The organism is Anaerofustis stercorihominis DSM 17244, assembly GCF_000154825.1.
In the GTDB taxonomy this organism is placed as follows: domain Bacteria; phylum Bacillota; class Clostridia; order Eubacteriales; family Anaerofustaceae; genus Anaerofustis; species Anaerofustis stercorihominis.
The window spans coordinates 576,117-691,459 of sequence record NZ_DS560019.1 but is presented as its reverse complement, the minus strand read 5'-3'; the positions used below and the strand labels follow the sequence as shown (position 1 = coordinate 691,459).

The window sequence follows — 115,343 nt, the reverse complement described above, 5'->3', positions numbered from 1 at the left end:
GAAGGAAAAAAGAATTTGGTATTTATTTGACTCTGGGGATGGGAAAAGGACAGTTATCCAAAATATTATTCTTGGAAACCTTATTTATTGGTATCATATCTTTGGCTGTAGGATTAGTATTAGGAGTATTCGCTTCGCAGTTTATGTCTATTATAGTTGCTAATATGTTTGAAGCAGATATGAGTAACTTTCATTTTGTATTATCAAGCGCTGCTATAATAAAAACGGTAATATATTTCTCGGTTATGTATTTATGCGTAATGGTATTTAATACCTTTGCAATATCAAAATATAAACTCATTGATTTATTGATGGCAAGCAGAAAATCGGAAAAAATCAAAATGAGAAATCCGATTGTATCCGTAATTGTATTTATAATATCTATAATAATGTTGGGATTTTCTTATTATAAAGTCACTGCGGGGGTAGACGGGTTAAATCAAAACGATATTATTATATATATTGCTATCGGTTCGGTCGCTACATTCCTCTTCTTCTTTTCACTGTCAGGTTTTATATTAAAACTCGTGAAATCGAATAAGAGGTTATATTATAAAAATTTAAATATGTTCGTACTTAAACAAATAGACTCGAAGATAAACACTACGGTAATATCTATGAGCATTATATGCTTAATGTTATTTACAACCATAGGTATGCTTTCATCCGGACTGGCGATGAATAGTTCATTGACTTATAATTTAGATAAGTATAATCCGGTCGATATGACGATAAGCAAGACTATGAATTTGCCGGATAACGGTAAATACACTGAGGCTGCGATTGATTACTCCCAAAAAAGCGTTAAAGAGATATTAAATGAATTGGGTTATGATATCAATAAAGATTTTAAAAACTATACCGAAACATATACTTATGCAACAAATGAATTAACGATGAAGGATACTTTAAAAAATCAGATTAAAGAAATGGAAAAAGATTTTCCGGGTATTAAGTATGGTACTGCTGAAGAAATCATGAAATTGTCGGATTATAATAAAATCGCTAAACTATTCGGAAATGAACAAATCAAATTGAATGATAAAGAGTATGCGGTAATATGTGATTACGATAACATAAAGGTATATCGTGATAAGGCACTTAAAAGCGGAACCGAAATAAGTATAGGTGGAAAATCTTATACTCCCGTAAATGAAAAATGTATTGATGGTTTTATAGAAGATAGTATACAGTCTATAAATACCGGGATCATAGTACTTCCGGATAGTGCAAATCTTAAAACGAGTTGGATAGAAAAAAGTTATGCAAATTCAAACTACTCCGTTTCTTCTAAGGGAGATAAAATAACTTTTGAAGAAAAGATGTTAAAAGATTTGGAAGAAAACAGTAAATTCAAAGATGTAAAAGATTATGCCATTCAGATAAATGGAAGGACGAGGATTACAAATATCGAATCTTCTAAAGGACTTGGCGCTACGGTGACGTTTATCGGGATATATCTCGGTATCATATTCCTTATTACATCGGCTGCAATCTTAGCTTTAAAAGAACTTTCGGAAAGTGCGGATAATAAAGACAGATATTCCATATTAAGAAAAATAGGTACGAGTGAGGGCATGATAAATAAAGCTTTATTCGCTCAAATCGGGATATTTTTCATACTTCCGTTATTGCTTGCTGTCGTTCATTCAATATTCGGACTTCAATTTGCAGATTATGTATTAAGTACAATAGGTCATATGAATATACTTCCTTCTATTATCGCAACATCTGTAGTAATAATATTGATTTACGGAGGATATTTCTTATTGACTTACTTCTCAAGCAAAAATATAATCAAAGAAAATTAAAAAAGAGGCTTATGCCTCTTTTTATTTACTTGAATGAATCAGATAAATCATTTAAGCTATCAAGGAGATTACCTAAAATAGCATTTGATAATTTATCATTTTGTTTTATTACCCACTTATCGTCTTTCTTGTTTAAAGTTACTGTTACTTCATTTGTAACTGTTGTAGAGCTTTTAACCGCATCGTCAATCATTGTATTTAGTTTCTTTTCAACGTATTTATTCATTTCATCTTCTGACGCATCTAAATGAGATAGAGCATATGCGAACATATCGGTAAAAAATGTTTTCATTCCGCTGCCAAAGTCCTTATTCGTTATTTTTACTTTTACTGTGGCAGTATCTCCATTGTCTTTAGTAGATACGATTTCGTAAGATAGATTAGATAATATTTTTTTAGCTATTTCCTGACTTTCTTTGTCTACTTTATCCTTGTCCTTTTCATCTAAAAAACTGCTTAGATTTTTATCCACACTGTCTAATACATCTTCATAGTTTTTAAGTGTTTCGGCATCGTAAGTTTTAAGTGCATCCAAATATTCACTTACCGCTTTATCCGGTGACTGTCCGCCGCATGCACTCAAAGACACGAGCATTAAAATACTCAAAATAAAACCGGTCAATTTTTTTACATTTTTCATTTTATTTCCCCTTTAGTTTTATATTAATATTATAAAAAATAATTAAAGAAAACTCAATCAAATTATTATTTTTACTGTTTTATACTATTATGTAAAATAAAAAATCTCCTCATATGAAGAGATTTTTTTACTACAGTTCTTTTTTCCATAATCCGTGTAGATTACAATATTCATGAGCCGAAATCACTTTATCGCCTTCAGGGATAGCAAATTCCGCTTTTGGTTTATCTCCCGGTTTTAAGTGAGTGATTTGATTTGTTTTTTCTGTTTCCAAGGTAATCCATTCTATATAATGTTCATCCACCATTGGATGTTCAACTTCACCGATGAATACTTCTACTTTATTTCCTTCAACTGCTACGACCGGAATATGTTTTTCAACGGCAGCATCTTTTACTCCCGGTTTTATTTCTTCCATTTTTTCTCCGCAGCATATAACAGGTACATCCATATTTCTTACAAAAGTAATGATATTTCCACAGTGTTTACATAAATAAAATTTTTGTTCCATTATTATCCTCCTAATTTTTTCTACTATTATTTTGTTAACTTGAATCAAAATTTATACTTTATTTTTGCATTTAAAAGTAATTTTATATTTTCGATAAAATTTTTTAAATGATCAAATTATAACTGGTTATAGCTAAAATCTATTTCTAAATGATAATTAATATATTTACTTATAACAAAATATTTGATACCATTAAATTTAACTTAATTCAGTTAGGAGAAATTAAAAATGGATATTAAAAATAAAAGGCAGGGAACTAAGTGTGTTCAGGGCGGATATCAGCCTAAAAGCGGTGAGCCCAGAATACTTCCTATAATACAATCGACGACCTTTAAATACGGTACAAGCGAAGAAATGGGAAAACTTTTCGATCTAGAAGCTGAGGGCTATTTTTATACAAGGCTTCAAAACCCAACAAACGATATGGTAGCTCAAAAAATTTGTGAACTTGAGGGAGGCGAAGCTGCAATGCTTACTTCTTCGGGGCAAGCAGCAAATTTCTATGCGGTTATGAATATCGCGGAAGCGGGAGACCATATTATTTGTTCGTCTGCCGTATATGGTGGTACATATAACCTCTATGCCCATACTATAAGGAAAATGGGAGTAGAGTGTACTTTTGTGGACCCGGATATAAGCAAAGAAGAACTTGATAAAGCATTTAAGGAAAATACAAAAGCAGTTGTGGGAGAGTCTATCGCAAATCCGGCACTTGTAGTATTGGATATAGAAAAATTTGCTGAGGCGGCACATGAGCATGGAGTTCCGCTTATTATTGATAATACTTTCCCGACACCTATCAACTGTCGACCTTTTGAATGGGGTGCGGATATAGTAACACATTCAACCACCAAATATATGGACGGACATGCGGCAACTGTAGGCGGTTGTATAGTCGACAGCGGAAATTTTGACTGGGACGCTTATAAAGATAAATTCCCGGGACTTACGACACCCGACCCTACATATCATGGACTTATTTATACCGAGAGGTTTGGAAAAGGAGCTTATATTACCAAGGCAACGGCACAATTGATGCGTGATCTCGGTTCGATACAATCTCCCGAAAATGCTTTTCTCTTAAATATAGGACTTGAAACACTTCATTTGAGAATGAAGAGACACTGCGAAAATGCATTGGCGATTGCAGAATTTTTGTCTGAGCATGAAAAGGTTGCTTGGGTCAATTATGCGGGACTCAAGGGAAATAAATACTATGAACTGGCTAAGAAATATATGCCGAACGGGACCTGCGGAGTAATATCATTCGGGTTAAAAGGCGGAAGAGATGCGTCAGTTAAAATGATGGATAATTTGGAACTTGCCGCTATTGTCACTCATGTTGCGGACGCCAGAACTTCGGTTCTTCATCCCGCAAGCCATACTCACCGTCAAATGAATGATCAGGAATTGATTGAAGCAGGTGTTCAGCCTGATTTGATAAGACTGTCCGTGGGTATAGAAGACGTTGAAGATATCAAGACAGATTTAGCAAAAGCTCTGGAATTGGTTTAATTTAAGGTAAGAAATATAGTATCAGAAATTTTAAGAATAAATAAAAAAATAGTAATTTCAGTAGTAGAAAAGAGGATTGAATTATGGCTGTTATAATACCAAAAGATTTGCCTGCATCTAAGCAGCTTGATAGAGAAAATATCTTTGTTATGCATGAAGAGAGAGCCAAAAGCCAGGATATAAGACCTCTTGAACTTGCAATAGTAAATTTAATGCCCACGAAAATAGTCACGGAAACACAATTACTTAGACTTATAAGTAACACTGCTCTTCAAGTTAAAGTCGACTTGATAAATATGAAGTCTCATACCAGTAAAAACACTTCACATAATCACTTAAAGGCTTTCTATAAAAACTTTGATGATATAAAATATAAAAAATACGATGGTATGATAATAACGGGAGCACCCGTAGAAAAATTGGAGTTTGACGATGTAAATTACTGGGAAGAACTTCAGGAAATATTTGATTTTGCCGATAAAAATGTTTTTTCTACAATGTTTATTTGCTGGGGGGCACAGGCTGCATTAAAGCACTATTACGGAATAGATAAAAAAGATTTGCCTGAGAAGATGTTCGGAATATTTGAACATAAAATAGTCAGAAGAAGACCTATAGTAAGAGGATTTGATGATGTTTTTTATGCACCTCATTCCAGACATACTCAGTGCAGGATAAAAGACATCAAAAAAATAGATGATTTGGAAATAGTTGCTTCCAGTAAAGAAGCAGGAGCATACTTATTGGTAAGTAAAGATCAAAGAAAAATTTTTGTATTCGGTCATAGTGAATATGATCCCAATACATTAAAAAAGGAATATGAACGAGATAAAGCAAAAGGACTTAATCCGAAAGTTCCGAAAAACTATTTTCCGAATGATGATGATACAAAAAAACCTATAGTAAGGTGGAAAGCTCACGGAAATTTATTATTTTCAAACTGGCTTAACTATCATGTTTATCAAACAACACCGTTTGATCTAGAAAAGTTAAACCAAATAGATAAAGAATTTGGGGTTAATGAATAATTAAAAATAAAAAACGACCGTCTGCGGTCGTTTTTTATTTTAGTTGTGAGAGAAATCAAAAGTCTGAGGGGTTTAACTTTTGTTCTTCCAAATCTATGCTAATCAGATATTGAGCAAGTTTTAACTACTTTCGCTATTCCCTTTTCATTTAAAGAAATCACTTTAAATTTATTTGAACTTACAACTATTTCAGAAAAACAGTTGCTGCAAAAATATTTTTTTCTGCCAATTTTTCCCATATCTTTATTTGAACAGTAAGGACATTTCATATTAAAAACACTCCTTTTTTCCTTATGATTAAGAAGTATATTCGCCGAACCTTTAAATTACCTTAAAAAATTAAAAATATCAAAAAAAATTGTTTATTTTTAGCTAATGAACTATAATATATAAAACAGAAAGGAATTAATATTATGAGAGTACTTATTATAGAAGATGAAGTGAATTTAGCCCTTCCTCTTGTAGCACTTTTAGAAAAAAATAAAATACTTGCCGATACTGTCGCTGATGGTACTTCAGGGCTGATGTTAGCCAGAAAACCTGTTTATGATGTTATCGTTCTTGATATAATGTTACCCGAGATAGACGGGTTTACCATACTAAAGACTTTAAGAGAAGAACATAATAATACGCCAATACTTCTTTTAACTGCTCTGGATAATATTGATGACAGAGTTAAGGGACTTAATTTAGGTGCAGATGATTATCTTACAAAACCTTTTGATACAAAGGAACTTATTGCCAGGATAAAAGCTTTATCAAGAAGAGGTTCGGGAAGTATCACAGAAGAGGTACTTCATATCGGTAACGTAAGTTTGAATGTCAATAATGCTTCTTTAAGTATCGGAGACAGAGAAGAAACTTTAACAAAAAAAGAAGCTAACTTGCTTGAGACTTTGATGAAAAATAAAGATAATGTGCTTTCTAAAGATTATATTTTGGATAAAGTATGGGGTATCGACAGTTATGCGATAGATAACAGCGTTGAAATATATATTCATTATTTAAGAAAGAAATTAGGCAGTGATGCGGATGTTAAAATAGTCACAAACAGAGGGCTCGGATATACTTTAAAGGAAAAGGATAATGCTTAATAAGATAAAAAATAAACTTATTTTAACGAATACTTTTGTTTTATTAGTCATCTTGATTATGGTGACTACTTTTATTTATGTGTTTTCTTCCTATTCTTTTTCAAATACTTCGGATAATGAACTGTTAAATCTTGTATATCAGTCAAAAAGATTTTCAAAGAGTGATTTTCAAAGCATCGAAAATGATTTATCTTATAATCAGGAGCTTAGTTACTTTAAGGAAAAATTAAATAATGAAAAATGTAAATTGATATTTTTTAACAATGAAATGAAACCTATTTTTTCTTCGAGTAAGTTTAAAATCAGTAAGAAAAAATTAGCTAAAATTGCAACTCTTTATTTTGCCGATGTAAATGCTTCACATACAGAAGTTAAAGAGCAGGATGGAATATATGTCTTTTCCGATTATGAAGACAGCAAAATATCTTACAGAACATGTACAACCCTTATTACCGATAATGAGGGGAATATGCAGCTTATATTGATAGCTGAAGATAATAGGTCGGAAAATGCTACTTTGAATACTCTTTTGTATATATTGGCATTAACTGTTATTTTTGGTGTGGTTGCATCTCTTCTCGGAGGTTTTTATACTGCCGATAAAGCTTTGGTCCCGATAAAAGAAAATATGGATAATCAAAGACAGTTTATTGCAGATGCGTCACATGAACTTAGAACCCCTATTGCAGTTATAAAGACAAATCTTGAATTGATTGAGTCAAACGAAGATGAAACGATCAAGTCTCAGGAAGTATGGATAGATTATGCTAAAAGTGAAATCAAGCGAATGGATAAAATGGTGGGAGATTTACTGATATTATCCAAAGCTGATTTAAATGAGATACCTTTTAATAACAAAGAACATGATATAGTTCATCTTATAAAAGAAGCTATTGAAAAAATCGAGCCTATTGCCGTAAAGCGGGAAATAAGAGTTTATATGTCCTGTCCTTACAATAGAGTAAAAGTGAATATTGATGAAGACAAGTTTACTCAGTTAATGATGATACTTTTGGATAATGCAATAAAATACTCTGAAGATAAAACTCAGATCATGATTACCGTTAAAGTCAATTTAAACAAAAATAGCGTTGTAATAAAAGTAAAAGACCAAGGTATAGGAATGAAGAAAGATGAAATAGAAAAGGTCTTTACAAGATTTTACAGAATCGATAAAGCCAGAAGCAGAAGAGAAAACGGAAGCGGCCTGGGGCTTCCTATTGCAAAATGGATAGTGGAAAATTTAAATGGAACTATAAATATAGAAAGCATTGAAGATAAAGGAACTGATGTTATAATAGCTTTACCTTTAATTTCATATGAGGAGACAGAATAATGGATTTACTAAGCATGTTAAATGAAAAACAGCAAGAGGCAGTCACATGTGTGGACGGTCCTCTTTTAATACTTGCCGGCGCGGGAAGCGGTAAGACAAGGACGATAATACATAGAATAGCTTATATAATCGAGAACGGTTATGCAAAACCTTGGGAGATACTTGCTCTTACCTTTACAAATAAAGCGGCTGGAGAAATGAGAGAAAGAATAGATAGTATGGGGATACCTTTTACGTCCGATATTTGGATGGGTACTTTTCACTCTATCTGTGCAAGGATATTAAGGATAGAAGGACATAATTTAGGATTTACAAGTAACTTTTCTATTTATGATGATGATGACACTAAAAGAGTCGTTAAGTCGATATTAAAGGACTTGGATATTTCTGATAAGGAATTCCCGGTAGAGGGTGTTAAATCCCAAATATCATTACTTAAGAATAATTTAGAAACCAGTGATGATTATTTGGAAGAGCATGATGATTTTGAAGGAGGCTATACCGAAGCCAGGATAGCACAGATTTACGCAGAGTATCAAAAGAGATTATTAAGTTCAAACGCAATGGACTTCGATGATTTATTATTAAATATGAACATATTATTTGCGAAATGTCCGGAAGTACTTAATAAATATAAAAATAGATTTAAATACATATTGGTTGACGAGTATCAGGATACTAACCTTTCTCAGTATGCTATAGTCAGTAAGCTTGCGGAAGATCACAGGAATATATGTGTGTGCGGTGATGACGATCAAAGTATATACGGCTGGAGAGGAGCGTCCATCAGGAATATCTTAGAGTTTGAAGAAGACTTTGAGGATGCGGCAGTTATAAGACTCGAACAAAATTACAGGTGTACAAAGAATATTTTAAATGCGGCGAACGGAGTAATTGAGCATAATCAAAGAAGAATGGGGAAAACATTATTTACCGATAATGACGAAGGAGAAAAAATAAAATATTTGAATGCAAACAGTGACCTTGAAGAATCGTCGCTTATTTCCAGGGAAATATTTTGTTTAAATGAATATCATGGTATCCCATACAGTGATATTGCCATATTATACAGGACCAATGCTCAGTCTCGTATGCTTGAAGAAGGACTCATGAGAAGAAACATACCTTATCAAATAGTTGCTGGAACGAAGTTCTATGACCGTATGGAAATCAAAGATATCCTTGCTTATTTAAAACTTATAGTTAATCCTCAGGATGACCTTGCTTTGATAAGGGTGATAAATACGCCTAAAAGAGGCATCGGTCCAGCAAGTGTGGAAAAAATCAAAGATTATGCTTTTATGAAAGGTACATCGATGTATGAAGTAATAAAGCATATAGACTCTTCCCCTTTATTCAAAGGAGCCATAAAAGAAAAGCTGATGAACTTTAGAGATACCATTGAAGAAATCAGAAGGCTTCCGGAAAATAACGGACTTATGGATATAGTAATAAACACCATTCATTTAAGCGGATATGAAGAAATGCTTAAAGAAGGTAAAGTAGAAAATGCTTCAAACAGACTTGAAAACCTTGATGAGCTTGTAAATGCCGCAGGGGATTTCGAAAGCAACGAAGAAGAAAATACATTGGAAGCGTTCCTTGAAAATGCGGCTTTGGTTGCGGGAGTCGATTCTTATGATGAAGATAGCTCAAAAGTATTATTAATGACTTTGCATAATGCAAAAGGTCTTGAATTCAACATCGTATTTATGCCGGGAATGGAAGAAAACCTCTTCCCTACTTACAGAGCCGTAAATGAAGACAGCGAAATGGAAGAAGAGCGAAGGCTTTGCTATGTTGGTATAACGAGAGCCAGAAAACAGCTTTATATGTCTTCCGCTGAAAGCAGAAGAGTCTACGGAAGAAACGAATACAGAAATCCTTCAAGATTTTTACTTGAAGTTCCCGATGAATTGATCGAAGGGACAAATGTTATCAAAGAAAGCAATAAAGAAAAAGAATTATTAAAAAGCTCCATAAAAAGAATATATGACCCATATAAGCAATCTCCAAAAAAGACAGAGAATTTATTTAAGCAGAACAACAGTTTTTCCGATGTTGATTTAAATCCAGGAGATAAAATAGATCATAGTGCATGGGGAGTAGGCACGGTTGTGGGAGTTGACGGAAGCGGTGAAGATGCAAAAGTAACCGCAGCATTTCCTGAAATCGGTATAAAGAAATTTATGGCGGGTATAGCAAAATTCAAAAAAGTTCAATAATATAAATAAAACCATATTTTAAACTCTTTAGGGTTTTAATATGGTTTTTAATTTTATATATAAATATTTAAAAAAGTAAAAAATTTTCTTATTATGTGTCACATTTTAAAATAAAAAGAGTCTAATTATATGAAAGGAGGAAACGATATGGAAAATAAAGAAATCAACGAGCTGATTGATTCTGCTATAGAGGGCAACAGCAAGGATTTGGAACTTATTTTATCGGAGGTAAACGATTTTGTATTCAATCTTTCTCTAAGAATGTTGGGAACGATACATGATGCGGAAGACGCTACTCAGGATATACTTATAAAAGTCATGTTAAACCTGGCTTCATTTAAAAAACTATCTTCATTTAAAACATGGGTTTACAGGATTGCTGTTAATTATCTATTAGATTATAAGAAATCCATGTTTTATAAATATCCTTTAAGTTTTGAATACTATGCAGATGATATCAAAGCGGGATATGTGGATGACGAGATTATTTTTGAGGGAGATAAAAATGAGCTTTCAAAAGAGCTTAAATTATCATGTACAAATGTAATGCTTCAATGCTTGGATGCTAAAAGCAGATGTGTTTTTATTATCGGGACTATGTTTGGTGTTGACAGTAAAATAGCGGGAGAAATCCTTGATATGACACCTGAAAATTATAGGCAAATACTTCATCGCTCAAGAAAGAAAATGTCCAAGTTTTTAAGTGAATACTGCGGTCTAAGCAAAACAGGATGCTGTAATTGCGAAAGAAGAGTTGGGTATGCGGTGAAACAGCATAGGTTAAATCCAAAGGATTTGGAGTATTCAAGACTTGAAACGTTAAGTGAAGATATTTTGGAAGATTATATGAAATCAATGGAAGTTTTTGACGAAAAGATTTCGGTTTTTGAAGATTTACCAAAATATAATTCAAATATTGATGTTAAATCTTTTATTACGGATTTGGTCACTTCAAAACACATGAAAAAGATTAAAGAATACTAGGAGAAATATAATGGTAGACACAAAGAAAATTTTGAATTTTATAAAGGAACTTAAAGAAAATAATAATAAAGAATGGTATCATGCACACAAAGAAGAGAGACTTGAAGCCAAGAGTGAATTTGAAAAATTAATACAGGAATTAATAATTGAAATAGGTAAATTCGATCAGAGTATTTTATGTAACGATCCAAAGGATTTAACATTTAAAATGGTTAGGGATACGAGATTCAGCAAAGATAAATCTCCTTATAATCCCGTATTCAGAGCTCATATATCTTCTAAAGGTAAGCTTCCTATTCCTGTGGGATATTATATTTATATCGGCTGTGACAATACTGCATTTTTAGGCGGAGGATTATTCGCCGATATGTTTAAAGAAGCTACAAATATGGTAAGAGCATATATAGATAAAAACGGAAAAGAATTAACTGAAATAACAAATGACCCTGATTTTAAAAATAATTTTAAAATGTGCGGAGTAAAACTTAAAAATGTTCCAGCCGGATATGATAAGGAACATCCTTACGGAGAATTCCTTAAACATAAAAGCTGGTTCATAGAATATCCTATAAGTGACCATGACTTCATAGACAGTAAAGCGTTTATAAAAAATGCAGCAGAAAAATTTAAACTGATGAAGCCTTTTAATGACTATTTGAATAAAGCATTGGTAGATTTTGAAATGCCAAAAAGATAAGTGTTTATAAAAAAAGACAGGATATATAAAATCCTGTCTTTATAACTTTCAATCAATAATATTTATAATTTTTTTATATTTTAAAGATATATATTACATAATATATCTATTCCTGATTTTGTTTTAAAAATTTTATTTTTAATATTTTTTATGCTTTCTTCTTTTAAGTTATCTTCATAAATATTTACAAGGAAGTCTGCTTCGACCAAAATTTGATAATCTAATCCATTTATATCAGTATATGTATGATGATGTCCTATAAGATAACAGACTCTTTCAATGATTTTGCTTTCATAATCAAGTTTCGTAAGAAGTTCTCTGGCTTCGGGCGGTCCTTCCTGTTCCTGCATTTTTCCTGTGCATTTTCCGTACTTTTCTTCACTTAATTTTATTCCTATATCGTGTGTAATGGCCGCAGTTTCCAATGTAAATAAAGTTTCTTTATCCAAATGTTCAAGTACTCCGATAGTTTTTGCAAAAGAGTGTACTTTAATAAAATGCTGAATTCTTTTTGGATCGTTTTTGTTGTAGTTAATCATTTCATTTATCAATAATTCTTGTTTCATGACTTTTTCCTATGTTTTTATTTAAATAATTTTATCATTTATGTATTTATTAATCAATTTTAAATATTATTATAATAAAAAAAGAACTCTAATTGAGTTCTTTTTAAACGATTTAAAATATATAATCAAAATTCTATATTTCTGTAAACTACCTTTCCGTCTTTTATTGTCATCTTTGGAACGATAAGTCTGCTTCCATTTAAACGGCCGCCATATTTATCATTGAATGTTATATCTTTTTCTTTGATTTCCATAATACATATATCTGCGGTTGTATTTTCTTTTAAAGTATCGATTTTTCCGCTTAGATTCATTTGTTCAGCCGGATTTTTTATACATATTTTTAGTAGTTCATCTATACTCATACCAAGATTTAAATATATAGACATGGTATAAGGTATGGAAAATATAGGTCTTTGATATACATTATAAGCAACTAAATCCGTACCGAGTAAATCGGGTTTTAAACCACATTTAAATGCTTTATTTATGGTGTCAAAGGAGAAGCTTCCCCTTCCGCTTGCTACGTCGAATAAAACGCCTCTTTCTTTAGCCTTTAGAACTTCGTTTATTACTTTACCTTGATTATCCAATATGGTAGGTCCAGTTTGTTGATACATGTGGACCCAAATATCACCTTTTCTCAGCATATTAGCGGCTTCTTTTATTTCATCTAAATCTTTTATATGTACTGAAACCGGAAGATTTAATTCTTCTGCAAGTTCTATTGTTTTTTCAAGAGGTTTTAAACCCATGTCTTTTATTGAGTCTCTGCATAATCTGATTTTAAGTCCGATGATAGTATCTTTATATTTCTTTGTATAAAATTTAAGCATTTCTTTATTGAAATATTTTGGGTCTATGTTTTCAAAGTAATCTTCTGTAATAAGCCCTGAATTAGAGACGTTTAAATAGCATTTTATGTTCATCATAGAGCTCATAATGATGCTTTTAAAGAATAAATTAAAGTTAGACCACCCCGAAGAACCTTGATCTATAGCGGAAGTTACTCCGCTGGGGAGCATTATTACATCTGCATTTAAATTCGGATCTCCGCCTCCGTTATATATGTGTGTATGATTTTCTACAAGTCCGGGAATTACATAATGTCCGGATGCATCTATCTTTTGTTTATACTCTATTTTTTCGTTATCTTTCGGTGGAGATACTATTTTATCATTAATGATATAAATGTTTCCTTTTTGATGTATATTATATAACGGATCGATTAATGTTCCGTTTTCAATGATAATATCATATACCATTTACTTCTCCTGACTTTCTTTTTGTCTTTTATGTGTTGCTCTTGCTTTTAAAAGCTGATTTTGAATATCTTTTTCTGTTTTTTCCCCTGCTCTGTCTAATAATATAGAAGTTGCGTCAATTGTTTTTTTATCTAAGACTACTTTACTATCCAGCGTAACAGCAAAATCATAATCAAAATTTATGTTTTCTGCCTCCATACTATCGACTGCTATTATGTTACTTTCTATAAAAAAGTCTTCTCCTAAATTATAAATTTTTTCTTTAATATTTTCAACATCATCTTTGTTTCCGTTTGATACCAATAAAACGTCAATCATATTTTAACCTCTTAGCCGGCTAGTCCGAATATTGATAATATCGGTTTTATTAATAACAAGAATGCGTGTTCAGGATTACCGCCTGCAATAAGTGATGCGCCTGCAGGTAAATCTACTCCCGCCCATGTTGCAAGTCCCGTAACAAGAGGACATATCGCATTGATAACATATATATGTAGAGTGTAGAATATAAGCATTGTAACAATGGTCCTGAATAGGTTCCCTTTAGAGTATGCCGCCGCAGGAACACAGAAGTATGTTAAACCCGTTAGGGATACTATAGGTAAAAATCCATTGCCCGGAAGTAAAACTGCAAGAAGTACTGCGAAAGGTATCATTATTGTTGATGCTGCTATAACTGTAGGATCCCCTATACCTAAAGCACAGTCCATACCTATTAGTAATGTTCTTCCTTTGAGTTTTTTCTTTGTAAAATCAGAAGCAGCTCTTGAGATAGGAGCTAAACCTTCCATTAATAGTGAAACCATTCTTGGAAGAAGAACCATTGCTGCAGCAATACCTACGCCTGTATTAAGGACCTTATCCAAAGGAAGTCCGCCTAGTAAGCTTAATACGATACCTATAAAGAATCCTAAGAACATAGGATCTCCTATTCCTTTTAATTTGTTTATTTTTGCCGGATTTATATCAAAATCTCTGATACCCGGAATAAGATCAATTATTTTATTTACTATACATGAACATATTGCACTGGTCATTGTAGCAAGCGTACTACAGCTCGTACCTTCAAGTCCGAAATATTCCTGCCATGTTTTGGAGTCCCAATCGGCAAGAAGCAGTGTGATAATAGAGAATATAGCTGAAACTACCAATCCAACAGCTATACTTCCGGAAATCAAGTATGCTATCCCTCCTGCCAATATAAAATGAAACATATTCCAAATGTCTATATTAAGTGTTTTTGTCAATTTTAATGTAATCATTATTACATTTATCAAAATAGCTATAGGAATAACTAAAGCTGCAATAGGTGTTGCCCATGCGGCTGCTCCGACGGTAGGAAATCCTACATCGATTATATTAAAGTTAAGACCTACTTTTTCTGCCAATGCTGTTGCTGCAGGTGATACTGCATTGCCTAAAAGTCCTATAATCAAGTTAATACCCTGAAACCCTATACCTACAAGTAAACCTGATCTAAATGCTTTTAGCGGTTTCATTCTAAACGCCAGTCCCAGTACTATTAGGAATAGCGGCATGATTACCATGGCTCCCAATGAATCTGTAATATATTTTACTATAGTTAATAATGTATCCATAACATCCTCCTTATTAAAACTTATAAATTACAATATTTTTCCCTTTTTTATTTGTATATTTTTTCCCTTTTACAAATCTATTTTTTTATTTCTTTTACTGCTTCAACGAATTTATCGATAAAAATATCTTCTCCTATTCCCGTTAGAAGAGATGTCCCCGATAATATTTTTACTTTTACATCATCATTGGAATACCTGCTGGTTACCACAACCAAATCCGCATCAGCGAGCATTCCCTCAAGACCGCTTATAGATGTTTTCTTAAGATTAATATCAAGATTATTATCCTCTGCTATATCTTTAAGACGCTGTTCGACAACTGTCGATGTTGCTATTCCGCTTCCGCATGCGACTACCACATTTACTGCCACAATATAAACCTCCTTTCAATTTGTTATATAAACATATAAAATTTTTATATATTTGGCTGAATTATTTGGCTATCAAAACTCTGACTCCTTTTTCTTCAAATCGTTTCTTTAAATCAGGTTCCATTTTATCTGTTATGATTATATCTATTTTATCTACATCGCAGAGTTTTGCGAAAGATTTCTTTCCTATTTTGGAACTGTCACATAGAACAATTACTTTATTTGCATTTTTTATCATTTGTTTTTTTACGGCTACAGAGTCTAAAAAGTTATAAGATAAACCCTCGTTAATATTTAAACTGTCTACTGATAAAAAACAAATATCAGCTAAAGTATGTTTAAAAAGGTCTTCTGCCATAGGTCCGAAAATTGCATATCCCGGGGTTTTTATATATCCTCCGCATATTACAACGCTCATACTCGGATATGTGGCAAGCTTATTCGCTATTCTTACGTCATTTGTAACTACTACGATTTCTTTATCATTCAAGTATGAAGCTATCTCGTTTGTCGTTGAACCGTTGTCTATTATTACTATTTGCTTGTCTTGTATCAACTTTGCAGCAAGAGCTCCGATTTTTCTTTTTTCGTTTATTGCGGTCATATTCTTTTTATAGTAAGGTGTTTCATTTAAAAATATATTTTCTGAGGGGATTGCTCCTCCGTGATTTTTCTTTATCTTTCCTTTTTCTTCTAATTCGATCAAATCTTTTCGAACAGTTACTTTAGAAACATTAAATTTCTCTGAAAGTTCATTTACTGTTGCTTCTTTCTTTTCGTATATGTATTCTAATATTGCGTATTGTCTTTTATTCTTATACATAACTATTTAACCCTTTGTTTCTTTTCTCTTTACCTTAATTATACCTAAAAGAAAAGAAAAGTAAATAAAATAGGTTTGTTTTTGTTGTTTATCGTGCATTTATATTACGTTTTATTTCTTTTGCAATGAAAACCATATAATATTACTTTCTGTTGGAAAGAAAAGTTATATACGGATTTTTACACATTATATTCAATTTGATATTGATTATATATTTTATATAATCAATGCTAAGTAAGTGATAATAACGAAATCAGTAAAACAAGAATGTTTTTATAAAGAGTCTAAGATGTATAGGATTGTATATTTTTTTAAATTATTAGTTTTTACTATTGGTCTAAAAAGAAACATTTTAAATATTCTAAAAATTTTGTTTGAAAGTAAAAGGCTATTATAAACTACTGAAAGAAATTAATTTAATGAAAATGAATTATATAAAAGATAAATACAAAAAGATGTACTTAGTATTTGGAGTACAGATATTTTTAACAGTATAAAAATAGGTGATAATTTAATAAATGTGTTTTTAACTTTACTAATATTTGTTTTGGGAGTATTAATTATATTAAAATCTTTAAATGCAGAGTAGAAATCGTAAATGGAAAAATAATTAATCTCAATGGAATATTACCCGGGAAAAGTATAAATATTGCTTATGTTGGGTCTTTAAATAAATAGCATTAAAATAAGATTGTAATATATAAGATAAATGTTAAGATAATGCCTATAAATTATATATTTGATAATGTTTTTATTTCAATAAAGAACTTAAGAAAAATGTTTTGTTTGCAACAAGTGACTTAAATAGGGAAAAGGAAAAGTATGCAGATAAAAAGGAGGCTGCCCTCCTTTTTAAACAATTTTAATTTTAAGTATTTTCCTATAGCGGGAACTTCCCTTGTACAAGCATAATTTGTTCTTTGTTGATTCCCCTGATACCTGCTATCAGCTGTCCCTCTTCACTTCCTTTCCAAGGGGTTTCATCAATTATTTCCACATTTTTTTCTTTTAATTCTTTAATCTTTTTTTCTATGTCGTCGACGTATATGCCTATCATTGCAAAGGGACCGTTTTCTCCCTCTTCAGAATTTGATATTGAAAATATTTCAAATAATGTATTTTCGAGTTTTATAAATTGAAGTATGGTTTTTTCTTGGTTTTCTTCTATTTCATATCTCTTAACTTTTTCAAATCCGAAATTATCTATATAAAAATCAGCTGTTTTATCTACGTTTTTTGTTTGAATGCTTATATAACCGAATTCGTTCATATTGTTACCTCTATTTATAATAAACTACATCTTCATGTGTTAAAATTTTTGCCCCTCCAATAGGTGCCGTTTTTAAATAAATATCGCATACAAATTCCATTTCTTCAGCTATAAATAAAGCCTCTCCAACATCTGCTCCTACAGTGACCATACCATGACTTCCGACCAATATTCCGTTTCGTTCTCCCATGGTTTTGAAAACTACATCGGCAAGTTCCTGTCCTCCTGATTTCGTGAATGGTGAAGTAATAATTTCATCTCCGCCGTTAACGATTATCATTTCATGTATAGGCGGAACATCTTTATATAAACAGGATACTGCGGTTGCGGCTTTTGCGTGATTATGTATAACGGAATTTACGTCTTCTCTGTTTTGATAAAATATTTGATGTGTCCTGAATTCAGAGGAAGGACGTTGTTTTCCGTCGACCACATTCCCGTTTATATCCATTATTACCACATCTTCATCTTTTACTTCATAATAATCCATATCGGAAGGACTTATTGCATACAATTCTTCGTTTCTGTTAAATACACTTATGTTTCCGCTTGTTCCTATTGTCAATCCTCTTTCAAACATTTTTATACAATATTCTCTTACTTGTTGTCTTTCTTTTTGTAATAACATATAATTACCTCTTTTATTTTATAATTTTTCTTAATTCTTTTTCTGCTTTACTTGCTGATAAAGAATAACAATTTTCCATTAAATTATTATCTTTAATCAGTTTTATTAATTTACTTAACATTTCGACCTGGCTCTCATTTTTACTTAAAGCCATATTTATTATCATTTTACAGTTTACAGATTTTAGTTTATCGTCAATCCTGGTAAATTTTACATTTTGATTTAATCTCAAAAAGCAAAGGCAATCTTTATTGACATGTTCTGCGTCTGTATGGGGAATTGCCACAGGGAATTTACAGGGCAATCCGGTCGGAAATTCGATCTCCCTTTTTATACATGCTTCTTTAAAGCTTTCTTTTACATATTTATGTTCATATAAAGCATCGGCAGACAGTGATATGGCTTCTTCCCAAGTTTTTACGTTACCGTCAATAACCATAATATCCATAATTCACCTATCCTTACGCTCCAAAGCCCATAAATTTTCCTATTATGAGCATAATTATACTTCCGAGCCTATCGGCAAGACCTATACAAGTATGACCTGCGGCAGTGTCGACAACGCCCGCACTTTGTAATATAATTCCTATCTGCGGAGCAAAGTATGCACATGCAATCATTGCTATTACCAAAAACAGTGCGTTTGTGACTAATGCTCTAAGTACGTTTCCGTTTGAAACCATCGAAGCCATTACAGACCAGTAAATCGTTCCGCCCAGAAGCATTGCAGGAAAACTCTTTATTCCCGGTACTACAAAACTTAATAATATTATTACGGGGATTATTAGTACTGCAACTGTAACTCCGCATGGTTCTCCGATACCGGTTGCAACATCCATACCTATTATAAGTTCTTTTTCTCCGCCGGTTTTATTTTGCATATATTTTCTTATCCCGGCACCGAGAGGATTTAAACCCTCCATCAATAATCCTGCTATTTTAGGAAGAAGTACCAATGCCGCGGAAAGCTTGGCTCCCAGGATCAAAATATCTTGAATTGACTGTTTTGTAAGTATTCCCAAAAATGCTCCTACGATGAAACCGAGAACTGCGGGATCGACCAATATTCCTACTTTTTCTCTTAAGTGTTCTATATTTAAGTCCAGCTTATTTAGTCTGGGTATCATATCAAATACTTTATTTACAATTATTCCGCACAGGTAAACTAAGGACATTGAATATGTACTGCATGTTACCCCTTGAATCCCGGTAAACTCCTGCCATTTGGGAGCCATCCACTGTGCGTAAAACAGCGTAACAACACTCATAATCGCACAAACCAACAAGCCTATAAGGAAACTGTTTGATATATAGTAAGCAATAACTCCTACCGTAATAAAGTTTGCAAAGTTCCAAACATCTACATTCATTACTTTAGTAATATTAAAACGAATCAATAATACATTTAAAACAATTGCAACCACTACAACCAAAGCTGCGAAAGGTACCGACCAGTCAAGCAGGAATTCTACCTCATATCCTACATCCAAGAGAGGAAAACCTGTGCCTGAATTCATTTTTTGATAAAATTCTATAGCAGGAGTCAGTGATTCTATCATGTATCCCGCAATAAGATTAATACCTTGAAGACCTATTCCTATCATTAATCCGGCTTTCAATGCATGTCCGAATTTCATTCTAAATATGACCCCTATTATTGTTATCATAATCGGAAGCATAATAATGTAGCCGGAATCTATAATTATTTTTACTATTTTAGTTAAAAGTTCCATTTTATTCCTCCTTAACTATCCGATACTTCATGAAGTAATTTTCTTATCTTATCTCTTTCTTCGTCTTCATTTATCCCCGAGATAAGAGAAAATACACTCATCCACTTTACAGTATCCGGTAATTTATAATTTGTTGATAAAAATACTACATCTGCATTTTCTAAATTAGAGTCAAGTGCCATAGTAGAGCATTTTATTATACTCGCATTAATGTTTTCTTCTTTTAATATCTGTTTGATTTCCTGTTCTACAATTGTTGATGTCGCCATTCCCGTACCGCAGGAAACTACGATATTGATATGTTTGCTCATTTTTTTCCTCCTATAAGTTTAATCCAAGCGCTTTTTTGATAAATATATATTAAATAAAATTCATGAACTTTTATTTAATTCAGTTTTAAACTTTCTTTTACTATTATGTCATATACTTCTTTCTCGCTTTTTGCATTAATTACTCCATGTGTAAAATCCTTGTTTGTACTTAATTTAAGAACATCGTTAAATATATTTAAATAAGATTTGGAATCTTTGATAACTAAACTGAATAATAGTTTTACGGGGTCGTTATAAGGATGATTAAACTTTACTCCGTTTTTTAAAACCGTAAGGCTTATTGCACTTTCATAATTACTGTCTTTTGAAAGTGCATGGGCTAGTCCGACACCCTTTCTGATCACAAAATACGGTCCGTTTAAATTTGCACTTTTTATCAAATCATCACTGAAATCTTTTGAAGCATATCCTGCATTTATCAGTAAATCACCACCTTGCCTTAATACTTCTTCCCATGAAGTAATATCATCCGTTATTTTTATCAAAGAGGGATTGATTGACTGATACAATCTATGTTTAATCCCCGGTAAAGTAAGACTTTCTTTATTTTCTATGCTTTTTTTTAATTTTTTGTAGTCCTTTATCAGAGAAAATATTATTGTCTGAATTCTGTTATAGTCTTCTGCATCTATAATAGTATTTATAATTAGTACTGGATATTTTAATCTTGGAAGTACTACCGTAGAAATAATAAAATCTATATTTAAATTATCGCTTATCTCATAACTATCGGTTATAATAGCTTTTATATTAAAGTCGAAATACTTTTCAAGCTGTGCGGCAATCAGCTGTCCCGCTGCCATGCTTTCTGGGCATACTATTAAGATTGAAGGTTTTCTCATTTTTGTTGTTTCTCTTTCTATTTCCGCACATATATGCATTACAATATATGAAAGTTCATTTTTATCGATTTTTAATTTGTAGAAATCTTCAATTAGTCTTATATTTTCTTTTACTGCTTTAAAGACATAATCATATTTTTCTTTTAATTGTTCATATATAGGATTAATCAGCAGTTCTTCATTTTTTATTCTCATTGCCATTGCATTTAGATGTTTTATTAAAAATTCAAAAAGAGAATATTCATCATATAAACTTATATCCAATTGTTCCGAAATTTTATATAAAAATGTAGCTACTGTAGTATGAAGCTCTACATAGTCATCTACATTAATCAAAGGTTTTAATATATCTTTATTTGATATAAATCCCGCAAGGTAATGAATATCGTTTTTATTTGGAATGATATCTAATTTTTTTGTTAATATTTCATATATCTCCTTTGCGATATCATATTCTTTGTTTGAATATCTTTTGTTTTCTTCAATGTACGTGATTTCGTTGGATCTCCTGTTTAAAATTACAAATAAACTGAATAAAATAGCATAATAACCTCTATTTCTAAAATCATATTTTTTATCAATAATTATTTCATCCAATATATTTTTTAAACTTTCCAAAGTATAATTATTTTCAATTTCTTTAATTAGTTTAATAAAATATACATTTGAAATATTACTTTCTCTTTCATTGGAATGGTAACTGTCAAATAATAAATGTGTAATCAAACATCTGGCATCATATTCATCATAAGCTGCTATTATTCCCTTTCCCGGTTTGCTTAGAACTTCTATATTATATTTGTTAAGTTTTAAATTTACTTCTATCATATCGTTAAGAATAGTTATCCTTGTAACACATAGTTTTTCCGCCAGTTGATTCATTGTTATAAATTTGCTTTCTTTAAGCAGTATAATTATTATTAAATTTACTCTTTCTTTCTTTTCCATAATGTACTGTATATTTCCGAGTTTATTTAATTTTTCTATAGTATACTCATCAAATTTTTTATCAAATAATTTTATTTCTCCGCTTTTCAATACTGTTAATTGGGGTATATTAATTTCTTTTAAAAAAGTATTTATATCCGAAAAATCATTTTGAAGAGTTTTTTGAGATACATCATAATATTTTGCTAATTCTTCGATTTTATAATTTTTACCTCTGTATAATAGTTGTTCCAATATTTGACAGCTTCGTTTTTTCATATTTATCTCCTTAAGTATGATTGAATACTATTATTATACCCGTTTTTCTTTCACTACTGTCTATATCTCGCTTTTCTTAATTTAAATATAATTTCAATTATATTAATAATCAAGACAAAACCTTTTCCGTGATTTTAGAAAGCTTTTTGACTTGAACATACTTATTTTCTTATGTAGTCTAAAATTATAAAAAGGAAAAAGAAGGAGAAAACTTATGAAAGAAATGATGAATGCTCTTTTGATGTACGGACCAAACGATATCAGATATGAAAAAATAGAAAAACCGGAATGTCCAACAGACGGATTTTTAATTAAAGTGAAGGCTGTGGGGCTTTGCGGTTCGGATATCAGAAATTTGACAACCGATTCGAAAAAAGGTAATTATCCGTTTGTATATGGTCATGAGGAAGTCGGTGAAATAGTTGAAATAGGAGCGGAGTGTACAGGTTTTGAAATAGGAGATAGGATATTCAGCCCAAGACCGGTACCTTGTATGGAGTGTGAAGCTTGCATAGACGGAAGAAGCGAACAATGTCAAAATATAAAAGAGCCTGAAATCGGCGGGTTTGCAGAATATGCGGCAGTATCAGGAAGAGTATTAAAAGCAAAAATGTGGGCTAAAATACCAAAAGACATAAAATATGAATATGCTACACTTGGAGAACCTTTGTCTTCGGTTTATTCTTGTCAAAGAAAACTAAATATAAAATTCGGTGATACGGTAGTAATTATAGGAGCGGGACCTATAGGTTGTTTTCATGTTCGCCTGGCAAAACTCAGAGGTGCCAAAACCGTTATTTCAATAGATATAGCTCAAAACAGGCTTAATACTACAAAAGAACTGGGAGCGGATTATATAATTAACAGCTTGGAAATAGATCCGATAGCAGAAGTTAAGAGGATAACAAATAAAAAAGGTGCCGATCATGTTATTTCTGCTACTCCCGTAGTTAAAACACAGCAGCAGGCGCTGGAAATGGCAAGGAACGGCGGAGTAATTACATTCTTTGGCGGTGTTCCTAAAGGTACATTAACTCCTCTTGATACAAATATAATTCATTATAATAACTTATGGATTTACGGACATTTCGGTGCAAATGTAAAGGATCAGCAGGAAGCATTTAGACTGGCAATTTCAGAGGAGTTTACTCCGGAAAAATTTATTACCAAAGTAATGCCTATGAAAGATATTGATGAAGCATTAAATATTGCAAAAGCAGGAGAAGCGATTAAAATAGTTTTAGTACCATAAAAAGGAGGATTATACCTCCTTTTTATTTGTTTTCTATAAGATTGTGTTGATAAAAGAAGTGTAAAAGTTATATAATCTACAATAAATACATAAGCAAAAGGAGCATAAAATGGATAAGAATAAAGATATACTTTTAATAAATGATTTGCCGGGTGTGGGTAAGGTTGCATTGTCGGCTATGATGCCTATTGTATCTTCAATGGGTTTTAGGGTGCATAATCTTCCTACTGCAATAGTTTCGAATACTCTTGATTACGGACTATTCGAAATACTCGATATGAGCGAATATATGAAAAAGACTATCGGTATATGGGACGAACTTGGTTTTAAATTTGATGCTATCTGTACCGGATTTATAAATTCCGATGAGCAAGTCGGATTGATAGAAAAGATAATAAGTGATAACAAAGAGAATGATCCTCTGGTTATGGTCGACCCGATAATGGGAGATGACGGTAATTTATATTTGGGACTTAGTAAAAATGTAGTTAAGAATATGAGGGAAATGTGTGCCCTTGCGGATATCGTTACTCCGAATTTTACCGAAGCTTCTTTTATACTCTATGATGAAATGAAAAAGGATGAACTTGATAGTCATGAAATAAAAGAATATATCGATGAATTCAGAAAACTGGGTTCAAAATCTGTGGTGATAACAAGTGTTAAAAATAAAGAAAGTGGCAATTATTCCATAGAAGGTTATTCTTACTCTGAAGATGAATATTTTTCTGTACCTTACGATTATATAAATGTAAGATTTCCGGGAACCGGAGATGTATTTTCTGGTGTCATGGTAGGAAAAGTTTTGGAGGGTAAAACTCTTAAAGAGGCTTGTAAAATAGCTTCAGACTTTGTCAGAAAAGCTATGGAAAAAGATGAAAAGATAGTTGTTGATAAGAGAAAAGGAATGAATATAGAAGATAATTTGCAGTTTTTAAAATAGGAGAATAAAATGAGAAGAAAAGACAGAGAAATGAATAAAGACTTTGCTCTTCGTGTGCTTGATAAAGCTCCTTTTGTCACTTTATCCATGGTGAATGAAGATAAACCTTATTCTGTACCGGTTTCGATAGTAAGAGATAATGATGTTTTATATTTTCATTGTGCTTTTGAAGGAAGTAAGATAGATATTTTAAATAAGAATAATAATATTACATTAACTGCGGTAAGTAAATGTAAACCAAGACCTGTGGATTTTACTTTGGAATATGAAAGTGCTGTCGTGAATGGAAAAGGGGCTTTGGTTACAGACGAGGATGAGAAAATTCATGCACTTAAATTGATATGTAAGCGATATGCTTTATCTAATATGGAAAACTTTGATAATGCTATTAACAGAAGTTTACATAGAACCAATGTCATAAAGATAAAAATAGAAGAGATTTATGGGAAAAGAAAAAAATATGGCTCTGACGGAAAAGAGTTAAAATATGGTAAAGATGAATAAAGGACTAACTAAAGTTAGTCCCTTATTTTATAGTGTTCCGAAAATCCTATCCCCCGCATCTCCGAGTCCCGGGACGATATATCCTTTTTCGTTTAAATGATCATCTAATGTACCCATATAAATATTTATATCAGGGTGTGCTTCTTTGAGTCTATCTACCCCTTCCGGAGCTGCTATCACACATATAAATGTAATATTTTTTATTCCTTTTTCTTTTATCTTATCTATTGCATCTACGGCTGATCCTCCGGTAGCCAGCATAGGGTCTATTACAAATGTTTGCATGGTTTCATAATTCCCCGGCATTTTAAAATAATACTCTCGTGGTTTTAAGGTTTCTTCGTTTCTTTCCAGCCCTATATGACCTACCCTTGCGCTTGGTAAAAGTTCCAGCATGCCCTCAAGCATACCGAGACCTGCTCGAAGAATGGGAACTATGGTTATATCTTCATTAACAAGTTCTTCGCATTGTGTCATGCATAATGGTGTCTGAACCTTGATGTTTTGTGTCTTTAAATTTCTTGTCGCTTCATATCCAATCAATACGGAAAGCTGTTTTACTGCATTTCTGAATTCTTTTGTATTTGTTTCTTTATTCCTTATCTTACTTAAATAATCCTTGATTATAGGGTGTTCAACTATTACTATCTTTGACATATATATTACCTCGTTGTTATTCTGTTATTTATTTTATATTAAAATAAAGTATAAATCAAACAGTATCATTATTATTTAAGAATATTACATAATTTGACTAAATTTGTATTATGTTATATGATTAATAATATAGATATGTAATTATTAAATAAAATTATAATTATATATTCATATTTATTTAAGTTTTATTTAATGTTAAAGTAGGATAATTATAATATATATGTAAAAAAATAACATTTTATGGAAAGGGAGTAATTAAATGATTAAATTTGAAGATGTCTCCAAATCGTACAAGAAAAAATCAGTACTGAAGGACGTCTCATTTGAAATCGAAGATGGTGAATTTGTTTGTTTATTAGGCCTTAGCGGCTGCGGGAAAACTACGATCCTAAAGATGATAAATAAACTCATAACTCCGACAGAGGGTAAAATAAGCATTAACGATGATGATATAAGCAAGATAAATGATATTGAGCTGAGAAGAAAAATCGGTTATGTAATCCAGCAAACCGGATTGTTTCCTCATATGACGGTAAGAGAAAACATAGAGCTTATACCAAAGCTACAAAAAAAGGATAAAGAGAAGATAAATAAAAAGACTTATGAGCTTCTCGATATGATAGGTCTTGAAGCAGATGAATATCTAGACTTATATCCTACGCAGATGAGCGGCGGACAGCAGCAAAGGATAGGTGTTGCGAGGGCTTTTGCAAATGATCCGGATATCATACTTATGGACGAGCCTTTCAGTGCGCTCGACCCTATTACAAGAAATAATCTACAGGATGAACTATTGGAAATCCAATCAAGGGTAAAGAAAACAATTGTTTTTGTTACTCATGATATTTCCGAAGCAATAAAACTTGCAGATAGGATATGTCTTATAAATGAAGGAAGGATACAGCAGTATGCTTCTCCTGAAGATATATTGAAACATCCTGCAAATGATTTTGTACAGAATTTCATAGGTAAAAAAAGGATATGGGAATCTCCTGAACTTATAAGAGCAGAAGATATCATGATGGATAATCCTGTAACGTGTTTTGATAATTTAAAATGCTTTAAAGCCGGTACTATTATGGCGGATAGAAAAATTGACAGTATTATAGTCATAAACAGGAAAAGAGAATTTTTGGGTCTTTTGGATGCCAGACGAGCATTGAAAGAAAGAAATAAAGATTTGACCGTTGGAGAAGTATTAAACAGACACAAAGAAAAATATCATATAAACTTTATATACGTTTCTCCGGAAGATTCTATAATAGATGTACTTAATAAGACCGATGAAACAAATATATATACTATTCCCGTTGTTGACAAGGATAATAAATTAGTGGGGCTTATCACAAAGAGTATATTATTTACCGCACTTAAACAAAAATATGATGAAAGCGAGGATGAAGAATAATGAGTGGATTTATAGATTATTTTTCGGCTAATGCTTCTACCATATTAGATTTGTTTATAAAACATATTGAGCTTACTTTTATAGCTATCATAGCTTCAATAGTAATAGGCGTTCCTTTAGGTATTTTGATTTCCTATGTGAAACCTGCTAAGAAACCTATAATGGCTCTTACCAATATAATCCAGGCTATTCCTTCAATGGCATTGCTCGGCTTTTTAATTCCATTTGTGGGTATCGGTACAAAGCCTGCAATTATAATGGTTATATTATATTCGCTTCTTCCTATAGTAAAGAATACTTATGCAGGGCTATCGAATGTAAACTCGGATACTTTGGAAGCTGCAAAAGGTATAGGGCTCACTAAGCTGCAGATATTATATAAAGTCCAGTTTCCTCTTGCTCTTCCGGTAATTCTTGCTGGAGTAAGGATAAGTGCTGTAAGTGCCGTAGGACTTATGACCCTTGCCGCATTTATAGGTGCAAGCGGACTTGGTTATTTGGTATATGCCGGAATTAGGACAGTTAATAACAATCAAATATTATCCGGAGCCATACCGGCTTGTTTCTTAGCGTTATTTATAGATTATATTTTTGGTATATTTGAAAATAAATTGATACCTAAGAATATGAAACTTTCCAATCCTACAAGCAAATTTAAGAAGAATTTTGATAATATAGTTATAATACTTACTTGCATAGCCTTGATTTTTGGAAGTTTTTATAACTTTAAACAAAGTTCCGGAGGGAAAACTATAAATTTAGGTTCTATGGACTTTACCGAACAGGAAGTTCTTTCTTACATGACAAAAGAACTTATAGAAGAAAATACGGATATAAATGTTAAACAATCGTTGTCATTGGGTGCAAGCGGTATCGTTCTTGACGCAATGAAATCCGGTGATATAGATATGTATATCGATTATACCGGTACATTGTTTGGAAGTGTACTGGCACATGAAAATATAAATGATATGAAAAAAGTTCTTGATACATGCAAAAAAGAAATGAAATCCAAATATAATTTAAATGTTTATGATAGTTTGAACTTTAATAATACTTATACATTGGCGGTAAGAAAAGATACGGCTAAAAAGTATAATTTGAAGAAGTTCAGTGACCTTGAAAGAGTTGCGGATAAACTTACTTTATCACCTACTTTAACATTTATGGAAAGGAAGGACTGTTATAAATCACTTCAAAAGACTTATGGGATGAACTTTAAAGAAGTGGTTCCTATAGACGGTTCTCCTAGATATACAGCTCTTAAAAATAAGAACTGTGATGTGATTGACGCTTATTCCACTGACGGACTGTTAAAGAAGTATGACCTTGTTGTACTTGAAGATGATAAAGGGGCTTTCCCTAGATACGAAGCCGTACCTGTAGTAAATGATACGGTTAATGAAGAGTGTCCCGAAGTAAAAGGATTAATGGAAAAATTGTCAAAATATCTAAATGAAGATGTAATGATTGACCTTAATTATCAAGTAGATGTAGAGGGTAAAAAAGCTAAAGATGTTGCTCATGAATTCTTATTATCAAAAGGGCTTATAAAATAGTTTTAGAAAAAACAAAAATCTCATAGAATTTTCTATGAGATTTTTTATTATAAGAATTTATATAAATTAAGTCCGGTTTCTTCATCGTATTCTCTTTCAACTTTTCCTTCTATATTAAGAAGTGTGATTTCACTGGTAGCGGAGATGATGCATTCATTTAAGTGTCCTCCGAAAATCTGCATATCTTTATTGCAAAGATTTATATGTACGTGCAAGTAGACTTCATCGTCAAATGTTGAAATATTGCCGACAAGGGAAGTTATTTCCATAGGTTCTTCCATGGTGGTTTGATGATATAATTTATTTTCGGTATCGTATAATCCTATCGTTGCTTTACTTGCAGCCCCGAGTCCAACGAAACTTCCCAGCTTAATATTTTCTTTCCTGCATAAATCCGTTATACTGGATATTACTTCATCTCCTTTATTGAGTCTGATTATGTATTTTTCTTTAAATTTTCTAAATTCCATTTTAATCTCTCCCCTCAAGAAATTATTTAATGCTATCATAATTATACTTCTTCTAAAATAAAAGAACAAGCAAGTGTTTGATTCTTAATGTATATTTAATCAAATATAAATAAAACTCTAACAATTAATTTAATTCATTATTATGTTTTCTTTGACTGCATATAAAAAAGAGTATATAATAAAATTAATAAATATTCATTTAGGGGGTACGTTATGAGTTACATACTAGGTTTTTTTGATATCCTTTCTAACCTTGGCGCAAGTGTTATGATGCCTATAATTATTTTTGTCATCGCTCTTTGCCTGGGTACGGGATTTGGAAAAGCACTTAAATCCGGTCTTACCATGGGAGTTGCTTTTATAGGGATAAATCTTGTAATCAATTTGCTTGGAAATACTATCGGACCGGCCGCACAGCAAATGGTGGAAAATCTTAATTTAAATTTAAATATCCTTGATGTCGGATGGCCTACAGCAGCTCAGATTGCATTTTCAACAAAAGTAGGAGCAATTATTATTCCGGTTTGTCTTCTTGTAAATGTAGTCATGCTGATCTTTAATCTTACACAAACCGCAGATATCGATATTTGGAACTTTTGGCAGTTGGCGTTTACGGGTTCACTTGTTGCCATAGTTACTTCTTCCGTAGCATTGGGACTTCTTGCGGCTGTTTGCGAATTCGTAATAGCTTTAGTCCTTGCAGACTTAACGGCAGATAAAATCGCTAAAGTTACGAAGATGGATGGAATAAGCTTTCCTCATACGATGACTGTAGTTTTGGCTTCGATCTCATTCGTAGTGGATAAAATAATTGATAAAATACCGGGGCTTAACAAAATAGATATAAATGCTAAAAAAATGGAAGAAAAGCTCGGGGTTCTCGGAGATCCGCTTATTATAGGTTTTGTTATCGGGCTTGTGATAGGTATACTTGCATATGGTATTAAAGCCTATGATAAATATCTTTTAATCGCCATTACACTCGGAGCTACTCTTGTTCTTATCCCTGCAATGGCAAAATATTTCGGAGAATCGCTTACTCCTATTTCTGAAAGAGCTCAGGTGATCGTAAATAAGAAATTTAAAAACAGAGGTAAAATATATATAGGTATGGATGCTGCTGTTGCTCTGGGTAATTCAACAACAATAGCTACCGCACTAATACTCACACCTATAATCATACTTCTTGCTTTGATCGTTCCTCACAATCAATTCCTTCCTTTTGCGGACCTTGGTTCTGCTCCATACATAATGGCTTTGATTGTACCTATGTGTAATGAAAATGCTTTTAGAAGTTTACTTATAGCTATATCTATGATGGCAATCGGTGTACTTTTATCCACAGCCATCGCTCCTATATTTACTCAGGCTGCGCTAAGTGCTTCTTATCAGCTTCCGGAAGGTTTTAGTTTGGTAAGCTGTATATCAAACGCATCTACACCACTTAACTTCATACTGGTTAAAGTATCTGAAATACTCAGATCTTACGGTGCTGCCATATTCTTTGCGGTAACGAGTTTGGTATGTGCAATCGCAAATGGTATCAGGATCAGAAAACAAGTTAAAAAGACAAAAGAAGTAAGTGAAAATTAAATAAAATCTAAAAAAAACATCAAAGTGCCAAGATAAGCCAGTCTTGGCACTTTTTAGTTGTGGAAATATTATAATTTGTAAAAAAATTTTATTTTTATGAAATTGTTTGCTATAATAGTCTGGCATATGTTAAACAAAGGAGATCGAAAATGAAGGAACAAGAAAATTTTAAACCTTTTGTCCCTGCCGAAAAGACATTGCCAGAGTTTACAGCGACATCTATTATATTAGGTATCATCATAGCTGTATTGTTCGGTGGGGCTAATGCCTACTTGGGACTTAGAGTAGGTATGACAGTATCCGCTTCCATTCCGGCGGCGGTTATTTCAATGGGGATTATCAGAGTAATCCTTAAAAGAGATTCAGTGCTTGAAAATAATATGGTGCAGACCATTGGTTCTGCGGGAGAGTCCGTAGCAGCCGGTGCTATCTTTACCCTTCCTGCACTTTTCTTATGGGCAAACGAATGGAAAACAGCATTCCCTTCTTTGCTTGAAATCGCGATTATTGCCGCAATCGGCGGATGTTTGGGGGTACTCTTTATGGTACCGCTGAGAAAAGCATTGATCGTTAAAGAACATGGGACCCTTCCTTATCCTGAAGGACAAGCTTGTGCGGAAGTACTTCTTGCGGGAGAAGAAGGCGGAGCAAAAGCCGGTCTTGTATTTAAAGGACTCGGTATAGCTGCTCTTTATAAGTTTATCGCAGACGGACTTAAACTTTTCCCAAGTGAAGTTCACTATGAGATCCCTGCATATCCGGGAGCCGGAGCAGGTGCGGATGTTCTTCCTGCACTTCTTGGTGTGGGATATATCTGCGGAACAAAGATTTCGTCTTACTTATTTGCAGGCGGTGTTCTTGGCTGGTTCGTATTAATGCCAATGATAGTACTTTTTGGAAGCAATATAGTACTCTTCCCTTCTACCTCTCAAACTATAGGTCAAATATACGCTGAACTTGGTTCTATGGGAATTTGGTCAAACTATATTAAATATATAGGTGCCGGAGCAGTTGCCGCAGGTGGATTTATAAGTCTTATAAAATCATTGCCACTTATAGTTACTACATTTAAAGATGCTATAAAAGACTTTGGTAAAACATCAAGTGATAATGATACTCTAAGAACAGACAGAGATTTACCTATGTCATTTATCCTTGCGGGAATAGTTATTTTCGCCTTGATATTATGGCTGATTCCTCTAGTACCTATCAACTTATTTTCTGCATTTATGATTGTTGTATTCGGATTTTTCTTTGCAACCGTATCATCTCGTATGGTCGGACTTATCGGAAGCAGTAACAATCCGGTATCGGGTATGACAATAGCCACAGTATTGATTGCAAGTATTTTATTAAAACTTACCGGTCAAACCGGCAGAGAAGGTATGATAGCAGCCATTGCAATCGGTGCGGTCATATGTATCATAGCTGCTATAGCCGGAGATACGTCTCAGGATTTAAAGACAGGTTATATTGTAGGTGCTACACCTAAACGTCAGCAAATCGGTGAACTAATCGGTGTTGTTGCGTCTGCTGTTGCAATCGGTGCTATACTTTACTTATTAAATGCTGCATGGGGATATGGTTCAACTCAGCTTCCCGCTGCACAAGCTACTCTTATGAAGATGATTGTAGAAGGTGTTATGGGCGGAAACCTTCCATGGAACTTGATTTTTGTCGGAGTATTTATAGGTATCGTTGTTGAAATCCTTGGTATTCCTGTTCTTCCTTTTGCAGTAGGTCTATACTTACCTATTCATTTAAGTGTACCTATGATGATTGGCGGAGCTATTCGTTGGATTATTGAAAAGAAAAAAGACATGGATGAAGCTAAGAAGAAAGCTGTCGTTGAAGACGGTGTACTTTTCTCATCCGGTTTGATTGCAGGTGAAGGTCTTATAGGTATCCTTCTTGCAGTATTCGCTATAATCCCAATGAAAGGCGGAAGTTCGAACCTTGGTGAAATCTTAGGAAACTTCGGTTCTCAAACATTCTTAAATTCTAATTTAGGTGGTATAGTATTCTTCTTGATTTTGATTGCTATATTCTTCAAATTAACATTATTTAAGAAGGCTAAGAGTAATGAAGAATAAAAACAGCGAAAATTATTTGGATTATATCCCGATTTGTGCCCCTGATCATGAGTTTACGGTTCGTAAAGACGGTATCGTTGTGATACATCAGGAACATAAAGGGTTTTATAATAAAATCGCACAAAAGATTTATAAACGTCCGAAGGTAAGTAATATCAATTTGGATGAATTCGGAAGTTTTGTATGGAAGCAAATGGACGGAAAAAGAACTATTTATGAAATAAGTTTACTTGTTAAAGAACAGTTCGGAGAAGAAGCCGAACCATTGATCCCGAGGCTGACGGAGTTTTTTAGGATATTATTTAAAAATCAATTTATCGGATACGTTAAAGAAAAGAAATAAATTATTATTAGTAATTTAAAGAACACATTTATATAAATGTGTTCTTTTTTTATAAATAGTGGTATTATATAAAATTAAAAGGAGTAAAAAATGTAACAAAAAGAGTATTGGAACAGTATAGCAGATAAAAAAGAATTTACAACACCTTTCGATTTAAATGAATTTAGTAATTATGTCAAAAAAGATATGAAAATCCTTGATGTTGGGTGCGGTTACGGAAGAACGTTAAGTGAGCTGTATGAGTTTGGGTATAAAAATCTTTATGGAGTAGACTTTTCCGAAAATATGATCAAACGAGCAAAAGCTAACAATCCCAATATTGATTTTGAAGTTAATGAGGGAGATTTACCTTATAAAAATGACACTTTCGACTCTGTGATTTTGTTTGCCGTTCTTACATGTATCAGTGATGATGATACCCAAAGGGATTTGATACAAGAAATTTATAGGGTCTTAAAACCTAATGGAATAATATATGTCAATGATTTTCTACTGAATGATGATGAAAGAAATATAAATAGATATAATGCTTATAGGGCTAAATATGATAATTACGGAGTCTTTGAACTTAAAGAGGGAGCTGTTTTAAGACATCATGACGTTGATTATATAAAAGAACTACTTTCGGATTATAAAAAATTGAAATTTGAAAGAGTTACTTTTAAAACGATGAACGGACATACTTCCAATGGATTTTATTATTTTGGAAAAAAGTAAGACATATATTTTATTTATGTTAAGATATATAAATATGAAAAAAGGAAAATGATATGGGACATTTAGGATTTTCTTATGTGGGGTTAATATATTTACTTATGCTTTTTATCCCCAATATTATATGGAGCAAAAATCAGCCTGCAGGTTATAACTCTGAAAACGAGAATAAAATATTTATAATGTTTGAGCGAATAGGTCAAGTTTTGGTGAGCTGTACGGTTTTGATATTTAGAGATTTTAATATCCATACTTTTTCGATTTGGAGTATATGGTTTATAGTATCATTTATATTCATGCTTCTTTATGAATATTGGTGGGTTCGATATTTTAAGAGCAGTAAAATATTAAAAGATTTTTACAGCCCGCTGTTTGGTATTCCGGTTGCCGGAGCAACACTTCCTATATTGGGATTTTTGTTTCTTGGGATATACGGTAAAGTAATATGGCTTATAATTTCAACCATAATACTCGGGATAGGTCATATAGGAATACATTTAAAGCATTTAAAAGAATTACAATAATAAATTAAAAAGGAACTTATTATGAGCGAAAGACCGGATTTAAATAAAAACTTAGATAGTAAAACATTTAAAAGTTATTATTATTTGAAGGAAGAGTTAGTAAATTTTTTAAGAAAAGAAGGACTGCAAACTTCCGGGAGTAAACTTGAACTTACGGATAGGATAAGTCATTATTTGGATACGGGAGAGAAAAAAGAAAGTAAAACCGCAATAAAGAAAAGTCATTTAAACAAAAAAATAACTTTAAACAGTATCATTGAGGAAAACTTTGTTTGCTCCGAACATCATAGAAAATTCTTTAAAGAACAAATAGGAAGTTCCTTTTCTTTTAATGTTTTATTTCAGAAGTGGCTCAAATCCAACAGCGGGAAAACTTATCATGAAGCAGTTGAAGCTTATTATAAAATATTGGAAGATAAGAAAAAAGGAAAGACTAAGATAGATAAGCAGTTTGAATACAATACATATATTAGAGACTTTTTTAACGATAATAAAGGTAAAACACTTGAAGACGCAATAAAATGCTGGAAATATAAAAAGAGTTTAAAAGGTCATAATAAGTATGAAGAGAGTGATTTAGACATATTAACAAAGAGATAAATTATAAATGTGGATATGTTGATAAGTTTTAGTTTTTACAATATTTATTTATATATTATTAAAATAAAAAGGACCGTAAGGTCCTTTTTATTTAGAATGTTACGGCTAAAGCTCCGTCTTTAATATCTACTGTAAGTGTCGTTCCGCTTTCAAAGTTATTGGAAAGAATTGATTTTGCAATAAGAGTTTCCACTTTGCTTTGAATAAATCTCTTAAGAGGTCTTGCTCCGAATATTGGGTCGTATCCGTTATCTATTATAAATTCTTTTGCTTTATCTGTAATATTTAAATGTAAGAATTTATCTTCCATTCTCTTTTCAAGATCTTTAAGCATTAAATCTACAATCTTAGAGATTTCGTCTTTCTTAAGTGGTTTATAAATTACTATTTCATCGAGCCTGTTTAAAAATTCAGGTCTGAAATTTGCTTTAAGTAATTTATCTATATTATCTTTTGTTTCATCTGTAATATCACCATATTTTTCGGTGCTTTCCAGTAAATAATCGCTTCCGAGGTTTGAAGTTAAAATGATGATGGTATTTTTAAAGTCTATAGTTCTTCCCTGTGAATCCGTAACTCTTCCGTCGTCAAGGACTTGAAGGAGTATATTGAATACATCAGGATGAGCTTTTTCTATTTCATCGAATAAAACCACGCTGTATGGATTTCTTCTTACCGCTTCGGTCAGCTGACCGCCTTCATCGTATCCAACATATCCCGGAGGTGCTCCGATTAGTCTGGATACACTGAATTTTTCCATATATTCGCTCATATCTATACGGATGATATTTTGTTCATTATCGAATAGAGTATAAGCGAGCGTTTTGGCAAGTTCTGTTTTACCTACACCTGTAGGACCTAGGAACAGGAATGAACCAATAGGTTTTGACGGATCTTGGATACCTGCACGAGATCTGATTATAGCGTCCGATACCAGTCTTACCGCTTCATCCTGACCTATTACCCTTTCGTGAAGTGTATCTTCTAAATGAAGGAGTTTTTCTCTTTCTCCTTCAACGAGTTTCGATACCGGAATATGTGTCCATTTAGAAACGATTTTAGCTATTTCTTCATCTGATACCTTATCTCTTAAAAGAGTATTATTCTTTTCTTTGGATTTTTCTTCTTCTTCTTTTAGTTGCTTTTGTAAATCGGGAAGCTTTCCGTATTTAAGTTCTGCTGCTTTATTGAGGTTGTTTACTCTTTGTGCCTGCTCGATTTCAACATTTACTTTGTCGATCTCTTCTCTGAGTCTCTGAGCTTTCCCTATATTATCCTTTTCTTTGAGCCACTTAGCTTTCATTTCATTGAATTTACTTTGAAGTTCAGCAATTTCTTTGTTTATTTCTTCAAGGCGTTTTTTAGATAATTCATCTTTTTCTTTTTTAAGTGCGGTAGCTTCAATTTGATACTGCATTATCTTTCGGTTTACTTCATCGAGCTCCGTCGGCATGGAGTCCATTTCGGTCTTTATTAAAGCGCAGGCTTCATCGATCAAGTCGATTGCCTTATCGGGTAAAAATCTGTCTGTGATATATCTGTTTGATAATGTTGCGGCGGATATCAATGCTTGGTCCGTGATTTTTACTCCGTGATATATTTCATATCTTTCTTTTAGACCTCTAAGTATGGCTATGGTATCTTCTACAGTAGGTTCTCCTATCATTACAGGCTGGAACCTTCTTTCCAGAGCAGCGTCTTTTTCAATGTATTGTCTGTATTCATTCAAAGTGGTAGCACCTATGCAGTGAAGCTCTCCTCTTGCAAGAAGAGGTTTTAGAAGATTACCAGCATCCATTGCTCCGTCGGTCTTCCCTGCTCCGACGATAGTATGGAGTTCATCGATGAATAATATTATTTTGCCTTCGCTTTTCTTGATTTCATCCAGAACTGCTTTGATCCTCTCTTCGAATTCTCCTCTGAATTTGGCTCCGGCAACCAAAGCGCCCATATCAAGAGAGAATATGCTTCTGTCTTTTAGATTATTTGGCACGTCGCCTCTTACTATTCTAAGAGCCAAGCCCTCAGCGATAGCCGTTTTACCAACCCCCGGTTCTCCTATCAATACAGGGTTGTTTTTGGTCTTCCTTGATAGTATCCTTATAACATTTCTTATTTCATCATCTCTGCCGATAACAGGATCAAGTTTATTGTTTTTAGCGAGTTCTACCAAGTCGGAACCGTATTTTTCAAGTACGTTATATGTGTTTTCAGGATTTTGATTAGTCACTGTTCTTCCCCCTCTCACTAAGGATAGCTGTTTTGTAAACATCTCCTTTGTTACTTTATATCTGTTAAATACGTCTTTGATAAAGCTTCCTCCTTCATTAAATAAAGCCAGAAATAGATGTTCTACCGAAACGTATTCGTCTTTCATATTTTTAGCAATCTTTTCAGCCAAATTTATAACTCTGTTTAGATTATTGCTTGCGTATAAATTATTTTCATTTCCTCCCGACACTCTCGGGAAACTGTCGATTTTATTTTTTACTTCTCTTTTTAATCCGTTAAGGTCTACACCCATTTTGGATAAAATTTCACCTATTAATCCACCGTTATCTTCTAACAGAGCATATAACAGATGTTCGGCTTCTATTACAGAATTATTATTATCCATAGCGATGTTTTGTGCATTTTGTATTGCGAGAAGCGATTTTTCCGTATAATCATTTGCATTCATAATATTGTCCTCCTCTTAAATAATCGCATGTACTTTTTGCATCAAAGTTATATATTCTTTTTCTGCGTCGGAACATGCATCTTCTATATATGGTAAATTATTTAGGAATACTTTAAGTACGCTGTCAAAAACTTGAATGTACTCTCCGATAAGTACCCCCAGATCAACCTTGTCCACACCTTGTTCTTTCGGCATTACAAACTGTCTTGTGTATTTCTTTTCTTCTATCTTGTAACATAAATTTTCCTCCAAAATACCTCTTATATATTTCTCTTCCAACTTGGCAAAGAAATTCAAGAAAGTATTCATATCTCTTATTAATGTCTGATTCGTTGTTCTTAAAGTCACTTTAAGCTCCCCGAATGAATATTTGGAATTGTCGTAAAGTTCCACTCCGTATTTTATTGTAGGTCTGTATTTATATCTTAAAGAGCTTGTTATATTCATGTAATAAGGAGACGGATTTGCTAAAACTTGAAAAGTATTCATTTCTTTAAACATATTTTCCAATGAAGAGAATATGCCTTCGACGTGTTTTTCCGGAGTGGTATAAGATACATAATCCGCAAGGATTTGATTTATAAGTCCGGATCTGCTTGTTCCAAGCTGGTAAGCCGCCTCATCTACTTTATCGACTACTTCATCCATTAATACTAAACTATATACACTTTTTCCCATCTTACCTTCACCTTTCCTTATTTTTAAAAATTATACAACTATGTATATAATTTGTCAATGGTATTATATAATTCTAATTACAAATTAATAAAGTTTTAATAAAATAAATTTTCTTTTCCTTATTATTTATTCCTTTAAAGTTCATTTATATAAGCTGTTTGGTCATTAAGTTTTATATTGTCAATAAAAAGTCTTTATATTATAATTAAAATTGGAAAAGAGGAATGAAAATGAACGATGTAATGGCTAAGAATATAAAGACAAGATTACATAACAAAAAAGGACGTTCACAAATCGAGTTTATTATTGAAGGTTTTTTAATAGGTATCGTTGCAGGCTTGGTCGCAATTATTTATAGATTATTATTAACAAAGGCTGAGAAGCTTTTATTCTTCGCCGTAGATTATATTCACGGAGATGTAGTTAAAATAATTTTATGGATGTTATTTTTGACTGTGCTGGCGATTATTGTAGGCAAACTTGTAAAATGGGAGCCTATGATATCTGGTAGCGGTATCCCTCAGGTAAGCGGAGAAATGAAAGGCTATCTGTCTCAAAATCCCGTTAAAGTAATCATAGCAAAAATAATAGGAGGGACACTTAGTATAGTAGGAGGCTTATCCCTCGGAAGAGAAGGCCCTTCCATACAGCTTGGTGCAATGGCAGGTAAAAAACTCGCTCAGGTTCAAAAAAAGGGAAAAACAAAAGAAAAGACTTATATATCCTGCGGTGCGGGTGCGGGACTTGCCGCGGCGTTCAATGCACCTTTGGCGGGCGTGATGTTTACATTGGAGGAAATACACAAAAATTTTGACGGACGTGTAATAGTCAGTGTAATGACGGCGGCTGTAACTGCCGATTTCCTTGCCAAAAGTGTTTTTGGTCTGTCTACTGTCTTTCAATATAACAGCTCTACCCCTATACCTCTCACTCTTTACGGGCTTGTTATAATCCTGGGGATAATAGTCGGAGTATCCGGCGCTTTTTATAATAAGTGCATGGTTAAAGGGCAAAAGCTTTATGCTAAATTAAAGATGATAAAACCGGAATACAGGATTATCATTCCGTTTTTAGTTGCGGGAGTATTTGCATTAGTATATCCCAAAGTACTTGCGGGAGGAAGTGTGATGGTAGATATACTTGTAAAAAATAATTTTGTTTTATCCGCACTTCTTACGATGCTTATTATAAAATTTTTATATTCCGTTATCTGTTTCGGTTCGGGAGCTCCCGGAGGTATATTTTATCCTTTGCTCGTTCTCGGTTCTTTTATAGGTGCAAGTTTCGGAATCGTTTGTATAAGTTCTTTGGGAGTAAACGATATTTTTATGGATAAGTTTATTATACTTGCTATGGCAGGATTTTTCGCCGCTACGGTAAGAGCACCTATTACCGGGATAATACTGATTGCGGAAATGACAGGTTCTCTTGAGCATATGATATCCATAAGCTTGGTAAGCGTTGTTGCATATGTGGTAGCTTATTTATGTAAAAGCGAACCGATTTATTCCAGTTTGCTTGAAGGTATCTTGGAAAAGCAGGGAACAAAACTTGCAGATCCTTCCGATGAGACTATGCTTATAACTTATAATGTTACTTTTGACAGTGAAGTGGACAATAAAAAATTGAATGAGATAGAGTGGCCTCATAACTGTCTGGTCGTTGCAATCGAGAGAGGACATCATGAGTTTATACCGAGAGGTTATAACAGGATCAAAGCCGGTGATTTTATTACCGTCTTGATAAATGAGGGAGAAATGGATTATATGAATGAGATACTTACAGAGATGTGTTGTGATAAAAAGAAAAAATATATAGATAATAAAAACACCTAATAGGTGTTTTTTATTTTTATAGTCAAAAGTAAAATGTTGGTAAAGTCATCGTAAAACTTAAGAATATTCTATATACTTTTTGATTTTGTCATTTTACAATATTTATACGATTTATATAGAGAAATTTTACCAAATAAAGGGAGATGATTATGACTACTTTAAATTTTATTAGCCTCCTGGGAGGACTTGCTTTATTTTTATATGGAATGCAGATGATGAGCAGCGGGCTTGAAAATGCAGCGGGTGACAAGATAAAGGGTATTCTTGAAAAGCTGACATCAAATAGATTTTTGGGAGTTATTGTAGGTGCTATAATAACTGCGGTTATCCAGTCTTCCAGTGCTACTACGGTTATGGTCGTAGGATTTGTTAACGCAGGTATGATGAGCCTCAGACAGGCCGTATGGATCATTATGGGTGCGAATATCGGTACTACCATAACAGGACAGCTTATTGCACTGGATATAGGTGCGATTGCTCCTGTTTTAGCTTTCTTAGGGGTAGTGATGGTTGTATTCATTAAAAACCAAAAGGCAAATTATTTTGGCCAGATTTTAGCGGGATTGGGTGTTTTATTTATCGGTATGGAAATGATGAGTACAGCCATGATGCCGCTTAGAGATTCACAAGGGTTTATAAGTTTAATGACTACATTTTCAAATCCTTTGTTTGGGATTATTGCGGGAGCGGTATTTACTGCGGTTATCCAGTCTTCAAGTGCATCGGTCGGTATACTTCAGGCTCTTGCCGCAAACGGGCTCATAGGTTTAGACGGCGCAGTTTATGTATTGTTCGGACAGAATATAGGTACTTGTATTACGGCTGTTTTAGCTTCGATAGGAACCAATAGAGAGGCTAAACAGACAACTGTAATCCACTTATCATTTAATATAATAGGAACATTAATATTTACTGCTATTTGTATGTTTACTCCTCTTGCAGACTTTGTAGGTTCGCTTACTCCGAATAATGCTGCGTCACAAATAGCAAATATGCATACACTATTTAATATCGTCACTACTTTGCTTTTGCTTCCTTTTGGGGGATACCTCGCAACATTCGCTCAGAAAATCCTGCCTTCAAAGAAAGAAGAAAAAGAAGAGGACTATTTATCACCTCTTCCTGCCAGCGGATATCAAATAGGAACCTCTGCGATACTTGTTGAACAAATAGAGCAGGAAATAAGTTATATCAGTAAGATGTCGTTTGAAAATATCGATGACGGATTATCACAGATAATAGCTTTTAACAAACAAAGAGAGAAAGATTTGTCTGACAGAGAAAATAAAGTAAAATCTTTAAGCAGAAAACTTTCTGAGTACATAACGGAAGCACTTGGAATAGAGCAAAACAGTGAGAACAGTTTTATAATGAGTATATATTATCACTTGCTTATTGATATAGAAAGTATATCCAATTATTCTTTTAAACTTAAAGATTACAAAGTTCGGTTAAATGAAACCGAGAAAGAAAGGATTATAAAAATCAAAGAATTGATAACAGATATAACTTTTTCTTTAAACAATTTAGAAAAAACAGAGAAAAAATATAATGAGATAAAGGAATTCTTAAGAGAAATAAAAAAGAAACAAATAATAAGAATGAAAGAAAAAAGTATATCTTTCGAAATTACGTTATTCTTTTCACAGGTTGTAAATGATATTGAACGTATAAGTGACCACATAATGACAATTTCAAGAGATTATGATTTGATTTTTAATAACGATTAAAATAAAAAAGACAGATATCTGTCTTTTTTTATTTATTTGATTTTTTATATGCACATCTTACAGCTTTGGCTAACTGATCCGCACATGAAGTAGCTTTATTTCCGCATAATATTCCGCTGCATTTTCTTTCGATCTCGTCTACGGTTAATCCGTCTATGAGTTTTGCAATAGCCTGTAGGTTTCCGTTGCATCCTCCCGTAAATTCAACGTCTGTTATTATATCATTGTCTATATTAAATTTTATTTTGCTTGAACAAGTACCTTTTGTTTTATATATGTATTCCATTTCTGCCTCCGTATTTCTATCTAATAATAATATATTAAATTATTATGAACTTTGACAATGTTTACAGTTCTTTTTTGAAAAATTTATATATTATATCATCGGAATAAGGCAGTCTTTCATGTGTGTATTCGCAGTATACTTTTAAATCTTTACTGCAATTTAGTTTATTGTAAATAGCAAACTGAGTTATAGGCGGACATGTTGTATCCAAAAGAGCGGTTATAAATAAAACGTTACAGTCAACCTTGTCGGCAAAGTTTTGTACATCTATGTAAGATAACCTTTCAAAAAATTCATCTTCTTTTTCATGAAGCGTATCATATTTTCTAAACCAGTTTTTAAATTCCACATATACATCTTCACACATATTCATTTCAAATATCTTTTTAAAATCAGATAAGAACGGATAAATAACCGCACTTGATTTTATTTTCTTATTTAATGAAGCAACTACAAGACTTAACGCACCCCCTTGGCTTTTCCCCGTCGTACCGATCCTGTCTTCATCTATAAAATCCATATTACCTAATATTATTGAAGCTTTGAGAGCATTTAAATAAATATTTCTGAAAAATAGTTTCTTTTTATCCTTGTCATCAACGCCTCTTATGATTTGTCCGTAAAGCGTCGGACCGTCGGCTGTATAATTGTCTTCGCTTTTACCCCCTTGTCCCGGTACTTCAAAAGCTAAAAATGCCATATCATTATATGCATAAGGGACTTTAGAATATATGCTGTCGGCATTTGATGTATATCCATGAAAAGACATTACCGCAGGTATTTCCCCCTTTGTTTCTTTTGGCTTAACTAATTCGCAGTGTACTCTTTCATTATTCATCCCTTTGAAATATAAATCAAATATTTCGATGTCTTTCATTGGGAATTCTTTTTTTTCAAGGGTATAAGTAAAATCCGTTTTATTCATATCCTCAACGGATTCTTTCCAATACTCTTCAAAATCTTCTGCTTTCGGTGAAATTCCTAGATAATCTTTATAATTATCAATAGTACTTTTGAGTGGCATTATTATTTCTCCTTTATATATTTATTTTATTTAATTTTTTGTAAATCTTTTTTACATTTTTATATATCTTTGTATATACATTATGGTATATATCATCGTATTTTTTTACATTTGCAGGTTTAGGTTGAAAAGTCTTTTTAACTCTTACCATATTTTCACTTGCTTCATTAAAATCTTTATATATATTAAGTCCTATGAAACAAGCCATAGCCGCACCTATACCGGTTGCTTCGTATGTTTGGATCAAATAAACTTCTTTATTTAATATGTCACTTAATATTTGACATATGATTTCGCTTTTTGATCCTCCTCCGGAAAGAGCAATTTTTTCTATTTTCACTTTGGAAACGTGTTCTATCCTATCAATTCCTTCTTTTAGGGAATATCCTATTCCTTCTATAATGGCTCTGTATATGTGAAATCTGGTATGTTTATCGTTAAATCCAAGTATACTCCCTTTAGCGCCCGGGCGAAGTATATCCTGTCCCCAGTAAGGCTGAAGTACCAAGCCGTCACATCCTATGGGAACTTCATTTAGTTTTTCATCCATTATAGAAAATATATCTTTTTCTTGTTCGGTTGCAAATAGTTCTTCTTTATATCCGAATTCTTTAATAAACCAAGTAACCAGCCAAAAGCCTCTGTAGAGTATTATTTCCGGATTATACATATTTGGTATAACGCTGTCGAATGGAGGAACAAATCTTGTAAGTTCATAGTATCTGTCGGTCGTAACCTGCATGGTTACCTGACTTCCCAGTGATATGCTTCCTATCCCTTCTTTTATACATCCTACCCCTGCGGTCTCGCAGGCTTTATCACTTCCGCTTGCAATCAGTGGTGTCCCTTTCTTAAGATGTGTCCTTTCACATATTTCCTCGGTAATATATCCCATTATCGTAGTAGTAGGAGCTGTTCTTGCAAGCTTTGACTGTTCGATATTAAATATCTGTCTTTTTACTCCAAACTTTTTATCGTATATTCTTTTTTTATAGTCAAAAGGTATATGTCCTACAGTCCCCGCGTCGCTTTCTATGTATTTTCCTATTAATTTATAGTTTATGTACTGAGGGAGAAGGAGATATTTATAAGTTTTATGCCATATTTTAGGTTCATTTTCTTTTACCCAGTTATACCTTGCATCTTCCATAAAGTTTTTGACCATTTTTTTCATACCAACTATATTAAATAATAAATTATATAGTGGATTTAGCTTCTCGTATTCTTTAGCTTTTCTTCTGTCCAACCAGGATATTGCATTCCTAACGGGTTCTCCGTTCCTGTCTACGAGTACAAAAGTATCTCTCTGTGTCGTTACCGTAACCCCTTTGATTTTATCATATAAATTGACATCGTCATCTCTAAGCTCTTTTAGTAAATTTATGATATCTTCAAAGAAGTCATTTGCGTCAAATTCAATTATGCTTCCTTTGTCTTTTGTTATGTAAAAATACTCTTTTTTCTTTTTATTTAGTATTTCTCCGTCTTTGTTTATAAGCATAGCTCTTATGCTTTGTGTTCCGCAGTCAATGATCAAAACAACATCTTTCATATTTATCTCCGTCTATTTGTGTTAATGTTTAATTAAAATAATATTATTTTTATCGGTTAAATTACTGTTTATTCCTTTTAAATATTTGCTGAATAACTACATCGATAACTTTACTGTTTTTATATTATAACATATTTAAAATAAACTTTTTAATGTAAAATACAACATATTATTTTACATATAATGATATAATTAAAGAAAATATATCTTATAATTGTGATTTAATGTTATTTTAATAAAAAAAATTTATGATATTATGATTGAAACAATTATATATAATAAAAAATGATTAAAGATTTTATTAATCGGTAGACCTAATGGATATAATGGTTTATAATATCTAAAAATCGTATATTGTATTATTGACATGAAAAAGAATTTAAGGGGTTTTATTGTATGGATGAATTATTAGATACACTGGTCGCTTTTGTAGATAATCTGGCAATGCCTATTTCACTTAATAAAATATTATCCGGGCATATCATTCCGGTACTGAGCAATGTATTAGTTATGGGTTTTTTATGGATTGCCGCAAGTATTTATCTTTACTTCTATAAAAGAGATGCAAAATTTTCTATTCTTATAATAGTTGGTTTATTCCTTTGTTCTATCATTGGTAATGAGGTGATGAAACCTGTTTTATTTCATTTCAGAACTTTTTTGAGTGAACATAATGTAGGTATTTATCTTCCCGAAATCGGAAGATATACTTTCCCCGCAGGATACATAATGATGAGTGTATGTTCAACTGTTCTTATATATTATAATGAATTTCAGTTTGGGAAGTACGCTCTCGGACTGACACTTTTAATCTGCTTTACAAAGCTTTATATCATAACCACTTATCCTGTGGATTTTATAATTGGGGTCGGGTTAGGTTTATTAGTTGGAGGAATACTTATATTATTTCACTTGAAGAAGAAAAAAGAATATGAAGAGATATTGGATTTGAGTGATAAATTTCATTTTTAAAGAATTATTAAAATTTTTTAGGAGCAATTTCTTGAATTTCATAGTTTAAATAAATAGAAAAAAAATTTAGATAAAAAGATAGTCAAGTACTATCTTTTTATTTTATTTTAAATGTTTCATAATCACATATTATTTTTTTTAGTGGTAAAAATATTAAAAAAAGAAAGGAAAATGAAATGAGGAATTATTCAAATAGTTTATTGGACCCGGATGAATCTGTTATTCTTATTATAGATGAACAACCTGCAATGTTCTTTGCGGTTGAAGGAAAAAATAGAGAAAATGTAATGAACAATGTTGTGGGACTTGCAAAAACTGCGAGATCTTTTAATGTTCCATGTATATTATCAACAGTGGAAAGTAAAAAGTTCAGCGGAGAGCTTTACTCAAAGGTCAAGTCTTTATATCCTAAAGTCAATCCTATAGACAGAACATCTATCAATGCTTGGGAAGATAATAATTTTAAAAGGGCCGTTAGCGAAACGGGTAAAAAGAAATTAATAATAGCCGGTTTATGGACAGAAGTATGTGTTACATTCCCTGCTTTAAGTGCTTTGGAAGACGGATATCAGGTATATATCGTGACCGATGCGTGTGCCGGAGTCTCAAAAGAAGCTCATGACATGGCTGTAATAAGAATGGCTCAAGCCGGAGCCGTTCCCGTAACATGGATGCAGGTACTTCTTGAATTCCAAAAAGATTGGTCTAACCAGGAAACTTATACAAAAGTTATGAGTATAGCAAAAGAAAACGGCGGAGTTTACGGACTTATGGTGGAATATGCAGAGAGTATGCTAAATAAATAAAGAGGCAGTTTAACTGCTTCTTTTTTTTATAAAATAGTTAATAAAACAAGTTGTTATATTAAAAATAATATAAGGTATAAATGTTATGAAAAAATTCAAAATTAAAATTAATATAATTATAAATATAAAATAAGAAATCCCAAATAAAATCCCAAACGATGATAAGTAAAATAAAAATGAAATGGGTAATATTAGCCGGGATAAAATAAGTAAGGTTGTGTCTTTATTTTCAAATGAGAAATTAATATAAAAGAAAATAACAAAATAAACGAAGAAAAAATAATACATATATTTAAAGTTATAATCTCCATTTTTATATAATTGGGTTAAAGAAGCAGATAGTAAAATGATGATATTTAAAATTTTAAATGTTTCAAAGTTATAATTTTTAATGCTTAAGTAAATAACAACATTAAGAATTTGTGAAAATATTGCAATTATAAATAATAAATTGTTTTCTATAAATATATTTAATTTTTTCTATTATTATCCCTCTTTGATTATAATAATAAAGTAGTAGGTTTTATTACCATTAAAAGGGTATTATAAATTATTAAAAAAGTACATTAAAGTGCTTTTAATCAAAATAGAATAAGTCTTCAAATTTTTTATCAAGGGCAATACATAGGATAAGTGCAAGTTTGGCTGTAGGATTAAACTGTCCGGTTTCTATAGAGCTTATTGTCTGTCTCGATACCCCTACCATTTTTGCCAAATCTCCTTGAGATAAATTTTTTTCTGCTCTTGCTACTTTTAATTTGTTTTTTAATATTAATTCACTATTCATATTTATCACCAGTTAATAAAATATAACACAGTCATACATATAAATGCAAATATAAAACTAAAGGAGCTTATTAAATATTCTTTCTTTTTAAGTTTAACATAACTGAAAAAATTAATTCCGGCAGTATAAGCAAATAATATCGCCGGCAGCTCAAAAAATGGCTGTCCGTTATTGATAACTTTTGTTACTGCAAAAAATATAATTGCAATAGTTAAAGTTATGATTCCAAAGTTTTTTGAATCACTTATTATTTTTTCAATATATTCATCTTTATTTTCTTTTCTGCTCTTTTCTAATATTTCTTCTTTTTTCATTTTACACCTCTAGAATATATTCATACCGCTCATGATTATAGTTATTAACGTTAATATACTTGCCAATAAAGATAATATAAAAGAATATAAATCCGTCTTTTTCTTATTATATTTATAATTAGTATAGCTTTTTGCACACAGACCTATTAATAAAGCTAAAAAGAATACTCTGTAGTCTGCAAAAGCTTTTCCCGTAAATAATTTTTGAAAAAACAATATTAAAATTAAAATCGCGTTAACTCCGATTATAGCTAAATAAGCATTGGAATATGCTTCCGTTTCTATTTTTTTATCTCTTTCATCACTAATCTTATATTCTTCTCTGCTTTTCTTTAAGATATCTTCTTTGTTCATTTTTTCCTCCTATTTGGTATATATAAAATGTTCGGCTAGATTTTTTATGAGTAATATAAATGATAGGATAGAAATGGTCATGTTTGTTTTGTTTTTAGTCTTACAGTATCTGAATATATATTGTCCAAGGCATCCCGCCCAAAACATTGCAAGTATCCCGCTTACATCAATATCATGATATAAATCCCATGCTATAATTACGATTCCCGTAATCATTAAAAAGGTTAAATACAGTGCATTTGATTTATCGTTTATAAGTTTTTCTCGTTCGTCACCAAGTTCATTTTCTTTTCTGCTCTTTTCGAGTATTTTATCTTTATCCATTTTAGAACTCCTTAAGTTTGTATATTACTATGTAAATAATATAGCATAATACAAGTGTTGTGTCAATAAAACTTGTCAATATTATAACAAAACTTAACATTATGACATGTTATATTATTATATACTATATATTTAAGCATAAAAAAACAGCCTATATTAAGGCTGTTATTTATAATAATCTTTGAATTTTTTCACTTTTCTTAAATATTTCTTTATAATTATATTTATCTTCTATTTTTTCTATTGAGATTTCTTCAAGTTTATTTTGTTTATAATATTTTTTTAAAATATCATATAGATTTATAGGTTTATCAGGTGTTTGACTATTAAGTTTTTTCTGCCAATTTTTTATTCCCAGATTATCCAATGTTATACAAAGTTCCATTCCTGTATTATATAATTCCCAGTCGCCTATAAAAGTCGTAGGGTATTTGTCTTTGCTCATTGCATCCAGTACGTCAGAAAATGTAACTTTTTCTTTATTGTTGGTAAAAGCCAAAACACCGTACCTTGTATTTGTAAGTCTTGCAGCTTTTAATCCCACATAACATGCAGTTCCTTCGGCAGTTTCCTTTGAATGCTCTTCGTTTAAGTACCTTTCGTTGATTTCTTTCCTTTTTTCTTCTATGGAAATATATTCACTTATCAATTTATTTAGTTTCTTTTTGCTTATTTTATCTTTTTCGTTTTCTGTCCTCATCTTATCAAGCACTTTATACTTTAGTCCTATACAAGATATTTCTTTTTTTGTCAAAGCCACACTTGAAGGTGCTCCTTCAATTTTCCAGTCATTTTGCATGTAATGGTGAAATGCTTCATGGGTGAAGAAAGGTGAAAAAGCATATGCGGGATCGACTGCTTTTCTAAAGTTATCGGTATTATATTTAAAACAGAAAATATTTTTACTGTTACCTATGGTTAAATCAGAACCTGTATCGGAAAAATTTCCTCTTATATTTTCAATTTTAAGAGGTGCTTTGTTAAACCTGTAAACACTTTTAAAGTAAAAGCCTTTAGGCATTTTGACTTCTTTTGCATCCTGGTCTTCCATTCCGTTTACATTTATTGCATAATAAGATACATTTTTTCTGTTTTTGCTTCCGTTTTCATCTTCTTCATCTTTTCTTATTAAAATAAACGACTTGTCTTTTAAGTTATAATCTTTCCATAAAGTTTCTTTAGAGTTATATAAAATTTTATTTAATTGACTGAACATTTTTTTATCGATGCTGTCCAGATTTTCATATTTGATTACTTTGCCTTTAAATTTATTATCGGCTTTTTCGCATCCAAAGGCTGAAAAGCAGAATAATATAGTTAAAAGTAAAATAACTAAGCTTGTTAATCTTTTTTTCAAAACATATCCCCTCCGATATATTTATTTATACCATATAAATTTTAAAAATCATAATATTTAGTCAAAAAATAATTAAATCTTAATAATTATAAAAAAATCACCTAATAAAAGGTAATAACTTTATAATTATTATGGTGCGCCCAAGAGGATTCGAACCTCCGGCACATGGTTTAGGAAACCATTGCTCTATCCTACTGAGCTATGGGCGCGTATATACACTAATATATCATATTATTTATAAGTAATCAAATAAAATTTCATTAGATTTTATAATGCAAATAAAGGAAATGTAAACAGTTTATTAAAAAGTACTAGGATTTTATTTTATTTTATAATATAATATAAGATATCTATAACAAAGAAAAGAGGTTTTTATCATGAAAGGAATTAATGCATCGCCTGGAGTTGCGATTGGAAATGTATTTTTATATGTTAAGGAAGATCTAGTTGTAACACCGGGCAAAATTGAAGCAGGGGCTGTGGACGCTGAACTAAAAAAATTAGATGACGCGATTGAAAAATCAAGAACTGAATTACAAGCCTTAAAAGAAAAAACAATCAAAGAAATTGGGGAAGAAGAAGCAGAAGTATTTACTGCTCATATGATGTTCCTAGATGATCCCGGATACATAGGTGAAGCTCAAAATAAAATCAAAAACGAAATGATCGTTGCTGAACAAGCTTTAAACGAAATCACAGAAATGTTTGTTGGAATGTTCGGAAGTATGGACGATGAATATATGAAAGCAAGAGCTGCTGACTGCCAAGATGTTGCCGATAGAATTTTAAGACATCTTCTTGGTATTGAAAGCGCGGATTTATCACAAGTCGGTGATAACGGTGTAATCGTTGCGGTAGACTTAACACCTTCAGATACAGCTCAAATGAACAAAGATAAAGTAATAGGTTTTGCTATTGACGAAGGAAGCAGAACTTCTCACTCGGCTATCATGGCAAGATCTTTGGAAGTACCGGCTGTCGTTGGTCTTGGTGATATCACAAGCCAAGTTAAAGGCGGAGAAAAAATCATCGTTGACGGTACGGACGGTAACATCATCATCAATCCTAGCGATGCTGAAATCAAAGAATATGAAGCTAAAAAAGAAGCTTACGCAAAAGAACAAGCAGAACTTGCAAAACTTAAAGATTTAGCAAGCGAAACTTCTGACGGACATAAAGTAGAGCTTTGTGCAAATATCGGTAGTCCTAATGATTTGGAAGGTGCCAATAAATATGGTGCTGACGGTGTTGGACTGTTCAGATCTGAGTTCTTATATATGGATGCTAAAGAAATGCCTTCGGAAGATGTTCAATATGAATCTTATAAAAAAGTTTTAGAAGGTATGGGTGACAGACCTGTAATTATCAGAACTCTTGATATCGGAGGGGATAAAAAACTTCCTTATCTTCCAATGGAAGAAGAAATGAATCCATTCCTTGGTGTCAGAGCCGTAAGACTTTGCTTCCAAAATGTTGAAATGTTTAAAACTCAGCTTAGAGCTTTACTTAGAGCAAGTGTATACGGAAACGCTCATATCATGTTCCCTATGATTTCTAACGTTGAAGAAGTTAGAAAAGCTAAAGGTATTTTAGAAGAATGTAAAGAAGAACTTAAAGCTAAAGGCGTGGAATATGATGAAAATATTAAAGTTGGTATCATGATTGAAATCCCATCAGCTGCTGTAACTGCAGATATAATAGCTAAAGAAGTTGATTTCTTCTCAATCGGAACAAATGACTTATGTCAATACTCATTGGCTGTTGACAGACAAAATCAAAATCTTTCCGAACTTAATCAACCGCTTTCACCTGCAATCATCAGACTTGTTAAGAATGTTATCGACGCTTCTCATAAAGCAGGTATCTTTACAGGTATGTGCGGTGAAATGGCAGGAGATCCAACATCTGCGTTATTATTATTAGGTCTTGGATTAGACGAATTCTCAATGTCTGCTCCTTCAATCCTAAGAGCTAAAAAAGTAATCAGAAGCTTTACATACGAAAAAGCTCAGGAAATCGCCAAAGAAGTACTTGAAAACGCTGAAACTCAAGATGAAGTTAAAGCTATCTTAGGTAAATATTTAGACTAATATATAAAGAAAAAAGACTTCCTAAAGGAAGTCTTTTTTTAGTTCAAATAACTAATATATTTATATAGTAGTTATTTCTTTTTTATTCGTTCAATATCTTTTGCCAGACTGCTCTTGGTTAATTTTTTATTTGTTATTTTCTTCATAAGAATATTTATTTTAGGGTATGACAATCTTACTATATAGTAATTTATATATTCTATTAAAGTAAATGATATTAAAAAAATTGAACCTATGTAATATAGTTTCGAAATAGAGGGAGAAAATACAAGTATAGGAATATATACTGCCAATAATATGATATCAACATATTTAAATATTAAAAAAATCTTGATATATTTGATATCATTAAAATTATTATTGAGTTTCAGTAAACATATAAACCAGTAAAAAGAACCTTGAAATAATATAAAGCATAATAATGCCACAGGGTATGCTATTTGTATTTGATTTTCTTTGAACCAAATAAAATAACAAAATAGAAATAAAAGACTGCTTAAGAGTTCTCCTAAAAATAGTTTTAATAATTCTTTTTTTATCTTTTTTCTCATGTAAATACCTTATAATTTTAAATATTAAAGAGCCTATATAGGCTCTTTTTATTTTATATATTTATCCAATGCTTTTATTAAGTCATCAAAATCGATTGGTTTTGAAATATGATCATTCATACCGCACATAAGAGAACGTTCTATATCTTCTTCAAAAGCGTTTGCGGAAACGGCAATTATAGGAATATCTTTTGCATTGGGATGCGGTAAGTTACGAATTGCTTTTGTGGCTTCGTGACCGTCCATTACAGGCATTTTTATATCCATTAGTATCGCACTGTAGTAATCTTTTTTACTTTGCTCAAATTTATATAACGCTTCTTTTCCGTCAACAGCCTCTTCAACGATGACTCCATTTTGCTCCAAGACATATTTACTTATTTCTCTATTTATTTCGTTATCTTCTGCAAGAAGTATTTTTATTCCCCTTAATTTATCTATATTGTGATTTGGATATTTATTTTTTAATTTAATATATCTATCATATTCTTCTTCATTGATTTTATTTAACTCAAGATCGAAGAAAAAACTGCTTCCCTTATCAACTTCGCTTCTTACTTTTAATTCTCCGCCCATCATTTTGACCAGATTATAAGAAATAGCAAGTCCCAGTCCAGTTCCTTTATATTGCTGCTCCATAGCATTATCTGCTCTTTCGAACGCTTTAAATATAGTAGGAAGTTGTTTTGCTTCTATTCCTATACCGTTATCACTTATAGTGAAATTTACTTTTGATTTATTATTATCTATATTATCATCACTGATTATTACTTCTACTTTTCCTTTATTATGAGTGTACTTGATTGCATTCCCTATTATATTGACCAATATTTGCTGCAAATGAAGTTCATCCCCTATCAGGTATGGACTTTTCAAATCATATTTACATATAAAGTTTATTTCTTTTTCATTTGTTTGGTTTTGTATTATAGTAATTATATTTTTAATAAGCGTATCCAAATTAAAGGGTCTGTTTTCTATTTTGGTTTTCCCGCTTTCTATCCTTGAAATATCAAGAACGTCATTTATAAGATTAGTAAGGTAATTAACCGAAGTATCTATTTTTTCGAAACATTGAGTAACTTCCTTTTTATCATCTATGTTTTCTTTTCCTATTCTGGTCATTCCGCTTATTGCATTTAACGGTGTCCTCATTTCATGAGATATATTGGATAAAAATCTTCCCTTTGCATTACTTGCATTTTGTGCATATACAGTTGCCTTATTGTATAAGTCTGTGATTTTTCTGTAGAATTTTACCATAATAAACATTGCAAAAAGGCAAGTTATTATAGCAACTATAGGAGTAAATATAGCGGATTTAAGATATGTATCATATTGATGATTTGCATCAAATTCCATACCGAGAAGTCCGATTACTTTTCCTCTGTGGTTTTCTCCTGCATGTATCGGGAAATAGGCAACGAAAATTTTTCCCCAATTCGTTTTTATTATCGAGTCGGGAAGTATTACTTTACCTTCCAGTGCTCTTTCCATTGCAGGAATCACTTCGTCTTCCAGTTTTGTTCCCGGGAACGCAAAATCATCTGCTCTCAGATCCAGCCCGTCAACAAGGTAAATTATTTCTCCTTTACTATTCTTCTTTGCTGTGTATAAGTATCTGACTCCCGTCGCATGACGGATATTATTTAAGAATTCTTGCTGCTCTTTATATATGGAACTATTCATGTCTTTATTGTTTTTTACAGCGTCAAAGGATTTTATATTAAGGTTGCTGTCTACGCTGTTATATATTGCAAGAGCTCGGTCCTGAAGAGATTTTATCATGTCATCGTGGGTTTGTTGATAATTATAAAAAAATACTAAAGCAAATGAGAATAATACAATTAAGGCGGTTAAACCCGCAACTAACAAATCATTTTTGGAAAGCTTGTATTTCATATTATTCACCTTACTTTAGCTAATATTTTATTATATATAATTGTCTATATGTTTAATTATAATATATAAACCGAGTAGTAACAAGATAATTTATTTTTCGACTTATTATATTTGATTTGTAATTCATAAATATCGTAAATTAAGGTATATATAATAAAATAAATGGGAATAATTGACTTATAATACTATTTATAGTATATTATTAATGCTAAGTTATCCCACTTAAAATATTGTTAAAAAAATAAAAAAAATACTTGACAAGTCTATGTTATGTGGACTATAATATTGTGTACTGACGCGGGGTGGAGCAGTTGGCAGCTCGTCGGGCTCATAACCCGGAGGTCGCAGGTTCAAGTCCTGTCCCCGCAACCAAAAAGATAATATGGCGGGATAGCTCAGTTGGCTAGAGCACACGGTTCATACCCGTGGTGTCGTAGGTTCAAATCCTATTCCCGCTACCATATATAAGGCCCCTTGGTCAAGCGGTTAAGACGTCGCCCTTTCACGGCGAAAACAGGAGTTCGATTCTCCTAGGGGTCACCAAGTTAGAATTATAACTACCGATTAGGTAGTTTTTTTATATTATAAATACATAGAAAATAAACTGCTTTATAATACAGATAAAATGTAATAAAAAATGAATTATTTTTTTATTTAATAATAGAACTTTAAATTTAAGTATAGTACAAAACAAAAAAGACTGCTTATAGCAGTCTTTTTATTTTATCTTATTGGTATTTGTAATTCTGTAAGCCATTCATTTTCGCTATCTTTGTTCCATATCCTGTCTATATAACTAAGTCTCGGGTAATCCCTTATTTCATAATTATTTTCATTTATCCATTTAAACAAGAAGTTAAATACATTTGAAATACTATCATAACTTCCTCTATGCATGGCGCTGGCTACTTTTATGCTTTCTATCATCTTGAATTCTATACCGTCGGTTTCGTTTCCGTAGTCTGTTACGGCTTCACAGTACTCAATACTTATATTTTTTTCTTTATATTCTTTATCCATTTGAACTACAAAACAATATTCCGGTTTCAAACATTTAAGATCCGGGTTTGCTTTTTGCACTTTTTTTCCAAGTTCGGGTATCAAAGTAAAAAGTGCATCATTGTTTGGCAGTATCATTTTTTTTGAATATACGATACATTCCGGTGTGTTTTTTATCACAGCTTGATATTCCATTAAAACTTTCTCCTCTTTTTCATCTAAAATAAAATTCAGTTTGGAAAGTTTATTGTTTATTTCGATAAGTTCTTTTTGCAGTTCACTTTTTTTACTGTTTAATATAAGTCCCACATCATGACCGGACATGATTGACTTTATATCTTTTATTGAGAATCCTATTTGTCTTAATGAGTTGATATAATGTATTTGAATCAGTTGGTTTGTTGTATACAATCTATAGTTTGTACACTCATCTACTTTTTCCGGTTTTAAAAGATTTATTTCATCGTAATATCTTAAAGTCTTTATAGGTGTTCTGCAAAGTATTGAAAATTGACCTATCTTGTACATGTCTTTCCTCCCTAACTAAATTTTATTCCCTCCAGTTACGGGAGAGTCAAGAGGTTTTTAGTATTTCTTTTTATAATATAAATATGAACCTAAATACAAAACTAATATTACTGTCATTGGAATACTTAAAAATATCGATATTTCTTTATATTCCATTAGTCCCGTTATAAAACATCCTATTGCAAGTATATAAATACTTAAATTTAAAGTCATGGATTTTGCACTGTTTTCTATAAATATAAGTCTTTCATCTTCAAATTCGTTTATCATTGCTTCAAATTTATCTTTGTTTTTTTCTTTTATTTTATAACTTATAAGGCATATTAAACTGCATAATGAAATCGAAGTCGTAAATCCCATAATGTAATAGTTCTGTTTTACTATACTAAATATTAAGAATATAACTGCTGTTAAAAATAAAATTATAAATACTTTCTTCATATTATTATATTTCTTCATTATTCTTCCTCCTCAAAAATAAAAACATCTTCTATAGTTAAATCAAATATCTTTGCTATTTTATAAGCAAGCATTATAGAAGGGTTATATTTCCCATTCTCTAAAGATATTATAGTTTGTCTGGATACACTTAATTTCTTTGCCAATTCTATTTGGGTCATTGAATTTATTTTTCTTAGTTCATTTATTTTATTTTTAATGGTAACTCCCTCCTTATATATAATGTTAAGTATACTTTACATTATATATAATACAATACAAAATAATATATGTCAAGTGTGCTTTACATATATTTATAATAATAATTTAATTATCGTATAACTTAAAAATAATAAATGGAGCATATACTTACTTAACAAATTAGCGGAGGGCATAATGAAAAGAACAAAAATAGTAGTTATGATACTTTTGATTATGGGTTTGTTGACAGGCTGTTCTTATTCAAAATCGGAACATGTTGATTTATCAAATTTAACTGTAGATAATATAAAAATGGGCAGTGATATAAATAAAATAGATTTTTCAAAATATACCAGGAGTAATAAGTATTCCGGGGATTATAGATATAAGTTTGATGAGCTTTTAATAAATACAAATAAAGATAAAGTATCTTTTATCTTTACAAGGTTAGATGAAAAGGGAACGGAATTTAAAATCAATTCAAAAGGAAATATTAAAACGATAAGAGATGTAACTAATTTACTTGGATCGGATTTTAAAGATGTATCCGAGGATAAAAAGCAGTCGCTGAGAAAGCGTACTTATTACGATAAAATGAACAATATAAAAGCAGATTTTGTTTATCTTGATTTGGATCAGAGTATTTCTTGGATAGAGATATATTATGCATAATTTAAATTTACCAAAATATAATTTAATAATAAAAAAGACAGAATATTATCTGTCTTTTTAAGTTTGATATAATTACTGAAACATTCCAAAACTTATAGAAAGCCCTTCGTTTACTTTATTCATCGTACTCATATCTACATGACCTATTTTTTCTCTAAGTCTTTGTTTATCGATTGTTCTGATTTGTTCAAGAAGTATTACACTGTCTTTATTAAGTAATTCGCTGTTTGCCGAAAGGGAAATATGTGTAGGTAATTTTGCTTTATCCATTGATGAAGTTATTGCCGAAACGATAACTGTCGGACTGTGTTTGTTCCCTACATCATTTTGAATAATAAGGACAGGTCTCAGACCTCCTTGTTCGCTGCCTACAATAGGGCTTAAATCTGCGTAATAAATGTCTCCTCTTTTTACACCCATATTTCTATACTCCAATTTTAGCTATATTTTAATTTATTTTGTCTTTTTCAAATTTATAAGGTTCATATTATAATATTTGAAAAAACTTAACTATGTTACTAATAAAATATTTGCCATGAATAGAAATTTTTATACATTTATAATTTAAATTTTTGTAAATAAGTAATATTTTTCTTTTATATAAATATATTTTACAAGGAGTATATTTAGGAGGATTAAAATGGAATTTGAACAAATGGTAAAAAAGATAAATTTAACTAGTAAAGAAGACAATATCGAAGTAGTCACAGAGGTATTTGAGAACGTTAAGATATTGGACAATATGTCTAATATAGAAAGGATATTACTTAGCAATACTGAAGCGGTAATAAAAAATATTGCCCTTAAAAACGGTAAGTTTGTTTTAAAGGGGATTTTGAAGCTTAATATATTATATTTGGGCGAAAACGAAGCTTTAGCATCGGTAGATAAGAATATCGAATTTTTTGTAAACCTTGGCGAAGGTGAAAAATGGGATAAGATATTTAACTTAAGGGCAAGTATCGCAAGTATCGAAACGAGAGTCATTAAGAAAAGAAGGATAGAAGTAAGCGCGAATGTTAAAATAAGCGGAGTCAGTATTATTCCCGAAGATATAAACGTAATGAACGATAATAATATCGAGGGACTTGAAATAAAGACCAACTCAGATATATGTTCGGTATTTGATTTAAACAGCACCAAAGAGACTTTTACATTTAAAAAAGATGTGCCTTTATCAGACAGTGTAAGTGTTTTATTCGTATTTGCCAAACTCAGAGATGTAAATACAAATGCTTCAGGGGTGGGAGTATTATACAGTGCTAAAGTAGAGGTTACTTTGATTTATAAGGTTGGTTTCGAGGATGACAGCGATACAAAGATAGAAAAGCTTATTTATCCTATCAATCATTTTATAGAAAAAGACCCTAAATTAAAATGTGATTATTACAATATAGTACCGAGCGTGGAAAGTGTAAGCGGAGAATATGTCATGGATGATGAAGATTCATATATCGAAATAACCATGGACTTGATTTCAAGTACGCTTTTCTGTGAAAAGAAAGAAGTAAATATAATTGAAGATGCTTACAGCACAAACAGAAATTCTCTGCCTGTTTTGAAAGAACATAGTATTGTAATGCTCGGAAGCGATTTTGAAAAGAAGATGAAAGTCACAAACAGCAAAACATTGATAGATACCGATATGATCGGCGGAGTCATCGGTGATATGGAGTATGTTAAATTTGATTATTCCGTTGATGAAAGCATACTTTCGGTAGAGGGAAGTGTTGTTACTCAAGTGGTCACATATATAGATAATGACAGCAGATATTATGTTGATACCATAAATGTTCCTTTTGAATTAAAGGAAGAAATAAGCGGCGGAGAGAATCTTGATTTATTTGTTGATGTCAATGTAAATAACCTTGTGGTTACTAGTTTGAACCAGACTATCAGTATAGACGGTGAAGTGATTGTAAGCGGATATATGTTTGATACAAAAGAAGTCAGTGATATAGCTACAATAGAAAATATCGAAGCAGAAGAAGAAAATGTAGACAGTATTAAGGTCAAAGTTTATTATAAAGAAAAAAATAGAAAGTCTTTGGGATATAGGGAAGAAAAATCTTATCGCAAAAGAAGATATTCTTAATATGAATGGTTTTGAAAGTGAAGAAGATGTTTTGGAAAGCTGTCCATTGATTATAAAATAGATAAATAGCTGCTTTGTTTACTTTTTAACTGTATCTTGTTATAATATGTCATAATTTAACATATAAGAGGTGAGCGGATTGGGATATACGATTTATGAATATTTATGTTTTTTTATGATATATGCTTTTCTTGGATGGGTTACGGAAGTAATCTTTCAAACCATCAAAGAAGGTCATTTTATTAACAGAGGATTTTTAAGAGGTCCAGTATGTCCTATATATGGATTTGGATTACTTCTGGTCATTCATTTTTTGGAGCCTTTAAAATCCAATATAACAGTATTATTCATAGGGTCTGTCATATTTACCACTCTGCTTGAACTTATCACGGGTTTTGTGTTGGAAAAACTTTTTTCAATCAGATGGTGGGATTATTCCAAAGAGAAATTTAACTTAAATGGATATATATGTCTCGAGTTTTCGATTATATGGGGACTTGCATGTGTATTTGTTTTAAATATAATACATCCTTTGATATACACGTTTGTTACATTTATTCCCGAAGAAGTAGGGTTTATAGCGGTCATAATATGTTCAGTTCTGTTTATTATTGATACTATACTTACTGTTTCTACAATACTTAAGTTCAAATCCAAACTAAAGAGATTATCACAAATAGGTGATAAACTCCTTGAATTTTCAGATGGGATTGGAAAGCATATTTCCGATGAGACCCTTATTGTTGCTGATAAAACAGATAGACTCAAAGAAGATATGTATCTCGAAAAACTTGCATTTAAGGAACTAAGTGAAGAAAGAAAAGATATAATAGAAAATTATTTAATGAAGTTTAGATATTTGAGTTATTTAAAGACTCATCCTAAAATTCAAACTTCAAAATACAGAGATTTATTAGATGAAATTAAAGAAAATATGAAAAAAAGAAAGCAATAGATGTTGCTTTCTTTTTTACTTATACTAAGAGCTTTTGATTGACACCCTTTCAGAATGAATATATAATTTAATTAATAGTACGTTTTATTAATTATTTATAATTTTTATACTACTATGATTAAGTATAAAAGGAAGGTAATTCCAATGCCAAATGAAATAAATAATGAATTGTTTAGCCCCGAGTGGATGAGTGAAGTATTATCCACTTCAAAAACGGGACTTTGGATGATGTCGATTGACATGAAAAATAATATTAATAAAATGTACGGCGAAGATGTCATGCTCGATTTACTCGGACTTAAAGAAGCTTTGGAGCCCGAGGCTTGTTATGCTCATTGGTATAGTAGGATAAATGAAAGTTATCTTGACGATGTATGGGAAGCGGTTGAAAAAATCATAACGACCGGAAAGCTTGTTGAAGTGCAATATCCATGGAACCATCCCATTCTCGGTGAAATTTATGTAAGATGCGCAGGTAAAGTGGAAAGTGAAGATAACGGTATTTATACTATAAAAGGATATCATCAAAATATCAGTGATATAAGAAATTTAAAAGAAGATAATTTAAAAAAAGAAAAAAGGCTAAAAGAAATAGAAGCCGAAAAGAACAGATATGATGATTTATTTCAATCTGTTTTATGCGGTATTGCTCAGTATAAATATATAGACGGAAAACTTAAATTCAAGAGAATAAACAGAGAAGCTATAAAAATCCTCGGTTATACAGAAGATGAATTCTATAAAAAGGAATTTTGGACATTAGATGATGTATATGTAGAAGATGACAGAAATAGGATAGATAAGCGGGCGATAAGTCGATTATTTTTGAGTGCAAAATAAAACGTCCAGATGGAACGACTTGCTGGGTCCTTAGAAATGCACAGATAATATTGGATGAAAATGGAGATAAAATAATTCAAAGCGTTTTCTTGGATATAGATAAACATATAAAAGCTGAAAAAGAAAACAGAGAACTATCGGATAAAATCGCTGCAAGCAATGCTCTTCTTAGGGTGTCTATGGAGAATACAAATATTTGTGATTTTACATATTATCCTGATGAAAAGTTATGTGTAATGCCTAAGAGGACAAGTGAAGTTTATGGCTGTAAAGATAAATATGATAATATGCCTATAGATTTTGCAGAAGAATATATAGATAAAAGCTATTATGAAGATTATTACAGGATGTATAATGATATTCATAGAGGTGAAAAGACCTCTGTTTCAATTTTTAAAGCAAAAGACAGAGATTTATGGTGCAGAGTCACTTTGTCGACGGTTAGGTTTGATGAGGAAGGAAATCCTAAACTTGTTGTAGGGATTGTTGAAGATGTCACTAAGGAAAAATCTACAGAAATTCAAAATGTCGAACTTAACGCAATAAGTGAATTTATGATACGTTCGGATTATGAATTCTTAAGTATTGTGGATTTGGAAAAACAACAATATTCTATTAAATATTCGTCGCTGGAAAATTCTTTCTCAAGACCTATAAGTTATAAAAATCAGATAAACGATAGGTTGAGAGATGATTGGATTTATGAAGAAGACAGAGATGAATATAGAAAGCAGATGAGTTTAGATAACATTTTAAATAAACTAAACAGTGAAAAAGAAATGTTAAATGTTTATTTCAGGTCAAATCAAAATCCTCCGAGACATAAAGAATGCAGGATTTGTTATTTTGAAAATCATAAAAAGATCCTTATAACACTTCGTGATATTCAGGATATGATACAAAAAGAAGAAAATAATAAAATAGCACTTAAAGAAGCATATGAATCTGCTGCAAGAGCAAATGAAGCAAAGAGTGAGTTTTTATCTAGGATGTCCCATGATATAAGAACACCTATGAATGCAATTTTTGGTATGACATCTATAGCAAAGAATAATTTAAATGATCCCGATAAAATATTGGAATGTTTGGATAAAATAACAATTTCCAGCGATCATTTATTAAATCTTATAAATGAAGTTCTTGATATGTCTAAAATCGAAAGCGGAAAGCTTTCATTAACATCGGAAAAAATAAATTTGTTACACTTGGTAGAAGATGCAATTACTATAATTTCTCCGGATATAAGCAAAAAACATCAAAATTTATCTTTAGATACTTCCGGAGTGACGCATTCTGATGTGATAAGTGACTCTTTAAGGCTTAGACAGGTATTTCTAAATATCTTATCGAATTCTATGAAGTATACTCCCGAAGGCGGGAATATTGAATTAAAAGTAAATGAAGTAAAATCTACTTTAGAGGGGTACGGAAGATATGAGTTTATTTTTAAAGATGATGGCATCGGAATGAATGAAGAGTTTATAAATAAGATTTTTGCTCCATTCGAAAGAGCCGATGACAGCAGGATAAATAAAGTTCATGGTACCGGACTTGGGATGGCAATTACAAAAAGTATAGTTGATTTGATGTCCGGAGATATCGTAGTTGAAAGTAAAAAAGGGAGAGGCTCCAAATTTACAGTAATCGTGAATATGAAACTTCAGGATGCAAGTGAAATATACAACAAAAGATTTATAGATAAAAATATATTAGTATTGAGTGATGATAATAATTTTGTAAATAATATAAAAAATATATTGGAAGAGATTGGATTAAATGTAGAAAGTATAAGTTCAAAAGAAAAATTATTATTTATTTTAGATAAAATAAAAAATAAAGATAAATCATATTTTAATATCATAGTTGACTGGGAATATAAAGATGTAAACAGTGTTGATGATATAAAAAATATAATAAAAATTACAAATAATAAAACACCTATTACTGTTTATTATAACGGTAAGTGGACAAATAAAGAGAATGAGGCAAAGCTTGCCGGTGTTTCTATGTTTAGCTCAAAGCCGGTGGTTAAATCCAGGGTTTTATATCAGCTTGATTATTTCCTTAAAAATGAAGTAGATAAGGAAAATAAAAATGGAAATATAAAAGTGAATTTAAGTACAAAAAGAATTTTACTTGTTGAAGATAATGAGCTTAATATGGAAGTTGCAAAAGAATTATTAAAAATCACAAAAGTTAATGTGGATACTGCCGAAAATGGTAAAGTCGCTTATGAAAAGATTAAGAATACAAGCCCAAATTATTATGACTTAGTGTTTATGGATATACAAATGCCTGTAATGAATGGGTATGAGGCAACAAAAAAGATAAGAGGATTAGATAGGGAGGATGTAAAATCTCTTCCGATCATAGCGATGACTGCAAATGCGTTTTTGGAAGATATAAGAGCTGCAAAAGATGCAGGTCTTAATGAGCATATTGCAAAACCTTTGAGTATAGAAACATTTGTAAATACGATGGAGAAATATATAAAAGACCGCAGATAACGAGCGGTCTTTTTATTTGTCGGGCACTACGCCTGCTCTCGCAGATTCCGCGCCCTCTGTTTATTCAATCATTATAATTTTAGTAATTTTTCAAGTGCGTTTACATACACCTCAGTAGCGGTAAGCAAAGTAGAAACTTTAAAGGTTTCATTGCTTTGATGAGCATTTTCATCGTCATCAGGCAAAAGTGCACCGAATGCAACTACATTATCGAATGCTCTTGCATAAGTTCCTCCGCCAAGTGTATATGGCTTGTTTTTACTGTCTCCCGTTACTTCTTCATATGCACTTTGAAGAGTTTTAACCAAAGGAGAGTCCGGCTCAACATAAAGAGGAGCTTTATGTTCTATTACTTCAAATTCATATCCCGTTTCGCTGAATGATTTCTTAAGTATATTAAATACTTTTTCAAAATCTTCTGTCAGTGGATAACGTATGTCAATGGTTAATTTTAACTCTCCGTCCTTAGCTTCCATAACCCCCGTATTGAATGTAAGGGGTCCGTATTCATCTTCCATTTTAAGACCGGAGTTCTCGCCCAAATAATCTTTTCCTATAAGGTCGTTATAGTTATTTACAAGAGTATTATCTTTCATTACAGAGCCTAAGAATTCCATTAAATAGCTTCCTGCATTTTTACCCTCCCACGGAGTCGATGCATGAGCAGACACTGCATTTAGTCTTAGTGTTATTTTATTATCTTTCTTTTCTAGCACTTCTCCGGTTAGCTTATGTTCTTTAATATATTCCATGAACTTAGTTTCGATATCGATATCGCTGTCATTTTCTAAAGTGACTATCATTTTAGGGATAACTACATTTGCGGCTTCCCCGCCTTTTAATTCTATTATTTTTATTTTTTTGTCATCTTCGTATTTACCTTTTATATTTATTTGGCAGATACCTTTTTCTCCGAAGATTACAGGGAATGCCGCATCGGGAGAAAATCCCATAGTTAAATCTTCTTCGACTTCCTTGTAATGCTCCATACATCTAAATCCTGTTTCTTCATTTGCACCAAAAATCACTCTTATTCTTTTATTAAGTTTGGTTCCCATATCCATAAGTACTTTTACGGCATAAAGTGAAGCTATGACAGGACCTTTATCGTCATTTGCACCCCTGGCGTAAATAACACCGTCTTTAATTACAGGTGTATATGGGTCGTTATCCCATCCGTCACCTTCGGGTACTACATCAACATGTCCCAATATACCTATTAGCTCTTCCCCTTCTCCGACTTCTGCATATCCGCAGTAGTTATCTAGATTTTTTGTTTTAAATCCCAGTTCTTCGGCTATTTTTAGTGCCTCGTTAAGTGCTTTGGCGGGACCTTCTCCGAAAGGCATTCCTTCTTTTGGCTCTTCCTCTACACTTTTTATGCTTACAAGCCTTTTGATATCATTTATCATATTTTCTTCATATGATTTTACTTTTTTATTTATATCCATTTCGTTCCTCCAACTGTTTACATGAATCAATAACATTGTATCACACGTAAATTATAAAGCAAAGTTTTTATTAATAAAAGAAATGGTAAAAGAATACATTTAAATAAAGACTTTTTAAAGGAGAGAGATGTGAAATTACAATGCTTACATTTTAATAATAGGAAGCTTTACAGTTATATTACTCATTTTGACAGTGAGTATTATTTATTTTGTGAAGACGCAGAAAATGATATATATTCATTGGTAAAATATGATAAAGATAAAGGAATCGCACGAGATATTTTAGTGTTCGATAATTACTTTGATTTTAAAATAGATGATTACGACAACAGTATATATATTATGGGAAGGATGATGAATAAACTTGCGGTTTATAAAATTAAAAAAAATGTCATCATTCATGTTTTTGATTTTAAAATCAAGACTTATGATAAGATTATAGATTTTTTTGTGATGAAGGGATATGTTTTTTTCTACTTAAGATCCGTTGATTACAGTGAGCTTGTACTATATATGTATGATAAAAAAGATAATTTTATATTAGTTGAGGACATAGTTTTGAAAAATTTATTAAATGCGCCGTTGCTTTTCAGTGATGAAAACAGAGATATAGTGGTTATTGAAGAATTTTATATAAAAAACTTTTTTACTTCATTTGATTTAAATGATGAAAATAATTTTAAAAATAATATTTATTTGATACCTTTAAGAGAACTTATACATAGTATAGTAAGTAAAAAGGATATTTTTTATGATATTTTAAGGTCAAATAAAGGTTTGAATTATATAACAATAATAGGACAAACAATTAATGAAGTAGTTTTATTTTTATCAAAACCATTTTATGAAAATGAAATTTTATATTACGATGTTTTAAATGGAAAAATAAGTAAAAAAGTTAAAACAAATAATATATTTTTAAACAGCATAGATTTAGGTGAAGATACTTATTTTAAAGCTACTAATAATTATGATAATGAAATAATTTATGATAGTGAAATAAATAAAGTTTTTTCTTGGCAAAAGAATGATTTATTCAGTGCATTTATGTTTCTCGGAGAGATCGAAGGAAGATATTTGGTATTTAAAAAAGAAAATATTTTCTCACTTGAAAATGTGTATAATATTTTTGATAAAAAAAGCGGGTTTACTAAAACTTTTTCTTCTAAATTGGTTATTATAAACGACGATATCCTTCTGTAACATTAAAGAAAAAATAAATTTATTTTTACATCATAATATGATAAACTATAAGAAATGGGGTAATTCGTATGTCAAAAGAATTTGTTGTAGAAACATATTTATTTTGTGAAAATTGTTTAGAAGATACGATGCACAGAGCCGTTTATAAAGATGGGGAAATAGTAAAACTGACATGTCTTCAGTGCGATAATGAGATCATGCTTCACAGACCCTCACCTCGTATAAAGAAAGAAAAAGGCTTTACTAAATTTTTTACAAGACTGCTCGTGCCGAAATCGTAAAAATAAAATAAATAAAGAGGTAAAAAAATGCGTATAGGATTTGGATATGATGTTCATAGACTGGGTAAGAATGAAGATCTCATTTTAGCCGGTGAAAAAATAGATTATCCGGAAGGACTTATAGGACATTCCGATGCGGATGTGTTGGTTCATGCTTTAATGGACTCTATCCTTGGCGCACTTGCTCTGGGAGATATAGGCAAGCATTTTCCGGATACTGATGATAGATATAAAGGCATAAGCAGTATGCTTTTATTAAAGGAAGTTTGTAATCTAATCGCTAAAGAGGGTTATGAACTTAATAATGCTGATGTCACACTAGTCATGCAGGCGCCTAAAATAGCGCCTTATATAGATAAAATGCGCGAAAATATTTCTTTTATTATGAATACTCCTGTTAAAAACATAAGTATAAAAGCTACCACGGAAGAGAAACTAGGTTTTAGTGGCAGAAAAGAAGGTATAAAAGCCTACAGTGTTTGTTTGCTTAAGGAGAAGGAATAAATGAAATTATATAATACTTTAACGAGAAAAAAAGAAGAATTTGTACCTATTAATGAAGGGGAAGTAAATATGTATGTATGCGGTCCTACCGTATACAACTTTTTCCATATCGGAAATGCCAGACCCTTCATTATTTTTGATACTTTGAGAAGATATTTGGAATACAAAGGCTATAAGGTCAATTATGTTCAAAACTTTACTGATATTGATGATAAAATAATAAATAAAGCAAAAGAAGAACATACGACAAGTAAAGCGGTTGCGGATAAATATATAAAAGAATATTTTACGGATGCTAAAGGGCTTGGAATAAAAGAAGCTACCGTTCATCCGAGAGTAAGCGAATGTATCGGAGATATCATAGATTTGATCAGTGACTTGGAAAAGAACGGTTACGCTTATAATGTAGACGGAAATGTATATTACAGAGTAAGTAAATTTAAAGATTACGGAAAACTTTCCAAGAAACCTATTGATGAACTTATCTCTGGTGCGAGAGTGGAAGTCAACGATGAAAAAGAATCTCCATTGGACTTTGCTCTTTGGAAAAAACAAAAAGAAGACAGTGAAATAGCTTTTGACTCTCCGTGGGGAAAAGGAAGACCCGGATGGCATATCGAATGTTCTGCCATGAGCAGAAAATATCTGGGTTCGACTATTGATATCCACGGCGGCGGTGAGGATTTGATTTTCCCTCATCATGAAAATGAAATAGCACAGTCCGAAGGTGCTAACGGAAAAGATTTCGTTCATTATTTTGTTCATAACGGATATATAAATATAAATAACGAGAAAATGTCTAAATCAAAAGGTAATTTTTTTATGGTAAGAGACATTTCAAAAGATTTTGATTTGGAAGTCGTAAGATTATTTATGCTGTCAGCTCATTACAAAACTCCCGTTAATTTTTCTTTTGATATATTAAAGCAGACACAAAGCGGTCTTAACAGACTATATAATACAAAGGAAAATCTTTTATACTTGCTTGATAAAGCAAAAGATAAAGATTTAAAAGAAGATGAAAAAGAATTTATCAACTCGCTTCCTAAATACAGAGAAGAATTCAAGAATGCGATGGAAGATGATATCAATACTGCAAATGCGGTAAGTACTATCTATGACCTCAGTAAAGATATAAATTCAAATGTAAATGAAAACTCATCTAAGGAAATGATAATGAAATCTTATGAAATGTATATGGAGCTAAACGGAGTCTTGGGCTTACTTACAAAAGAAAAGGAAGATGAGATCCTTGAAGATGAAATCATTGAACTGATTGAAAAAAGACAGAACGCAAGAAAGAATAAAGACTTTGCACTCGCAGATAAAATAAGAGATGATTTGCTTGATAAAGGCATAGTTTTGGAAGATACCAGAGAAGGTGTAAAGTGGCACAAAGAGAAGTAGATAATAAGAAAGATATTTTATCTATAGGAAGCAAGGAACTTGCTTATCTCGGTGACAGTGTCTACGAAGTAAATATAAGAAAGACATTAATCAGGCTTGGTATAAGAGGCGTAAAAGACTTGAACAAAATGAGTATGAATTACGTCTCTGCCCTTTATCAAGCCGATATTTTTTCTTTTTTAAAGGATTATTTTACCGAAGAGGAAATGAAAGTAGCCCTAAGGGGAAGAAATACGAAAATAAAGCATTCATCAAAAAGTGTAAATATTTCTACATACAGGCTTGCTACGGCTCTGGAATGTGTTTTCGGGTATTTGTATTTACTCGATGATACGGATAGAATAAAAGAACTTATGGATAAAATATTTGAATACAAAAAGGCAGAGGTAATATAATGAGCTACACTGTTTTGTATAGAGAATTCAGGCCTAAAAATTTCGAGGAAATAATAGGTCAGGACAATATAGTAAACATTTTAAAGAATCAGATAAAAAATGATTCTATTTCTCATGCCTATCTTTTCAGCGGGATAAGGGGTACCGGTAAGACCTCTACCGCAAAAGTATTTGCAAAAAGTATATGCTGTTTAAATAATAAAGAGGGTGAAGCCTGCAATGAATGTGCTTCATGTAATGATATTAATATCGGAGACGGTGCGGATATAGTAGAAATAGACGCAGCTTCAAACAGAGGTATCGATGAAATAAGAGACTTGAAAGAGAAAGTTAATTATATGCCAAATTTCGGCAGATATAAAGTTTATATCATCGATGAAGTCCATATGCTTACGACAGAAGCTTTCAATGCTCTTCTTAAAACTTTGGAAGAACCCCCTTCTCATATAGTATTTATATTTGCAACCACGGAACCAAATAAAATATTACCCACTATCCTATCGAGATGTCAGCGTTTTGACTTTAACAGGATAGACAGCGAAGTTGTCGTAAATCATTTGGCCAGTATACTTGATAAAAAAGAAATAGAGTATGAAAAAGAAGCTTTGGAGCTTATTGCATTAAATACAGAAGGTGCCTTAAGAGATGCGTTAAGTTTACTGGATAAGGCTATATCCGTCGTTAAAGACAATAAGATAACAAAAGAAACAGCAGATGATATACTGGGTTTAATAAGCGATGAGGAAATATTCCTTTTAGCTAAGGGTATTCTTGAAAATGATGTGGATAAGAGCCTTAATGCCGTTCATGACTTTTTAAACAAAGGCAGAGAAGTCGGGAGCATTATAACTCAGCTCATGGAATATTACTCAAATAAAATCATAGCGGTAAATGTTAAAGAGCCTGAGAAAATAATAAATAAAAGCAGTACGTATATCTCTTCATTAAAGGAAAGTTTTAATGGACTTGAAGACAGTAAAAGAATAAGTGATATTTTATATTCGCTGGCTAAGCTTAAAAATGATATGAGGTTTTTCAGCGAACCGGAATTCTTATTTACGGCAAAGATAATAAATTTATGTTCCGGTGCAGCGGATAATACTTCTGATAATAAAACCGGTGCAAATACTTCTGTTAATGTTGATAACGAACAAATCGAACTTTTGAATGATAGGATAAGATCTTTAGAGAGAGAAGTAAACAGCTTATCTTATTTAAAATCAGAAATCGAAAAAATCAAGAATATGGATTTTTCCGGTGGGGTTATGCCCGTGAAGGAAGAAATCATAGAGCTAAAAGATAAACCTAAAAAGTTAGCTCCCGACAGTAATGAAATAGTGGTGGATAAAAAAGAAATCAGAGAAGCTGATAAGATTTTATCCCTTACACAGCGTTATATCATCAACAGTGCAAAGGATCCGCTCGTCGGTATGAGTGTAAATAAATTTAAAGTTATATCTCTTGAAGATAATGTGCTTACTGTATATCCCGGTGAAGCACTCAATATGATGGATTTTTATTTCGATAATGACGGAGATAAAATATTTAAAGATATTTTAAAAGAGAAGTCGGGCAGAAATTTAGATGTTGTTTATATTGACAAAAAGATAAAATTACGATATAAAAATGATAGCAGTAAAAACAGTCTTAAGAGTCTTAAAAAAGATTTAAACATTAAAAATGATATCAAACCAGAACCGGAAGCAACTTCGAATATCTCTGTAGAAGAAGATGTTGTTTCGAAGCCACCGGTAAATGATAATATCGCTTCTGATTACAATCTTGACGAGATAATGTCAAGCAACGAAGAAGAGTATATTTCCGATGAGGAATTATCTCAAATCAGCAATGAGATAGTTGTGGATGAAGATATCATGGATGTAGATGAAGATTATGATGCATCGATAATGGAAATATTTGGTGCCAGTGAAGAATAATGGAGGTAAATTTAGATGGCTAAAGGAAGAATGAATGGAATGGGCGGCGGCAATATGCAGGGTATGATGAAACAAATGCAGAAAATGCAGGCTGATATGGAAAGAATGCAAAAGGAACTTGAAGAAACAAATTATGAAGCAACAAGCGGCGGCGGTGCTGTCAAGGCAGTAGTTAGCGGAGAAAAGCTAGTTCAGTCCATTGAAGTAGACCCTGATATGTTAAAAGAAGAAGATGCCGAAATCATATGTGATATGATTGCAGCTGCCGTAAACGAAGCTTTAAATAAAGCGTCAAGTGATGCAAACAGCAAAATGGGTTCTTTGACGGGAGGACTTGGCGGACTTAATATCCCGGGACTATAAAATGAGCGTTTATTCTAAACCTATACTTAATTTAATAAACGAACTTTCAAAACTTCCCGGTGTAGGCAGAAAAACCGCAAGCAGACTTGCTTATTATATAATAAATATGGAGCAAAGCGATGTTGATAGTTTATCCGAAGCTATCAAAGTAGCAAAGAAAGAATTAAAGTATTGTTCTATTTGCTATAACATAACGGATAAAGACCCTTGTGATATTTGTTCAAGTACTAAAAGAGATAAGTCTACGATATTGGTTGTAAGTGAATCAAAAGACCTTATAGCCATTGAAAAAACAAAAGAGTATAATGGGCTATATCATGTCCTCGGAGGGGTAATATCTCCAATGGAGGGGATCATGGTAGAGGATATAAGGATAAAAGAACTTATAAGTAGGATTGGTACAAGTGATGATGTTGAAGAGGTCATACTTGCAACAGGTTTTAACGTAGAAGGTGAAACCACCGCTATGGTAATTAAGAAACTCTTAAAACCTTTTGATGATGTTAAGGTCACAAGGATAGCCAAGGGACTTCCTCAGGGGGCAGACCTTGAGTATACCGACGGAGCTACACTTGCAAATGCAATCATAGGAAGAAACGAAATATAAAAGAATCGTCTGATACCAGACGATTCTTATTTTTTATCGAGTAAAATCAAAAGTAATTCTTTTTTATCTTCCACACTCCAACTTTTGTAATCCTGAAAAGCTACCATCGTAGAATCCTTTAAAAGATTTTTAAGGGTAAGGTTTAAATATTTTTCATCATTTAATAAACTTTCATCGAGAGAAGTATAATTATCCTTGATTTTTTTATTGTCTTCTCCTTTTGTTATATAACCAACACTTACATTAAATATTTCGCTTAGTTTATTTGCCATTTCAGCAGATACTTTTCTGTTACCTTTTTCGTACATACTTATTGTATTGGAATGTACACCGAGTTTTTCGCCGAGTTCCTGCTGGGTCAATTTATTTTCTTTTCTAAGTTCCTTTATTCTATCCCCAATAGTATTCATTTTATTTCTCCAAATATAGGATTTAGATAATATATTTCTTTTATCCACCTTAATAATATCACAGTTTGTTATTATTTTCAATACAGAAATCAACTAATTGTGTGAAAAATATCAATAAAATCACACAAAATGAATAATTTTGCTTGACAATCACACATACAGTGTGATAATCTACAAGTGTAGAAAGAACGTTCGATTTAGTAATGATTGTTGCAGGAGGCTTATTATGAAAACAGATTTATATAAACAAACGGAAAAGAGATTATATGACTATCCTTTTTTGATTAAAAGGATAGAAATGATTCAAAAAAGATTGGAAGAACTCGAACCCGGTTCTCTTCCTTCAAGATCGATATATATCGCGACTAATTCAAACAGGATATATAATGATTTTGTTGCTGCGGAAGCTACAAATATTGCAGATTTTAAAATACTTCTTCAAAAGGAATTAAAAGAGAAGCAGTCACTTGTTTTTGAAATAGAGAAGGCTTTGGAATGTCTTACGGATTTAGAGAGAAAAGTAATTGTTATGAGATATTTTAAAATGCAGAGGATGACGGAAATAAGTGATAATTTAGGATACTCCAGAGAATATGGGAGCAGAGTTCGTAAGAGAGCCGTAAATAAAATAGGAATGGTTTTATGGGGAGTGACCAGTGAAGAAATGGAGGAAACGAGGAATAGTAACAGAAATAATAAAAATTAATTTATTTTAGACTTTGAATATTTTTCAAAGTCTTTTTTTATTTGACAAAGTATATCACTTTATATATAATAAAACCTAATTGTTTACTTTGTGAACTAATTGGAGGGATATATGGATACTGTAAGCGAAGATTTTTTGGATTCATGGATCAATCTTTCAACAATATTAAGGAATAAAAGATACATGGTTAACTTATCTTTTAATGAAGGTGTGCTATGTCATATTTTATATAAAGAACTTACAGATCGAAATAATAAAAGAGGACTTTCAGTAAAAGAAATATGTAACAGGACGAGTTTATTGAAATCTCAGATAAATAAAATAATCAACGGACTTGTAGATAAAGGACTTGTCAAAAGAACAAAAAGTAAAGAAGATAAAAGAGTTATTTATATATCCTTAAATGAAGATAAAATCGATATATATAAAGAAGAATATAATATGGTATTAAAGCTTATAGATAAACTTGTATATAGTTTGGGAAAGGATAAGGCAAGGAATGCAACCGATATTTTTAATGAGATATCGGGATATGTCAGTTTGCTGCATAGGAGGTAAATATGGGAGTAAAAATTTTAACGGATTCATCATCGGACTATGAACAAAATGAAATAAGAGAAAAAGATATATTATTTGTACCTATAATGGTTTCTTTTGAGGAAGAACATTATTATGACGGGGTGGATATAGATAAAGATAGTTTTTACGATAAATTATTGAATACCGATATTTTTCCTAAAACCGCTCAGCCTGCACCGAGAGAATTTCTTAAGTATTTTCATGAAGCAAAAGAAGCGGGAGACGACATAATAGCGATCTTACTTTCAAGCGGTTTAAGCGGTACGGTTCAGAGTGCAAATATTGCAAAGCAAATTGCAGACTATGATAATATATTTATCATAGATAGCGTTCATGCCGTAACAGGTGTAAGGCTATTGGTTGATACTGCCGTAAAACTCAGAGATGAAGGTCTAAGCGGTAAAGAAATATACGAGAAATTATCTTATTTGGTTACAAAACTTCGTTCTGTAGTTATGGTGGATACTTTGGAATATCTGCATAAAGGCGGAAGGCTGACGAAAGCTCAGGCTACATTAGGCGAGGCTGTAAATATGAAGCCTATCATAAGTATTGACAGTGAAGGTAAGCTTTTTATGAAAGATAAATCTCTCGGAAAAGCCAGGGCTTATAAAAAAATGGTAAAAGAATATCAAAAAATAGACAGAGATATTAATTATCCCGCATATTTCCCTTATTCAAATGAGAAAGAAAACTGTGAAGAACTTATAAAAAAATTAAAATCAATAGATGAAAATATAAATGAAAATGATATTTATAATATAGGACCTACAATAGGTGCTCATTTGGGGAGCGGAACGTTTGGGTTTACCGTGGTAGAAAAGTAAAAGAAAGTCAAACGACTTTCTTTTTTTATATAATAGTATTATTTTATTTAATTTAAGCATTGACTGTATATGCAGATAATAATATTTATTAATAATAAAAACATCGGTTAAATACCGATGTTATAAATTTATCTCAATTCATATGTAAGAAGTGAATTATCACTTTCCGTGAAATTTGTTAAAAATACTGTGTTATATTCTTTGAAAAATTCTTCATATGCAAATTGAGCTTTTTCCAAGCTGTCAAATAAAGCAAAAACACTTGGACCCGAACCGCTCATTTGTACTCCGACTGCGTCTAATTTTTCAAACTTTTCTTTTATATATCTTATTTCGGGGTATTTTTCCAATACAAAAGGTTCAAAAACGTTTATAAGTCCTTTTTTAAGTTTCTTTCTATCCGAATTTAAAAGCCCGTTCATCAAAGCTGTGAAATCCGGTCTTTTTAAATCAGTGGCATTATCAATAAGGTCATATGCAAACTTTGTACTTACACCAAAATCAGGCTTGCATAGGACTATATAGCTTGGTATATATGGATATATGGGTCTTATTTTTTCACCGATCCCCTCACACATCCCTGCTCCGCTGTGGATCAAAAATGGTATATCAGCACCGATCTTTCTACCTATTTCACATAACTGATCTTTGCTTAAATCAAGGTTATAAATTTTATTGTAAGCAATTAAGGCCGCTGCACCATTTGCACTGCCGCCTCCAAGTCCTGCGCATACCGGAATCCTTTTTTCTATATGCACGGATAATAAATCTCTATCACTTTTAAGTGTAGAGATTTCCTTTATACATTTATATACTATGTTATTTTCGTCTCTTGGAACTTCATCATTATTGCAGGTAATAACAATTTTTTCTGATTTTTCGAAAGTTAGATAGTCGTAAATATTGATTGAATGCATTACTGTTTTAATATCATGATAATTATCTTTTCTTTTACCCACTACATCTAATCCGAGATTGACTTTTGCGGGTATTTTAATTTGTAATTTATCCATGTTTTACCTTCGCTTACTTAAAAAAATTTATAACATCTTTGGTACGTTAATACATCTGCCGTCTTTATCCGGTGCATTTTGTAAAGCTTCTTTTATGTTAAGTCCTTCTTTTACTTCATCTTCTCTGACTACATTTTCAAGGTCCAGTACGTGTGCTAAAGGTTTTACATTTTCTGTATCTACATTATCTAAAGATTTAGCATATTCAAGCTGTTTTGTAAGAGTATCTCTGTATGCCTCAACGTCTTTTTCATCTATATCAATCTTGGCAAGAGATGCAGTATATAGTACATCATCTTTACTTACTTTCATAATATACTCCTTTATCCTATAATTTATATTATTCTATATTTTACTTTTTTTGGATTGAATAGTCAAGGAAGTATCTTAAACTAACCTTTAAATCTGATTATCTTAATGTTTTCTTAATCAAAAACCATTATAATTTTAATATAAACTGTGCTATAATGTTTAATAATTAATACAGTATGGAGGATTAGACGTGAAAGTTATATTACTTGAAGATATAAAAGGTATAGGTAAAAAAAGAGAAATCAAAAATGTAAAAACCGGATATGCAAATAATTTCTTACTTAAGAACGGTAAGGCAGTTGAAGCCACAAAAGCAAATATAGAAAAGCTTGAAGAAGAAATAAGGCTTGAAAATGAAAACAGAGAAAAGTTAATCGATGATGCGAAAAAGGCAAAAGCTGAACTTGAAAAAATATCTGTTGATTTAAAGGCAAAATCGGGTCCTGACGGAAAGCTTTACGGCTCTGTTACATCAATGGACGTAAGCGATGCTATAAAGAAAGCAAGTGGGGCAGAGGTTGATAAAAGAAAAATCGTAATGGACAATATCAAAACCGAAGGCGAACATAAGGTAAAAGTAAAGCTTTTTGAAGATATAGAAGCGATGGTTAAAATCAACGTAGTAAGTGAATAATTAAAATATATAGTAAATCGAGTAAGGAGTCGGGAAGTGGCAGATAAACTAAGCTTAAAAGTTATGCCTCATAACAGTGAAGCGGAAAGATGTGTTCTTGGATGCACATTAATAAACAGTGAAACTATAAGTGTAGTAAGAGAAGTTTTAAGTGTAGATGATTTTTATGATGATCAGCATAAATGGGTTTATAAAGCAGTTTTGGCCCTTTCGGACAGAGGTAAGGCTGTAGATGCGCTTACTCTTTCAAATGAACTGAAAGAAAATGGTGTATTTGATAAGATAGGCGGTTATGAATTTTTAACAAAAATAGGTGATAGTGTAGTATCGACAAATAATATAGAGCACTACTGTGATATCATAAAAGAGAAATCTATAAGGCGAAGGCTTATAAGGGAACTTGGAGATGTCATAGATAAATGTTATGCAAATGAAGATGATGCGTCTTCAATGATAGAAAGAGCTCAAAAGTCGGTTTATGATATATCCATGGATAATAATACTACCGATTTTACAAAACTATCAGATGCGGTCAGCGATGCTGTTAATGAACTTAACAGAATTCAAAAGCTGGATGAAAAAGTCATAGGTGTTCCTTCCGGTTTTGAAGCAATAGATGATATTACATCCGGATTTCAAAAAGGGGATCTTGTGCTTATCGCCGCCAGACCAAGTATGGGTAAGACCGCGCTTGCTGTTAATATAGCTCAAAATGCGGCTATAAGACATAAGCAGGCAGTTGCAATATTCTCACTTGAAATGCCTACGAAACAGCTGGCTAACAGAATTATGTCAGGGGAAGCCGAAGTGGATTCTTCAAGACTTAGGATAGCAAATATATTCCCAAGCGAATGGTCGAGTTTATACGATATGGTAAGGACAATAAGAGAAAATGATGTAAAATTGTTTATTAATGATACGTCGGGGATTTCTGTTGGAGAGCTTAGAAGAAAGTGCAGAAAGCTTAAAGCTACCGAAGGTCTGGATCTAATTATCATTGACTACTTGCAGCTTATGACCATAAATGAAAGAGTTGAGAGCAGGCAGCAGGAAATTTCCACTATTTCAAGGACTTTAAAGGGAATAGCAAAAGAACTTGGATGTCCGGTAATAGCTCTTAGTCAGTTATCCCGTGGACCGGAAGCCAGAACGAATAAAAGACCTATGCTTTCAGACCTTAGAGAGTCGGGAGCGATCGAGCAGGATGCCGACCTTGTAATGCTTTTATACAGAGATAAATATTATAATCCGGAGAGTGAGGATGATTCTACGGAAGTAATAATTGCTAAACATAGAAATGGCAGCGTTGGAACCGTTAAGCTTAAGTTCCATGGAGAATACACAAAATTCATCACCGTTGAAGATGATCCTACGAGTTCTGAAGCGTATAGTGATGATAATTTAGTTTAGGAGATGAAAATAAATGAGAGATATTTTTGAAAAGGACTTTATTTTAAGAGTGCTGGTTCCTCTAGCGGGTACGATGTTGGTTTCCGGAGTACTTTACATCTTAGGTAATGTATTCCTTATTCTTGTTGCTCTTATTATATTTGCGGGACTGTTTTTCTTTACAAAATATACAAAAGATCAGCTTGAAGAAGAAATATATTATGAAGAAGAAGATACCAGTCCTATTGAAGAAATAAGAAAAGAAATCAATAAACCTGTGGATTATTACGAAGAATATGAACCGGAACCTATTAAACCCAGGGTAAGTACTTATGATGATATTAAGGAGGATTACAGTTCTTCACTTCTGGATGTAGAGGATGAAGAGGGAGAAGCACTTCATTTCGAAAAGGCGTCGTCCTTAACTCAGCAAATCAGAACAAGTGTTGATGAAGATTACCCTGAACCTGTTAGAAGAAGCGAGAAAAAAATAAGTAAACCAAAGCAAAAGAAAAATGTAAATGTGGTTTCCAGATCCATGAATAATATAAAAAGGAAAAGAGAAGTTCCTGTTAAGAATGAAATCAATTATGATGATGATTTTGAATTCGAATATGGTTCTTATGACGAATAAAATATTAACAAGAAAACAATAGTGATGTTGTATTTTTGTATATAGTGATTATAAAATGTAATCATTATGTTGTAAAATGTGCTGAGTATCTAATTGATTTAGACGGTTTTTAAAGAAAATATTATAAATGTAAATAACACCCTAATATTATTTGGGGTGTTATTTATTTTTTTGTTTATAATATTTTATTCTTTAACTTTTTAATTTGTTTTTAACCATATAAATATAATATAGCTATATACTGACCTTAACAGATGGGTATTGTTTGTTATAAATTGTATTTGCTATAATGGAAAAAACATTTAAATATTATTTTTAACAAGACGTTACAAAAAATATACATTTTGTAACGTCTTTTATTAATACATATTAAATTGATATTTGTATCAAATTGTATTTATATTTAGATATAACGAGTAATCAAATAATATTTTAGTGAATGTATTAAGTTTTTACAAAATGTATACAAAATGTATACTTTTTGTAATATGCATTTATGATGTTTGATATATACATTATAAAAAAATAAAATTTTATTAATAAAAAGGATGATATTGTATGAAATTATATAATAAAAAATTAAATATAAGAAGGAAAGTATTTTTAATATTTTTATTTGTTATAGCATCTATATGGATACCTGTTCTTACTGTTAATGCAAGCACTCCGCTTTCTGATGATGTTTTAAATCAGCATATTGTTAAAGGAGTAAATCCTGACGGCGTAAAAATAAATCTATTTGATTATTGGGTAGAAACAGAAAATCCGACAAAAGGTGATATACTTTCAAAAGAGAATGAAGCACACCCTAGGCAATACCCAGGTCCATGGGGTACAACGGGTCTTTATTCGGGACCTGATAATTGGAATAAAGGTATTAATAGTAATCACCTTTTAATATTTGGGGATGGTGTTGTACATGCGGGGCTTTGGAATAAAGGAGCTGGTGAAAATACAGCATACGGTAAAAAATATGCTGGTATGGAAGGAATAGTCAAATCAACTCTTGTAGATGGTTACCCTGTTATTAATACAAATGCAGCTCGAAAAAAATTGACCGGGAATAAAGATGAAAGAAACTGGGAGGATATTACAGAATATAAATACGCAGGTACTCATCAAAGTGGAGTTACTTCTTATGAGGATTATAAAGAAGAAGGGGTTCAGAATATAAGTGAGACAGTTATAAATAATTGGGAGAAGGCATCTAGTCAAACATTAGAAAAAGGAAAGGAATCTTTGGATTACTTATTTGATCTTCAAAAAAATAATGGTTATAAAAAGAGTTATGAAAATGTAACTGGTTTATTTCAAGTTGATGGCGAAGGGTACTATTATTATAATATGAGAGAAAACTTTGCTGAATTTGAAAAGAATACTTCGACAAGAGATGATAATGATAGAAGTGAAATAAAGAGTGACGGAAATTTTAAGCTTTATGATGCACCTGCAACAGTGAGAACGGATGCTGAGAATAGCGTAGGTAATTTTTTTCCTTTTAATACAGGTAAAGAAGTATTCGATGGAGTAAATAGTAATAATGAATTAACGAGTAGTGTCGCATGCTCGGGAAATACAATGAATCATCATTTAGGTATGACAGTTGATGTTGATTTTAGACAGCCATCTAGTGGATTAGTCAATCAAGGGATATCGGGGAAACAACCTATGACTTTCCAATTTTCCGGAGACGATGATGTATGGGTATATATTGATGATGTGTTGGTTTTAGACTTAGGTGGAGTACATAGTGAAATTTACGGAGTAATTGATTTTGCTAGCGGAGATGTTATAATTGGTCGTAGTTTTGATACAAAAGGTATTCCTAATTACGATCATGATAATCCTGAGAATACATCCGGATTAGTAACAAAAACTACATTAAGGCAATTATTTAAAGATGCAGGAAAAGAAGATAGTGTTGATTGGTCCGGAAATACTTTCGCAAGTAATACAAACCATGTTTTAAAAATGTTTTATTTAGAGCGTGGTAATTATGATTCAAGTATTGATTTACGTTTTAATTTAGTACCTGCATTACATCATCAAATTAAAAAAGTTGATCAGGAAGGTAATCCTTTAAAAGATGTAGAATTTGAATTATATGAAGCATCTTTAAATAGCAAAGGATTACCTATAAAAAATAATAATGGTAAATATGAGATTAAAAATGGTGTTCTAGCTCATTTAAAAACAGATGAGAACGGTTTAGCTGAGTTTATAGAACCGGAAGAAACTGATATAAACGAACGTCCTTTTAACTTTACTGATCGGTATCATAATAACAATATTAAGTATTATATTTTAAAAGAAACAAAGACTCCGGTTGGTTATAGAACACTTCCTGTGGATATTGTTTTAGAGTATGATTATAATAATAATATGTTAATTGTTAATAACAAGTGGGCTACAGGTGCCTATGCAAGCTTTGCTTCTACAATTCAAGGAAATAGTAATGTTACGTATGGAAAATTTGATACCGGTTCCGGAGATATTAATGCTAGCGATACAAAAATAAGTTTGGATGAACAGGAAAATGGACTTGTAGTTGCTATTCCTATGCTATATGAACAAGAAAGTTTAAAATGGACAGCATTATACGGTAGTAATACAAAGGGCTTTAATAAGGTTACTCCGGAGGATAGATCCGCACTGAGTTGGCGATTTGCAGTCTTAATTGCTTCATTAACTCAATGTGCTGACAATGATTTAAATACTCCGCATTGGTATTTGGAATGGGATGAGTTAACAGATAGACTTAATGGTAATTTGTTTGATTTACCGGGAAGAGCCGATAGATATCAGTTAAATAATGCAAAAGGTGATATGAAAATGGTTTATGCCATTATCAATTCATCAGTATTTGAAAAATTAAATATAAAAGCAAAAAGTTCGAAAGAGCGCTATGATGAATTGGGTAAGTATATTAGATATCAGCTAAATAATGGAAAAACCATAAATGATATAGCTAAAGAAGTTTATCAAATACCGTCTAATGGTCAAGTATATGATCAAGATAACGGATATGACCAACGTGGTTTCAGTTTAATGAATGTAGATCAGTTTACTCGTAGGTTTAGTTCTCTTATATATATTCCGAATGAGCAACGAGAGCTACGTGTTTGGAAAGTTGATCAAAATGGCATAGCTGTTAATGGAGCGGAGTTTCAGCTTGTTAGAATGGATAATGATAAAGTTGCCGCCAGTGGTATTACAGCTAATGTAGATGGTAAAGATGGTGTGCTAATATTTAAGCCGTCGGTTCCAATGAAGGATGATGCTACTGTGAAAGAAGGGTATGCGAAGATTGAATGGGCAAGAACTTCTTGTGATCGGTATTATTTAAAAGAAGTAAAAGCTCCTAAAGGTTATGAGGTTAATAATAAAAAAATCCCGGTGGTAGTCGGCATTTATTCTATTTATGCTGATGCAGGATCCAGTGATGATGGCATTACTGTTATGGCAGGTGTTGGTAAATTAACTCAAAATATGGTTAAATATGCATCAGATGAAACAGTTAATATAACACTTCGAGATATTACTGCTTATGCACAATATCAAAAAAGTGGAAAGTTTGATATTAATGGATGGAAAGATATTATTTTGGAAGATACAGATAATATTAATCAAAGTATGAACCTTCATTATGATATGAATGCAGTTATTAGTTATGGTTTGCATGATGAAGACGGAGGTAAAAATTTTTATCCATTTTTTGTAACAGATAAAGGTTTTATTCGAACTCGTGTCAAACAGAATTATCAAGCTTTAGTAAAACCTTTTTATGGTAATACTGTTAATAATAGTGCAAATAAAGAAAAAATAGATGAAGATATTACGGGATTATTTAGCTTAATAAATATTGTCGTAGTGACAGATAAAAACGATAAAGATGTTGAAAAAGGAAAATTAAAAGTTAGTAAACGTGTTATTGGTAAAAATTTAACAGAAAATGATTATAAGCGTTATTTTGAATTTACTTTGGAGCTTAAAGATCCATTTGGTAAAGACTTGCCCGGAGATTATTATTTCTTTGGTACAGATAAGTCGGGATATATTAGAAGTGGTGATAAGCTGATTCTTCATCATGACGAAAGTATAACGATTCTTGGTATTCCAAAAGGGACTAAATATAAAGTTACCGAGAAAGCTGTAAATAATTGGTATGCTATTCCTGGTGAGGTGCAGCAAGGGATTATTAATGAGAATACAACATGTGCTGCAGATTTTATTAATACAAATACTTTAGTAACTCATATTAAGGGTTCAAAAATATGGAAAGATAATAACAATAAAAATAATATAAGACCAAATTCTATAAAAATACATATTAAAGATGGTTCTAATATTGTTGAGACAATAATATTGAAATCAGCAAAAGATGGTGTGTGGGATGAATCGGATTTGGTGTTTGAATCAAAGCCGCTTCCCAAATATAAAGATGGAAAGGAAATAAATTATTATATTGAAGAAGCAGGTGTTGATGGATATAAAACTAATATAACAGGTGATGTTGATAAAGGATTTGTTATAATAAATACTTTAAAAGACAAAGTAAAATCTCCAGGTAGATCAAATATATCAAATCCATCAGATGTTAAAAGAAATTTAACTTCAAATCCGGAAACTAAGGACATATCTAATATTGAGCAATGGATGTTTACTTTTGTTGTATCAATAATAATATTATTGCTTATTGTTTTATATTTAAAAAATGATAGAAAAATTTAAATAACATTAATTATTAGAAATTAAATTACTGTTTTATTTTAATAATTTATGTAGTTAAATAAATAAAGTAAACATTTTTAGTATTTTAAACTTTATTATATTGAATTAAATTTTAATATTACACTAAAGTTTAAAATATGATATAATAATAAAAACGCGTGGCTTTATGGCGTAAATCCAGTTTAAAGCAGCGCGTTATTTTTTTATTCGGAGGTGAGAATTTGGAAAGCAAAAAAACGAGTTTGATATATGGTCTTACCATGTGTTTTGTCATGGTATTTATGATGAATTTATTGGAGACGTTTATAAATATGGGTGAAATCAGCTTCAATGCATTTTTGTTGAGTTTTAGGACTTTACCTTTTGTATTTTTAGCTGCATATCTTATTCAAAATTTTGCGGTAGGGAAACTAAAAGATAAATGCATAAATTTTTTCTTAAGTGAAGAAGAAAGCGAGTGTGAATTTATGTTATTTAATGCGATTTTTATTGTTACAGCAATGTCGCTTATCATGACCGTAGCAGGCGCAATGATTGCAGGAGAATATATTGGTGATGTTTTAAGTGATTATTTTTTGATATGGCCGAGGAACTTTTGTGCGGCGTTTTTTATAAATATTATTTTTGCGGGACCTATCAGTCGCTTTGCTGTAGTAAGAGTAAATAATAGAATAAACGAATAAAAACACCCTTATGGGTGTTTTTATTTTAATAAGTATTCATTTATCATTTCCGCTACCGCATTTTCATTGTTAGTCTTTTTAAGTACATAATTAGCTGCTTTCTTTGTGAATTCATCTGCATTTTGTACCGCAAAAGAATATTTTGTATTTTCAAGAAGCTCTATATCACTTGCCTGATCCCCTATGGTAGCCACTTCATTTTTATTGATATCATAGTGTTTCATTAGTGCTTCAAGACCGGTAAATTTATTTACTTTCGTCGGTCTTATATCGTATACGTTTCTATCGACCGTTCCGTAAATGCTTTTTGGTAAATAGCTTTTTAAATATTCAAGATCCTCTTTATCCTCAAAATGAACCGATATCCTATAGCAGTCTTTAAGGGAAGCCAAATCTCCCTTTATAAGTCCTTCATCATCTATCCAAGTTCGTACATCATCAAGGAGATGACCTTCATTTTTATAAAAATACCCCTCTCTGTTTAGAGGCATAAAATCTCTGTCATCTTCGCTGAATTTTTCTACTAAATAATCGTATATATCATTATCTATAGTAATAAGCTCTTCATGTCCGTTTATGAAATCGAGGAGTAAGGCTCCGTTTACACCTATATGCTTGTTTTTAATGATTTTTAGCTCTTGAGCGATGGGTTTTATAGATGCATCGTTTCGTCCCGATATGATACTCACTATTATTCCTCTGTCAATACATTTTTGGATCGCTTTTTTATCTGTATCGGATATAGTATTATTATCTCTTATAAGTGTTTTATCAAGATCAAGTGCGAGTAATTTTACCATTTTAATCTCCAAGTACTATATTTAATAAATCAAGTGGTCTTTCGATATAATAATCTGCATTGCAGCCTTTGATTTCTTCTTCATTCCCATATCCGTATCTTACCATTACGGCATCCAAACCATTTTCGTGTCCGCCTTCTATATCCGTTGGTTTATCCCCTATCATCAGTACTTTATGGGGATCATCTATATTTAATACTTTCATTGTTTCTCTTACCAAATCGGCTTTGTTTCCTCTTGTTTGCAAATCATCCTGTCCGTTAATAAATTCGAAGAATTTATCGATTTTAAAATATTCAGCCTGACATGCAACATTTTCCAGAGGTTTATTTGAAGCAATGGCAAGAGTAATCCCTTTGTTATATAATGTTTCTAAAAGTTCATATACTCCTTCAAATAAATTTGCTTCATATACTCCTTTTTCTCTTACGTATTTTCTATGTATCATTATGGCTTTTGCACCTTCTTCTCTAGAAAAACCATACTTATCCACAATTAAGTGTGCAAAAGGAGGACCAATCATTTTTTTTACATTTTCGATCGTTTCTACTATCCCATATTCTCCAAGGCACTTTACAAATCCTTTGGCTATACCCAGCCAGGAATCAACTATTACTCCGTCAAAATCAAAAATTACAGTATTGTATTTCATATAAAGCCTCTCTTTCAATAAGTATATATTAATATAATGAGATAAATAATTCAATTTAAAAATACTTACTTTTCAAAAGTGACTATAAAGAAATTTTATTATTTAGGAAATTACAATTTTATTAATTATGTATTTCGGGGCACTACGCCTGCCTTCGGCAGATTCCGCGCCCCTTATTTATATAAAAGGATCAATTATGATTTTATTTTACATTTTTGATTATAATTTTTTAAAAAAAAGTGTACTTTTTGTAACTATAGTATAAAACTTGAAAAAAGACATAAATATTACATGTAGCTTGAATGTATGTGTTATATTTATGTCATTTCTTATAAACTATTGATACTAGTTAAGTATATCATAATTGTTACAAAATTTACGCTTATTGTAACAATTATAAAATGTCGAAATATATTTAATTAGAGAGGTTAAAAATGAATAGAAGAAGAATGATGTTGAGTATTTTATTGTCATGTTTGATGATTTCATCGGCGTTCACATCGGTGTTTGCAGCGGGCAATGATAATGAAATATCGGGAGGAGCGACGAACAAAAAAACATCGGCTGAGCTAAAGAGTACTCTCGGTGTGGGAGATACCTTTGAGGATACTTTTGAGCAGGGAGATAAGACTTTTACGATTACATATAAAGTAACGAAAACTTCGCCCAATGAAGTATCTTTTGCATTAAAGAATACTCCCAAGGATAATATCACGGAACTTAGCGGTATGTATGAGATACCTTCAAGCGTCGAGTATAACGGTATCCAATATACCGTCACCAGTCTAGAGGATAGTGCATTTTATGTTTTTGATCCTACGGGTAATAGAGGTACTCAGTGTACATATATAATCATACCCGATACGATAACTTCCATAGGAGAGTATGCATTTTATCAAAATAGTAAATTAAAGAGTATATATATTCCTGATTCTGTTACATCCATAGGCGCCGGAGCATTTTCAAGTTGTCATAATGTCAAAAAACTAAGATTTTCCAGAAACCTTAGCGAAATGCCTGATAGTGCATTTTATCTTTGTGATATACCTGATATTGTTGTACCGGGCAATATAAAGACTCTCGGAGAGGGTGTGTTTAGAACTGAAAATTTAAAAAGGGTTAGAGTTCTCGAAGGGGTAGAAAGCATAGGAAAGCAGAGTTTCACTAATTTTATGAATACAATAGAAGAAGTTGAACTTCCGGAAAGCGTAACATCCGTAGATAGGGAATTTATTTATGGTCATCTTAACAGTTCCGGAGCAAAGCTGATCATTCATTCTCTTTCATTGGATATTGATTTCAGGACTCCGCTTGCCAACGTTACCAGCGGTACGGTTTACGGACATAAGGGTTCTACCGCCGCTAAGTCAAAGGTGTATGAAAATTTTGAAAAGAATAAATCATCTTATGGAGGCGTTAGCTTTTCTACCGAGGGCGTGTGCCATGGAAATACTGTTATTTCAAGAACCGAACCTACCTGCGGAACCGACGGAAGCGTTACTTATGCATCCGGGGATTGTGACTGCGGAAATACCGGTGTACCGGAAACTACCATTGTCCTTCCTGCTACGGGGTTCCATGACTGCAGCTGGAAGACTACCAAAGAACCTACCTGTACAGCAAAAGGCACTAAAGCTTTTATATGTGATACTTGCAAAGATGTATTTATTGAGCCTATCGAGATCTCGGAAACAGGAGTACATGATTACAGCGTAGAAGTAACAGAAAAAGCTGCGAACTGTACTGAAAAGGGCTTGAAATATATGAAATGTAAATACTGTGGTTTAAAGGATAATACCTCTGAAAAAGAGATACCTAGTTTGGGACATAAGTTTAATAAAGAAGTGATAGACGAAAAGGCTACATATGAAAAAGAAGGAAAGAAGCATCTTGAATGCAGTGTATGCGGAGTAAAAGATATGAATTCCTATGTATTGATACCGAAGCTTACAAAAACAGAAACAGGCAAAAACTCTGTATCCGATGGCAGTACTGTAACTAAAACAAACAGTAAAACAAAAACAGATTCACCGGATACTTCTGACAGCTCAAACTCTATATTTTATGGCTTAATAGCTATATTTGCAGTAGCAGGAGTTGGCGGTACTATCTTCAAAATAAAAAAGATAAGTTGATTTGAAACTCCTATTTAAAAAAGCCCCTTCCCCGATGGGGCTTTCTCGGATTGGACTGAAATTTATAAAAAAATTTATATTAGTTCAGTCTTAAGGAAATTGATTATTAAAAGCAGCATTAAGTATTTTGCATTTTAATAAAAAAGTTATTTTCTTTTATATTTATTATATTTTTTTTCACTTTTATTTATTTTATGAAGTATCAATAACATAAGGTATATTAATAAAACATTAAATCCTACGGAAAGTGTCGTATTCACAACTTGGTCTTTTTTTTCTCTTTTTAAAATGATTTTTTCATCATTATCTTTTGAGCTGTCCTCATCAGTATTTCCTTTTTTACCTATCTTATTTATTTTATTTAAGTGAGTTAATATTTTTTTACCATACCCTTTTCCCGGATATGCCCAGCCTTTTTTATATGGATTGTCCGCATAGCCCAAATATTCAACATACATAGCTTTTCCTCTTAAAGAATCATTCCACCTCGGGTCTACACATTTACCTTTTAAGGGTTCTTTTGAGGCATAACATTTTAAGTGCTGGATAACTGCTCTTATACCTATTGTCATTGTTTTGAATTTTGCACCTTTTACTCCTCCTCCGGTGGTTCCAAGTCCTGCAAAGTTATTTTGTTCTTTCGTTACATCTCCTCCGTAGTTTAAGCATCCGGTTTCGTGCATCATTACTGAGAATGCGATATCAGGTCTTACTCCTTCTTTTTTTGCTTCTTTGATGGTTGTTTTGACAAAGCTCAAAGCATACTTTTTAGTGATTGAATTTTTGGTGTTCGGTTTATTGTTTTTTATTAGATATGTATACATTTGTTCGGCTGTACAAAGGGAGTTTTCTCCCATTATTTTCGTAAGTTTTTTTTCATCCTTTCCATTTACTAACGATGGAAAACATGGTAATATTAATAAAGTTATGATAATAGATATAATAAATAAGCGAAAATTATTAATTTTTTGTGAATAATTCATGAAAAGCCTCTTTTTTTACATTTTTTATACTATTATTATTATAAATTAAAAAAAACAGTTTTTTTGTAAATTTTAATATAAATAAAATAAAAACGAAAAATATTATTGTAACGGAAGGTAGTACATTGAAAAAATCTTTAACCAAAATATTAGGGATATTATTAATAGGAATTATTTTAGCCGGTGCTACATTATTTATGTATGTATCACTGACTTTACCGGATATTTCCGGATATACATATTCGCCTAAGCTGAAAACTCAGATATTAACAAGTGATAAAAAGTTGGTAGGCGAGATCTATGATGAAAACAGGACACTTGTATCTATAGACGATATGCCCAAAAATTTGGTCCATGCCGTTGTTGCGATAGAAGACAGAAGATTTTATAAACATCATGGTTTTGACCTTAAAGGGATTTTTAGAGCCATTGCGGTAAATCTTAAAGGCAACGGAATTCATGAAGGCGCATCAACCATAACTCAGCAAGTTGTAAGAAGATTATTTTTATCTGACGAGAGAACCTATACCAGAAAGATAAAAGAAATCCTTCTCGCCGTTAAATTTGAGCAGGAATTTAATAAAGATGAGATAGTAGAAATTTATTTGAATGATGTATTTATGGGACAGGGTACCTACGGTGTAGAAGAAGCTTCAAAGAGATTTTTCGGAAAGCACGTAAAGGATTTGACACTTGAAGAATGTGCACTTTTAGCTGGTATACCTCAGGCTCCAACAGTATATAATCCAACGACTAAGTCAGGATATAAGCAGTCTAAAATCAGAAAAGAAGAAGTTTTAGACGCTATGGAAGACAGCAGATATATAACTCATGAAGAAAATGAAAAAGCGAAAGCAGTAAAAATATCAATCAAAAAAAGTGATTCTCAAAAGAATTTTAACGGAAGAATAAGAAAAGGCTGCGGTGCTTACTCACAAAGAGTATTAAGCGAGGCACAAAATGTTCTTGTAAACAGTTTTACAAATAAAAATCAGATGAGTAAGAAAAAGGCTCAGGAAAAAGTCGAACAGATGATAAATCAGGACGGTATAAAAATTTATTGTTCTCTAAATATGAGTCTTCAGACTGCAGGTGTAAAAAGTGTAGATAGTTTTATGTCTGCATACGGACTTAAAGACAGTGCTGATATGGCATTTGTAACGGTGGACGGTTCAAACGGGAAAGTCCTTGCTTACTATGGAGGTTCATCTTCCATAGATATGGCAAATACGCCTCGTCAGCCGGGAAGTACGATAAAACCTTTATATGTATCAAAATATTTGGAACAGCCTGACAAAACCATATATTCAACGGTTCAGGACGGACCAATAAATCTTTATGGATACTCACCTAAGAATTACGGGAATAAATATTATGGAAGAGTAACTATACAAAAAGCAATAACAAATTCATTAAATACTGCTTGTTTAAGACTATACGATGAACTCGGCGTTAAAGAAAACGGAGACCTTGCTGGTTATGATGCAGTAAAAGAATTCGGCTTTTCAACACTTGTAGATGTCAAAGACGATCCTGTATATAACGATAATAACTACGCGTTTGCTCTCGGAGGACTTACTTATGGTTTTAAACCGCTGGAACTTGCCAATGCATATTCGGTTTTTGCAAATGACGGAGAAAAATATCCTTATTACTTTGTTGATAAAATCACAACAAAGGATGGAAAATTATTGTATGAAAGAGAACCTTCTACTGCAAAGAGGGTAAGAACAAGTGAAGCAAATTCTGCAATAGTCGAATGTATGAAGGGTGTTGTTAAGTACGGTACGGGTACCCTCGCTCAGACTCAATATGAGACTTTTGGTAAAACAGGTACCACACATGATAATAAAGACTTTTGGTTCTGCGGTGTTACCGGTAATCTAGCTACAAGTATTTGGGTCGGAACCCCATCTAATAAAATATTATATGGAATAAGCTCATCCGGTGTTGCATCCTTCTATAACAGGTATGTAAATAATACCAATGAAATAGATGATTTTGGTAAAATTGCAAATGTTGCGAATTCACAAAATTCAGCAGATAAAGAAATCAAGTATAAAAATATATTAGTTGTAAAAGATAATATAGATGTAACGAATAGAGAATATTTTACAAGGCTTGAAGTTGAAACTGTTTCTATTCCCGAAGAAGATGTAAATAAATATTCTGACAGAATAGTTACTAAGGCAACCGTTGATGCTTCAACTGGACTTTTATTCAATAAAGAAAAATGTGATAAAGAAAACAAAGAAATAAGATATTATATCAGCGGAAAAGAACCTAAACAGTTGTGTAACAAACTTCATATATTTTAAAGGTATATAGATGGAAGATATAAAAAAAGAGATAGAAAAATTAACCGAAGAGTTATTAGAACATAACAGAAAATATTATGAAGAGGATAATCCAAGCATATCTGATTATGATTACGATATGCTTATTAGGAAATTAACTAAGCTCGAAGAAGAATATCCTCAGTATAAAAAAGAATATTCCCCTACCGATAGAGTAGGGGGAAAGGCTCTTGATGCCTTTGATAAAGTAAAGCATGAGTATAAGCAGCTAAGCTTATCGAATGCTTTTTCTTATGATGAACTATTGGAGTTTGACCAAAGGGTAAAGAAAGAAATCGAAAATCCGGTATATACTTTGGAGAATAAATTCGATGGGCTTACAATAGTCCTTACTTATAAAAAAGGACTGCTCTCTGTCGGAGCCACAAGAGGTGACGGAGAAGTCGGAGAAGATGTAACACTAAACGTAAAAACAATTAAATCTATTCCTTTGAAACTTAATGAAGAAGTTGATTTAACGGTTAGAGGCGAAGTCCTTATTTATAAAGACAATTTTGAAAAGATAAATAAAGAAAGGGAAAAAGAAGGTCTTAGCCTTTTTGCAAACCCCAGAAATATGGCAGCGGGTTCCATAAGGCAGCTTGATTCAAAAATAGCTGCAAAAAGAAATCTTGACTGTTTTATATTTAATCTTGAACATATTGAAGGAAAGACTTTATCATCTCATAGTGAAAGTCTTGATTATTTAAAGTCTTTAGGATTTAAAGTAAGCGAATATAAAATATTTGATAATATGAAGGATATTTTTGATGAGCTTATAAAGAAAGAAGACAGCAGAAAATCCATGCCATATGAAATTGACGGAGCTGTTATCAAGTTGAATGATCTCGAAGAAAGAGAACTATTAGGTTCAACAAATAAAAACCCCAGATGGGCTATAGCATATAAGTTTTCCGAAACAAAAGTTAAGACAAAGCTTACAGATATCATTGTTAATGTCGGCAGGACAGGGACTCTTACACCTGTTGCAATCCTGGAAGGCGTTAGGATAGACGGTTCGTTTGTAAGCAGAGCCACTCTTCATAATGAGGATTATATAAATGATAATGATATAAGGATAGGGGATAATGTAATCGTAAAAAAGGCAGGAGAAATCATTCCTCAGGTAATAAGTTCTGTAAAAGAAGATAGAAAAGGCGATGAAAAATTATTTGAAATGCCTAAAAACTGTCCTGTCTGCGGTAAGGAAGTAGTAAGACAAGAAGGTAACAGCGCAGTCAAGTGCATTAATGTTGACTGTCCAGCAAAGATTTCCCGGGAAATAATTCATTTTGCTTCAAGAGAGGCTATGAATATAGATACTTTAGGCGAAAGAGTCCTTGAAACTTTGATTGAAAAAGACTTGATACAAGATGTCAGTGATATTTATAAATTAGAGGATAAGAAAAAAGATATAGAAAGCCTTGAAAAAATGGGTGAGAAATCCGTTTCTAATATGTTAAATGCAATAGAAAAGTCCAAAGAAAATTCACTTGAGGATTTATTGTTTGCATTATCTATTAACTTAGTAGGTAAACAAGGAGCTAAATTATTAGCTAAGAGATTTAAAACTATGGACAATTTGATCAATGCTTCTTATGAGGATATCGTTGATATAAATGAAATCGGTGATAAAATGGCTACCGAAATAATTAATTTCTTTAAAAACCCTTCTAAACTCGCTTTAATAGAAAGACTCAAATCTGTTGGCGTAAATATGGAATATATCAACGAGGAAAATGAAGAGTTGAAATTTGAGGGAATGACCTTTGTTTTGACCGGTACTTTATCAAAGTATAAAAGAAGTGAAGCTAAAAAAATAATTGAGAATTACGGAGGAAAGGTCTCTTCATCCGTAAGCAAAAAAACAACTTACGTACTTGCGGGAGAAAATGCAGGAAGTAAGGAAGAAAAAGCTAAAGAGCTCGGTGTTAAGATAATTTCAGAAGATGAATTTGAAAATATGATTTAGATAAAGTCTCTTACTTTATTGGTAAGGGACTTTGTTTGTTACTTTTTCTTTACTTTTAGTAACTACAATGGTATTATAGGGAAAAATAAAAAAATAACAATTATTTTGATAAAAAAAGTAAATTTATATTACAATAAAAAAATTATTTTACATATATTTATATAATTTAAATTGTTACTAAAAGTAAAGGTTTAGTAAAATATATCGAAGATTATAAAATATTTCCTATTATCAATAATTTTATGTTTATCTAAATAATTGTAAAATTATATGAGAGGAACATAAAAATGCTATTTTCAAGTAACATATTTATTTTTATATTTCTTCCAATCGTTTTATTCGTTTATTATTTTTTATTGGGTAAATCAAGAAATTTACAAAATATATTTTTATTTATAGCCAGTTTATTTTTTTATGCTTGGGGAGAACCAAAATTTGTATTAATAATGCTTCTTTCCATTATTATAATTGGTTAAGTGGTTTATTAGTAAATAAATATCGTGACAATAAATAAAATTTACAAAACTTATTTATTTTTGTTGATGTATTAGGTAATTTATTTATTATTTTTATTTTTAAATATCTTATGTTTACTATTAACAATATAAATTCTATATTTGATTTATCTCTAAATGTGCCTAATATAGCTCTGCCAATCGGTATTTCTTTTTTTACATTTCAAGCGATATCATATGTTATAGATGTCTATAGAGGTAAAGGAGAAGCCCAGAGTAATTTAATTAATGTTGGTCTTTACATATCTTTATTTCCCCAGCTAATTGCAGGTCCAATCGTTAGATACGAGACCGTATCATATGAAATCAAAAATAGAAAAGAAAATATTGATGATTTTACTGATGGAGTAGTTAGATTTATTGTGGGTTTAGGTAAAAAAGTTATCATATCTAATAATATGGCATTAGTTGCAGATAAAGCTTTTAATTTAATAAATAGTAGTTCTTCTCCTATTGAAGAAATATCCATTTTAATGTCATGGCTTGGTGCTATATCTTATACCTTACAAATTTATTTTGATTTTGGTGGATATTCTGACATGGCTATAGGCTTAGGAAAAATGTTTGGATTTCATTTTTTAGAAAATTTTAATTATCCTTATATATCCAAATCCGCTACAGAATTTTGGAGAAGATGGCATATTTCTCTTAGTTCATGGTTTAGAGATTATGTATATATACCGCTTGGTGGAAGTCGAGTAAATAAATATAGACATATTTTAAATCTATTTATTGTTTGGTTGCTAACAGGTATATGGCATGGTGCAAATTGGACGTTTATAATATGGGGATTAATGTACTTTATTTTATTAATAATAGAGAAATTTACATCTTTTGATATTGATTGTAAAAATAAAAAACATAATTGGATTAAGCACATATATACTATGTTTTTTGTTATTATAGGATGGGTTATTTTTAGGTCAGAAAATGTATATGTAGCTTTAAATTATATCAAGTCCATGTTTGGGATTGGAAATATAATATTATTTAATGATGTATTTTTATCGTATATCAGACAATTTTTTATTTATTTTGTTGTTGGAATAATAGCATCTTCACCAATTTTAAAAATAGCTAAAAGGAAATTAAAAAATAATATTATAACAAATATTATTTATATATTATTCATTTTAATTATTTTATTATTTGTATATCTTTTATAGTTAAAGGTAGCTATAATCCATTTATATATTTTAATTTTTAGGGAGTAAAATGATTATGAGTAAATTGAGTAATAAAGTTATATCATATATTTTTTTATTTATAATATGTATTTGTGGAATAGGAACTATAAAAAATTGTTCAAGTGATTTAAAAAACAAATTATCTAATAAAGATTTAAAAGAGAGTATTGATATTATTGAGACCAGTATTCAAGATAACTTTAATGGACGTAATAGTTGGATTAATATTAATGGACTTTTTCAAAAGGTGGTAGGTACCACAATATTATATAATTCAGGTGATCTTATTGTATATAACGATATAATAAAATTAAATAATGAACAAATTATTTATAGTATGGAGTATAGAGATAATAATGAGATAAATAAAATATCAAGAAATATAGAAAAATTTGAAAAATATTTAAAATCAAAAAGTATTAATTTAATATATACTCAACTTCCTTGTAAAATTGATGAAACAGATAAATATAATACACCTATTGGTGCACATTTATATGCAAATGATAATTCAAATAGACTTATTAAAAATTTAGAAGAAAAAAATATTTCTGTCCTTGATATTCGGAAGATACTCCATGAAAAAAATATTAATTATAAAAAAATATTTTTTAATACTGATCATCATTGGAAACCAGAAGCTGGATTAGCCTCTGCTGGCTTTATAAGCGATATCCTACGAAAAGAATATGGTTTTGAAATAAATACTGCAAAATATTATAATATTTCTAATTATAATATAAAAGAATATAAAAATTGGTTTTTAGGCTCTTTAGGTAAGCGTGTTGGTACATTATATGCTGGTGTTGATGATTTTAATGTTATAACACCAAAATTTAATACTAATTTTTATTTTTATGCTGATACTTCAAATGGCAAAAAATATAAAAATGGAGATTTTGCAAATGTAATGTTAGAAAAAGCTAATCTTAAAAAGGATTATTTTAATATTAGTACCTATTCTACTTATATAGGCGGAGATTATAAAGAAAATATTATTAAAAATAATATATCTGATAATAATAAAAAAATACTTCTTTTAAGAGATTCTTTTTCCTGTGTAATGGCGCCTTATTTGGCACTTGGATGTAAAGAGTTAAGAACAATAGATTTAAGATATTATAAAGAAAATTTAATAGATTATATTAATAAATATAATCCTAACGTTGTTATAATTGCCTATAGTGAAAATTTTTGGAGTGAATGGTTTGATTTTGATTTGTAAATAAATTTGAAAATATGATTTAGATAAAGTCTCTTACTTTATTGGTAAGGGACTTTTTATTTTGTTTTAGTGGAATTTAAAGTCTAAAAATATTATAATAAGTTTATATTTGTATAAAAAGAGGGAATTATGGATTTTAAATATTTTTTTGTGTCACCTGACAGTGGAGGCTATGTTCCTAAGGAGCTTACATGGAGATTGTTTGATATAGGTCATATATTAACTTTAATTTGTGTAGCTTTTTTGATTATATATATGTGTAAAAAATTTACTTTATGGGATCTTAAAAAACAAGACAGTTTTATAAAGAAGATTGCAGTATTTATGTTAGTACAAGAGATATTTAAAAATATCGTTCATTATCTGACGGGTGTTTTGATTTACGAAGATATACCACTTCATTTATGTAGGTTTTCAATATTTGTGACATTATGGTACGCATTTAAGCCAAATAAACTAAATAAAGAATATTTATATGCTTTTTCTCTTCCTGCTGCGGTTGCCGCACTTTTATTTGCAGATTGGACCGATTTTGCAAGGATATCTTTTACAAATATAGATTCTACCATATTTCATATGCTTCTTCTTATGGTACCCGTGTTGCTGATATACTCCGGCAAATTAAAACCTAATTATAAGAATTTGAATAGATGTATCATGTTTATGTTTCCTTTAGGTTTTATAGCATTTAGATTAAATAAAATTATAGGTACTAATTTTATGTTTTTAAATACCCCGTCTCCGGGTTCTCCGCTTGTACTTCTTGAAAATTTGTTTGGAAGTCCGGGTTATATATTTGCGGGCATTTGTCTGATACTAATCATATGGACATTGATGTATATCCCTTGGGAAATCAAATATAAAAAAGAAAGTGAAATTGAGCAGTTAGTTTAAAATAAAACGAGGAATGATTATGACTTTAAAATATTTTTTTGCTAATCCCAATATAGTTCCTTTATCATTAAAATGGCATGCATATGGCATTGAACATATGATTTTATTGTTAACTATACTGGTTTTAATATATATATGTGTAAAAAATTTGTTAAATTAAGTACAGAACAGCAAAATAAAACTTTTAAAGTTTTTTGCAGTACTTATTGTGGTTCAGGAATTATTAAAAGATATCCTTCATTTTTATGCCGGAACCCTAAATTTAGAACACTTGCCTCTTCATTTATGTGGGATATCAATATTTATAACTTTTTGGTATGCGTACAAACCCGGTAAAGTTAATGGTGAATATTTATATGCCTTGTCTCTGCCCGGAGCCTTGGCTGCATTATTATTTCCCAACTGGACCGAGTATCCGATGATGCATTTTTCGAATATCAATTCATTCACTATACATACATGGCTGGTTGTATTTGTTACGATGCTTTTATACAGCGGCAGATTAAAACCTAATTTTAAAAATTTACCTAAGACATCTTTACTTATCGGCGTTATTGCGGTACCGATATACTTTATAAATAAAATGTGGGATACTAATTTTATGTTTTTAAACGGACCGTCTAAAGGTTCTCCGTTGGTGTTTTTATATGACATCTTTGGCGGAGGTTATTTAATAGCTTTGATTGTTTTGGTACTGAGTGCTTGGCTGTTGATGTATCTTCCTTGGGAAGTCTCATATAGAAAAAAAGCAAAAAATCAGAGTGAACAAACAGCTTAAAGGATAGACTAAAGTCTATCCTTTTATTTTAACTTCATTTTTTAATTTTTTTCTGCCATAAAAATCATCTAGATTTTGTATAGTAATTTTTGCTATATTTTTCAAAGCTTCATCTGTTAAAAAAGCCTGATGAGATGTAAGTATAACATTTGGCATTGATACCAGAGCCGATAGTTTGTCATCTCTTTTGATTAGATCCGACTTATCTTCATAGAAGAAATCTTTTTCACCTTCGTATACATCAAGACAAGCTCCTCCTATCAAACCGTCTTTAAGAGCGCTTATCAATGAATCCGTTTCTATTAATTCTCCTCTCGAAGTGTTAATTATATAGGCTCCTTTTTTCTATTTTTTGCAGGGTTTTTTTATTTATTAGATATTTTGTATCTTTAGTTAAAGGGCAATGAAGAGAAATTATATCACTGTTATTTAAAAGGGTATTTAAATCAACATATTGTATATCGCCATCCTTCTTAGGAAATAAATCGTATGCAATCACATTCATTTTAAATCCTTTGCATATCTCTATTAGTTCTTCTCCTATTTTTCCCGTTCCGATTATACCTATCGTTTTTCCTTTTAAATCAAATCCAACCATCCCGTTTAAACTAAAATTATAATCCCTTGTTTTTGTATAAGCTTTGTGTATTTTTCTGTTTAGTGTCAAAAACATACCTATTGCATATTCAGCTACGGAGCTTGGGGAATATGAAGGAACGTTCAATATTTTTATTTTGTCTTTTGCCGCATTTAAATCGACATGATTATAGCCTGCACATCTTAGAGCTATCACTTTAACTCCCAATTCATATAAAATATCAATAGTATCCTTATCTAAATTATCATTTACAAAAGAAATTATGCCGCCGGAACCGGAGGCTAAAATGGCAGAGTTTTTATTGAGTCTGCTTTCATAAAATTTTATTTCATAGTTTTTGTTATAATGATCAAACCATTTTATATCATAAGATTTCGTATTAAAAAAACATATCTTTTCCATATAAGTATTTTTCTCAGAATTTTCATTTATATTCTCTTTAATTAAAGGTCTAAAATACGAGTATATATTTATAATTTATAACAGGAAAAATTCTTAATTACTTATATTATTTCCCAAGTCAAGTAAATTTGATAAAACACAATATATTGTGTTTTTTATGCTTGACAATACCATATACCACAATATATAATTGTTAACGTAGCCTTGATTAGGCAGTTGAATCGATTAGAAAATATAGGAGAACAGTAATGGTAACAGAGATTTTAAAAAGAGACGGACGTACGAGCAGATACGAAAAGAAGAAGATAACAGATGCCATTTATAAAGCAGCCGAAGCAGCGGGCGGACAGGATTATGCTACGGCAAAAGAGCTATCTGATAAAGTAGATAATATATTAAATGAGAAATATATAGATATAGTTCCTACGGTAGAACAAATACAGGATACAGTTGAGAAGACGTTGATTGAAAGTGGACATGCCAAGACTGCAAAGAATTATATATTATATAGAGCGGAAAGAAATAAAGTCAGAGAAATGAATACCAAACTGATGAAAATCTATGAAGATTTAACTTTCAAAAGCTCAATTGAAAATGATGTAAAGAGAGAGAATGCAAATATAAACGGTGATACCGCCATGGGAACCATGCTTAAATACGGTTCCGAAGGTGCAAAGAATTTTTATGAAATGTTTATTTTGGACGAAAAACATGCTGCCGCACATGCCAAAGGCGATATACATATCCATGATTTGGATTTTTATACATTAACTACAACATGCTGCCAGATAGATTTACAAAAATTATTTAAAGGCGGGTTTTCGACAGGTAACGGATTTATCAGAGAACCTAAGGATATAAGGACTTATTCCGCACTTGCCTGTATAGCAATTCAGTCAAATCAAAATGATCAGCACGGCGGTCAAAGTATCCCGAAATTTGACTATGATTTGGCACAGGGTGTAAAAAAAACATATAGAAAAACTTATATCACAAATATGGCTAAAGCATTGGAGCTTCTCGCAGGGATAGAAAACAGTGAAGAAGTATCAAAAAATATTTATAAGAATATTGAGGAAAAATCGGGATTATATCCAACACTTGATGATAATGAAGAATTTCTAAAACTTGAAAGAGAAGAGCTTGATAAATTAGACCATGATGATGTGAATACATTGATTTCTTTCACAAAGAAAAGTTCTTTGAAAGAAACGGATAAAGCTACATATCAGGCTATGGAAGCGTTGATTCATAATTTAAATACAATGCATTCCAGAGCAGGAGCTCAGGTTCCGTTCAGTTCTATCAATTACGGTACGGATACGTCGAGTGAAGGAAGAATGATCATAAGAAATGTTCTTCTTGCAACCAAATCGGGGCTTGGAAACGGAGAAACCCCTATTTTCCCTGTCCAAATATTTAAGGTTAAGGAAGGCGTAAATTATAATCCCGAAGACCCTAACTATGATTTATTTAAACTTGCCATGGAAGTTTCCAGTGAGAGATTATTTCCTAATTTCTCTTTTATAGATTCTCCTTTCAATTTAAAATATTATAAAGAAGGAGACCCGGACTCAGAAATTGCATATATGGGATGCAGAACAAGAGTAATGGCAAATGTTGATAAAGATAATGAAATAGTAACGGGGAGAGGTAATTTAAGTTTTACTTCAATCAATCTTCCAAGACTTGCAATAGAAGCAAAAGGTGATATTGATAAATTTTATTCTATGCTTGATGATGAAATGAACCTTTGCGTTAAACAGCTCCTTCATAGATTTAAAATACAATGCGCAAAGACAGTCAGAAATTCTCCTTTCTTAATGGGTGAAGGTGTTTGGATAAATTCAGAAAATTTAAAGCCTGATGATACGGTGGAAGAAGTATTGAAGCACGGAACTTTGAGCATAGGTTTTATCGGACTAGCGGAAACCTTGACCGCATTGGTCGGAAAACATCACGGTCAAAGCGAAGAAAGCGAAAAACTCGGACTTGAAATAATTTCTCATATGAGAAATAAAGTTGACGAAGAAACGGAAAAAAGAGGTCTTAACTTCTCGTTGGTCGCAACTCCTGCCGAAGGATTATCCGGAAGATTTGTTAGAATGGATAAAAAGAGATACGGAGTTATCGAAGGTGTAACTGACAAAGATTATTATACTAATTCATTCCATGTACCTGTTGGATATGATATAAGTGCATTTGAAAAGATCAAAAAAGAAGCTCCTTTCCATGAGCTTACAAACGGCGGACATATAACATATGTCGAACTTGACGGTGATACTACAAAAAATTTAGAAGCATTCGAAAAAATAGTAAGATGTATGAAAGATATGGGACTTGGTTACGGTGCTATAAATCACCCGGTTGACAGGGACCCTGTATGCGGATACAACGGAGTAATCTATGATGAATGTCCGCACTGTCACAGAAAAGAAGATGATATTGATGTTCCTTTTGAAAGAATAAGAAGGATAACCGGATATTTGGTGGGTACTTTGGATAGGTTTAATAACGGCAAAAGAGCTGAAGAATCGGACAGAGTAAAGCATTCGCTAAATTCAGAAATGGAAAGTTTATAGGAGGTAATATAATGAACACAGCAAAAGAATTGACTTATGAAACTAAAATAAATGATACTAATGTATATGTGTATGGAAATATAGAAAATTTGACAAAAGAAGAAATTAAGGCATATATCAAAGAAGTAGAGAAAGAAAAGAACAGTGAAGTAATCGAACTTAGCTTATATGCAGATGAAGAAAGTGGATACATTGGAAGAAGTGCTAAAGTAAAACCTATCCCTTTCGACAGGATAAGAAGAATAACGGGATATCTTGTAGGTACTTTGGATAGATTTAACGATGCTAAGAGAAGTGAAGAACAGGATAGGGTAAAACATTCTTTGAATTCTGATATGGAAACTTTGTAGGATGAATGAAGATAAGGAAATAAGAATAGCGGGTATAGTTAGGGAATCTATTGTTGACGGTCCGGGACTTCGATTTACGCTTTTTGTTCAGGGGTGTCCTCATAAATGTCCCGAATGTCATAATCCGCAAACCCATGATTTTAACGGCGGGCAAATTGTCAGTCATGAAAAAGTATTAAATGCTATATTTGATAATCCTCTTTTAAGCGGTGTGACCTTTTCGGGAGGAGAACCCTTCATGCAGGCTGAAAGTTTATATTTAATAGGAAAAGAAATTAAAAATAAAGGTTTGAATTTAATTACTTATACCGGATTTTTATTTGAAGATTTATTAACTATGAGTGAAAATGATCCTTATATATTAAAGCTTATAAAGTTAAATGATTATATAATGGATGGCAAATTCCAGCTTGAAAATAAAACTTATGATAAAACTTTTGTTGGAAGTTCCAATCAAAGAAGGATCGATGTGAAAAAGACAATAGAAAATAATTTTAAAGTTATAGAAAAAGACTTCTGAAAGAAGTCTTTTTTATTTATATTACTTTATGAAGTATAATTATGGTAAATAATGTCATATTTTATAAAATATCATTGTAAACGATATTAATGTATGATATTCTTGTTATATGAATAATAAGTGAATATTATGTGTAAATAACATGGTATGAACTTGTAGTATAAAGGAGTATAAAATGAAAGAGGGAAGAAAAATGAAAAGAAATATGGAGAAGAGCGTATCGTTACTCGTAGCTTTTTTATTGTTTTTTGAAGTTTTTTTAGGTGGATTTTCACCTATATTTGCTAAAGCGGCTGAAAACAATGATGTAAAAAGCATGAGAATAGATACCTCCAGAGAAAATGATGTAATCGAAAAAGGCAAAGATTATACGATTTTTGAAAATGAAGACGGTTCGAGAACGATGGATATGTATACCGAAAACGTTAGGGAAAAAGACGAAAACGGCGAATATGTGGATTACGACAGTTCTCTTAAAGTTATACCGCAAACGAGAAGCAGAAGTGCTTCAAATTACAAATATAAAAATATAAATGGTGTGACCGATGTAAAACTGCCGTCGGATTTAGCAGATAATAAATCTATATCTATTTCAAAAGACGGCAAGGATGAAGTTATATTCAGCCCTATATTTAAAAATAAAGTCGGTACAGAAGAAACCAAAGGTGAATTAAAAAAGGAAAACGTATCCGATGTATATGATGCTAATGAAGAAAAAAATACCAAAATCATATACGGTACCGATGATAAAGATATAAAACTGGAATATATCCCTTTGGATAACGGTATAAAGGAAAATATAATATTAAATAAAAAAACAAGCACCAATAAATTTTCTTACGAGCTTATATGCAGCGGAATGGTTCCCTCCATCCCTGAAGTAGGCGGTGTTCTTTTTAATGATAAAGAAACAGGGAAAGAAAAAGGTGCTATTTTAGTTCCTTATATGACAGACAGTTCTGAAAACGGTGCATACAGTGAAGATTTACACTACTCTTTGGAAGAGATAGATAAAAATAAGGATAAATATAAACTTACGCTAACTGTATCCAAAGAATATTTAAACGATGAAAACAGAAAATATCCTGTTATCATTGACCCTACATACACCGCAAAATCTACAGACGGCGTTAAAGATGTGTATATAGAAAGCGGATATCCGACTTCAAATTTCTATGTAAGTACGATCAGAAAAATGCCCATAGGCTACGGTTCTACGGATAAAGTATGCAGAACATTAATGAAATTCCCTGAACTTAGTGCAAAGATTAAAACTAATTATGTAACAAGTGCTGCATTAAAATTATATGAACTAAGCAACGGCTCTCCCTTTTCAACGGTTGAAGTTCATAAGAATGCTTCTTCTTGGGCTCTCGGAGAAGTTACGTGGAATAAAAGACCGCAGTGGACTTCTACGGTATACGCTTCTAAAAAACTAAGTAATACTACTGCCGTGCATTCTTTGAATATAACAAAACTTGTACAGGAGTGGGCAAAGGGAACTCAAGCTAACTATGGGATATTGCTTAAAGCAAGTGTTGAAAGTTCGGGTACTAAAAATTATAACTCTTTCCATGGTACAAGATCTTCGACTGCTGCTAAAAGACCTACTCTTACTGTCAACTATACCGTTCCTTCTCCTAAGCCTCCGGGAAAAGCAGAAGTAACTGTAAACGGTGCTAAAACAGTGTATGTTAATAACAAAAGCGGAGATAAAGCTTTAGCAGTAAAATGGACAGGTATTACTTCAAATTGTTTAGAAGCTGTTCAGGCTAGACATATTAGGTATAAGGCCGATAATGTATTTGATAATGCTACGGAAACTATGGCATATAAGAACACGGGAACTGTAGCGGCAAGCGGTACTTATAATACAAAAGCTGCCTTATCAAGTGGATGGACCGAAGGGCGATATGGAATAGGTATCAGAGGAGTTGATAAAGGTAATAACAAAGGAAGCGGTACATATTGTTATGTTTATGTTGATAACACTGCTCCGAATAAGGTCAGTAATATAAAATTGACTTCAAGCAGAGACGGGACATCTCAGATCACTTCTAAAGTTAAAGTAACTTATACATCGGGAAGTGATCCGGGAACCAATTCATCCGGTGTTGCTAAACATAATATTGTTCTTTACGGTGAAAAGGGAAATGTTATACAAAATATCACCACTACAAATATGTCTACTTATACTTTTACTAATGTAGAAGCGGGACAAAATGTATATGTGAAAATTGCAAGTATCGATAAAGCCGGAAATAATTCCGGTTTTATTCAAAGTGCTAATCATACTATTTCAAATATGGTAAAACCTGAAATAGATACCATAAATACAAATTCGTCTTTATCTGATGATGCATATATTAATAACATCAATAAAGAAATGCTCATTTCATGGAAAATTAATTATAAAGATGGTGATAAAGAATTAAATTTAGGTAAAATAACTTGTAATGTACTAAAAGAAGACGGTAGTGCAGTTACTGGATTCAGTGAAAAAAATCTTGTTTTTCCATCTGATGTAACAGGTTATCCAAAGGAATATAAAGAATATAACGTAAGTAATGTATTTGGGAATATAGATACATTGTCAGACGGGAAATATAAAGTTAGATTTAGATTTTATTCAAGTGATAATTTAGTTTATGACGAAAAAGATTTTATATATAATAAAGATACCACACCTCCTGTAATTGATATAAATACTCCCGATGAAAATGCTGTTCTAAAGTTAGTTTCCAATATTTCATATACAGCAACAGATAACGTCAGCGGGATAAAGGATAGTAAGATTTATCTTATATACGGTAATGGAAAAGAAAAACTTTTAACCGAAAACAGCGGAAATTATAATTTTGATACAACAAATTATGATGAAGGTAATTATAAAATAAAAATTGTCGTAAATGATAAGGCCGGAAATAAGAATGAGGTTTTAAGAAATGTGAGCATATCAAATCCTCCTCCGACACCTATAGTTGATTTTACAAAAGTATTCGGAGGAAGCAGTGGTAGTATAGAGCTTAATTACAGTTGGGTCAAGGGAGACGAAAGTATATCTAAAGTAGACCATATCGAATATTCAATAGATAATAAGGATAATTGGACAATTATACAAGATTCAAATCCTAATATAGATAAGATTAGCCGATATGAAAATAAAACAGCAAATATTGCTGTTGAAAATCTTAAGGAAGGTACACATACATTTTATTTTAAAGCTGTAGACAGTGATGGGATAAGCGGTACTATAAGAAGTCTAAAGTATACTGTAGATGCCACCGCACCTATAATCAGCATATCGAATCCGGCTATGAATTCTAAGTTTATAGATTTGGTTTTCTTAAAGGGGACAGTAGAAGACCCGCATTTACTTAGTTATGATGTTATGATTGCGAGGGGAGAAAATCCTGTTCAAAGTGATTATACCTTATTAAAAACCGTTGATAATCCAAAGGAAAAGGATACTATTTCCGGTACTTTGGCTGTTGTAAATTTAAAAGATAATGAAAAATATCCGGTAGGACAAAAATTTACCATTAAGGTTTCTGCCAAAGATACTTGTGATAATATCACTGATGAAAATAGCAAAATTGTTGTTGAAAAGAAAGATGTTATACATCATGATGCGGATTTTAACGTGGAAAAAACTGCAGTCAATGACGGTGAAAAAAGTGAAGAAATAGTTTTGGTAGGGGAAGAAAGAGCTTCCTTTGATTTAAAAACCCTTCAAAACGAACCTTATAATGAAAATAGTACAAATTATTATATAAATGGAAGTACTGAATTAAAAAGAGAAGACGGTAAATTTGATTTTTCCGATAATGAAAAATATGCTGATGACAGTATTCATAGTTTGATTGTAAGAGATATAATAAGTGAAACTTCCAGATATTCTGTTCCGACATATGATTATAATTTATATGATAATATCAATAATGATAATGAAGTATTGACTAATTTGAATAAAAATAATAGTGTATTAAGTCTAAAGGATAAAAGTATAGCAGGAGAATATATAATAAATGAACAAGCTGCACAGATCGTGTCCGATAATACACTGTCTCTTAAAGTGATGGCTGAAGATACTATTCCTGAAGGCTGTGAAATCGAATATTACTTAAGTCTTAATGATAAAGATTATATTAAGGTAAATAATGATGAAGAGTATTATTTAGGTGGCAGCACAGATAAATTCATATTAGATAGTTTAAAATTGAATAATATAAGGTTAAAGGCTGTCTTAAAAGGAAGCGGTGAAACTTCTCCTTCAATATCTTCTGTTAATGTTCTTGCAAAAGGCTCAAGCGGGGATGTTTTGAAAGTCGATATGATGAATAAATATAATCCTAAAAACGTTCAGGTAAAAAGCGGACTAAATTACAGAACAAAAATCAGCTGGGATAAAGTCGAAGGTGCCGATAACGATAATGTTATATATGAAATATATAGAAGTGAAGGCAATACTTTTGATGTAAATAAAGCGGAAGTCGTAGCTGAAGGTGTAAAAGATAATTATTGGTTTGACAGTTATACTCCTATAGACCAATACAGTAATGCCAACAATAATGAAGGTGTAATGACAAGGTCTTCTGCTATTATGAATTATGAAAAAGACTTTTCATATAAAGTAAAAGCAGTTAAAGACTTTAGCGGGAAAGTAAGGAAGAGTAACGGTACTCTTGGAAATAATCCTTCTACATTACCTGCTCTTAATGAATATACAAAGCGCCTCGGTGATAAGGATTATCTGGGATATTTTGATTTTGAAACTCCGATAAGTAACGGTAAAGTAGAGCAAAGTATGGGTAATCTTGTATATGAACAATCCGACGGAAGCGTTAAAGGCAAAAATTATGATATAGATATGTCCAGAGTTTACAACAGTAATTCAACCAGTGTTACTCCTCTTGGGATAGGCTGGGATTATGAATTCAATCATATTTTACTTCAAACCTATGATGAATACGACGATGAAATGGGTATGGTCTATAAAGACGGAAGCGGAACTATTTATAATTTTGCAAAAATCAAAAATGAAAAATTATCGGTTAAAGAAAATGTTGATGAAACGAGCGGAAATATTTTATCAAGGGAAACGAAATATCAAAGTCCGTTCGGCTCATATATAATTCTTACCAAAATAGAGAAACTCGATGTTGATGATATAGATAATGACGGGGATTTAAGTGAAGTAATAGATGTGGTATATACCATAAAAACAAAAGACGGTGAGATTTCTACTTTTGACAGAAACTGTCAGATAGTATCAATCGAAGACAGAAACGGGAATGTAATGGTATATAGATATTTCGATGAAGATATAAATGCAGCAATGGATTCAAACATAGATTTTAGAAGTAGAGGTAAAAAAGGACTACTTAAAGAAGTTGAAGGTTTAAACGGAAAGTCTATAACTGAATTCGATAATGAATATAAGACCAAACTTTCCGAAAGCAGCGAAAGCCAGCAGGCATTTAAAAACAGCAGAAGCATAATATCATTTGAGTATAATGATAATGATTTAATCGAAAGAGTGAATATGCCTCATGGTAAATATGTCATATATACATATAAAGATGCAAGCTTCGGACTTGGTAAAAAGAGAAAAGTACTTGATAATGTAAGTACACATATAGACGAAACGAATTCTCTTGATTACAGTTATGGATATTCCGGCGGCAGCAATTTGAGTTCGGTCAAAGACGGCGAAAACAACGAGTATACCGTAGAATATTATGATGATAATGACAAACTTGATATGGTCAAAAAGATAACTTATCCTAACGGAGAATCTAAAAGCTATGAGTATAGTAAAATAGGTACGGACGAAAGTGTACAGAAATTTGATAAAACAACCGAATATACTCATAAAAAAGCAAGCTTAAGCGATAATATTAAAAATATTATAGGAGATGACCCTACTATTATTGCAAGCAGTGAAGTTAAATATAATGTTGACGGGAATATAATATACAGTAAAGACAGTAAAGGTAACGAAGTAATAAGTGAATATGAAAACGGACTTGAAGTAAAGACAACCAAAACTGTTGATACTTACACATTAAATAACGGAACCGTTCAAAAGGGAAGTAAGGAAATGGTTACCACCACAAAATACGATTCGATTCCGGATAATAATTCGCTTGCTTGTATTGCAGATACAAAAGGAAACGTACTTGAAGAGACTGCTAACAACGGAAGTGTGACTAAGTATGAATATAATAGCGAAGAATTCGATGCTGACACAGAAATAACTACTTTGGACGGAACGACTTTAGAACAAAATAAATATTCATATGATGAAAACGGGAATATACTTATGGAAGAAGAAACGGTTTCCGGAGACAAAACGATAAATACTTATGATGAAGACGGAGAACTTCTAAGCGAAGAAAATATAACCGCAGGAAATAAAATAAGCTCTACTTCATATGAATATGATAATAAGGGCAATACCATAAGCGAAACGACTAAAAATGCAAGCGGCAGCGAAGAGAGAACTACAAATAGTGAATATGATAAGTTCGGCAGACTAACAAAAGAGACGGACGCAAAAGGCTACTCTACGATGTATGAGTACGACGGATACGACAGAGTGATAAAGACGACAAAGAACTCACTGACGGATAAAGAGATTGCAGACGGCGGAAGCAATAAAGCGATTGTAACCGAAAACAGATATAATAAAAACGGAAGCCTCGTTTACGAAAAGAAAGAAGACGGAAGCGAAATAACCTATGAATATGACAATATGAATAGGGCTGTAAGGACAGAAACCGCTAAAAACGGACAGACAAGCGTAATGACAACTTCTTACGGTTATGCTCCCGGAAATGAAACCAACTTTATAATGGGGAATGAAGAAAATAAAAATTATGATTTTCTATATAAAGAAACAAGCACGACCGACGGAATAGAAAGTGTAAGCTACACTGATGCCGGAGGACAAAATGTAAAAGAGTATTCAAGAGGAAATACTACTTATAACGAATATGACAACCAAGGGCAGCTAATAAAGACATTCAATATCGAAGATAATGCGGATGTAAAATATGGCAAACTTATAATGAACCTTTATAATGAGGACGGTCAGCAGACTTGCACCATAGAAAATCCTGTTTACGACGCAGAAAATAAAGTTTATAGTGCAGATGACCAAAAATCCCTTGTAACAACAACAAAGTATGATAAACTTGGTAATAAGATAAGCGAAACGGACCCTATGGGAAATGAGACAAAATATGGATATACCGAGGATAAGAAGCTAAATAAAGTGATACTTCCGGGGGATAACGTTACCGAGGTGACGGAAAACATATCCGAAGGAGAGAATACTAAGAGTCAGACAAAGAATGCCCTCGGAAACAAGAGCGAAGAAGTAACGGACAGCTTTGGAAATACTGTTGCGGTAAGAGATATCGGAAAAGGTACCGACACGGAGAAGAAAATCGTTACGAAGTATGATTACGATAAGAACGACAATAAAGTAAAAGAAACTTATTCAAACGGAGATTATAAGACATTTGAATATGATTATGACGGGAAGCTTTTAAAAGAAGAACATTTCAGAAAAGATGATGTAAAGAAAAAAGAAGATATAGTATATACATATGATTTAAGCGGGAACGTCGTAAAAGTAGTTCAAAGTAAATATAACGAAGAAGGCGAGGATTTAAGCGTAAGATATAAAGTAAATGCTTACGACGGCAGAAACAGGCTTGTAAGTTCTTATGAAGGAGAAAAAGAAACTCCGAGTGAAAACGAAAGATTGAGATATTCTTATAATGATAAGAACGAACTTATAAAAGTTACTTATCCAAACTTTGAAACGGGAACCAAAGAAGTCATATATGAATATAACGACAAGGGAAAAGTGATGAACATCAAAGCCCTTACATCTTCAAGTCAGGGAGAAAAATTAGTAAGGCAGTATACTTATTCTCCTAAAGGAAATGTGGAAAATATCAAGGACTACACAGGATTTGACGCAGGAAATGACAATTATATCCTAAGAAGCTATGAATATGATTTATTCGACAGAGTTACTCATATCAAATATGCAAACAGCGACGACCCTGAAAAATCCAAAGAAGAATATAAATTCACTTATGACAAGAACGGAAATATACTTACCGAAGAAATCTACAACGATTATCTTACGGAAGCACAAGATAAGATCCATGTAGTAAAGAATTACACCTACGACGAACTGGGAAGACTTACAAGAGTTGACGTAACGGATAAGCTAGTTAATGACAGCGTATCCACCACATCTTATACTTACGACAAAGTCGGAAACAGGCTTTCAAAGACCAGAGACGGAGCAAAGGAAGACTACGAATACAACGACCTAAACGAACTATTAAAGGTAAAAAGCGGAGAAAACATAATAAAGGAATATTCTTACGACGCAAACGGGAACACGAAGAAAGAAGTAAGCGGAAGTAAGGAAAGGAATTATTCTTACGACATCTCCAATCAGATGACCAAGTATGAGGCTAAGGACGGGGAGAAGGTTACTTTGACTCAGAATAATACTTATAACTATGTAGGTCAGAGGATAAGGAAAGAGGTTATTGATAGTTCAACAGAAAATGTTCAAACTAGGGTAAATAATTATTATTACAACGGCGAAGAAATTTTGTATGTAACTGATATAAATGATAAGAAAATCACAGAAAATGTATTAGATACAGATTTTACTTTAAGATTTGATAATAATCAATTATCAGTATATACACTTAATTCTGACGGACGAGGTTCGACCTCTGTAGTTGTGGATGCGGCAAATAAGGGTGTGACAGGATACAAATATGATGAATTCGGCAGTACCGAAACAATAGGCAATGCAATCTTTGAAAATGAAATATGCTATACGGGACAGGTATACGACAAGGAAACTGGGGACTACTACTATAATGCAAGGTATTATAGTCCTGATGAGGGTAGATTTATAACTGTTGATACTTATAGGGGAGGTTCAAACGATCCGTTATCTCTTAATTTATATACATACTGTTTAAATAATCCAATTAGATTTATAGATCCTAGTGGACATAAGTCTATGGAACTTACAGTTAGGTTATATAAATTTGCTGTTGATAAAAGAACAAAAAAATGGGGTAAATATACATTCAGTGCAGGTAAAATACATGATATATTTAGATCAAGGCTTGATCATTCTAGTACATTGTTAGCTAGAATAAAAGGTTGTGCTACAAAAATGAAGAAAAAAGGAAAAAATAAATATACAAATAAAAAAAATAATTACATTTCCACTTAGTTTAAAATGGTATACTGCTGATACTGATTTAGGGTTTGCTATTCATGGAACTAAAAAATTACATATCACAATGAAAAAAACAAAAGAAAAGATTGGGAAAAGACATAAGTATAGTATCAAGTTATACTTATATGATGATTATGATTTTAAAAATCAAGTGGGCAAAAGTTATAAAAGTAAATTATTTAATTTTGTAAATAATGAATATGGCTATAAATTACAAGAATTAGGTTATTTAAAACCATTTCATATATCTTTTAAATGTTCATTGACAAGTCGTTATTATTAAGGAGATATGTTATGAATAAAAATAAAAAGAGAATTATTTATTTATTTTTAATAATCATAATTTGTATGATTTGTTTTCGGTTTTGTGATAGTTTTACAGAAGTGACAAATTTAATTTTAGATAATCATTATGTGATATCGCTTAGTGATGATGAAAATGATTTGAAAGAGTTAAGATATTATAAAGAAGAAGTAGATTATAATAATATTAATGAGAAAATTGATTATAGCATTATTATAAAACCATGCAATATCTTATCGTATTACCATAATGAGATTAAAATTTGTTTAAGAATAAATCAAGATAATAAAATTATTTATAAAATAATAGATAAGAAAACAAAAAATATTAAATTACAATCAAAAATGTCTTCTCAAATAAAATGGGAATACATTGAGGGAATTATGTTTAAATAATACTTAGGATATAATATTTGAGAAATTGATATAACAATAAATCATATAATGACCTCGGCTCCTAAGCTTGCGGTAAGGGATTATCATTATGACGGAGGAAACCTTTTATACACCACAGACAGCCAAATGAATGATATAAAAGTGAGCGAGAATATACTTAATATCGACGGAAATGTGATTTCAAGCGCAAGATTAAATAATAACCAAGTTAAGTATTATTCATATAACAAGGATACGCGAAATTCAACTTCCACTTTGGTAGGGGATGATAATGTTGGTATAGTGGCTTATAAATATGATGAGTTCGGAGAAACCGAAAAACTTGGAAATGCAACCTTTGAAAATGAAATATGTTACACAGGACAGGTGTACGATAAAGAGACGGGAGATTACTACTATAATGCAAGGTACTACAGTCCTGAAGACGGAAGGTTCGTGACAGTAGATACCTATAGAGGAGAGTTGGAAGAACCATTAAGTCTACACCTATATGCTTACTGTGCCAATAATCCTATCAACTTTACGGATCCTAGTGGGCATTTTGCAATCTCAGTAGGTATACCCGCGACAGGAATTGTTATTAGTTTAAAAGGATTTGTAACTTCTGTTGTTATAGGGGGTAGCATAGCTGTTGGCAAGAAAGTATATGATAGCTTTAAGTACAATCGAGGAAATAAGTATAAAGTAAAGCTGGAAATAGATAAACCTAAAGGTATTAATGGTAAAACTGGCTTTGCCGCAATGGCAGAGCATTGGAAGAACATAAAAGGGTCAACAAAAACTAAACTTAAAAAATTTTTACCTAGAAAATATCATTATAGAAGATATCATTTACATGCTCGAATTACCAAAAATGGTAAAACAATAAAAAGAATACTAATAATATAGGAGTTACAAATATTATGTTTAATTTAGTATATTTTAATGTCCCTAAAGAAAATATAAATCTATGTGAATATGAGGAAAAAACTTATAAATTAAATAGAAATAATTATAGCGAAATCCAGCTAATGAATTCGCTTTCTATATGGGATAAAAAAAATTAGGATTGAAAAATTTTCAGTTGAATTTTTTGCTGATAATTCTGAGAAACTAAGTAATCTTTTATTTGAAATTAAGGATAACGATGAAAAATTATTTGATAGAGTTAAAATTTCTAGGTGGAACAAAAAATATATTACTAAAGAAATTTCAGATAAAAGTTCCCTTATAGATAGTTTATCTAGGATACAAATAAAAAATCATGTTTTTTTATACATCAAAAATAATGAAATTATAAAATTAATTTGTAGCCATGATGGGGAGACAATACATTATTTTATAAAAAAACAAGAAGTTGAAAAAGTAGAAAGTGTCATAAAAAAATAGGGCAAAAAAAATAAGATTATAACAAATTTGTTTTTCTATGGGGAGGGAGGTACTTTTAGATAAATAATTCTTAAGAGTATTAAAAAAATATAGTTGTATTTAATATTAAAAGTAAATTTGATATTATTATATCTATAAAATAAAGTATCTTATGAAAAAAGTACCTTGAAAAAAAACAATTAGAAAGTTTTAAGCGTTCGCCAATGACCAAGGTATTTTTAAATAAATAGGAGATGATTGTATTGAAAAAAATAATATCAATAATAATAATATGTATATTCTTATTAGGATTATATTCATGTAAATATGAGGAAGTTAATAAAAATAAGATAAATGAAGATATTTTGTTTTTATCTAAAATATTAAAAAAATATGATTATAAAAAAATAGAAAAAAAATATTCTGATAAAACTGAAGCAGATATTCAGTGGTTTGATGAAAATGATGATGAAATAAAGATAAATAAACTTTATGAAAAAATAGATAAATTATCTAATTCTATTCCTATTGAATGGAAAAACAACAATAGTTATATAAAATATTTTTTAATTGATGATAGTGAGAATGGTGTTAAAATAATTAAGTATTATACAGATATATTTAATGTTCTTAAATATAAAAGGGATGTTAAACATTCTTTAGATAATATGCTAATTTACAAGGATAAAAATAATGAAAAATACTTATATTTTGTCGGGCATAAAGAAAACATTATAATATATGGTTATTGTGATAAAAAAAATCAAAGTCATTTTTTAAGAGTATTAAATGAAATGGGTTTTAAAATTAATTAATTGTATTATGTATAAAATTTGTTAAAAACAGAAGTAAAAATAAAAAAGAAAGGAATATGCTACTACAATATTTACCTTTCACTAATATTCACTGATATTCATAAAAATACTTCTGTTTAACGCCCATTATTCTTCAATACGAAGAATAATGGGCGTTTTTATATATAAAGTATTTTTAATTGTAAATATTTTATAAAATATATTGAAATTAATAAAAATATATAGTATATTATATGTGTATTAAATGTGAATAAAAACTGAATAGTTAGTCAAGAGCAGGAGCAAGAAAAGAGGGAATGATAAGAGACTCATTTATATAAAAGTTGCTTCTGCTTTTTAATTATACGGATAATTTTTCGAATCGAAGAATTATATAATATAGACGTAAACCTAAATACTTCAAACATATTAAATATCGAAGGAAATGTTATTTCAAGTTCAAGGTTCGAGGGCAATAATGCTAAATATTATTCTTATAATAAGGATACAAGAAATAGTACATCTACACTTGTTGGAGATGATAATGTGGGTATCTTGGCTTATAAGTATGATGAATTTGGCAGTACAGAGTTAGTCGGTAACACTACGATTGAAAATGAAGTATGTTACACAGGACAGGTTTATGATAAGGAAACCGGAGATTATTATTATAATGCAAGGTATTATAACCCTGAAGACGGTAGGTTTGTGACCGTGGATACTTATAGAGGAGAGTTGGAAGAGCCGTTACGTTTACACCTATATGCTTAATGTGCTAATAATCCTATCAATTTTACGGATCCTAGTGGGCATAGTGCAATATGGCTATTAGATAAAAATGGAGCTCCTAAGAAATTATGGAAGTTTACTGTTCGTTTTGGACATATATCTGCACTTTTTGGTAAAAAGGGAGAATACTATTATACCTATTGGAGTGGTGCAATATAAAAAAACAGGTTTTTACTTCTATACTAATGCTGATTGTGTAAACTTTGCTTTTCAATGTACTTATGCTGGAGGGAAAAAGATGAATAAAACTTGGTATCATAAAAGTCATAAAGTAAAAAATTAAGGTAAAAAGGTGATTTACTTTATTGGAGCTATGGATATGCTGGCATTGTTAGCAATATATTAAAAAAAGAATATTGTACAAAGAACATACAATAGCTAGGTTTAATCATAAATTAGCTTCAGTTATTGATAATAAAGAAGTATTTTATATTCTTAGATTTAAATAAATATTTATATTTAAATTTAAAAAGGAGAAAAATGAAGAATAAAAAGATTATAATAATAGTTTTATTATCTATGGCTGCCATATTATTAGTTACTATATTTAAAAGTAAATTTATTTCTACTGAAATAAATTATAGCATAAAGGGAAGTTTTGATTTTAGTAAAATAATTTCAATAAATGCAAAAAATTTAAATCGTAATTTTATTAAAAATATTAATAATTTTTATATTAAGAAGAAAATAAATACTGATAAAAATATTTCATGTTCTATTGATAATAATAAATTAAAATTATTAATAGAACATGGAAAACCTCGTGATGTAAAAATTGTATATTTAGAATTATTAAATAAATCCAATGACGT

Annotated in this window: 102 protein-coding genes and 4 tRNA genes (2 of these 106 cut by a window edge); 64 read left to right on the top strand and 42 right to left on the bottom strand. The window is 31.5% G+C overall.

Annotated elements, in window-relative coordinates; all coding sequences use genetic code 11:
* On the top strand, positions 1-1,811 hold the 3' portion of the coding sequence (locus ANASTE_RS08020) for an ABC transporter permease (protein ID WP_007050500.1). 256 nt of this gene lie to the left of the window's left edge; 1,811 of the gene's 2,067 nt are visible here — the last part of the coding sequence; the start codon falls outside the window, past its left edge; it ends in the stop codon at positions 1,809-1,811.
* Between the two features lie 25 nt (positions 1,812-1,836).
* Here the strand turns inward: ANASTE_RS08020 and ANASTE_RS08015 are convergent, their stop codons facing one another.
* Both ANASTE_RS08015 and ANASTE_RS08010 read right to left on the bottom strand, forming a co-directional pair.
* Positions 1,837-2,451, bottom strand: a complete 615-nt coding sequence (locus ANASTE_RS08015; RefSeq protein WP_007050499.1) for a DUF4878 domain-containing protein — start codon at positions 2,449-2,451, stop codon at positions 1,837-1,839.
* 130 nt (positions 2,452-2,581) lie between these two features.
* Complete coding sequence (locus ANASTE_RS08010) at positions 2,582-2,962, bottom strand: desulfoferrodoxin family protein (RefSeq protein ID WP_007050498.1); 381 nt, start codon at positions 2,960-2,962, stop codon at positions 2,582-2,584.
* A 228-nt stretch (positions 2,963-3,190) separates the two neighbouring features.
* Here ANASTE_RS08010 and ANASTE_RS08005 point away from each other — a divergent pair, with 228 nt between their 5' ends.
* Both ANASTE_RS08005 and metA read left to right on the top strand, forming a co-directional pair.
* Entirely contained in the window at positions 3,191-4,477 is a 1,287-nt protein-coding gene (locus ANASTE_RS08005) for an O-acetylhomoserine aminocarboxypropyltransferase/cysteine synthase family protein (RefSeq protein ID WP_007050497.1), read from the top strand.
* Between the two features lie 83 nt (positions 4,478-4,560).
* Positions 4,561-5,505 (top strand): homoserine O-acetyltransferase MetA, encoded by a 945-nt coding sequence (metA, locus tag ANASTE_RS08000; protein WP_007050496.1) that lies wholly within the window; start codon positions 4,561-4,563, stop codon positions 5,503-5,505.
* Positions 5,506-5,603: 98 nt separating this feature from the next.
* On the opposite strand, the gene ANASTE_RS11965 is transcribed toward metA, so the two are convergent.
* Entirely contained in the window at positions 5,604-5,774 is a 171-nt protein-coding gene (locus ANASTE_RS11965; RefSeq protein WP_007050495.1) for a hypothetical protein, read from the bottom strand.
* Between the two features lie 144 nt (positions 5,775-5,918).
* On the opposite strand from ANASTE_RS11965, the gene ANASTE_RS07995 reads away from it, so the two are divergent.
* The 5 genes from ANASTE_RS07995 (at position 5,919) to ANASTE_RS07975 (ending at position 11,841) form a co-directional block, all read left to right on the top strand.
* Positions 5,919-6,599, top strand: a complete 681-nt coding sequence (locus ANASTE_RS07995; protein ID WP_007050494.1) for a response regulator transcription factor — start codon at positions 5,919-5,921, stop codon at positions 6,597-6,599.
* The gene (locus ANASTE_RS11490) at positions 6,592-7,935 is read left to right on the top strand and encodes a sensor histidine kinase (RefSeq protein WP_007050493.1); all 1,344 of its coding nucleotides are present in this window, start codon (positions 6,592-6,594) and stop codon (positions 7,933-7,935) included. The genes ANASTE_RS07995 and ANASTE_RS11490 overlap by 8 nt, the downstream gene beginning before the upstream one ends.
* The gene (gene pcrA, locus ANASTE_RS07985; RefSeq protein ID WP_007050492.1) at positions 7,935-10,160 is read left to right on the top strand and encodes a DNA helicase PcrA; all 2,226 of its coding nucleotides are present in this window, start codon (positions 7,935-7,937) and stop codon (positions 10,158-10,160) included. Before ANASTE_RS11490 ends, pcrA begins: the two co-directional genes overlap by 1 nt.
* A gap of 147 nt (positions 10,161-10,307) precedes the next feature.
* Positions 10,308-11,144: an RNA polymerase sigma factor gene (locus ANASTE_RS07980; protein ID WP_039945384.1), complete on the top strand. Its 837-nt coding sequence runs from the start codon at positions 10,308-10,310 to the stop codon at positions 11,142-11,144.
* A gap of 10 nt (positions 11,145-11,154) precedes the next feature.
* The gene (locus ANASTE_RS07975; RefSeq protein ID WP_007050490.1) at positions 11,155-11,841 is read left to right on the top strand and encodes a DUF2461 domain-containing protein; all 687 of its coding nucleotides are present in this window, start codon (positions 11,155-11,157) and stop codon (positions 11,839-11,841) included.
* A gap of 80 nt (positions 11,842-11,921) precedes the next feature.
* Here the strand turns inward: ANASTE_RS07975 and ANASTE_RS07970 are convergent, their stop codons facing one another.
* From ANASTE_RS07970 to ANASTE_RS07915, 12 genes are all read right to left on the bottom strand, one after another.
* Entirely contained in the window at positions 11,922-12,407 is a 486-nt protein-coding gene (locus tag ANASTE_RS07970; RefSeq protein ID WP_007050489.1) for an HD domain-containing protein, read from the bottom strand.
* A gap of 125 nt (positions 12,408-12,532) precedes the next feature.
* A complete protein-coding gene (locus tag ANASTE_RS07965; protein ID WP_007050488.1) occupies positions 12,533-13,672 on the bottom strand; it encodes an amidohydrolase family protein in 1,140 nt (379 codons plus the stop codon).
* Entirely contained in the window at positions 13,673-13,990 is a 318-nt protein-coding gene (locus ANASTE_RS07960) for a hypothetical protein (protein WP_007050487.1), read from the bottom strand.
* Between the two features lie 11 nt (positions 13,991-14,001).
* On the bottom strand, positions 14,002-15,270 hold the full coding sequence (locus tag ANASTE_RS07955; protein ID WP_007050486.1) for a PTS galactitol transporter subunit IIC: 1,269 nt from the start codon (positions 15,268-15,270) through the stop codon (positions 14,002-14,004).
* A gap of 77 nt (positions 15,271-15,347) precedes the next feature.
* A complete protein-coding gene (locus ANASTE_RS07950) occupies positions 15,348-15,641 on the bottom strand; it encodes a PTS sugar transporter subunit IIB (protein WP_007050485.1) in 294 nt (97 codons plus the stop codon).
* A 61-nt stretch (positions 15,642-15,702) separates the two neighbouring features.
* Positions 15,703-16,464 carry a DeoR/GlpR family DNA-binding transcription regulator gene (locus ANASTE_RS07945; protein WP_007050484.1) on the bottom strand — a complete coding sequence of 254 codons (762 nt, stop codon included), beginning with the start codon at positions 16,462-16,464 and terminating at the stop codon, positions 15,703-15,705.
* Positions 16,465-17,344: 880 nt separating this feature from the next.
* On the bottom strand, positions 17,345-17,734 hold the full coding sequence (locus ANASTE_RS07940) for a VOC family protein (RefSeq protein ID WP_007050483.1): 390 nt from the start codon (positions 17,732-17,734) through the stop codon (positions 17,345-17,347).
* 10 nt (positions 17,735-17,744) lie between these two features.
* Complete coding sequence (locus ANASTE_RS07935; RefSeq protein WP_007050482.1) at positions 17,745-18,362, bottom strand: class II aldolase/adducin family protein; 618 nt, start codon at positions 18,360-18,362, stop codon at positions 17,745-17,747.
* A 13-nt stretch (positions 18,363-18,375) separates the two neighbouring features.
* Positions 18,376-18,810 carry a PTS sugar transporter subunit IIA gene (locus ANASTE_RS07930; RefSeq protein ID WP_007050481.1) on the bottom strand — a complete coding sequence of 145 codons (435 nt, stop codon included), beginning with the start codon at positions 18,808-18,810 and terminating at the stop codon, positions 18,376-18,378.
* Between the two features lie 13 nt (positions 18,811-18,823).
* Complete coding sequence (locus ANASTE_RS07925; protein WP_007050480.1) at positions 18,824-20,095, bottom strand: PTS transporter subunit IIC; 1,272 nt, start codon at positions 20,093-20,095, stop codon at positions 18,824-18,826.
* An 11-nt stretch (positions 20,096-20,106) separates the two neighbouring features.
* Positions 20,107-20,406: a PTS sugar transporter subunit IIB gene (locus ANASTE_RS07920; protein ID WP_007050479.1), complete on the bottom strand. Its 300-nt coding sequence runs from the start codon at positions 20,404-20,406 to the stop codon at positions 20,107-20,109.
* 74 nt (positions 20,407-20,480) lie between these two features.
* Positions 20,481-22,475: a BglG family transcription antiterminator gene (locus ANASTE_RS07915; protein ID WP_007050478.1), complete on the bottom strand. Its 1,995-nt coding sequence runs from the start codon at positions 22,473-22,475 to the stop codon at positions 20,481-20,483.
* A gap of 214 nt (positions 22,476-22,689) precedes the next feature.
* On the opposite strand from ANASTE_RS07915, the gene ANASTE_RS07910 reads away from it, so the two are divergent.
* From ANASTE_RS07910 to ANASTE_RS07900, 3 genes are all read left to right on the top strand, one after another.
* Positions 22,690-23,727 carry a zinc-binding dehydrogenase gene (locus tag ANASTE_RS07910; RefSeq protein ID WP_007050477.1) on the top strand — a complete coding sequence of 346 codons (1,038 nt, stop codon included), beginning with the start codon at positions 22,690-22,692 and terminating at the stop codon, positions 23,725-23,727.
* A gap of 109 nt (positions 23,728-23,836) precedes the next feature.
* On the top strand, positions 23,837-24,670 hold the full coding sequence (locus ANASTE_RS07905) for a pyridoxamine kinase (RefSeq protein WP_007050476.1): 834 nt from the start codon (positions 23,837-23,839) through the stop codon (positions 24,668-24,670).
* 9 nt (positions 24,671-24,679) lie between these two features.
* On the top strand, positions 24,680-25,174 hold the full coding sequence (locus ANASTE_RS07900) for a pyridoxamine 5'-phosphate oxidase family protein (RefSeq protein WP_007050475.1): 495 nt from the start codon (positions 24,680-24,682) through the stop codon (positions 25,172-25,174).
* Between the two features lie 27 nt (positions 25,175-25,201).
* Here ANASTE_RS07900 and upp read toward each other — a convergent pair whose 3' ends face one another.
* A complete protein-coding gene (upp, locus tag ANASTE_RS07895) occupies positions 25,202-25,831 on the bottom strand; it encodes a uracil phosphoribosyltransferase (RefSeq protein ID WP_007050474.1) in 630 nt (209 codons plus the stop codon).
* 259 nt (positions 25,832-26,090) lie between these two features.
* On the opposite strand from upp, the gene ANASTE_RS07890 reads away from it, so the two are divergent.
* Positions 26,091-27,239, top strand: a complete 1,149-nt coding sequence (locus tag ANASTE_RS07890; RefSeq protein WP_007050473.1) for an ABC transporter ATP-binding protein — start codon at positions 26,091-26,093, stop codon at positions 27,237-27,239.
* Positions 27,239-28,798 carry an ABC transporter permease/substrate-binding protein gene (locus ANASTE_RS07885; RefSeq protein WP_007050472.1) on the top strand — a complete coding sequence of 520 codons (1,560 nt, stop codon included), beginning with the start codon at positions 27,239-27,241 and terminating at the stop codon, positions 28,796-28,798. The genes ANASTE_RS07890 and ANASTE_RS07885 overlap by 1 nt, the downstream gene beginning before the upstream one ends.
* Before the next feature lie 47 nt (positions 28,799-28,845).
* Here ANASTE_RS07885 and ANASTE_RS07880 read toward each other — a convergent pair whose 3' ends face one another.
* The gene (locus ANASTE_RS07880) at positions 28,846-29,268 is read right to left on the bottom strand and encodes a PPC domain-containing DNA-binding protein (RefSeq protein WP_039945378.1); all 423 of its coding nucleotides are present in this window, start codon (positions 29,266-29,268) and stop codon (positions 28,846-28,848) included.
* A 213-nt stretch (positions 29,269-29,481) separates the two neighbouring features.
* Between ANASTE_RS07880 and ANASTE_RS07875 the strand changes: the two genes are divergently transcribed.
* From ANASTE_RS07875 to ANASTE_RS07850, 6 genes are all read left to right on the top strand, one after another.
* Positions 29,482-30,861, top strand: coding sequence for a PTS galactitol transporter subunit IIC (locus ANASTE_RS07875; RefSeq protein WP_007050470.1), 1,380 nt, complete (start codon positions 29,482-29,484; stop codon positions 30,859-30,861).
* Between the two features lie 149 nt (positions 30,862-31,010).
* A complete protein-coding gene (locus ANASTE_RS07870; RefSeq protein WP_007050469.1) occupies positions 31,011-32,954 on the top strand; it encodes an OPT family oligopeptide transporter in 1,944 nt (647 codons plus the stop codon).
* Entirely contained in the window at positions 32,944-33,297 is a 354-nt protein-coding gene (locus ANASTE_RS07865) for a PqqD family protein (RefSeq protein WP_007050468.1), read from the top strand. Before ANASTE_RS07870 ends, ANASTE_RS07865 begins: the two co-directional genes overlap by 11 nt.
* A gap of 117 nt (positions 33,298-33,414) precedes the next feature.
* Entirely contained in the window at positions 33,415-34,014 is a 600-nt protein-coding gene (locus tag ANASTE_RS07860) for a class I SAM-dependent methyltransferase (RefSeq protein WP_278183687.1), read from the top strand.
* A 53-nt stretch (positions 34,015-34,067) separates the two neighbouring features.
* Positions 34,068-34,535 carry a hypothetical protein gene (locus ANASTE_RS07855; protein ID WP_007050466.1) on the top strand — a complete coding sequence of 156 codons (468 nt, stop codon included), beginning with the start codon at positions 34,068-34,070 and terminating at the stop codon, positions 34,533-34,535.
* A 21-nt stretch (positions 34,536-34,556) separates the two neighbouring features.
* Positions 34,557-35,135, top strand: coding sequence for a DUF6434 domain-containing protein (locus ANASTE_RS07850; RefSeq protein WP_007050465.1), 579 nt, complete (start codon positions 34,557-34,559; stop codon positions 35,133-35,135).
* A gap of 91 nt (positions 35,136-35,226) precedes the next feature.
* Here ANASTE_RS07850 and clpB read toward each other — a convergent pair whose 3' ends face one another.
* Together clpB and ANASTE_RS11485 are read right to left on the bottom strand one after the other, a co-directional pair.
* Positions 35,227-37,815 carry an ATP-dependent chaperone ClpB gene (gene clpB, locus ANASTE_RS07845; protein WP_007050464.1) on the bottom strand — a complete coding sequence of 863 codons (2,589 nt, stop codon included), beginning with the start codon at positions 37,813-37,815 and terminating at the stop codon, positions 35,227-35,229.
* 15 nt (positions 37,816-37,830) lie between these two features.
* Positions 37,831-38,493, bottom strand: coding sequence for a hypothetical protein (locus ANASTE_RS11485; RefSeq protein ID WP_007050463.1), 663 nt, complete (start codon positions 38,491-38,493; stop codon positions 37,831-37,833).
* Between the two features lie 230 nt (positions 38,494-38,723).
* Here ANASTE_RS11485 and ANASTE_RS07835 point away from each other — a divergent pair, with 230 nt between their 5' ends.
* Both ANASTE_RS07835 and ANASTE_RS07830 read left to right on the top strand, forming a co-directional pair.
* On the top strand, positions 38,724-40,328 hold the full coding sequence (locus ANASTE_RS07835) for a ClC family H(+)/Cl(-) exchange transporter (protein WP_242648107.1): 1,605 nt from the start codon (positions 38,724-38,726) through the stop codon (positions 40,326-40,328).
* A gap of 143 nt (positions 40,329-40,471) precedes the next feature.
* Complete coding sequence (locus tag ANASTE_RS07830) at positions 40,472-42,058, top strand: Na/Pi cotransporter family protein (protein ID WP_007050461.1); 1,587 nt, start codon at positions 40,472-40,474, stop codon at positions 42,056-42,058.
* A 28-nt stretch (positions 42,059-42,086) separates the two neighbouring features.
* On the opposite strand, the gene ANASTE_RS07825 is transcribed toward ANASTE_RS07830, so the two are convergent.
* From ANASTE_RS07825 to ANASTE_RS07815, 3 genes are all read right to left on the bottom strand, one after another.
* Positions 42,087-42,344: a TIGR03905 family TSCPD domain-containing protein gene (locus tag ANASTE_RS07825; RefSeq protein WP_007050460.1), complete on the bottom strand. Its 258-nt coding sequence runs from the start codon at positions 42,342-42,344 to the stop codon at positions 42,087-42,089.
* Positions 42,345-42,405: 61 nt separating this feature from the next.
* Positions 42,406-43,368 (bottom strand): acetylxylan esterase, encoded by a 963-nt coding sequence (locus ANASTE_RS07820; protein ID WP_007050459.1) that lies wholly within the window; start codon positions 43,366-43,368, stop codon positions 42,406-42,408.
* A gap of 13 nt (positions 43,369-43,381) precedes the next feature.
* The gene (locus tag ANASTE_RS07815) at positions 43,382-44,920 is read right to left on the bottom strand and encodes an FGGY-family carbohydrate kinase (protein ID WP_007050458.1); all 1,539 of its coding nucleotides are present in this window, start codon (positions 44,918-44,920) and stop codon (positions 43,382-43,384) included.
* A gap of 396 nt (positions 44,921-45,316) precedes the next feature.
* Between ANASTE_RS07815 and ANASTE_RS07810 the strand changes: the two genes are divergently transcribed.
* Together ANASTE_RS07810 and ANASTE_RS07805 are read left to right on the top strand one after the other, a co-directional pair.
* Positions 45,317-45,892, top strand: a complete 576-nt coding sequence (locus ANASTE_RS07810; RefSeq protein WP_007050457.1) for a hypothetical protein — start codon at positions 45,317-45,319, stop codon at positions 45,890-45,892.
* Positions 45,893-46,068: 176 nt separating this feature from the next.
* The gene (locus ANASTE_RS07805; protein ID WP_007050456.1) at positions 46,069-46,698 is read left to right on the top strand and encodes a hydrolase; all 630 of its coding nucleotides are present in this window, start codon (positions 46,069-46,071) and stop codon (positions 46,696-46,698) included.
* 577 nt (positions 46,699-47,275) lie between these two features.
* Here the strand turns inward: ANASTE_RS07805 and ANASTE_RS07800 are convergent.
* The 6 genes from ANASTE_RS07800 to ANASTE_RS07775 form a co-directional block, all read right to left on the bottom strand.
* Positions 47,276-47,485, bottom strand: coding sequence for a helix-turn-helix transcriptional regulator (locus ANASTE_RS07800; RefSeq protein WP_007050455.1), 210 nt, complete (start codon positions 47,483-47,485; stop codon positions 47,276-47,278).
* A gap of 5 nt (positions 47,486-47,490) precedes the next feature.
* Positions 47,491-47,799: a DUF6442 family protein gene (locus ANASTE_RS07795; RefSeq protein WP_007050454.1), complete on the bottom strand. Its 309-nt coding sequence runs from the start codon at positions 47,797-47,799 to the stop codon at positions 47,491-47,493.
* 9 nt (positions 47,800-47,808) lie between these two features.
* Positions 47,809-48,153: a DUF6442 family protein gene (locus tag ANASTE_RS07790; RefSeq protein ID WP_007050453.1), complete on the bottom strand. Its 345-nt coding sequence runs from the start codon at positions 48,151-48,153 to the stop codon at positions 47,809-47,811.
* Positions 48,154-48,162: 9 nt separating this feature from the next.
* Positions 48,163-48,477, bottom strand: coding sequence for a DUF6442 family protein (locus ANASTE_RS07785; RefSeq protein WP_007050452.1), 315 nt, complete (start codon positions 48,475-48,477; stop codon positions 48,163-48,165).
* Between the two features lie 169 nt (positions 48,478-48,646).
* Positions 48,647-49,834: a hypothetical protein gene (locus ANASTE_RS07780; protein WP_007050451.1), complete on the bottom strand. Its 1,188-nt coding sequence runs from the start codon at positions 49,832-49,834 to the stop codon at positions 48,647-48,649.
* Positions 49,835-49,966: 132 nt separating this feature from the next.
* Positions 49,967-50,043: transfer RNA gene (locus ANASTE_RS07775), tRNA-Arg, on the bottom strand.
* 168 nt (positions 50,044-50,211) lie between these two features.
* Here ANASTE_RS07775 and ptsP point away from each other — a divergent pair.
* Positions 50,212-51,924 carry a phosphoenolpyruvate--protein phosphotransferase gene (gene ptsP, locus ANASTE_RS07770; RefSeq protein ID WP_007050450.1) on the top strand — a complete coding sequence of 571 codons (1,713 nt, stop codon included), beginning with the start codon at positions 50,212-50,214 and terminating at the stop codon, positions 51,922-51,924.
* A gap of 599 nt (positions 51,925-52,523) precedes the next feature.
* Here the strand turns inward: ptsP and ANASTE_RS11480 are convergent.
* Positions 52,524-54,377: an ATP-binding response regulator gene (locus tag ANASTE_RS11480; protein ID WP_007050448.1), complete on the bottom strand. Its 1,854-nt coding sequence runs from the start codon at positions 54,375-54,377 to the stop codon at positions 52,524-52,526.
* Between the two features lie 296 nt (positions 54,378-54,673).
* Here ANASTE_RS11480 and ANASTE_RS07755 point away from each other — a divergent pair.
* From ANASTE_RS07755 to ANASTE_RS07745, 3 genes are all read left to right on the top strand, one after another.
* Positions 54,674-54,749: transfer RNA gene (locus ANASTE_RS07755), tRNA-Met, on the top strand.
* A 12-nt stretch (positions 54,750-54,761) separates the two neighbouring features.
* Positions 54,762-54,838: transfer RNA gene (locus ANASTE_RS07750), tRNA-Met, on the top strand.
* Between the two features lie 7 nt (positions 54,839-54,845).
* A tRNA-Glu gene (locus ANASTE_RS07745) sits at positions 54,846-54,920 on the top strand.
* 180 nt (positions 54,921-55,100) lie between these two features.
* Here ANASTE_RS07745 and ANASTE_RS07740 read toward each other — a convergent pair.
* The 3 genes from ANASTE_RS07740 to ANASTE_RS07730 are packed head-to-tail and all read right to left on the bottom strand — an operon-like array spanning position 55,101 to position 56,563.
* Complete coding sequence (locus tag ANASTE_RS07740; protein WP_007050447.1) at positions 55,101-55,904, bottom strand: MerR family transcriptional regulator; 804 nt, start codon at positions 55,902-55,904, stop codon at positions 55,101-55,103.
* Between the two features lie 57 nt (positions 55,905-55,961).
* Positions 55,962-56,363, bottom strand: coding sequence for a hypothetical protein (locus ANASTE_RS07735; RefSeq protein WP_007050446.1), 402 nt, complete (start codon positions 56,361-56,363; stop codon positions 55,962-55,964).
* Complete coding sequence (locus ANASTE_RS07730) at positions 56,363-56,563, bottom strand: helix-turn-helix transcriptional regulator (protein ID WP_039945368.1); 201 nt, start codon at positions 56,561-56,563, stop codon at positions 56,363-56,365. The genes ANASTE_RS07735 and ANASTE_RS07730 overlap by 1 nt, the downstream gene beginning before the upstream one ends.
* Positions 56,564-56,738: 175 nt before the next feature.
* Between ANASTE_RS07730 and ANASTE_RS07725 the strand changes: the two genes are divergently transcribed.
* Positions 56,739-57,215 (top strand): hypothetical protein, encoded by a 477-nt coding sequence (locus ANASTE_RS07725; protein ID WP_007050444.1) that lies wholly within the window; start codon positions 56,739-56,741, stop codon positions 57,213-57,215.
* A 72-nt stretch (positions 57,216-57,287) separates the two neighbouring features.
* On the opposite strand, the gene ANASTE_RS07720 is transcribed toward ANASTE_RS07725, so the two are convergent.
* On the bottom strand, positions 57,288-57,635 hold the full coding sequence (locus ANASTE_RS07720) for a type II toxin-antitoxin system PemK/MazF family toxin (RefSeq protein ID WP_007050443.1): 348 nt from the start codon (positions 57,633-57,635) through the stop codon (positions 57,288-57,290).
* 220 nt (positions 57,636-57,855) lie between these two features.
* On the opposite strand from ANASTE_RS07720, the gene ANASTE_RS07715 reads away from it, so the two are divergent.
* The 4 genes from ANASTE_RS07715 to ANASTE_RS07700 all read left to right on the top strand — a co-directional run bounded on the left by ANASTE_RS07715 (position 57,856) and on the right by ANASTE_RS07700 (position 63,612).
* A complete protein-coding gene (locus ANASTE_RS07715) occupies positions 57,856-59,310 on the top strand; it encodes a DUF3794 domain-containing protein (protein WP_007050442.1) in 1,455 nt (484 codons plus the stop codon).
* Positions 59,311-59,449: 139 nt separating this feature from the next.
* Positions 59,450-60,265: a putative ABC transporter permease gene (locus tag ANASTE_RS07710; RefSeq protein ID WP_052294609.1), complete on the top strand. Its 816-nt coding sequence runs from the start codon at positions 59,450-59,452 to the stop codon at positions 60,263-60,265.
* 144 nt (positions 60,266-60,409) lie between these two features.
* Positions 60,410-61,105 carry a hypothetical protein gene (locus ANASTE_RS07705; RefSeq protein ID WP_039945366.1) on the top strand — a complete coding sequence of 232 codons (696 nt, stop codon included), beginning with the start codon at positions 60,410-60,412 and terminating at the stop codon, positions 61,103-61,105.
* 50 nt (positions 61,106-61,155) lie between these two features.
* A complete protein-coding gene (locus ANASTE_RS07700; protein ID WP_007050439.1) occupies positions 61,156-63,612 on the top strand; it encodes a hybrid sensor histidine kinase/response regulator in 2,457 nt (818 codons plus the stop codon).
* A 71-nt stretch (positions 63,613-63,683) separates the two neighbouring features.
* Here the strand turns inward: ANASTE_RS07700 and pepV are convergent, their stop codons facing one another.
* On the bottom strand, positions 63,684-65,063 hold the full coding sequence (gene pepV / locus ANASTE_RS07695; RefSeq protein ID WP_039945363.1) for a dipeptidase PepV: 1,380 nt from the start codon (positions 65,061-65,063) through the stop codon (positions 63,684-63,686).
* Between the two features lie 129 nt (positions 65,064-65,192).
* Between pepV and ANASTE_RS07690 the strand changes: the two genes are divergently transcribed.
* The 8 genes from ANASTE_RS07690 (at position 65,193) to recR (ending at position 71,760) form a co-directional block, all read left to right on the top strand.
* The gene (locus ANASTE_RS07690; RefSeq protein WP_007050437.1) at positions 65,193-66,266 is read left to right on the top strand and encodes a hypothetical protein; all 1,074 of its coding nucleotides are present in this window, start codon (positions 65,193-65,195) and stop codon (positions 66,264-66,266) included.
* Between the two features lie 68 nt (positions 66,267-66,334).
* Positions 66,335-66,547 (top strand): zinc ribbon-containing protein, encoded by a 213-nt coding sequence (locus tag ANASTE_RS07685; RefSeq protein WP_007050436.1) that lies wholly within the window; start codon positions 66,335-66,337, stop codon positions 66,545-66,547.
* Between the two features lie 27 nt (positions 66,548-66,574).
* Entirely contained in the window at positions 66,575-67,051 is a 477-nt protein-coding gene (gene ispF, locus ANASTE_RS07680) for a 2-C-methyl-D-erythritol 2,4-cyclodiphosphate synthase (RefSeq protein WP_007050435.1), read from the top strand.
* Complete coding sequence (gene cysS / locus ANASTE_RS07675; protein WP_007050434.1) at positions 67,052-68,458, top strand: cysteine--tRNA ligase; 1,407 nt, start codon at positions 67,052-67,054, stop codon at positions 68,456-68,458.
* Entirely contained in the window at positions 68,440-68,853 is a 414-nt protein-coding gene (locus tag ANASTE_RS07670; protein ID WP_007050433.1) for a Mini-ribonuclease 3, read from the top strand. Before cysS ends, ANASTE_RS07670 begins: the two co-directional genes overlap by 19 nt.
* Complete coding sequence (gene dnaX, locus ANASTE_RS11475) at positions 68,853-70,790, top strand: DNA polymerase III subunit gamma/tau (RefSeq protein WP_007050432.1); 1,938 nt, start codon at positions 68,853-68,855, stop codon at positions 70,788-70,790. The genes ANASTE_RS07670 and dnaX overlap by 1 nt, the downstream gene beginning before the upstream one ends.
* 15 nt (positions 70,791-70,805) lie before the next feature.
* Positions 70,806-71,153, top strand: coding sequence for a YbaB/EbfC family nucleoid-associated protein (locus ANASTE_RS07660; RefSeq protein ID WP_007050431.1), 348 nt, complete (start codon positions 70,806-70,808; stop codon positions 71,151-71,153).
* Between the two features lies 1 nt (position 71,154).
* Positions 71,155-71,760, top strand: coding sequence for a recombination mediator RecR (recR, locus tag ANASTE_RS07655; protein WP_007050430.1), 606 nt, complete (start codon positions 71,155-71,157; stop codon positions 71,758-71,760).
* A 26-nt stretch (positions 71,761-71,786) separates the two neighbouring features.
* Here the strand turns inward: recR and ANASTE_RS11470 are convergent, their stop codons facing one another.
* On the bottom strand, positions 71,787-72,170 hold the full coding sequence (locus tag ANASTE_RS11470; RefSeq protein ID WP_052294608.1) for a helix-turn-helix domain-containing protein: 384 nt from the start codon (positions 72,168-72,170) through the stop codon (positions 71,787-71,789).
* 226 nt (positions 72,171-72,396) lie between these two features.
* On the opposite strand from ANASTE_RS11470, the gene ANASTE_RS07645 reads away from it, so the two are divergent.
* From ANASTE_RS07645 to ANASTE_RS07635, 3 genes are all read left to right on the top strand, one after another.
* A complete protein-coding gene (locus ANASTE_RS07645; protein ID WP_007050428.1) occupies positions 72,397-72,876 on the top strand; it encodes a sigma factor-like helix-turn-helix DNA-binding protein in 480 nt (159 codons plus the stop codon).
* A gap of 111 nt (positions 72,877-72,987) precedes the next feature.
* Positions 72,988-73,434: a MarR family winged helix-turn-helix transcriptional regulator gene (locus ANASTE_RS07640; protein WP_007050427.1), complete on the top strand. Its 447-nt coding sequence runs from the start codon at positions 72,988-72,990 to the stop codon at positions 73,432-73,434.
* A gap of 2 nt (positions 73,435-73,436) precedes the next feature.
* A complete protein-coding gene (locus tag ANASTE_RS07635; protein WP_007050426.1) occupies positions 73,437-74,282 on the top strand; it encodes a DegV family protein in 846 nt (281 codons plus the stop codon).
* Between the two features lie 128 nt (positions 74,283-74,410).
* Here ANASTE_RS07635 and ispE read toward each other — a convergent pair whose 3' ends face one another.
* Positions 74,411-75,295 (bottom strand): 4-(cytidine 5'-diphospho)-2-C-methyl-D-erythritol kinase, encoded by an 885-nt coding sequence (gene ispE / locus ANASTE_RS07630; protein WP_007050425.1) that lies wholly within the window; start codon positions 75,293-75,295, stop codon positions 74,411-74,413.
* Between the two features lie 27 nt (positions 75,296-75,322).
* On the bottom strand, positions 75,323-75,607 hold the full coding sequence (gene gatC / locus ANASTE_RS07625) for an Asp-tRNA(Asn)/Glu-tRNA(Gln) amidotransferase subunit GatC (protein WP_007050424.1): 285 nt from the start codon (positions 75,605-75,607) through the stop codon (positions 75,323-75,325).
* 190 nt (positions 75,608-75,797) lie between these two features.
* Between gatC and rplI the strand changes: the two genes are divergently transcribed.
* The 5 genes from rplI to ANASTE_RS07600 all read left to right on the top strand — a co-directional run bounded on the left by rplI (position 75,798) and on the right by ANASTE_RS07600 (position 83,678).
* Entirely contained in the window at positions 75,798-76,241 is a 444-nt protein-coding gene (rplI, locus tag ANASTE_RS07620) for a 50S ribosomal protein L9 (RefSeq protein WP_007050423.1), read from the top strand.
* Positions 76,242-76,277: 36 nt separating this feature from the next.
* Positions 76,278-77,651, top strand: a complete 1,374-nt coding sequence (gene dnaB / locus ANASTE_RS07615) for a replicative DNA helicase (protein WP_007050422.1) — start codon at positions 76,278-76,280, stop codon at positions 77,649-77,651.
* Between the two features lie 13 nt (positions 77,652-77,664).
* A complete protein-coding gene (locus ANASTE_RS07610; RefSeq protein ID WP_007050421.1) occupies positions 77,665-78,264 on the top strand; it encodes a hypothetical protein in 600 nt (199 codons plus the stop codon).
* 558 nt (positions 78,265-78,822) lie between these two features.
* Positions 78,823-82,995 carry a DUF7601 domain-containing protein gene (locus ANASTE_RS07605; RefSeq protein WP_007050420.1) on the top strand — a complete coding sequence of 1,391 codons (4,173 nt, stop codon included), beginning with the start codon at positions 78,823-78,825 and terminating at the stop codon, positions 82,993-82,995.
* 221 nt (positions 82,996-83,216) lie between these two features.
* A complete protein-coding gene (locus ANASTE_RS07600) occupies positions 83,217-83,678 on the top strand; it encodes a hypothetical protein (RefSeq protein WP_039945360.1) in 462 nt (153 codons plus the stop codon).
* Between the two features lie 20 nt (positions 83,679-83,698).
* Here the strand turns inward: ANASTE_RS07600 and ANASTE_RS07595 are convergent, their stop codons facing one another.
* Both ANASTE_RS07595 and ANASTE_RS07590 read right to left on the bottom strand, forming a co-directional pair.
* Positions 83,699-84,478 (bottom strand): HAD-IIB family hydrolase, encoded by a 780-nt coding sequence (locus ANASTE_RS07595; RefSeq protein ID WP_039945358.1) that lies wholly within the window; start codon positions 84,476-84,478, stop codon positions 83,699-83,701.
* Between the two features lies 1 nt (position 84,479).
* A complete protein-coding gene (locus tag ANASTE_RS07590) occupies positions 84,480-85,130 on the bottom strand; it encodes an HAD hydrolase-like protein (RefSeq protein ID WP_007050417.1) in 651 nt (216 codons plus the stop codon).
* Between the two features lie 434 nt (positions 85,131-85,564).
* Here ANASTE_RS07590 and ANASTE_RS07585 point away from each other — a divergent pair, with 434 nt between their 5' ends.
* On the top strand, positions 85,565-87,265 hold the full coding sequence (locus ANASTE_RS07585) for a leucine-rich repeat domain-containing protein (RefSeq protein ID WP_039945355.1): 1,701 nt from the start codon (positions 85,565-85,567) through the stop codon (positions 87,263-87,265).
* Positions 87,266-87,411: 146 nt separating this feature from the next.
* Here the strand turns inward: ANASTE_RS07585 and ANASTE_RS11465 are convergent, their stop codons facing one another.
* On the bottom strand, positions 87,412-88,122 hold the full coding sequence (locus ANASTE_RS11465; protein WP_181965813.1) for a glucosaminidase domain-containing protein: 711 nt from the start codon (positions 88,120-88,122) through the stop codon (positions 87,412-87,414).
* A gap of 251 nt (positions 88,123-88,373) precedes the next feature.
* On the opposite strand from ANASTE_RS11465, the gene ANASTE_RS07575 reads away from it, so the two are divergent.
* The 6 genes from ANASTE_RS07575 to ANASTE_RS07550 all read left to right on the top strand — a co-directional run bounded on the left by ANASTE_RS07575 (position 88,374) and on the right by ANASTE_RS07550 (position 97,155).
* Entirely contained in the window at positions 88,374-90,566 is a 2,193-nt protein-coding gene (locus ANASTE_RS07575) for a transglycosylase domain-containing protein (protein ID WP_007050413.1), read from the top strand.
* Positions 90,567-90,576: 10 nt separating this feature from the next.
* On the top strand, positions 90,577-92,556 hold the full coding sequence (gene ligA, locus ANASTE_RS07570) for an NAD-dependent DNA ligase LigA (protein WP_007050412.1): 1,980 nt from the start codon (positions 90,577-90,579) through the stop codon (positions 92,554-92,556).
* A gap of 586 nt (positions 92,557-93,142) precedes the next feature.
* On the top strand, positions 93,143-94,237 hold the full coding sequence (locus ANASTE_RS07565; RefSeq protein ID WP_007050409.1) for an MBOAT family O-acyltransferase: 1,095 nt from the start codon (positions 93,143-93,145) through the stop codon (positions 94,235-94,237).
* 55 nt (positions 94,238-94,292) lie between these two features.
* A complete protein-coding gene (locus tag ANASTE_RS07560) occupies positions 94,293-95,483 on the top strand; it encodes an alginate O-acetyltransferase AlgX-related protein (RefSeq protein WP_052294607.1) in 1,191 nt (396 codons plus the stop codon).
* A gap of 129 nt (positions 95,484-95,612) precedes the next feature.
* Positions 95,613-96,377 (top strand): YwaF family protein, encoded by a 765-nt coding sequence (locus ANASTE_RS07555; protein ID WP_007050407.1) that lies wholly within the window; start codon positions 95,613-95,615, stop codon positions 96,375-96,377.
* 175 nt (positions 96,378-96,552) lie between these two features.
* On the top strand, positions 96,553-97,155 hold the full coding sequence (locus ANASTE_RS07550; protein WP_083781762.1) for a YwaF family protein: 603 nt from the start codon (positions 96,553-96,555) through the stop codon (positions 97,153-97,155).
* Between the two features lie 15 nt (positions 97,156-97,170).
* On the opposite strand, the gene ANASTE_RS12295 is transcribed toward ANASTE_RS07550, so the two are convergent.
* Positions 97,171-97,443, bottom strand: coding sequence for an NAD(P)-dependent oxidoreductase (locus tag ANASTE_RS12295; protein WP_007050405.1), 273 nt, complete (start codon positions 97,441-97,443; stop codon positions 97,171-97,173).
* A 34-nt stretch (positions 97,444-97,477) separates the two neighbouring features.
* On the bottom strand, positions 97,478-98,155 hold the full coding sequence (locus ANASTE_RS07545; protein WP_007050404.1) for an NAD(P)-dependent oxidoreductase: 678 nt from the start codon (positions 98,153-98,155) through the stop codon (positions 97,478-97,480).
* 248 nt (positions 98,156-98,403) lie between these two features.
* Between ANASTE_RS07545 and ANASTE_RS07540 the strand changes: the two genes are divergently transcribed.
* The 9 genes from ANASTE_RS07540 to ANASTE_RS07500 form a co-directional block, all read left to right on the top strand.
* Positions 98,404-100,737 (top strand): anaerobic ribonucleoside triphosphate reductase, encoded by a 2,334-nt coding sequence (locus ANASTE_RS07540; protein WP_007050403.1) that lies wholly within the window; start codon positions 98,404-98,406, stop codon positions 100,735-100,737.
* Positions 100,738-100,748: 11 nt separating this feature from the next.
* Positions 100,749-101,087, top strand: a complete 339-nt coding sequence (gene nrdD / locus ANASTE_RS07535; RefSeq protein WP_007050402.1) for an anaerobic ribonucleoside-triphosphate reductase — start codon at positions 100,749-100,751, stop codon at positions 101,085-101,087.
* 1 nt (position 101,088) lies between these two features.
* Complete coding sequence (gene nrdG, locus ANASTE_RS07530) at positions 101,089-101,607, top strand: anaerobic ribonucleoside-triphosphate reductase activating protein (RefSeq protein WP_007050401.1); 519 nt, start codon at positions 101,089-101,091, stop codon at positions 101,605-101,607.
* A gap of 175 nt (positions 101,608-101,782) precedes the next feature.
* Positions 101,783-110,896, top strand: a complete 9,114-nt coding sequence (locus ANASTE_RS07525) for a DNRLRE domain-containing protein (protein ID WP_007050400.1) — start codon at positions 101,783-101,785, stop codon at positions 110,894-110,896.
* 300 nt (positions 110,897-111,196) lie between these two features.
* Entirely contained in the window at positions 111,197-111,601 is a 405-nt protein-coding gene (locus ANASTE_RS07520; protein WP_007050398.1) for a hypothetical protein, read from the top strand.
* 48 nt (positions 111,602-111,649) lie between these two features.
* On the top strand, positions 111,650-112,489 hold the full coding sequence (locus ANASTE_RS11460; RefSeq protein WP_007050397.1) for an RHS repeat-associated core domain-containing protein: 840 nt from the start codon (positions 111,650-111,652) through the stop codon (positions 112,487-112,489).
* A gap of 722 nt (positions 112,490-113,211) precedes the next feature.
* On the top strand, positions 113,212-113,763 hold the full coding sequence (locus tag ANASTE_RS07510; protein WP_039945350.1) for a hypothetical protein: 552 nt from the start codon (positions 113,212-113,214) through the stop codon (positions 113,761-113,763).
* A gap of 534 nt (positions 113,764-114,297) precedes the next feature.
* The gene (locus tag ANASTE_RS12110; protein ID WP_187361978.1) at positions 114,298-114,513 is read left to right on the top strand and encodes an RHS repeat-associated core domain-containing protein; all 216 of its coding nucleotides are present in this window, start codon (positions 114,298-114,300) and stop codon (positions 114,511-114,513) included.
* Between the two features lie 498 nt (positions 114,514-115,011).
* Positions 115,012-115,343 carry the 5' portion of a hypothetical protein gene (locus ANASTE_RS07500; protein ID WP_007050392.1) on the top strand. It continues 349 nt past the right edge of the window, so only the first 332 of its 681 coding nucleotides appear in the window; it begins with the start codon at positions 115,012-115,014; the stop codon falls past the right edge of the window.

Coding starts and splice junctions, on each gene's coding strand:
- ANASTE_RS08015 (WP_007050499.1), bottom strand. CDS start 2,451: ATGAAAAATGTAAAAAAATTGACCGGTTTTATTTTGAGTATTTTAATG.
- ANASTE_RS08010 (WP_007050498.1), bottom strand. CDS start 2,962: ATGGAACAAAAATTTTATTTATGTAAACACTGTGGAAATATCATTACT.
- ANASTE_RS08005 (WP_007050497.1), top strand. CDS start 3,191: ATGGATATTAAAAATAAAAGGCAGGGAACTAAGTGTGTTCAGGGCGGA.
- metA (WP_007050496.1), top strand. CDS start 4,561: ATGGCTGTTATAATACCAAAAGATTTGCCTGCATCTAAGCAGCTTGAT.
- ANASTE_RS11965 (WP_007050495.1), bottom strand. CDS start 5,774: ATGAAATGTCCTTACTGTTCAAATAAAGATATGGGAAAAATTGGCAGA.
- ANASTE_RS07995 (WP_007050494.1), top strand. CDS start 5,919: ATGAGAGTACTTATTATAGAAGATGAAGTGAATTTAGCCCTTCCTCTT.
- ANASTE_RS11490 (WP_007050493.1), top strand. CDS start 6,592: ATGCTTAATAAGATAAAAAATAAACTTATTTTAACGAATACTTTTGTT.
- pcrA (WP_007050492.1), top strand. CDS start 7,935: ATGGATTTACTAAGCATGTTAAATGAAAAACAGCAAGAGGCAGTCACA.
- ANASTE_RS07980 (WP_039945384.1), top strand. CDS start 10,308: ATGGAAAATAAAGAAATCAACGAGCTGATTGATTCTGCTATAGAGGGC.
- ANASTE_RS07975 (WP_007050490.1), top strand. CDS start 11,155: ATGGTAGACACAAAGAAAATTTTGAATTTTATAAAGGAACTTAAAGAA.
- ANASTE_RS07970 (WP_007050489.1), bottom strand. CDS start 12,407: ATGAAACAAGAATTATTGATAAATGAAATGATTAACTACAACAAAAAC.
- ANASTE_RS07965 (WP_007050488.1), bottom strand. CDS start 13,672: ATGGTATATGATATTATCATTGAAAACGGAACATTAATCGATCCGTTA.
- ANASTE_RS07960 (WP_007050487.1), bottom strand. CDS start 13,990: ATGATTGACGTTTTATTGGTATCAAACGGAAACAAAGATGATGTTGAA.
- ANASTE_RS07955 (WP_007050486.1), bottom strand. CDS start 15,270: ATGGATACATTATTAACTATAGTAAAATATATTACAGATTCATTGGGA.
- ANASTE_RS07945 (WP_007050484.1), bottom strand. CDS start 16,464: ATGTATAAGAATAAAAGACAATACGCAATATTAGAATACATATACGAA.
- ANASTE_RS07940 (WP_007050483.1), bottom strand. CDS start 17,734: ATGAACGAATTCGGTTATATAAGCATTCAAACAAAAAACGTAGATAAA.
- ANASTE_RS07935 (WP_007050482.1), bottom strand. CDS start 18,362: ATGTTATTACAAAAAGAAAGACAACAAGTAAGAGAATATTGTATAAAA.
- ANASTE_RS07930 (WP_007050481.1), bottom strand. CDS start 18,810: ATGGATATTATGGTTATTGACGGTAACGTAAAAACTTGGGAAGAAGCC.
- ANASTE_RS07925 (WP_007050480.1), bottom strand. CDS start 20,095: ATGGAACTTTTAACTAAAATAGTAAAAATAATTATAGATTCCGGCTAC.
- ANASTE_RS07920 (WP_007050479.1), bottom strand. CDS start 20,406: ATGAGCAAACATATCAATATCGTAGTTTCCTGCGGTACGGGAATGGCG.
- ANASTE_RS07915 (WP_007050478.1), bottom strand. CDS start 22,475: ATGAAAAAACGAAGCTGTCAAATATTGGAACAACTATTATACAGAGGT.
- ANASTE_RS07910 (WP_007050477.1), top strand. CDS start 22,690: ATGAAAGAAATGATGAATGCTCTTTTGATGTACGGACCAAACGATATC.
- ANASTE_RS07905 (WP_007050476.1), top strand. CDS start 23,837: ATGGATAAGAATAAAGATATACTTTTAATAAATGATTTGCCGGGTGTG.
- ANASTE_RS07900 (WP_007050475.1), top strand. CDS start 24,680: ATGAGAAGAAAAGACAGAGAAATGAATAAAGACTTTGCTCTTCGTGTG.
- upp (WP_007050474.1), bottom strand. CDS start 25,831: ATGTCAAAGATAGTAATAGTTGAACACCCTATAATCAAGGATTATTTA.
- ANASTE_RS07890 (WP_007050473.1), top strand. CDS start 26,091: ATGATTAAATTTGAAGATGTCTCCAAATCGTACAAGAAAAAATCAGTA.
- ANASTE_RS07885 (WP_007050472.1), top strand. CDS start 27,239: ATGAGTGGATTTATAGATTATTTTTCGGCTAATGCTTCTACCATATTA.
- ANASTE_RS07880 (WP_039945378.1), bottom strand. CDS start 29,268: ATGGAATTTAGAAAATTTAAAGAAAAATACATAATCAGACTCAATAAA.
- ANASTE_RS07875 (WP_007050470.1), top strand. CDS start 29,482: ATGAGTTACATACTAGGTTTTTTTGATATCCTTTCTAACCTTGGCGCA.
- ANASTE_RS07870 (WP_007050469.1), top strand. CDS start 31,011: ATGAAGGAACAAGAAAATTTTAAACCTTTTGTCCCTGCCGAAAAGACA.
- ANASTE_RS07865 (WP_007050468.1), top strand. CDS start 32,944: ATGAAGAATAAAAACAGCGAAAATTATTTGGATTATATCCCGATTTGT.
- ANASTE_RS07855 (WP_007050466.1), top strand. CDS start 34,068: ATGGGACATTTAGGATTTTCTTATGTGGGGTTAATATATTTACTTATG.
- ANASTE_RS07850 (WP_007050465.1), top strand. CDS start 34,557: ATGAGCGAAAGACCGGATTTAAATAAAAACTTAGATAGTAAAACATTT.
- clpB (WP_007050464.1), bottom strand. CDS start 37,815: ATGAATGCAAATGATTATACGGAAAAATCGCTTCTCGCAATACAAAAT.
- ANASTE_RS11485 (WP_007050463.1), bottom strand. CDS start 38,493: ATGGGAAAAAGTGTATATAGTTTAGTATTAATGGATGAAGTAGTCGAT.
- ANASTE_RS07835 (WP_242648107.1), top strand. CDS start 38,724: ATGAACGATGTAATGGCTAAGAATATAAAGACAAGATTACATAACAAA.
- ANASTE_RS07830 (WP_007050461.1), top strand. CDS start 40,472: ATGATTATGACTACTTTAAATTTTATTAGCCTCCTGGGAGGACTTGCT.
- ANASTE_RS07825 (WP_007050460.1), bottom strand. CDS start 42,344: ATGGAATACATATATAAAACAAAAGGTACTTGTTCAAGCAAAATAAAA.
- ANASTE_RS07820 (WP_007050459.1), bottom strand. CDS start 43,368: ATGCCACTCAAAAGTACTATTGATAATTATAAAGATTATCTAGGAATT.
- ANASTE_RS07815 (WP_007050458.1), bottom strand. CDS start 44,920: ATGAAAGATGTTGTTTTGATCATTGACTGCGGAACACAAAGCATAAGA.
- ANASTE_RS07810 (WP_007050457.1), top strand. CDS start 45,317: ATGGATGAATTATTAGATACACTGGTCGCTTTTGTAGATAATCTGGCA.
- ANASTE_RS07805 (WP_007050456.1), top strand. CDS start 46,069: ATGAGGAATTATTCAAATAGTTTATTGGACCCGGATGAATCTGTTATT.
- ANASTE_RS07800 (WP_007050455.1), bottom strand. CDS start 47,485: ATGAATAGTGAATTAATATTAAAAAACAAATTAAAAGTAGCAAGAGCA.
- ANASTE_RS07795 (WP_007050454.1), bottom strand. CDS start 47,799: ATGAAAAAAGAAGAAATATTAGAAAAGAGCAGAAAAGAAAATAAAGAT.
- ANASTE_RS07790 (WP_007050453.1), bottom strand. CDS start 48,153: ATGAACAAAGAAGATATCTTAAAGAAAAGCAGAGAAGAATATAAGATT.
- ANASTE_RS07785 (WP_007050452.1), bottom strand. CDS start 48,477: ATGGATAAAGATAAAATACTCGAAAAGAGCAGAAAAGAAAATGAACTT.
- ptsP (WP_007050450.1), top strand. CDS start 50,212: ATGAAAGGAATTAATGCATCGCCTGGAGTTGCGATTGGAAATGTATTT.
- ANASTE_RS11480 (WP_007050448.1), bottom strand. CDS start 54,377: ATGAAATACAAGCTTTCCAAAAATGATTTGTTAGTTGCGGGTTTAACC.
- ANASTE_RS07740 (WP_007050447.1), bottom strand. CDS start 55,904: ATGTACAAGATAGGTCAATTTTCAATACTTTGCAGAACACCTATAAAG.
- ANASTE_RS07735 (WP_007050446.1), bottom strand. CDS start 56,363: ATGAAGAAATATAATAATATGAAGAAAGTATTTATAATTTTATTTTTA.
- ANASTE_RS07725 (WP_007050444.1), top strand. CDS start 56,739: ATGAAAAGAACAAAAATAGTAGTTATGATACTTTTGATTATGGGTTTG.
- ANASTE_RS07720 (WP_007050443.1), bottom strand. CDS start 57,635: ATGGGTGTAAAAAGAGGAGACATTTATTACGCAGATTTAAGCCCTATT.
- ANASTE_RS07715 (WP_007050442.1), top strand. CDS start 57,856: ATGGAATTTGAACAAATGGTAAAAAAGATAAATTTAACTAGTAAAGAA.
- ANASTE_RS07705 (WP_039945366.1), top strand. CDS start 60,410: ATGCCAAATGAAATAAATAATGAATTGTTTAGCCCCGAGTGGATGAGT.
- pepV (WP_039945363.1), bottom strand. CDS start 65,063: ATGGATATAAATAAAAAAGTAAAATCATATGAAGAAAATATGATAAAT.
- ANASTE_RS07685 (WP_007050436.1), top strand. CDS start 66,335: ATGTCAAAAGAATTTGTTGTAGAAACATATTTATTTTGTGAAAATTGT.
- ispF (WP_007050435.1), top strand. CDS start 66,575: ATGCGTATAGGATTTGGATATGATGTTCATAGACTGGGTAAGAATGAA.
- cysS (WP_007050434.1), top strand. CDS start 67,052: ATGAAATTATATAATACTTTAACGAGAAAAAAAGAAGAATTTGTACCT.
- dnaX (WP_007050432.1), top strand. CDS start 68,853: ATGAGCTACACTGTTTTGTATAGAGAATTCAGGCCTAAAAATTTCGAG.
- ANASTE_RS07660 (WP_007050431.1), top strand. CDS start 70,806: ATGGCTAAAGGAAGAATGAATGGAATGGGCGGCGGCAATATGCAGGGT.
- recR (WP_007050430.1), top strand. CDS start 71,155: ATGAGCGTTTATTCTAAACCTATACTTAATTTAATAAACGAACTTTCA.
- ANASTE_RS11470 (WP_052294608.1), bottom strand. CDS start 72,170: ATGAATACTATTGGGGATAGAATAAAGGAACTTAGAAAAGAAAATAAA.
- ANASTE_RS07645 (WP_007050428.1), top strand. CDS start 72,397: ATGAAAACAGATTTATATAAACAAACGGAAAAGAGATTATATGACTAT.
- ANASTE_RS07640 (WP_007050427.1), top strand. CDS start 72,988: ATGGATACTGTAAGCGAAGATTTTTTGGATTCATGGATCAATCTTTCA.
- ANASTE_RS07635 (WP_007050426.1), top strand. CDS start 73,437: ATGGGAGTAAAAATTTTAACGGATTCATCATCGGACTATGAACAAAAT.
- ispE (WP_007050425.1), bottom strand. CDS start 75,295: ATGGATAAATTACAAATTAAAATACCCGCAAAAGTCAATCTCGGATTA.
- gatC (WP_007050424.1), bottom strand. CDS start 75,607: ATGAAAGTAAGTAAAGATGATGTACTATATACTGCATCTCTTGCCAAG.
- ANASTE_RS07610 (WP_007050421.1), top strand. CDS start 77,665: ATGAGAGATATTTTTGAAAAGGACTTTATTTTAAGAGTGCTGGTTCCT.
- ANASTE_RS07605 (WP_007050420.1), top strand. CDS start 78,823: ATGAAATTATATAATAAAAAATTAAATATAAGAAGGAAAGTATTTTTA.
- ANASTE_RS07595 (WP_039945358.1), bottom strand. CDS start 84,478: ATGGTAAAATTACTCGCACTTGATCTTGATAAAACACTTATAAGAGAT.
- ANASTE_RS07590 (WP_007050417.1), bottom strand. CDS start 85,130: ATGAAATACAATACTGTAATTTTTGATTTTGACGGAGTAATAGTTGAT.
- ANASTE_RS07585 (WP_039945355.1), top strand. CDS start 85,565: ATGAATAGAAGAAGAATGATGTTGAGTATTTTATTGTCATGTTTGATG.
- ANASTE_RS11465 (WP_181965813.1), bottom strand. CDS start 88,122: ATGGGAGAAAACTCCCTTTGTACAGCCGAACAAATGTATACATATCTA.
- ligA (WP_007050412.1), top strand. CDS start 90,577: ATGGAAGATATAAAAAAAGAGATAGAAAAATTAACCGAAGAGTTATTA.
- ANASTE_RS07565 (WP_007050409.1), top strand. CDS start 93,143: ATGTTTACTATTAACAATATAAATTCTATATTTGATTTATCTCTAAAT.
- ANASTE_RS07560 (WP_052294607.1), top strand. CDS start 94,293: ATGAGTAAATTGAGTAATAAAGTTATATCATATATTTTTTTATTTATA.
- ANASTE_RS07555 (WP_007050407.1), top strand. CDS start 95,613: ATGGATTTTAAATATTTTTTTGTGTCACCTGACAGTGGAGGCTATGTT.
- ANASTE_RS07545 (WP_007050404.1), bottom strand. CDS start 98,155: ATGGAAAAGATATGTTTTTTTAATACGAAATCTTATGATATAAAATGG.
- ANASTE_RS07540 (WP_007050403.1), top strand. CDS start 98,404: ATGGTAACAGAGATTTTAAAAAGAGACGGACGTACGAGCAGATACGAA.
- nrdD (WP_007050402.1), top strand. CDS start 100,749: ATGAACACAGCAAAAGAATTGACTTATGAAACTAAAATAAATGATACT.
- nrdG (WP_007050401.1), top strand. CDS start 101,089: ATGAATGAAGATAAGGAAATAAGAATAGCGGGTATAGTTAGGGAATCT.
- ANASTE_RS07525 (WP_007050400.1), top strand. CDS start 101,783: ATGAAAGAGGGAAGAAAAATGAAAAGAAATATGGAGAAGAGCGTATCG.
- ANASTE_RS07520 (WP_007050398.1), top strand. CDS start 111,197: ATGAATAAAAATAAAAAGAGAATTATTTATTTATTTTTAATAATCATA.
- ANASTE_RS11460 (WP_007050397.1), top strand. CDS start 111,650: ATGACCTCGGCTCCTAAGCTTGCGGTAAGGGATTATCATTATGACGGA.